Source organism: Seohaeicola saemankumensis (assembly GCF_042678485.1).
Taxonomy (GTDB): Bacteria; Pseudomonadota; Alphaproteobacteria; order Rhodobacterales; family Rhodobacteraceae; genus Seohaeicola; species Seohaeicola saemankumensis.
The window spans coordinates 54,913-169,685 of sequence record NZ_JBHTKR010000004.1 but is presented as its reverse complement, the minus strand read 5'-3'; the positions used below and the strand labels follow the sequence as shown (position 1 = coordinate 169,685).

Sequence of the window (114,773 nt, the reverse complement as noted above, 5' to 3'; positions counted from 1 at the left end):
CGCAGGCGGGCATCGCGGGCAGTTTCATCTATGGCGATGATGATGTGCCGCATGAGACGGCGTTCCGTTTCCCGACATTGTTGTCGGAATTCGAGGAAAGCGCCAGCACAGGCCCGATAAGCCGGATCCTGTCGCGCTGGCGGGTGCCGCTGGATATTCCGCAGGTCACGACCCGCGTTGATTGGCTGGCCGGGGCCAGCATGATGATCCGGCGCGCGGTGCTGGACCGGATCGGCATTTTCGATGAGGCGTTTTTCCTGTATTATGAAGAAACGGATCTGTGCCACCGCGCCGCACGCGCAGGCTTCGGCACGGTCTATGTGCCCGAAAGTCGGGTAATGCATATCGGCTCGGTCTCTACCGGTATGAAGTCCTGGGATCAGGTGCCGGATTACTGGTTCGATTCCCGGCTTTACTATTTCACCAAGACCCATGGGGCGGTTTATGCGGCCCTCTGCTCGGTGGCTCTTGTGCTTGGCGCAGGGGTGCAGATGCTGCGGCGTCCCGCAAAGCGACGCAAGGACAAGGGCCAGTTGCGCCGCATCCTTGCCCATCATCGTCGGTCCCTTGGGTCCGGTCGCGGGCGCAAGCAAGGGGCGGGACGGGGTCCGGTCACCTTGCGTGACATGAAAGGTAAATCGTGATGTCTTCCTTCTCGGCTGTGCTGATCGGCAACGAATCCCTGACGCTGAACTGTGGGCAGGTCCTGCTGGATGCGGGCCATTCATTGCAGGCGGTTGTGACGCGTTGCCCGAATGTGCGCGCCTGGGCAGAGGCGGCGGATCTGCGGGTCGAGGCGCCGGGCAAGGATCTGGCGCAGCGATTGGCGGGTGTGGCGTGCGACTGGCTGCTGAGCATCGCCAATCTGGACATGCTGCCGGCGGATGTGTTGGCGCTGGCGGGCAAGGGCGCGGTCAATTTCCATGATGGCCCGCTGCCGCGCTATGCCGGGTTGAACGCGCCGGTCTGGGCACGCATCGCGGGCGAGGCGCGGCATGGCATCACCTGGCATCTGATCGGCGGCGGCGTCGATGAGGGCGATATCCTGTTGCAACGGATGTTCGACGTCGCGCCCGATGATACCGCCCTGACCCTGAACAGCCGCTGTTTTGCCGAGGCGATCGAAAGCTTTCCCGATCTGGTGGCGATGCTGGCGACAGGCGCGCCTGCGCGGCAGCCTCAGGATCTGACGCAGCGCAGCTATTTCGGCCTGCATGACCGCCCGCCGGTCGCCGCGCGGCTGGATTTCACCCGCGACGCAGACAGTCTGGCGCGGTTGGTTCTGGCGCTGGATCATGGCGATCACGCCAATCCGCTGTGCCTGCCCAAGGTGTTGACGCCCCATGGCTTGCTGGCCGTGACCGGGGCCGAGGCTGTGCCCGGTGGCGCGGGGGCTTTGCCCGGAACCGTATTGCAAGCCGATGGCGACAGCCTGACGGTGGTGACGGCGACAGGGCCGTTGAAGCTTTGGGGGTTCACCGATCTGAACGGACAACCCTTGGCCCATGGCGTGCAGGCGGGCCAGGTTCTGCCCGCGCTGGCGGATGGCGACGCCGCCGCGCTTGACGCAGGCTTTGCCCCGCGCATCCGGGCCGAGGCGTTCTGGCGCAAGCGGATCGAGACGCTTGCGCCCGCGCCGCTTGATCTGGTCCAGGAAACCGGCACCAACGGCGAGATCACCCGCGACCTGACCCTGTCCGAGGCGCCCGAGACGATCATGGCGGCACTGGCCTTGCTGGCGGCGCGGCTGTCGGACCGCGACCATGTGGATATCGCCTGGCGCGATGCCGGGCTGACCGATCCGACGCTGGCCGGATATGTCGCTGGATGGGCACCCCTGCGCGTGGCGCGCGGTGGCGCGGTGGCGCCAGCAGTTGCCGGTTTTGCCGCCGATCACGCGCGCGCGCGGGCCAGTGGCGGCTTCATGGCCGATCTGCCGGGGCGCATCCCGGGCTGCGGCGCGCTGGCCATGCCTGCCGTGGGCCTGGCCGAGGACGCGCTGGTGCGTATCCCCGGCACCGTTCTGACGCTGGCCTTGCACGACGGGCGCGCGCAGCTGATCGCGGATGCCGCGCGCCTGTCGCCGCTGGCGCTGGATCTGATCGCGGGCCGCCTGGCCGTGGTGGCGGCCACGCTGGCGCGTGGCGACAAGGGCGATATTGCGCTGTCCAGCCTGCCGGTGATGCCCGATGCCGAACTGGCGCTGGTCACGCAAGACTGGAACGACACCGCAACCGATCTGCCCGATACCGCCTGCCTGCATCACATGATCGAGGCGCAGGCCCAGGCCACCCCCGATGCCCCCGCGCTGGTCTTTGAAGGCACGCGGTTGAGCTATGCGGAACTGGATGCCGCCGCCAACCGTGTGGCCCATGTGCTGCAAGCCATGGGCGTGGGCGCGGGCACGCTGGTGGGGCTGAACTGCGCGCGTAGCCCGGACATGATCATCGGGGCGCTGGGGATCCTCAAGGCCGGGGGCGCCTATGTGCCGCTGGACCCGGCCTTTCCGCCCGATCGCATCGCGCTTTATATTGCGGATTCGGCCTGTCCGGTGATTGTGACGCAGGCGGGTCTTGCCCAGGCTTTGCCGCCGCATGACGCGCAGGTGCTGGTGATCGACACCGATCCGCGCCTGACGGATGCCCCCGCCACGCGGCCCGCGTGCAAGGCCACGGGCGCGGATATGGCCTATATGATCTACACCTCCGGTTCGACCGGGCGACCCAAGGGCGTGATGGTCGAACATCGCAACGTGGTGAATTTCTGCATCGGCATGGATGCGCGTATCCCGCACAAGCCTGGTGATACATGGCTGGCGGTGACCTCGCTGTCCTTCGACATTTCGGTGCTGGAGCTGTTCTGGACGCTGGCGCGCGGCTTCAAGCTGGTGCTGAGCAGCGACGAGACGCGCGCGCTGGTCTCCAGCGGGCCTGTCAACGTGACCGGCCGCGGCATGGAGTTCAGCCTGTATTACTGGGGCAATGACGACGGCGCCGGACGCGATAAATACAAGCTGCTGCTGGAAGGTGCGAAATTCGCCGATACCCACGGTTTCTGCGCGGTCTGGACGCCCGAGCGGCATTTCCACGCCTTTGGCGGCCCCTATCCGAACCCCTCTGTCACCGGCGCGGCGGTGGCGGCGGTCACGCATAACATCAGTGTGCGCGCGGGCAGTTGCGTCGCACCCCTCCACCATCCGGCGCGGATCGCCGAGGAATGGGCGGTGATCGACAACCTGACCAACGGGCGCGCCGGTCTGGCCATCGCCAGCGGCTGGCAGCCCGATGATTTCGTGCTGCGCCCGGAAAACGCGCCGCCCCACAACAAGCCCGCGATGATGCAGGCCATCGCCGATCTGCGCCGGCTCTGGGCCGGTGAGGCGGTGGAATATCCCACCGCGGCAGGGGGGATGCATGGCGTGGTGACGCAACCGCGCCCCGTGTCAAAGACGCTGCCGGTCTGGGTGACCACGGCGGGCAACCCCGACACATGGCGCGAGGCCGGCACGATCGGGGCCAATGTTCTGACGCATCTTCTGGGTCAGTCGGTCGATGAGGTGGGCGAGAAGATCCAGATCTATCATGCCGCCCTGCGCGCGGCGGGCCATGATCCCGATGACTTCAAGGTCACGCTGATGCTGCATACCTACCTGGGGCAGGATCGCGACACGGTGCGCGAGATCGCGCGGGAGCCGATGAAGGATTACCTGCGCTCGGCTGCCGGGCTGATCAAGCAATATGCCTGGGCTTTCCCGGCGTTCAAGCGGCCCAAGGGCGTGGCCAATCCGTTCCAGCTTGACCTGGGATCGCTTGAGGCCGACGAGCTGGAAGCGATCCTCGATTTCGCCTTCCTGCGCTATTTCGACGATTCAGGGCTGTTCGGCACGATTGACGATGCGATGGCCCGCGTCGAACAGGTGCGCCGGATCGGGGTGACGGAAGTGGCCTGCCTGATTGATTACGGTATTCCGGTGCAGCAGGTGCTTGACGGGTTGCTGCCGCTGGCCGAGGTGGTCAAGCGCGCCAATACCGGGCTGGAACCGGATGCGGATGACCATTCCATCGCGGCGCAGATCGTGCGCCACGGGGTCAGCCATCTGCAATGCACCCCCAGCATGGCACGGATGATCGCCATGAATGACGAGGCGCGCGGCGCCTTGTCGAAGGTGCGGCACATCATGCTGGGCGGCGAGGCGCTGCCCGGTGCGCTGGTCGCCGAATTCGCGGGTCTGACGCGGGCATCGGTGGAAAACATGTATGGGCCCACCGAAACCACGATCTGGTCCACAACGGAAAGCGCCCAACCGGAGCAGGGGGTGATCAACATCGGCACGCCGATTGCGAATACCCAGGTCTATGTCCTGGACGCCGAGAAGCAGCCCGTGCCCGTTGGGGTCGCCGGAGAGCTTTACATCGGCGGTCACGGTGTGACGCGCGGCTATTGGCAGCGCGACGATCTTACGGCGGAACGGTTCCTGCCGGATCCTTTCGTGACGCCTGACCGCGCCGCCCCTTGGGGCGCGCGCATGTATCGCACGGGCGATCTGGTGCGCTGGCGCGCGGATGGAAAGCTGGATTTCCTGGGGCGGTCCGATCACCAGATCAAGCTGCGCGGCTACCGGATCGAGCTGGGCGAGATCGAGGCGGCGATGGACGCCTTCGCCGGGGTGCGCCAGGCCGTCGTCATGGCGCGCGAGGATGTGCCAGGGCTGGTGCGCCTGGTGGGCTATTACACCGCCAGCGGTTCGGTGGACGAGGCCGCGATGAAGGCGCATCTGGCCGCGATCATGCCGGATTACATGGTCCCCACGGCCTTTGTCGCGCTGGAGGCGTTTCCGCTGACACCGAACCGCAAGGTCGATCGCAAGGCACTGCCCGCACCGCAGGTGCGTACAAAGCCTGAACCGCAGGGGCGTACAAAGCCTGAATGGCAGGTCACGACGGTTGCGGCCCCCGTGGCGGCAGAGACGCCAAAAGCGGACACTCAGCCCACCCCTGCGACCACGGACACTACCTTTACCCAGGCCACCGCCGAGACGGCGATCGCCGCGATCTGGACGCGTATCCTGGGGGTGCAGGACATCGGCGCGCGGGACAATTTCTTTGACCTCGGCGGGCATTCCCTGCTGGCCGTGCAGGCGCATCGCGAGATCCGCGCCGATCTGGGCATCCGCAGCCTGAGCATCACCGACATCTTCCGCTTCCCCGTGCTGTCGGCGCTGGCGGTAAAACTGGTGGGCCAGCCCATGCCTGCCGGAACGGCGGCAGAGGTACCGATCCCGGTGCAGCAGCCCGCACTCGCAGCACCACCCGCACCCGCTGTGGCGGCACCTGCCGCCCCGGTTGCGCCTGCACCGCAGATCGCAGCACAACCGGAACCCGCAGCGCCGCTGATCGCCCATCCCTCAGAGGATCGCGCGGCCTACCGGACCGAGGCGATGCTACGCCGCCGCCAGTTGAGGGCCGAAAGGCTGACGCGGACTGGATGACCCGGCAGATCGAAGACAGCATCGCCGCCCTGTTCGGCGCGGATGTCGCGGTCGCGGTTCTGCTGGTAGAGGGGGATCACCCGCCGCTTCTGCCGGTCGAGGAACCCGCCATTGCAAGGGCCGTGCCGCGCCGTCGCGCGGAATTCACGGCAGGCCGCGCCGCGGCCCGGCTGGCCATGCAGCGCCTTGGCCAGATGCCGCAGGCCGTTCCTTCCGCCCCGGACCGCAGCCCGATCTGGCCCGCTGGTCTGACCGGGTCGATCAGCCATGCCGCCGGGTTCTGTGGTGCGGTCCTGACCCAGAAGAAGGGCCAGACACTGGGCCTGGACATCGAGGATTCCGCGCCGCTGGAGGCTGATCTGTGGCCCCTGGTCCTGACCCCTGACGAGATCGCCGCGCTGGGCAGGCTACCAGCCCCGGCGCGCGGCCTTGCCGCCAAACGCATCTTCGGCATCAAGGAGGCAGCCTATAAGGCTCAGTTTCCCTTGACCGGGGCAGTGATCGGGTTTCAGGCGCTTCAGGTCACGCTGGAGGCTGATCCACAGGCCCGGTTTGCCCGGGTGCACGCGACAAGGCTTGGAACAATGGTGCCGGAACTGGGTAAATTGTTTCCAGATCAGGGCATTATCTGTCGAACCGTCGGGCCAGCCGCCGCGACCTTTTCCCTCATGATTGCGGGCATAAGCCTGCCTGGTTGACGCAAACCGGACAAGCACGTCAGTCAAGAAACCGAAACGCTGTGTTTCGGTCTTGTTTCCTTTCCATCACAGGGGGAATGTGGCAATTCTGTGGCAGTATGAGTGCGTTCCGGTAAAGTTGTCCCATGTCTTCAGGCTTTTACCTGCAAACCTGATTACGGCGCTGCCCCCAAGGGCCAGATGCCGTCACAGGCTCCGCGTTCAAGGAACCCCTGCAATGGCGCAGATCGACACGGTTGGACAGGCGTTCAAGGCGCTCAAGCGGCGCGCCGGGCTGATCTTCCTGCTGATCGTGATGGGTGCTGCGGTCAGTCTTGCCTATGCCTATACGCGCGAAAGGGTCTATCAGGCCGTGGCCTCGGTGCAGATCGAGACCCCGCAGATCGCCCTTGGCAATGGCAGCATGGCGCGGGGCGACGCCTCGATCGACTATCGCATCAGCCTGATCGAGCAGCGTCTGAAATCACGCGACACGCTGGCAAAGATGATCGACGACCTGGATCTTTATGCGGATTTTCCCCAGCTGTCCGCCGCGCAGCGCGTTCTGTTGCTGCGTCAATCCGTAACGATCACGCGTATCGTCGACATGTCCCTGGGGTGGCGGCCGGATCAGCAGTCCACCGGTTTGCTGATCACGGTTCAGATGGATGATGGCCAGATTGCTGCTGATGTCGCGAATGCTTTTCTGGACTTGGTCATGTTGGCCGGACGCGCGCGGGCTACGGATCGGGCAGAAAGCACACTGACGTTTTTCGCCACCGAGGAGGAGCGGGTCACCGCCCTGATTGCGGCGGTAGAGGCCGAAATCGCCACGCTGAAATCGACCAATGTCGGCGCACTGCCCGAGAATGCCGCGACCCGGTCCCAGCAGTTACAACTGCTGCAAGAGGCGCAACTGACGCTGGAGCAGCAGAGGATCACCTTCGAGCAGGAACGCGAGCGTCTGCGCTTTGATGAAGCCGCGAGGCAAGAAACGATCTTCCGCGAGCAGGCCGAGCTTGTCGCCTCGCGCATATCCGAGCTTCGCAGGCTTGAGGATGCGGCCCCCGAGGTAGAGCGGCAACTGAACCTGCTGGAACGCGAACGCGCGCGCTTGCAGGAAGAATTCAGCGCGATTACCGCGCGCCGGGCGCAGGCGGCCATGACGCAAGAGCTGGAAAGCCGCGAACAGGCCGAACGCTTCGAGGTATTGGAACGGGCCGAGGCGCCGGTGCATCCCGTCTCTACTGAACGGCGCAAACTGGCGATCATGGGGGGGGTGTTAGCGGTTTTGTTCGCCTTTGGTGCGGCTTTGGTCCTGGAATGGATCAGCCCGCGTCTGCGTACCAGCGCGCAAATCGAACGGTCATTGGGTCTGCGACCGGTTGTCGTGATCCCCGATCTCAGGGTGCCGCGTGCGCGTCGCCTGACGTGACGGGTCCGATCCGCGGGGCCGGCGGCGCGCTATTCGCCGCGGTTCAGCACGACACCCAGCAGCGGTATCGTCTCGCCCATCTGGCGCATCACCTCGGACAGGTCATCTGCCGTGGTGATCCCGCCACCCGACACCAGCAACACCGCATCGAAATGCTGGCGGAAGGCCAGCAGATCGTCATGCGACAGTACGGACGGCATGTCATAGAGCACGACATCGGGCTTCAATTCGGCGGTCATACGCTCCAGCACGCGGGTCGTATCGGGGTGTTTGAGGATTTCTGACGCGTAGGATTCCACCCGGTCATTCAGTCCGATGGCCAGGTTCGGCCCGATCTTGAGCAGGTTCTGACCCATCCGCAGCAGATGCGATTCAACCGCGCGCCCGCCGCGCAGAAATTCGGCCATGCTGCCCGGTGCCTGTGCACCCAGCATCCGGGCCATATCGCCGGGGCGGCGCATGTCCATATCCAGAAGAACCGTGCGGCAACTGTCATAGCGCGACAGCGCAATGGCCAGATTGACCGCCGTAAAGGTCTTGCCGCAACCATCGGTGGGCGAGGTCACGGCGACGCGGGTCCAACCCTTCTCGGCCAGCGCCATCATCAGCCGGGTCCGCAACACCTCGAACGCGGAATGGGCGGGGTCGTTGCGGCTGGCGGTGATGACCAGATTGCGATCCAGGAGCGCCTCGTTGACCGAGATATGCGCCATGTCGTTCCACGCATCGACGATGCGCGGGACATTGACACCGCGCACGGCACGCCCCGCCACAGCCTGCTGCGCCACCACGGCCGGCAAGGGCGCATCCGGCGGCGCGACGTCAATGATCCGCGCCAGAATCCTGTCGCGGGCATTCTTGTCCAGCCTTGGAGTGTTGCGCCGTCTGGCGATGTACTGTTTCATTTTACCATGTAACACGTGTCTGGTCTTTTCCTTCAAGCCTTGCAAAGCCGGTCATGTGCAGATGCGATACGAGACCCGCGCCAGACTAGGATCAGAAAACGGCCAAACTTGGTCGAATTTTCGCTTTTTTTCTCGCAAATCGAGAGCTGATCATATCGCTGTTGTCCTGTGGGTCACCAACAGTGCGTTCACTTTCGCGGGACCGTGACGGGCAAGATTGAAAGGGGGATACCGCTGCCGGTTCGCATCTTATGGGAGGGGCGCCGCAGAGAGTGCACGGACCTGCTCCATCCTTTTCATGAATTCACTGGGAAAATCGTGTTGCCGCGCGAAATCCAGACCCCTCTGACAGTCCGATATCAGGGCTTCACGGTCCTTGTCCCAAGCCGCGATGGATCTGGCAAGCTGGGTGACATCGGCCAAGGGCGCCACGCGACCGGCGCCGCTTGTGGCCTGCAACCTTTGCCACATCTGGTTGGCATATCCGGCGACTGCAATTCCGCATCCCATCGCCTCGAGATAGGTGCAGGACGGGTCCTGCTGTCGGTGGCAACTGACAAATATGTCGGCGTGGTTGCGATTGATCGGAACAAGCTCTGTCTCGAAATCAACAGGCGCGTGCAGTCGGACCCGCTCTCCAAACGGCGCGAAAGCCTTTTGCAGGGTTTCGACCAGACGTCCCGCGCCATAGACGTCCAGTGTGGCATCGACGCGCAGATCACGCAGGGCCTGCATCAGGCCAGGCAGATCCTGCGACCCTTTCAGCGCCTCCAATCGCCCTGAATGGATCAGGCGCAGCGGAGCACCCGCGCGCAGGCGGCTTGCTCTTGTCTCCATCTCGGCATCATCGGCCAGCAACTTCGGTGTCATCCTGTTGTCGAGATAAAGCAGTGCATTCCCGGTCAGCGGCGCATAGCTGTCGTAAGCAGGATAGCCGTTGCACTGCACTCCATCGGCGCGGCTGATCGCTTTCCTGATCCCGCGCTCGTGGTTCATCAGCCAAATCCCTGATCGCAGCAAACGCAGGGGGTTTTGGCGTTTCTCCAGCCACAGGATCCTGAACCTGGTCGCCAGCGTGTATTCAATGGTGACCACGAAAGGCACGTTCGCAGCCTTCACGGTGTCGGCCATGTCGGAGATCCCCTGCATATCCGCAGAAAGCATCGCCGCCGCCACACCGTCCAGCGCCCGGGAAGACAGGGGCGCGCCCTTGTCAAGGATCACCAGTTCAAAGGGCAGGGTTGCGGGATCATGAACCTTGCCGAAGGGAATATCCGCATTGCTCCGCCATAGAACACATCGCACCGGACCGCCCCAGTCGCTTGCGTGCGTGTGCATCCCTTCCACGAATTTCGTATCTAGCTTCAACTCTCCCGATCCATCACTCACAGGAGCAGGGGCGCAGATCAGAAGGCGCAGGTCATGTTCTGTTCCGGTCAAGGCTTCAATGTCCTCGGTCAGGGGTTTACTTGTATTCGATCAGATGCATGTCGCGCCGTTGCAGCAGGCGCGCGTAATAGGTCAGCGCGCCGATCACGTTGGGAAATTTCGAGATGGTCAGTAGTAGGGCATGGCGCATGGCCTCGCGCGCGGGCAGACCGTCGCGCATCAGCCCTCGGGTTGTCCGCAACCAGCTGAGTTCATAGACCGTCAGCACCGCCACCGTCAGCAACAGCCCGGCCAGAACCGTTCCGGCCAAGGCCATGATGATACCGGCCAAAGCCACAAGCGGCAGGATCACCCCGTAGAACAGTACGCGCCGCCGTTCCGGCCGAAAATGCTGTGGATGTATCCGACCGATCTGGGCGAAGGCATGGCCCGCACGGACCGCGCGCTGCCACCATTGCGAAAACCGGGTCATGGCGGCGTCGTGGCGGGTCATGGGTTCTGGTAGACGTTCCAGACCCCATCCAGCCGCAGCAAGCCGCAGGCAGAATTCTTCATCCTCGCCGGCGATCAGGGCCGGGTTCAGGCCGTCCACAGCCTCGAACGCGGTCCGTCGCACCAGCATGTCACCCCCGCAGGCGATGATCGGCCCGGCCGGGCGGTGCCATTCCATGTCACACATGGCGTTGTAGATGCTGGCCTCGGGTCCGATCTCGGATCGCCATCCGGTCACCAGACCCAGTTCGGGATGCGCGTCAAGATGCGCGCGGGCGGTGTCGATCCAGCCATCGACCACGGCGCAGTCCCCATCGACGAACTGCACAAGGTCGGGCCGGGGGCTGTCCTGCATCAGCGCCGCGAACCCGGCATTGCGGGCGCGCGCGGCGGTAAAGGGCCGGGTCATGTCCAGCTCGACCACGTCAACCCCAATGCCTCTGGCAAAGGCCACGCTGTCATCGCTGGACCCGCTGTCCACATAGACGACGCGCCCGACCTGACCGACAAGCGAGGTCAGGCAGCGTTGCAGCCGCTCCCCCTCATTGCGGCCGATGGCGACGGCGGCGACGGTTGATGGCGGTGTCTGCGGCTCTGTCATTGGCAAAAATCAACCTTGAATAGCATTCTTCGATTCACCTGTTGACTGTTCCGGCAAGGAGGCGTGACAAACTCTTGAATATGGCGCGGCATATTAAAAAACTGACCGGTTTCAAACATCTCATCCTGTCAGTATTGTGTCACAGTTAAAACGGTCAAGTGGATAGAACCCCCTGAGGCGATGCCATTGAATCTGCCTGGGACAACCGTCTGCATTGCATTCAAAACCGGCAGCGCGGAAATTGCTGTAAATGTTGCGACTGGCAGTGCAGTTGATGCCGTACTGCCGACAAGACTTTCCCAAGGGGTGGTTTTGCACTGGTGTCGCTCGGTGCCCTGAAACGGCGCCAGGATGCAGATCCCTGAACCACCAAATGATGTATAGCGAAGCCTGGCCTGAGTTCAGCCGTCACCATGCTAGCGCAAACATAGCGTGCGGGCTGCAGGGCCCAGGCCGTTGAATTCAAGCCAAGGCGGTGTTACCTGTACCTCACGAGCAAAAAAAGAGGCCGATCCGATCCGAGGAACGTGATCGCGGCCTGCCCTGACGACGGGCCCTTCATCAACGTCAAAAAGACGTGGTGCCGGGCTGGGGCGGGCGCGGAAAAAAACAAAGGTGGTTCACGACCGACGGCCGGAAAGACAGGCCAAATTACTGAAATTGAACGATGATTTGATGGACAAACGCCAAGGCGCAGAGACGGGACGGGGTCAGGACCTCCCGGATAGACTGCCCTGAAGCTGTGCGCCGGGCTCGCGCCCGGACCGTCCGCAAGCCGCGTTCCTGCTGCTGTCCCGCTACAACCCTACAGGTTGTGGTGCGATACTCCATGTTTTGCGCCCAAAAGCTGTTTACTCTTTATCCGATAGCCTATTAAAGTTCTTCGCAAGAACTCGCTTTCCAAGGACTGTCTGCCGCCATTTGCGGCGTGTGTGTGTTTCTATATCTGGTGTTTATTGTGTCGACGGTCCCTTCGGAACAGCCTCGACAAAAAAGTCTGACGGCGGTGTCAGGCCTGCCAACCTGGGATGTGGAGAAAACCATGCGGAAATTGATCGGTTCACTGATGATATCAGCCTTTCTTGCGGGGTGTACGCAAGGCTATACCGAGTTCCCGATCGATGCGAACAAGCAGGCCGAATTGCCCGCGAACGTGATCGTGACCCGGCTTGACCCCACTAACGTAGCCAGCTTCTCTCAGCCGCGCCGTACGCCGGGATCGCAGGCTGTGCCAGACAGTCAGGTCTGGAACTACCAGATCGGGGTGGGCGACATCCTGAGCATCGACGTCTTTGACCATCCCGAACTGACCCTGCCCGCCGGCCCGATGCGGACCGCTGCTGAATCCGGCTTCCGGGTGCAGGCCGACGGCACCTTCTTCTATCCTTTCGTGGGTCAGGTGCAGGCCTCGGGCCGCGCACCCGAACAGATCCGCGAAGAGCTTCAGGTCAGCCTGGCCGAATTCATCCCCGATCCACAGCTTGAAGTCCGCGTTGCGGCCTTCAATTCTCAGGCGGTCGTGGTGACCGGCGAGGTGGACACCCCCAACCGTCAGCCGCTGACCACTGTGCCGCTGACCCTGCTTGAGGCAGTGAACGCGGCCGGGGGCCTGACAGAGGATGCGGATTCCGCACGTGTCACGCTGCAACGCCGTGGCAAGACCTATAACATCAACTTCGACACTTTCCTGCGCGGCGGGCGTCTGACCAACAACCCGATCCTGATCGACGGTGACACAATTTCGGTGCCGCGCCGCCGCCCCATGGATGCTTTCGTTCTGGGCGAAGTCGTGGCGCCTGCCACCGTGGATCTGTCCGAGGATGATATCTCGCTGACCCAGGCCGTGACACGTCAGGGCGGTCTGGCAGATGTGCGGGCTGATGCGCGCGGTGTCTTCGTGTTCCGCAACCACGGCAATGCGATCAACGTCTACCAGTTGGATACCAGCAGCCCGACCGGCTTTGTCCTGGGCACGAAGTTCATGCTGGCGCCCAATGACGTTGTCTTTGTGACACGCTCGCCGCTGGGCCGCTGGAACGACACCGTCAGCGCCATTCTGCCCACGATCACGGTTGCCGGCGGGTTGGATTCGCTGGCCACAGAGTGATGCGTGATGTTCAACTCGATCCTCGTGGTCTGCGTCGGCAACATCTGCCGCTCACCTGTCGGTGAGCGGCTGCTGCGCCAGGCCATGCCCGAGCTTGACGTGACATCGGCAGGCATCAACGCCCTTGTGGGCAAGCCTGCCGACAAGACCGCCAGCGAAGTGGCGGCGACACATGGCCTGTCGCTGCACGGGCATGCAGCGCGACAGTTCACCGCCGCACTTGGCGCCAGCCATGACCTGATCCTTGTGATGGAACGGGGCCACAAGCGAGAGATCGCCCGCATGGCGCCGCAACTGGCCGGGCGGGTGATGCTGTTCGACAAATGGACCGGAGAGACAGGCATCGCCGATCCCTATCTGCGCTCCGCCGAGTTTCACGAAAAGACATTTACGGCGCTGTCCGAAGCCGCCGATGCCTGGGCGCGGCGTCTAGCGCCGAAGGAGTAGACGATGAACGCACCTGTTGCGGAAGAATATCCGGCGTCACCTGACGCCGATATCGGGCAAATGCTGCGGCAGGTCTGGTCTGGCAAATACTGGATCATCGCCTTTACGCTGATTTTCGGGCTGGCCGGCTTCATTGTCGCCAAAAGCACTCCGCCGACATTTCGCGCAGATGCCTTGATGCAGCTTGAGGATAACAGCGCCCAGATGTCCTTGCCGACGTCAATCCGAGAATTGACCTCGGGTACGCCGCGTAGTGTAACCGAGATCGAGATCCTTTATTCCCGTCTTGTGCTGGGACAGGCCGTGGCGGACACCCGCACGGACTGGATCGCTGAACCGCGCCGCGTGCCAATGGTCGGCGAGGCGCTCAACCAGATGGGTCTGCCGATTCCCGATCTGGAAATCCTGCGCCCTTTCGCGCATCGTGGCGAGCGTATCGAGCTGGACCTTCTGGAAGTGCCGCCTCAATGGCTGGGCCGCCAACTTGTCCTGACGATCACCTCGGATGATGCGACCAGTTTTTCGGTCAAATTGCCGGATGGGCGCGAGATTGCGGGGCAGGTCGGGCAGCAAATCACGGATGCGTTGTTGGGCTTCGGCCTGCGTGTGCGTGAATTGAGAGGCGCGTGGGGGCGTCAGTTCACGCTGGCGCAGATCGACGAAAGCGCCGCGATCATTGGCTTGCGCAGCCGTTTGTCGATCTTTGAACGCGGCGGGCAATCCAACATCCTTGAGCTGTCGCTGAGTGGCGATGACCCGCGCGAGATCGAGCGTGTTCTGCATGCGATCACGCAGGCCTATCTGCGCCAGAATATCAGCCGCTCGGCCGCCGAAGCGCAGAGCAGCCTCGAATTCGTGGAAAGCCAGATCCCCGATGCCGAAGCCGCCGTACGCGCGGCCGAAACCGCGCTGAACGCCTATCGGCAGGCGCAACGGGCGATCGACCTTGGCTTCGAAGCACAGAGTCTTCTGACACAGGTCAGCGCCATCGAGATCGAGTTGCAGCAGCTGGACGCACAGGAAGACGAGCTTTCGCAGCGCTACACGTCAAACCACCCGACCTATCAGCAGCTTTTGAACAACCGCGCGCGCTTGCAGGAACGGCTTGAAACCCTGCGGAGCGAGGTTGGTGAGCTGCCCGAAACCCAGCGCGAAGTCTTCAACCTGACCCGCGATCTGGAGCTGGCCCGCGAAGTCTATGGCCAGCTTCTGAATCGCGCGCAGGAATTGCAGGTGCTGCGCGCCAGCACCATCGGAAATGTGCGGATCGTTGACGTGGCGCGCGTGTCGCCGATCCCGATCGGGCCGCAGCAGAACCGGATCATCGGTCTGGGTGTTTTGATGGGCCTGATGGCCGGTGTGGCGGTTGTTTTCCTACGCCTCTGGCTGCGCCGTGGCGTGCAGAGCGCCGAACAGATCGACGCTCTTGGCCTACTGGTCTTTGCCACCGTTAACGTCGCGCCACAGGCCGAGAACGCGCATAAACGCAAGGGCGCGATCCCGATCCTGGCCCTGACCGATCCCGGCAATCTGGCGGTCGAAGGCTTCCGATCCCTACGCACAAGTCTGCATTTCGCGATGATGGACAGTCGTGCCCATTCCGTGGCGCTGACCAGCCCCGCGCCGGGCGTGGGCAAGTCCTTTACCGCCGTGAACCTTGCCGTGGTGGCGGCACAGGCGGGGCAGCGCGTCTGTCTGGTGGATGCCGATATCCGGCGTGGGTATCTGCGGCGCTATTTCGACATGCCCAAGGATCAACCGGGGCTGTCAGAGTTCCTGAACGGTGACGCCAAGCTGGACAAGATCCTGATGCCGGGACCGATCCCGAAACTGTCGGTCATCACGACCGGGCATTATCCGCCGAACCCGTCGGAACTGCTGATGTCGTCAAGCCTGAAAGACCTCATGGCGCAACTGGACAGCCGCTTCGACCTGATCATCGTCGACACACCCCCGGCTCTGGCGGTGACCGATCCGGTCATCGTGGGGCGTCAGGTCGGGTCTGTCATCGCGGTGGCGCGGTTCGACCAGACCCCCCTGCGCGAGATCGACGCGATGCACAAACTGTTGCGCAGTTCTGGCGTGAATGTCGCCGGGGCGGTTCTCAACGGGTTTGACCCGACCCGCGCCAAGGTGGCTAGCGGTTATGCCTATAGCTACCGCTATGAATACAAGAGCAGCGGTGCCAACTGAGGTGCCGTTCGGCATCTGTTGGTCACGCAGTTTTTATTGAAATCCCGCTTGGTGGGCGCGGATTGCCGCGAAAGCACAGGACACTTTGTGTAATCTATTTTTGGTAGATAAACCTTTGGGGTGACGGGAATGGATCGCAGAACAGTACTCAAGACAGGCGGCGCAGCGGTGCTGGGTATCGCAGGGTTGACAGGCGCTGCTTCTGGAGCGGCAGGTTTGAACCTGAATTCCAACCTTGTCACCGTCGGCAACAGCCTGATCGACCAGAGCGTGGACATGGTGCAAAGCTTTCGCACCGCGCGTCGGGGTCGCGGCGACCTGTCACATCAGACCATTCCTGGCGCACCGATGGCCTGGAACTGGAAGAATGCCGGCACCGCCAATCTGAACGCGCGCGATGTCCTGGCACGTGGCGGTCAGCATATCTGGATGGGGGTTGAAAGCGTGCCTTTCCGTCATGTTCAGGCCGATATCTGCGATATCAACGCATGGAGCGATTGGTATCGGCTGGCCATCGACAACGGTGTGCAACGCTTCTTGCTGTTCGAGGCCTGGCACGACCTGCGCTCTGGTCTCCCAGACTATCAGCCCGAGGACCGCGCCGACCCGGATACTGGCATCCTCTGGCGCGACAGACTCGACTTCGCGCTACCTTTCTGGACGGGCATTGTCGATCACGTGAACAAGACCCGCAGGCCGAGCGAACCTGAAATGCACATGATACCAGGTGGGCAGATGCTTGCGCGGATCCATGACGATATCGCCGCAGGACGCGCGCCAAGCAGCCTTACGCAGATCGAAGACCTGTTCATGGATAATATCCACCCCAATATCCGGGGCCGCTATGCCATGGCCTGCATCATGTATGCCTGCATTTTCCATGATGATCCGAACGGATTGCCACGCCGTACCAAGAATATCTGGGGCCAGCCCTATGATACCGTCGCCGCGGAAGAGGCCGGCTATTTCCAGAAAATCGCGTGGGAGGTTGCGCGGGCAAATCCGATCGCGGGTCTGCAAGCCTGAAGGCCGCACGGGCGGTTCAGGCCGGACTGTGGTGAACGGAAGCTTTCAGTGGCGGAATGGATTGCGGTAAAGTCCGAGTTTCTGCGCGGCGAGCCGCCACAGAACGGGCGGCTCGTGCACCACGTAGCGGTGAAAACGCTGCCTGGGTTCCTTGAGCAGACGATAGAGCCACTCGAATCCCCATTCGGTGATCCAGGCGGGAGGGCGCTTGAACGTCCCCGCCTCATAGTCGATCGTTCCACCCAAAGGCAGATACAACCTGATACCGGGCATCCGGTCCCTGTACCGCATGATGAATTTTTCCTGACGCCCGCCACCCAGGCCGACAAGCAGAACCGTTGCACCCGACGCGTTGATCCGGTCGATCATCCGGTCAATCTCGCCGGGTCTTTCTTCATAATCGAAAGGCGGGGCATCCGTGCCCACGATGAACCGGCGCCCAACCTTCCGGTTGATGTTCTCGGCCGCGATATCCGCAATCCCAGGTTTGCCGCCACACAGGAATACCGTGATATCGGGATTGTCCTTATGTGCCATGTAGAACTTGGGAAAATAGTCCGAGCCTGAGACTCTTTCCTGCACCGGTAAACCAAGAAACTTCGTCGCAAAATACAGGATCTGGCTGTCGCATGTGATCAGGTCGAACTTGTCGAATATCTCATAGAACTCGCGATCCTGCTGGAGCTTCATCAGCATATCGACATGCAATGTCAGCATCGTGCCCTGCGTGAAGCCATGGACCACCTCATCCATGGACACATCGTGCACATATGCATTGAGAACATGAACTTTGGGCCGGACCCCGATTCCGGGGATCATCTGTTGTTCCAACATTCCGCCTCCGTCAGCCATGGTCGTCAAAGCCCCCCCATATAGTCACGCACCAGATCGCGGGTATTGCGGATATTACCCCGCGACGAAGCGCCAAACACGATGGATTCAACGCCTTTCAGCCCAGCCACCCATTCGATCGCCTCGCGGGCGGGAATGGCGCCAGACGCGAAGACAGACATCGCGATTGCCCTGATTTTCCCGGATTCCAGCACATTGCGGTATTGATCCAACCCTCCGCACATGCGGAAGCCCACCTTGTTGATGTTCGAGCAGATGATCGGCTGCGAAATCCCCTCGCTTGCCAATGCGTCTGCCAGCATGGGCAGGTTCATGGTGATGAAAGCCGGCTCTGCCTTGTACTTGGCCCGGATATGGTCGTGGAACACCCGGAATGCCTTGGTATAGCCCATCCCCAACAGCAGATCGGTAAAGACATTCTGCATGAACACGACAGGGGTGCTCAGACCCGAAAACATCTTCATCTCGGCGTCAATGAGCACTTTTGCAATTCCGTCTGCATCCTTGGTCGCCAGCGCGGTGCCGGACCGCATCACGGTTTTCAACAAGCCGTCTTCCGGCATGAAATGCGTCAGAGCCCCCATCATGCCGTATTCAGTGACGGCATTTGCGTATTTATGGGCATAGGGCATACAGGGATAGAACTGGAAGTCAGCATAGCGGTCCGGATTGGCGCGAACCACCTTGCAGACCTCGGCGATGCGATCATGCGTGGTGCACATGAACGTACGGATACCTTCGTCATAGGCGGCGTCCAGCACCTCCATGATCGCTTCGGTGTCTCGAAAGCGGATCGCTTGGGCGCGGGCCTTTTCCTCGGACATGTGATTGATACCGAAGAACTGGTTGTCACCGAAAAGCAGCTTGTGCATCATTGATCCTCTCAGGTCCGGATTCCGAAGAACCAACTGCGTTTCTGCGTCTTGCTGGCCGATTCCTCCGTCTGACGCACAGGCTGTTGAACGCCGGCTGAATCCTGAACGATCATGTCGATGGTTCGGTCAGTGATCGCAGCCGAACGAAAGTCATTCTCGGTGGCATGCGGGCGTCCGTCACGGATTGCTTCCACGAAGTCGGCGATCTGCGCTGAATACTCTTCGCCGCGCAGATAGAACCAAGGGTCCCGAGTCAGTTCCGTCGTGTTTTGCAGGTTCCATCCCTTGCGCATACCAGGCAGGGCGGGATGCTCCTCACGCAGGTAAGTCTGACACTCCTGTCGGTCTGCATTAACCCGTCCGCGGGTACCGATCATCTCGATCCGCGTATACATCTTGCGATAGGAATCGTCGGACCAATTGACCGAAACCTGCGCCAGCACACCTTCGGGAAAAGACAGGGTCGACATGACCTGATCGTCGGTTTCGGTCGAGAAGATGGGCAACAAGGCGGATCCCGCGACATGTTCGGGCGCGCCGAAGATCCAGTTCAGCAGATTGAGAGGATGCGCCGCATAGTCATAGAGACATCCGCCGCCCTGCAACTTTTTGGTGCGCCAGCTTTGCTTGCTGGGTCGCAACACAACCGGTCCATAAGCCTCGGCTTTGACATGTGTAATCTGCCCCAGGGCGCCACTGGCGGCGATTTCCTTCATCCGACGGAAGGCACCGACGTAACGATAGTGATAGCCGACCTGATTTATCAGACCTTTGGCTTCAGCCACAGCGCTCAACTCCTCTGCCTCGCGCCAATCAAGACAGAATGGCTTTTCGCAGAAAACATGGATCCCACGATCCAGAGCAGCCCGGACCATGGTGCCATGCAGGCTGGAGGGCGTGGCGATGATCACCGCGTCCAGCCCAGCAGTGTCCAACATCTGTTCATAATTGGAATGGATCGTCGTCCGCGGCAGTTGCTTGCGCAGGACATCGGCCAGAAAACCGGGCTGCTCGCAGGCCACGGTTTCGGTATCGGGATGAGCGTTGACGATCGCGAAATGGGATAGACCCATCTTTCCCAGCCCGACAACGGCTATTCGCACTTTCTTGTCTATTCCCGATAGCACCTGCTTCCCATCCTGACTTCTTAGTGAATTTTCTCAGTTCGTTCTCGACGTGAAATGCTCTACCATGAATTGATCCATGATTTTGACAGTTTCACGGCATGCGCGCAGCGGTTTGTTGTCTTTCGACTGTGCCCAGCCTCTCGTGGCCTGTCATGGCACCCCGGTCCGAGGCATCCCCTTCACCACCTCCCAGACGACCCGCTGCATCAGGGCAGCGGCGGCGGGATCTGGTGCATTGGCCGGGGTGCCATCTGCGCGCAAAAGCGCATGGGGCAAGCCTTCGGGCGAGCGTTGGTGGATCACCGCGTAGTGGGTCAGGGCCACCAGATAGAGGCCCTGATCGCTCAGATGGATGTCATCGCCAAACAGGTCGGTGCGGTTCATCAGCCCGGGCAGGCCGGGTCCCGCTTCGATTTCGCGCACCAGACGCGCCATGACCTGACCGGCCGGGATCAGGTGGATCGGACGCGTCATCCCCTCATGCGCGAGGGCGCGGCGCATGATCTGCCCTTCCCAATAACGCTTCAGATCCAGATCAACACGTTCCAGCCAGCCCTCGGGATCGCTTAACGGATGCCATGTCTCATAGAAATAGACGCGGGCGTCAGGGTTGGCATCCCATGTCGCGCGGGCGAAGCGATGCAAATAGTCATGAGTTTCCATATACTTGATTGCATCACGAATCTCGACCATCTCGGTCAGAACGACCGCGTCATACTCGCCCGACGCCACCGCCTCGCGCGCGGGGCGATAGCGCGGGTGGGCGTTCTCGACCTCGAAGCCGTTGACGGGAACATCCGGCTCCCAATGCGATTTCAGCGAGGCACCCCAGCCCAGTTGCGATTCATAGCCACCGTCATCTGCCCCGGACAGCTGCGCCAGCATCGCAGGCATGTCGCGCCCGATCAGGCTGTGGCCAATGAAATAGATCCGCTTGGGGCCGGGGCTGACTGGCGCGGGATCGGCGTAAAGCGCATCATAAGCTGCCATATCCAGCGGACTGGGCCGCTCGCAACGCGGCAGACCCAGACCGGCCAGAACCAACATCACCAAGGCAGAACTGCGCAGTTTCAATCGGTCAAACATTTATCCTCCCATAACCGTCAGCGGCCAGTCCCGGTGTTCAGCCAGCAGCGAGATCGTCAGACCTTCAGGCGTTTTTGTGCAGATGAAGATCCGTTGTGCCATTTCTGTCCGTCCTGGTTGTCTATTCGTCAAGATAAGATAAGGGCGCCCTCTCGCAAAGGTGGGCGAAGCCTCAGTTCAAGGGCTTTGTGGCACGAAAAAGCCGCTCGTCGCTCAGTACGGCGCCGGGAACGGTGACGGTCAGACCCACATCCCGCAGCAGACGGCAAATCGACGAGGCCAGGGGATAGATGGGGCGCGAGGTGGTCGTTCCGCTACGCGCAGCAACCACCCGATGCCCCAGCGCCATATAGCCAAGCGTATTGACCAGCGTCACAAGACCGGGCCGGATCACCGAAGGTTTTCGGGGCAGATCAGACATCACCTTACGCATGAACTTGCCCAACACGCCACCGACCAGGATCAACTCCCCGCCCGGTCGCAGCACGCGCGCGGCCTCGGCAAAGGCGGGGGCAAGCTCCATGTACTGATGGGCGGACACCAGGAGCACCGTGTCAAAGCTGCCATCCGCATGGGGCAGGGCTTCGGCCCGGCCGGGGCCATGCCGCGCGGCGGGCAGGCCCTCGCGCTGGCGCAGGATTGCACCCATTTGCCGGTAGATCGCTACCGGCTCCAGACCTTCCACCGATTTGACCAAGGGTGAGAGGGACATCAGATTAGCCCCCATGCCCGCGCCGATCTCAAGCACGGCCTTGCCGTGAAAGGCGGTCTCGGTCAGGGCCTCGGTAAACCCGAGAAACGGCAGACGCCGCTGCCGTTCCACCCAAAACTTGTATTCCCGGCAGGAATCCGACACCAACCAACCAAAGCCGGTCAACGTGCGGGTGCCGGGCAGGATCCAGCCCATTGCTTCGACAATGGAAAGGGCCTGATCATCCTCGACCGGCGCGCCGAGGTTCAAGCCGGCCAGACAGGCTATCAGGCGCTCTGAATCCTGACCCAGAAACAGCGCCTGCGCCTTGTCGAACGATACATCATCGAATTCCATCTACTCACCTTCACTGGAAAGCCTTCCGCACATCAGCCCGCGGTTGGCCTGTTCATACTGCGGCCATCCGGCCCTTGAGATAGGCCCAGTTGCTGGCACACATCGCGCGCAGGTCATGCCGGGCCTCAAAGCCCAGCACCGCGCGCGCACGCTCCGTCGCGGCATAGGAAACAGCCGCATCACCCGGCCTGCGGTCCACGATCCTGTAGGGAATGTCACGCCCCGACACCTGGGCATAGGTGCGCAGCACCTCAAGCACGGAATATCCTTTGCCCGTGCCTAGATTGACCAGATGGCTGCCGCCATCGCCCATCAGCGCCTGAAGCGACAGCACATGCCCGCGCGCCAGATCCTCGACATGGATATAGTCACGGATACCGGTTCCATCCGGCGTAGGCCAGTCGCTGCCAAAGACCGTCAGCTGCTCCAACTGTCCGGTGGCGACGCGTCCGATCACCGGCACCAGATTGCCGGGAGGCTGACTGGGATCCTCGCCGATCAGGCCCGACGGATGCGCTCCTACCGGATTGAAATAGCGCAGGATGCCGATCTGCATCGCGGGATCGGCGCGACCCATCGCAAGCAGGACATTCTCGCCGAACACCTTTGTCTCGGCATAGGGGTTCAGCGGCGCGGCGGGTGTGTCTTCGGTGATCGGCATCACCTCGGGCATTCCGTAAATCGCGGCGCTGGAGGAAAAGACGATGCGCCTCACACCGGCCGCGCGCATCGCCGCCAGAATGTTCAAAAGACCGGTGCAATTGGTCTCATAGTAACCCAGCGGATCGGCAACGCTGTCCGGCACGCTTTTGCGCGCGGCAAAATGCACCACCGCGTCGAAACCGCCGCGCGCAACAATTCCTGCAACGGCGGACGCATCCCGGATATCGGCACGTTCGACCGGGATAGGGCACCCGGCTATCTGCTCCAGCCGCGCTGGGACATCGGCTTGCGCGTTCTCGAAATTATCAAGGATCGTCACTCGAAACCCCGCCACCAGCAGCGCGAGACAGGTATGCGAACCGATGAAACCCGCGCCCCCGGTCAAAAGGACATGCGGCCTGTCAGCCATCCGGGTCATTGAGTCGCCCCGATCCGACGCAAAACGGCCAGGTTGACCTCGGGCTGATCCACGATCACCTCGAAATTTTGGTTGAAATCACCGTCTGGCAGCTCCGCCCAGCCGGTCAGCCCGTTCCAGTCAGCCAGATAGACGATCTTGCTTTTTACGGCATATTCCAGCGCTTGCCCCTTGGCGCGCAACTCGGCCAGCGCCTCGGGATTGACCTTGCCATCGAGGTTGATCGTGCGGTCATGCCAATAGCCCAGGGTGCCGGTCTGCACCGCACCGACCCAGACCTCGTCGGGGACATTCTCCTCGATCCAGGATACGACCTGAAAATGCCCCTGGGTGAAGCCGGGCAGGAACGGTCGCACCCAAAGCGCGGTGGACAGCAGAAGCGCCATCATCCCGAAGCCGGTCGCGAGGCGTGCGGCATGGGCGGGCACGACCCAGCGCAGCAGGTCCAGCAGGACCGAGGCTGTCGCGATGATCATCAGCGGCGCGATGGGGGCTAGATAACGGCTGAGGAAATGCGGCGCGCCGAACAGTAGCCCGTAGTAAAGCGACAAAAGTAGTGCCTGCACCGCATAAGCCGCCAGCACATAGCGGATCACGCCGCCGCGCTGCCATGTACGCCATGCAAAGACCGACAGGATCACCATAATCAGGGCTGACCCGCTGATGATCACCAGGGGGTTGGTTTCCAATGACGTCGGAACCGGCAACATCGGAAAATGGTATTCAAACAATTTCGACGGAAGGAGCGGCAGGTTCTGTCCGAAGTGAGCGCCCAGCGATTGCGCCGTACCGCTGATCGGCACGATGGATCCGAACAGGATCTGATTGTTGATCAGCCAGGGTGCCGCGAAGACAAGGCTGAGGATCCCCGGCGGCACGATACGCGCGAAACTGGCGATAAGACCCATTCGCAGATTGGCCAGATTGAACAGGAACCAGAAGCCGAAGACCCCGATGCACAGGAACACCGCGTCATTGCGCGACAGGAAGGCCAGGCCACACAGCGCGCCAAGGATCATCCGATCCGAAAGCCGAGCGGCCTCGCCCTTGTCCAGGACACGTGTGAACCAGACCAGCACCACCAGGGTGGCCAGCGTGTAAAGCCCGGTTTCCAACCCGTTCATTGTGTGCCGCAGCAGCAGCGGTCCGGTGAACCACAGCCCTGCCACCAGCCAGGGCCAGGCAGGATTGTCGTCCTGCCGCGCGAAAGACCGCACCGCAAGCGCCCGCAGAGTCAACGCTGCCGCCAGCGCGATGGCCGCAGATATCAGATGAATCCCGATCAGGCTGCTGACCTTGTCGCCGCCGGTGATCAGGTAGGGCAGGGTAAAGATATAGGTGGCCAGTGGCTGCACGCCATTCGTGTCGATGGTGCCTTCGGATACCGACATGCCCAGGCCGGTGGCGATGTTCCGCGCCACTGTCAGCATCAGATAGCCGTCCTCGGTCATGAAGACTTCAGACAGATACGGCTGCCCCATAAAGACAGGCAGAATACGATAGAGCGTGGCCAGCACCAGAAGGATCAGGACAAGGCGGATCAAGAAGCTCTGTGACATGTAATCTACTCCAGTCCGTCAGAATTCAGAAACGCAGGCGCATGAAGATACGTTCGGGCACGTGGGTAATGATCCCCATGATAACCCGCCACAGCGGGTCCACATGGACGGGGCGCCCCTTGTCGAGCGCGCGCAGGATGCGCGCGGCCAGCGCCTCGGGTGTGGTGGTCAGGCGTGCCGGCAGGTCCATGCCCTGGGTCATGGCGGTGGCAACGAAACCGGGGCGGACCGTCATCACCAGCAACGGCCGGCGCGCATATTTCTGGCGCAGACCTGACAGATAGGCGGTGAACCCCGCCTTGGCCGATCCATAGACATAGTTGCGCGCCCGTCCCCGGTCGCCTGCGACAGAACTGATCCCGATCAGCGCCGAAGACATGTCCGCTGCATCCAGCCGGCGCGCGACCTCTTCGCAGAACAAGGCCGGGCCGGTGAAATTCGTGGCAAAGACCTGCATTGCCAGCGCAGGGTCAGCGGCATTGGAATCCTGATCCCCCATCAACCCAACGGCAGAGATCACGATCCGCGGCGCAACAGGCAGCGATGACAGCATGTCCGCGAAAGTCTCGGGTCGGGTCACATCAAGCTCGTGCAACGAGACAGGAACGCCATGCCGCACGGCGAAATCGTCGCGGTCCCGTTCAAGCCTGTCCACCTGTCGCGCCGCCAGTTGCAGCGGGTGCCCCCGCGCCGCCAGCGCATGGGCCAAAGCCCGCGCGATATCGGACCGCGCCCCCAGCACCAGAACCGGTCGATCGGCATTGCGCTGGTCTTTCGGCGCCGGATAGGAAATCGATGTCGCGGGCACTGTCACAGGCGAAGTCTCCTTGATTGGGTGGATTGAAGTTGCGGGGCGCGGCAGGCTTGCAGCGCCGCAACCCCCTCGGGATAGCTTGCGTGCATCATTTCGGGCGTCATCCGGCTGTCCTTGGCCAGATAAAGCCGTCCACCTGCGGCGCGCGTCATCGCGTCCAGCCGGTCCATCAATCGCAGCGCGGCATCGCTGATCGGGAAATCCAGCGCCAGCGTATAGCCGGGACGCGGAAAGGACATCGGCCGGTTGGCGGCGGCTGCTCCGAACATCTTGAGGACCGCCAGAAAAGACCCCTGACCGGCGTCGCTGACCGCCTCTAACATTTCCGCCAGCGTATCGGCGGCGCTGTCCGGGGGCAGGGCGCATTGATATTGGGCAAAGCCTTTGCGCCCATAGATCCTGTTCCAGTCGCGCAGCGCGTCCAGCGGATAGAAATAGCGATCCCAGTCCACGACGGCGTGATCCGGCCCGCGTGAACCCGCCCGGAAATAGCCCGCGTTGAAGGCGCGGACCGTCCAGCGGTTCAGACTGCAAGACGGCGCATCAAGCGGCACCTGTCGTAGCGCTCGTCGTTTGGGTCGCAACGGATCCGCTTTCTGCGCGCCCGTCAGATCGCTGACCCGCGCATGTTCCCCCAGATAGACAAGGGAGCGCCCGCGCGCGGCCCCACGGGCCAGACAGTCAATCCAGGCGACCGAATAGGTGCTGTCGGGATAATCCTCGAAAGCACGCATCGCCGCCTCCAGATTTGAGGCGACGACCCGCCGCTGTCTGATATAGCCGGTCTCGACCCGCCGCAGCCGGATAGCGGCGCGTAGCACGATCCCCGTAAGGCCCATGCCGCCAAGGGTCAGGTTGAACAGATCGGGGTTTGCTTCAAGGCTACACCGACGCTCGACCCCATCTGGACACAGCAGATCGAACCACGCGACATGATCGCCGAAAGAGCCGTCCACATGATGGTTCTTGCCATGTACATCTGCCGCGATAGCGCCACCCAAGGTGACGAACTTGGATCCCGGCGTAACCATCGGGAAAAAGCCGCGCGGAAGACATGCATCAATCACATCAGCCAGGGTAGCGCCCGCTTCGGCAACCAGAATACCCGTGTCAGGATCGAACGAGAGCATCCGGTTCAGCCTGCGCATGTCGATCACCCCGTCAGGGTTGATCGCGCTGTCGCCATAGCTGCGACCCATCCCGCGCGGAATGGCCGAGGTCAGTTCCGACAACACGGCAGGCACCGCCACGGGGTCGCGCGGCTGCGCCACGGCGCAGAATTCGCGCGGATAGCGCCCCCAGCCGGAGATCTCTCGCCTGATCATCCGGCCCCCACGCGAAACTGTGAGCCGGCCTGTGCGGGGCCAAAGACAAACCGCTTGTCCAGCCGATATTTCACCACATAGCCGATGGCCAGCCCGACCGCCCCGCCAACGTAGAGCATGAGGCGCGTGCCAAAGATCGCGAAGGCGATGCTTTGCACGCCCCAGAAGATCACGGTCGTCGCGACACCCATCAGCGTGTAGAGCGAGAATTGCCTTCCATGCGCCGCAAGACCACGGCTTGTGTCGAAAAAGATCCACCGCTTGTCGAGCAGGTATTTCACCACAAGACCGACCCCGGTCCCAAAGACCAGTGCGACCCAATAAGCGATGCCGCCCAGACCTGCGAGCGGGGGAAGAACCGCATGAACAAGCGCCTGCGCCCCAAGGTTGGCCGCCGCCGCCAATATACCGAAAAGGATATAGAAAACGGCAATACGCATCGGTGCGCTCATGCCAGTGTGGCGGTGATGACTACCGCTATACATAACAGAATGATGATCAGGCTGATCCGGTCCCGCGCAGTGTAGACGATGGGATCGTCATTCATATACCCGCGATGCGTCATCATAACCATCCGGCTGATCCAGTAGAGCAGCAGAGGGCAGATCAGCCAGAGAAACTCGGGCCGGTTGTAAAGGCCGCGCACATCGGCGCTGTTGATATAAAGCGCAAACACCATCACGGCAGCATAGCCCGCCGAGAGGGCCATGCCGCGCAACACGGGGAGGTCCTCTGTCTGATAGGCGCGTCCGGCTGCCTTTTCCCGCCCGTCGCGGAGCTGATCCATCAGCTCGGCCTGACGTTTCACGGCAGCCAGCGACAGGAACAGGAACATTGAAAAGCCCAGCATCCATGGCGACAGAAGCACGCCAGTCGCCGCAGCACCCGCAATGATCCGAAGCGTGTAAAGACCCGCCAGCGTCAGGACATCCACGATCAGCTTGCGCTTGAGCCAGAGCGAATAGAGGAAGGTCGCCAAGTAATAGACCAACAGTACAGCCAGAAAGGCGGGCGGAGTGAAAATGACAGCCACCAGTACAGCGGCCAGCAATAGGCCCGCGCCGACCATGACCCCCAGCATGACCGGCACATCGCCCGCCGCGAAAGGGCGGAACCGCTTGCGTGGGTGCTCTCGGTCGGCCTCAAGATCGACTAGATCGTTGAAGAGATAAACACTCGACGCCAGCAGGCAGAAGGCGACAAAGGCCGCCACCGCCTGTCCGACCAGACTGGTATCATGGGCCGCGGCCATCGGCAGAAAGACAAGAAAGTTCTTCAACCACTGATGCGGACGCATCGCGCGAAGCAGGCCCTTGCCCAGCGACCCCGTGCCACGGGGCAGATGCACCGCCTGCGCGTCCAGCGCAGCGGCCTTCTGGCGCAACCCGTTGTCCGCCGCCACGGTGATCACGCGCCGCGCTCTGGTCCAGACATCCAGATCGACACTGCGGTCCCCGGCATAATCAAAGCCGGATTCGCCAAAACGTTCGACCAGCAGGTCGGCCTTGCGCGCGCCGCCCAGATTGACGCCATCCGCGCCATCCGCACCGCCCGTGCCGATCGCCTCATCGAAAATCGCCAAATGATCCGCCACGGCATTGACCTGCCGCTGGTCCGAAGCTGAAACCAGAACGACTTTGCGCCCCTCGGCCCGCGCGGCATGGGCAAGATCCACTACATCCTGATTATAAGGCAAAAGAGCGCCCGGCACGACGTAATGATCGGCCACCGCCTTCTTGAAGGCAGCCTTGCCCTGCAGCAGGGCGACCAGGACGGATGGCAGAGCAAGCGGCTTGTGCGCGACCACACCCACCAACGCCTCGTGCAGGGTATCGCTACGACACAACGTCCCATCCAGATCAAGCACCAGCACCGCGCGCATGTCAGGACCATTCTGGTCCGAAAACTCGGCATCGGGCCGCATGGGATCGGAAAGCGGATTCAGCAATGTAGGTCCTTAAAAAGGGTTCATGGTTTTCAACGCTATCGGGCGCAAAGGCCCTCACTGGTCAAAGTCAAACCACCCGGCTGGGCCGGGAACCGATCAAGGAACAAACTGCGAGTACTCTATCATGTTAAGAGTTTTGAGCACCACAGTCAGTCGCATAAAGACGCAACAAGACCGTTTGGTGTCCAGTGTTTGACCACAATTGGGATGTGTCGTGGTCATTGTTATGAAAACTGGGCAAATCTGCACACGCATAACGGTTTGATTCTTGTCGGTCCCCTGTTGAAAGCAGCCTTGGACGGGTCCGTGAATTGTCCATAAAATGACTTTTTTACAATACCTTAAGACTTCCCTGCATGTCTGTTGCGGTCGTCGTCGACTTCACAAAGGGTTTGCAAATTGCCTGTCTGTTCAACATAGTTGAGCATAAGAAATCGCCCGCTTGGCGCAATTTTCCTCAAGTCAAATAGACACACATGAAGATCTTAAGTCACAGGGGTTTCTGGCATTCGGTAGCCGAGAAAAACACGCCTGACGCGTTCATTCGTTCATTCGATGAGGGCTTCGGGACGGAAACCGATTTGCGCGACCTGAACGGACAGCTTGTCATCGCGCATGATCCTGCAACGGACGATGCCATGACCGCTGCCGACTGTCTGGCCCTGCACCAGAACCGCGACCCGGCGCTGCCACTGGCGCTGAACATAAAGGCCGATGGATTGCAGAAGATGGTCGGCGCATTGCTGGAAGAATTCGCCCCATGCGATGCCTTTGTCTTCGACATGTCGATTCCCGATATGCTGCACTGGTTGAACGCAGGGGTGCCTGTATTCACCCGCCACAGCGATATTGAGCCCGAGCCGCTTCTGGCTGATCGCTGCGCCGGGATCTGGCTGGATGCCTTCGGGTCCGACTGGTGGAACGCCGACACGATCCGCCGCCATCTGGATGCCGGTCGTCGGGTCTGCATTGTCTCGCCCGAGTTGCACCGGCGGCCGCATCTGCCCGTATGGGACAGGCTCGCCACGGCCGCGGACCTGCTGAACAATGACGACGTGATGATCTGCACGGATCATCCGCAAACCGCAAAGGAGCACTTCGGTCATGCCCATTGAAGCTGTGATCTTCGATATGGACGGCGTCCTGATCGACGCCAAGGAATGGCATTACGAGGCGCTCAACCGCGCTTTGGGCTATTTCGGCTACACGATCTCGCGTGCGGATCACCTGACGACGTTCGACGGACTGCCCACGCGCAAGAAACTTGAGATGCTGTCAGCCGAGCGCGGTCTTCCGCGCGGGCTGCACGGGTTCCTCAGCGACCTGAAGCAGCAATATACGGTCGATCAGGTCTATCTGAAGTGCAAACCCATGTTTGTGCACGAATATGCGCTTTCGAACCTTAAAGCGCGGGGCTACAAACTGGGCCTTGGCTCGAACTCCATCCGCTCGTCGGTCGAATTGATGATGGAGAAAAGCAATCTGCGGCAATATCTGGACATCATGGTCAGCAACGAAGACGTGACCAAGCCCAAACCGCACCCCGATATCTACCTCAAAGCAGCAGCGGAATTGGGACTGTCCCCCGATCACTGCCTCGTGGTCGAGGACAATCCCAACGGCATCAAGGCTGCCGAAGCGGCTGGCTGTCATCTTCTGGTGGTGCAGAACGTTTTGGACGTGCAACTGGACCGCCTGCTGCAAGCCATCCAACACGCAGAGGAGGCCATGGCATGAACATCCTGATCCCGATGGGCGGCAGCGATGAGAGTTTCCGCCAGCAAGGCTATGCCTATACGAAGCCCCTGATCGAGATCGCGGGCCGTCCGTTGATCGAACATACGCTGACACCGTTCAAACCGCTGACGGATGCGAAGATGATCTTCGTCATTCGCAAGGAAGACGATCTGCGTTTCTACCTGCGCGAGGTACTGCATCTGCTGTCCCCCGGAGCCGAGGTGATGCGCGTCGATGGCCCCACCGCAGGCGCCGCTTGCACCGCGCTTCTGGCCATCGAACATATCGACAATGATCAGGAATTGCTGATCGCCAATGCCGACCAGATCCTTGATTTCGATCTGAAGGCCGTGCTGGACAAGTTCCGCACCCGGTCTCTGGATGCAGGAACGGTGGTCTTCGATTCCGTGCATCCGCGCTGGTCCTTCGTGCAGACGGACGAAAATGATCTGGTGATCGAGGCCGCCGAGAAACGCCCGATCAGCCGCAATGCGACGGCCGGAGTCTTCTATTTCCGGCAAGGCCGGTTCTTCATAGATGCTGCCAAGAAGATGATCCGCAAGGATGCCAGCGTGAACGGCGGTTTCTTTGTCTGCCCCAGCCTGAACGAATTGGTCCTGGCGCAGATGAAGGTCGGTGTCGAACGGATCGACCGTAGCAGCTATATCTCGCTCGCCACGCCACAATCTGTCGAGGAATACGACAACCTTCTGAAAGCAAAAGGGTGATTTGTACGTTATGCAGGCATTCAAACTGTCCGACATGAGCAAGGGCTGGTTCGTCGGGGATTTCGCACCAACCGTGCTGCATAGCGATGCAGCCGAAGTTGCGGTCAAAACTTATGAGGCCGGATCCGTCGAGGCGCGGCACATGCACAAGATCGCGACAGAGGTCACGCTGATCCTGACCGGACGCGCGCGGATGAACGATCTGGTGCTTGAAGCCGGTGATATCGTCCGCATCGAACCCGGGCAGGACACTGATTTCGAGGCATTGACCGATGTGACCACCGTCGTGGTCAAGACCCCCAGCGTCGCAGGAGACAAATACGAATGCTGAATATCGTGGTGCCCATGGCGGGGCGCGGACAGCGCTTTGTCGATGCTGGATATACGCTTCCCAAACCCCTGATTCCGGTGCTGGGAATGCCGATGATTGAACTGGTCATCCGCAACCTGACGCCTGACATGCCGCATCGCTTTCATTTTCTGATCCAGCGCGAACATGACACGACCTATGGCCTGTCCGGTAAACTGGCGCTTTGGGCATCGGGTTGCACGATTACCCATGTCGATGGAATCACCGAAGGGGCAGCGTGCACGGTTCTTTTGGCGCGCGATCTGATCGACGGCGACGCACCCCTGATGATCGCTAATTGCGATCAGTATATCGATGCTGATATCAACGCGTATCTGGCGGCCCTTGGCGATGCGGCGGGGCTGATCATGACGATGTGGGCGGATGATCCGAAATGGTCCTTCGTGCGTCGTGACGCGACAGGCCGTGTGGTTCAGGTCGTCGAGAAAGAGGTCGTCTCGAACGAGGCGACGGTCGGTATATACAATTTCGCCAAAGGAAGCGATTTCGTGCGCGCCGCAGATGCGATGATCGCGGCCGGAAACCGGGTGAACGGCGAATTCTATGTTGCTCCTGCCTATGATATGCTGATCGACGAGGGTGCCAGGATCGACTGTTTCGACATCGGCTCTGCGGGCAATGGAATGCATGGTATCGGAACACCGGCCGATCTGGATGCTTTCCTTGAAACCGAAGTCGCCCAACGTGCTGTGCAAGAATGAATTCAGGCCGCATGAACAACCTTCGGAACCGTCTTATCCGACGGCTGTTGAACTGGTCCGTGGACCAGGAGAATCGTCGTGGAAACGCGTACGCAACCTATCACAAACGGCCCAAGCATTTTGATCAGATCGGAACCTGGCCAGAGCCGGATTGCCGTGCGGATGGTTGTGCGGTTGTCATGCAGGGCCCGATCGCGAAAGAGGATGATTTCACCCTCAATACCCTGCGTCTGTATCGGCGCAACATGCCCGACGCGGAGCTGATCCTGTCAACGTGGAGTGACGAGGACGCCAATGCCCTGGCGAAGGTGGCCGATCTGGGGGTCACGGTCCTGAAGAACGACAAGCCCGCTTTTGCGGGGATGTCGAACATGAACATGCAGATCGTCAGCGCTGGGGCAGGGGTGCGCCACGCCGTTCAAAAGGGCGCGCAGTGGGTGATGAAGACACGCACCGATCAGCGTCTCTACGAGCCCAACCTGCTGTCTTTCCTGATCGGTATGCAGCAAAGCTTCCCGGTGGCCGTGTCGGGCAAACAGAACCACAGGATCATCGGGCTTGGGCAGGGGTCTTTGAAGTTTGTACCCTATCATGTGACCGACCAATCCCTGTTTGGCAACGCGCAGGATATGCTGGCTTATTGGACACCGCCGCTTCAGGGTGCGGAGGTTTCCGAACGCTGGACCGAAGCCCGCGATCAGATCTATCGCAAGTATAGTATCGGCCAACTTTGCCGAGAAACCGTTCCTGAATGTTATCTTGCCAGCCATTTCCTGACCCGGATGGGGCATCAACCTGACTGGACAATTCAGGACTCATGGACGGCCTATCGGGATCGTTTCTGCTTCGCCGATTATGGCACTACGGATTTCTACTGGGTCAAAAGCCAGACATGGACCCGGGCAGAGCTGATCAAGACTTATGCCCATGTTTCAAACAGGCAAGAGATGAGTTTTCTGGAATGGATGTTGCTGCATAGCCGTCAACTGCCTGTCGAAAGCGCAAGCCGTTACAATGAAATATTGGAGGATGTCTTTCTGGGCGTTCTGCGACCGCAGAATTAGAGCGTGATGCGCGTGCAGAATTTCCTGAACTTCTTTGCGACAAGCAATTCGGATGGCTGTGGATCTGCCGGATCACCCTCGAAACTTGCGAAAGCAACGCCGGGATGTTACTTTTTGCCACTCGTTTTAGTGTAACTATTTGCCTTGGTTCTTTGAATCATCCGGCTTGACAGAGATTCAGCCCATACTGGGTTCATTCAGGTTATGCTTTCAATAGTGTTTTGGAAGTGTTTTGATGAATTATTATAAATAGCGCGAGCATAGAAAAGCAAATGACCAATGCAGTACTGCCTTTTGATGTTGAAACACTTTCTCTTCGCTCTGCGATTGCCAAAGAGGTAGGAGAGCAGAATGCGGCCGCCTATCAGGGTCGCGAACCGTATCCCTACGGCTTCTTCGACAATTTCCTTCCCGAGGAGGTTCTGGAGCGCGTTTTGCAGGAGCTGCAACAGCTGCCGGAAGCGGAATCCAGCTTCAATCGCCCGCAGGAGAAGCTGAAATCTGCATTCTCGCCCGAACGGCTGCCGCCTTACACACGCAACCTGTTCTATGCGCTGAACTCGCGGCCGTTTCTGGCTTTCCTGGAAGAATTGACCGGCATTTCCGGCCTGATCCCAGACCCCTATTTTATCGGTGGCGGGGTCCATATCACACAAAACGGTGGACATCTTGATATCCATGCCGACTTCAATCACCACGGCAAGCTGAACGTCGAGCGCCGCCTGAACGTCCTGATATACCTGAACAAGGACTGGAAACCCGAATGGGGTGGTGAGTTCGAGATCTGGAACACCGATATGACCGAGAAGGTCAAATCCTTCACGCCGATATTCAATCGAATGGTTTGTTTCAACACAAGATCAGACACGTGGCACGGCAATCCGGAACCCGTCAACAATCCAAATGGCGACCCTCGGATGTCTCTTGCGCTTTACTACTACACCGCGACATGGTCAGATTTGCGCAAGGGTCACACAACCCTTTTCAAACCGCGCCCCGGCACGCAGGACAAGCCTGATCGCCAGATTGCACGGCATCAGTTCCTGCAAGAGATTCTGCCACCGTTAGTCTATCGCAAAGTGATCTGGCGACTGGCTCGTCTCGGCTTTTGATCATGTCGCGGGTCAGTTGTCGAAGGTGATCTTGTCTGCGGTTCATATTTTTCTTCAAATGCGCCAAGGCTGACCAAGCTTTTGCTGCTGTGGTAGTGTAAACTTGAGTCTGCAGATTTCACGAACATGCGAAGGACTCAAAACAGCTGGCTTTGCGCTCCAAGAGAATATGGCCTTGTCATGGAAAGGTAGGACGATGCTCACGATGCATAGAACCAGAAAACGATCGGTTCTGACCGCCTGCGTCAGCACATGCCTTGCCGCAGCTACGTTTCTGTTCCTGCCGGACCTGTGGGTTTCCGAACAGTCTGCGCGTGCGTCTTCGGCACATGGAACCGTGAATCATTCGCAATATCGCTATGTTGTCACCCGCGGTACGGCAGAAAGCTCGATGCCAGCCCCGCATGGCGGGAAAGAAAACCTGGACCATCACGGATTCAGGTTTTTCTGCGTTCCTTCGCATTTTTCCTACAATGACCCGGTCGTATATCCTGGTCAGGAAGGCGCTGCGCATCTTCACCTGTTTTTCGGTAATACTGATGTGGACGCTCATAGCACGAGCGAAAGCATCGCAACGTCAGGGCGTACGACCTGCGACGGTGGTATCACCAACCGTTCCGCCTATTGGGTTCCGGCGCTTTTCAATGAGCAGGGCGAAGTGGTTTTGCCCACGGTGATCAACCTTTACTACAAAAGCTGGGTGACAGATCGACGTCAGATAAAGCCCATTCCGGCAGGCCTTCAGATTCTCACGAATGACAAGGTGAAAGGGTCCAGCGGTGTGGTCGTCAGCACGGTTGATGAGGAACTGTGGAGGGCGACAATCCGGGTTTTCGATCATGATGGTGTTACCATCGAAATCAAATTTCCCGACTGCGTTGCCGTGAACAAGGACGGCTCTCCGGTCCTCACAAGCCCGGGGGGGTCGAAGCACGTCGCCTATTCGTCAGGCCGTTGTCCGTTGTCGCATCCCTACCTCATTCCGCAACTGACCCAGACCATCCATTGGAGCGATGTCCCGTTCGATTCCGATTGGTATCTATCATCCGACATGATGAAGAAAGCGCCAAAGGGAACGACAGCGCATGCCGATTACATGGCGGGCTGGACAGAGAAGTCGGCACAGATCATGGCTGACTGCGTCAAGGAAGGGTATCGCGAATGCGGTCCCGGACTGCAGAAGCACGCAGCAGATCAGTTCTTTTCACCTGATGGCCAGCGGGTCTACGACTTTTTCAAGATCGCAGAGGGTGTCACGTCAACACCCGATGCCTTGAAGGGATGGCCCCACATGTTGCCGGGGCACCATTGACAGATCAACTTGCGCCCAGATGGCATAGGGCAAACTGCTTTTCCGCATCCTGGATCTTTCCGAAACCAGGATTTCTCTGCTTTGGCGCGCCTGCACCCTGCGACATGACCTCAACGGAAGATTGAAAGCCTTTCCTGATAACACACCATGAACAAGAACAGTTGCTAGGGTCAGGACTCGTTCTCTCGTCATAGCCAGAACATGACGGTCGCGGCGAGGGCGACGGCGAAGAGGAAGACCTTGGCCCCCCTCCATCATCCGGGCAAAGACACCCTTGTCGCCCCATCGCTTCCAACGGTTGTAGAGGGTCCTGGGTGGACCAAACGCCTTCGGTGCATCACACCACCGCAAGCCATTGCGATTGATGAGTATAATGCCGCTCAAAACACGCCACTCATCGACACGCGGCTTGCGGTCATGTGTTCGGCCTTTTTACGCGATGCGCCTGACAGCCGAACAGATAAAGTCAGCACGCAGGGTCCCAATGGATTATCGGGCTTTATTGCCCTGAAAGCACCATAGGCGTCATATGCGCTTTTTTTGGGTGCAGAAGGCCATAAAAATACCCCACATAACTTGAATAAAACGGCGTTATTGCCCATAGCCCATAAATAACGCGGAACCTGAGTCATTTCAGCAGGACGACGGATGAATCATTCGACATCGACGAAAACGATCGGCGCACGATCAACAAACAACTACCGGGGGTTGATGATCCTTGGCGTGTTCCTGGCTGAGCTGCTTTCACTCGTGATCGTATACCAGTTTTTCGTCACCTTCGAATGCGGCGATACGGACGCGTTCGGCACCTGCCGCTTTCTGCGCAGCCTTGTCGCGCGCAGTCTGGTGGTCTTTGCCACCTTCGGCATCCTTGTCTGGGCCAGGCCCGCGCTTTTCACCGGTTTTGCCGCCGCATCAGCCGATCATCGGGGGCGCGGCTGGATGGTGATGCACATGATCGGCGTTGCGCTGCTCTGGATGCCCTTGATCCTGACGGGCGGCGTCGACATCGGCACGGGCTTTCGCAGCTGGACAATCCTTTGGGGGCTCGGCTCGGCGCTTGGGGCCATCGGCGGTCTGTTCTGGATCGCGGCCCCGCGCGACTGGGCCAGGGTTCTGTCACAGGACCGTTTCCTGCCGCTGATCATGCTCTTGATCGCAGCAGTGGTCCCCGATCTGGCCGACATGATCCTCCCGATCTGGGATCTGGGCGTGATCACCGAGGCGACCTTTGCCGCAGTCTATGAGGTTCTGCGCCTGTTCAGCACGCAAACCTACGCCGACGCCGCGACCTATATCATCGGAATCGATGATTTCGCCGTGCATATCGCGCGCCAGTGTTCCGGGGTCGAGGGGATGGCCCTGGTCTCCGCCTTCGTGCTGTTCTACGGCCTGCTGTTCCGCAAGGATCTACGCCTGGGCCGCTACTGGTTGACGGTCCTGCCGCTGGGGCTGGCGTTCAGCGTGGTTCTGAACGTGATCCGTATCGCTGTGCTGATCCTGATCGGCGCCTATGTCTCGCCCGAACTGGCCGTGAACGGCTTTCACAGCTACGCAGGCTGGATGTTCTTCACGCTGCTGGCGCTGGTTCTTGTCTATTCCATCCAGAAGGTGAACTGGCTGCGCCACGACCACGCCCGCCACCGCACAGCACCCCCGTTGACGACTGATCCGCTGGCCGCGCGCATCCTGCCCTTTGTCGTCTTCATGCTGACGGGAATCCTGACGCAGGCCCTGTTTCTCTTTCCCCCGCTGGGGTATCCGCTGATCGTGCTGGGTCTGGCGCTCGCCGTCTGGACCTTCCGTCATCACTACAGCAGCCTGCCATGGGGTGCTGATCCGATCGCCATCGGCAGCGGTCTGGCCGTGGGCCTGTTCTGGGTTGTGCTGGCCGAAAAAGGCGGGGACGAGGCGTCGGGCATTGCCATGGCGCTGGCCACGCTGCCCGCCGCCCTTGTGGCGGTCTGGATCGCATTGCGCGTGATCGGAACGGTGTTTCTGGTCCCGCTGGTGGAAGAGATGTTCTTTCGGGGCTATGTCATGGCCCGTCTGGACCGTGGCGGCATGGTCTGGCGGTTGATCGCCATTGCCGTATCCACCGTACTATTCGCCGCCCTGCATGGCCGCTGGGCCGCGGCCGCCATCGCGGGCATCGTTTTCGCCCTGGTGATGCTGCGCCGTGGCCGGGTGACCGATGCGGTGATCTCGCATCTGGTGGCCAATGCCACCGTGGCCGCAGCGGCCCTGATCACCCGCGATTTCTCGCTGATCTGAGGGGGCATGTCCAACTGGTCCCACACCTTCGCCCAGACCCTTGCCTGCGCGCATGAGAACTGGAGCCCCGGCATCGGGGATCCCCATGTCATGAGCTGGGTCATCGTCGGGGTCTATGTCATTGCCGCGTTGGCCGCCCTGACACTGGCGGTGCTAAACTCTTTCGACGGGCCCGGCGCGGCACGAGAGCGGATGTTCTGGGGTGGAATTGGCGTGGTTCTGGCCTTTCTGGCGGTGAACAAGCAACTGGATCTTCAATCCCTGTTGACCGCGATAGGCCGCTGTCACGCCCAACTTACCGGCTGGTATGACGACCGCGCCAGCATGCAGCGCGGCTTCATCCGGGGGCTGGCTGCCGGCGCCCTGCTCACCGCAGTGGCACTGGCATGGTTTCTGCGCGCCAGCTTGCGCCGCAACGCGCTGGCAGTTCTGGGCTTTGCCTTCGTTCTGGGGTTCGTTGTGATCCGCGCCGTAGGCTTTCATGACGTCGATCACCTGATTTCTACCGAATGGAAATCCCTGCGTGTGAATTGGATTTTGGAGCTTTCCGGTCTGGTACTGATCCTGCTGGCTGCAATCCCGCGTCTCAGGCGGGAATAACCGCTATAGCCCCGCCAGACGCAGCTTGATGCGCCACATCGGATCATGGCGTCCGACCGCGATCCTTGAGAGGGCAAAGGCATCACCCCCCGGAAGCGCCAGTCCATTGTCCAACGCCACGGCTGTGGCAAAACCCGCATCCCGCAACATGCCCCGCAAAGCCGCATTGTGATTGCCATTCGGATAGGCAAAGTGGCGAACATCCTGCCCGGTCCATTCCTGCAAAAGCGCGCGCGAGGTCAGAACGCTTTCGCGCGCCTGCTTCATCGGGATCTGGTCCAACAGGTTATGGCAATGGCTGTGCGCGCCGATGGTAACACCGGGACAGGCGGCCAGCGCCTGCAGTTGCGCCACGCTCATCGGGCCAAGCGCCGCCCGCTGCTCTGCCCCCCTGCCCGCCTGCGCCTCTATCTTTTCGGTGAGTAACGCACGTCGTTCCGGCACCAGGGTCTTCATCGTCTCCAGCAGTGGGCCCAAAAGCTGCCAACGCGCTGCCCCGCTCTGTACGCCAAAGCGCCACTTGCCCAACTCGTCCAACGTCAGGTCTATGGCAATCGGAGCTTGCAGCGCGTTCATCACCCTGTCGAACCAATAGGGCACGCCGGTCTGGATCTGGCTGGTCGCGACATAGACGGTGACGGGTACCTGGTCTTGCGCCAGAAACGGGATCAGATGGCGATAAAGACCGATATCCCCATCATCGAATGTCACCACGGCCAGCGGCTTGCCCTGGGTCCGGACCTGCGCCTGGCCGAAGGCCGTGTCCATATCCACGACATCGAACCAACGCCGCAGCAACTTGATCTGCGCCCGGAAATCCCTGATCCGCAGTGCGGTCCAGACATCCGGCCCCTGATCATCCGTTCCCAGCGTGTGATAGCACAGCACGGCAACCGTCCCGTCCGGCACCCTGCGAAGCCGTCGCAGGATCGGCGGCGGAAAAGTCGCCGCCATCTGCCCCGCGATTCTGCGCAGCCCCGCCAAAATCAGCCCTGACCCAGAAACAGGGCCTTCAGCCTGCCCGCCTCGGTCAGGATGCTGTGGCGCGCGCGGACCCGGTCAAAGGCCGCGTTGCGCATCGCCCTCATCTTGGTCTGCGGCAGTGTGATGCTGTTCTCCATCGCCTGCGCCAGCTCCTCGATGGTTCCTGCAGGAACCAGCCAGCCGTTTTCATCGGGAATGACAAGTTCAGGTATCCCCGCAACGAAGGTCGAGATTACGGCCCGCCGCTGCGCCATCGCCTCCATGATCACCACGGGCAACCCTTCGATGAAACTGGGCTGCACCAGAACGTGACAGTTCTGCAATTCCCGCATCACCTGATCCGAGCCAATCCAACCGGTGATCCGCACGGCATCACGAAGGTCCAGTGCGTTGATCCGCGCCTCGATCACCGCGCGCAGATCACCATCCCCGGCCAGCACCAGCAACGCGTCGGGATGATGCGCCCGCACCTGTGCAAAGGCATCCAGCAACACAAGATGCCCCTTTTCGCCGCTCAGCCGCCCGACGCACAGAAACACGGGCGTATCGGGACCGGTTTCCTCGGTTCCCGGCGCGGAAAAGGCGCTTTCGGGCAGGCCACAATGCACCACCTTGATCCTGGGCCACAGATCAGGCGGCAGATGCCGCATCAACTGGCTGCGGGTATAGGCGCTGATCGCCACGGCAAAGCCCGCAGCCTCGATCTTGGTGTCAAAGGCCAAACGCGGCGCATTGTCCGCCTCGTCCATGCCATGCACTGTGAAACTGTAGGTCGGCCCGCCCATCACATGCACCAGATTGGCGATTTCCGCCGGGTTCGTGCCGAAATGTGCGTGCAGATGGGCAACCGGCTGACGTTCCAGCCGGTCAAGGATCCAGCTGGCATGGGCAAGATAGACCAGATGGTAGGGCCAGGGTCGCATCCCCCCTCGCGCCATCGCCATCGCGGCCCGGACACCTTGCCACACCGTGCCGGGCTGCCGCAGGAAACGCCGCCCCAAACCCATCATCAACGCCACGATCCCGTTCTTCAGCGTATAGGCGGTCTTGTCCCGCTCCTGCAGATCGACAGGGTCCACCGCATCGCCATCCCAGCCGCGCAGGGCGAAACGATCCACCGTCACGCCCAGTGCCTCCAGCGCAAGGATCTCGCGCCGGATGAACGTATGGCTGACCTTGGGATATTGGTTCACCAGATAGGCAACGCGCAAGGTGGCGGGGATGTTCTGCATGATCAGACTCTATTCCCTGGCCTGGCGACCGTAAACATCCTCGTAGCGGATGATGTCATCCTCGCCGACATAGGCGCCGGTCTGCACCTCGATCATCACCATCGGCAGCTTGCCGGGGTTTTCCAGGCGGTGAATGGCGCCCACGGGCACATAGACCGACTGGTTCTCGGTCAGCAGCTTCACCTCGTCGCCCACGGTCACGCGCGCGGTGCCCTCGACAACCACCCAGTGTTCGGACCGGTGCACATGGCTTTGCAGGCTCAAGGCAGCACCCGGATGCACCAGGATCCGCTTGACCTGGAAGCGCCCACCCAGTGCCAGGCTTTCGAACCAGCCCCAGGGCCGGTGGTCGCGGGGCAACGTCTCGGCCTGTGCGGCGCCCTTTTCCCGCAAGATATCGACCACGCGTTTGACATCCTGTGCGCGGCTCATGTCGGCCACCAGCACCGCGTCGGGCATGGCAATCGCCACGATATTCTTCAGCCCGATACCGACGATCTGCAACCCCTCCGCCTCGGACCGCAGCAGTGTATCGGCGCAATCAATCGCGGTGGCATTGCCGCCCAGGGCCACGCCATCGGCATCCGGGCCCATCTCGCGCCAGACCGATTCCCAGCCGCCAAGGTCGGACCAGACCCCGTCATAGGGTACGACCGACAGGTTGTCGGCCTTTTCCATCACCGCATGATCGACACTGATATCGCGCAATTGCCCCCAGGCGCCGGGATCAAGACGCAGCAGGCCCAGATCGGGCCGCGCCTGATCCACCGCCGCGCGCACCGGATCGACCAGATCGGGCGCATGGGCCGCGAAGGCCGCGATCATGTCGCGTGGCTTGAACAGGAAGATACCCGCATTCCACAGGCAATCCCCCTGACCCAGCAGCACCTTGGCCCGCGCCAGATCCGGCTTTTCCACGAAACGTGCCAGCGGCAGGGCCGCACCGCTACCATCCGGGCGCTGCGCCAGTTGCAGATAGCCATATCCGGTCTCGGGCCGGTCTGGCGTGATGCCGAAGGTCACCAATCGACCCTGTTCCGCCGCCTTTGCCCCTTCGGCTACGGCGGCATGGAACGCGGCGGTATCGGGCAGCACGTGATCGGCCGGCGCCACAAGCACCAGGGCATCTGGGTCGACCTTGTCCAGGTACAGCGCCGCCGCCAGCACCGATGGCGCGGTGTTGCGCCCGAACGGTTCGATCATCACCGCCATCGGGTCGATCTGCAGCGCCGATAGCTGTGCGGTCACGATAAAGCGGAAATCCGCATTGGTCAGCACCACGGGCCGCTGAAAGGCCAGCCCAGCGCCTTGCCCCGTCAACCGCGCGGCCGTGTCCTGGAACAGCGTCTGCTGGCCCACAAGTGGCACGAATTGCTTGGGATAACTCTTGCGCGACAGCGGCCACAGCCGTGTTCCCGATCCGCCGCACAACAGCACAGGGTAAACATGTTTCATGCCGGGCCAATGTTTCCTTCTGAACGTCCGCTCAAACTTTGACAACAGTACCGCATGGGTTGAAATCAGCAATTCCAAAGCGCGCCTGTCAGGCATAGCCAAGGGGACTGTTGCATGAACAGCCAGCTTCTTGTGCGGGTGTTGCCAGGCCGTTTCTCTGTCGCGCAAGCAGCCGTTCAAGCGCCACCGGTTTCCTGCGGTGATCCTTCTGTGTGCGGTTCGGATCTATCCGTGGTACTCACTGTCCTAGCAGGATGTGACCGATCAGCAGGTGCAGGCAGTAGCCTAAATAACCCGGAAATCTGTCCAAGAGTCGGGGAGTAGCTCACTGCACTGGTCTGACCGCAGATCAGGCGGGGATCATGAATCCGTCGAAATAGGCCATGATTTCGTCATACGCCTTCAGGGGGAGGACCTGTGCCACATATTGATCCGGGCGCACGACAAGCAGCGCGCCTTGCTGGCGGTCTATGCCCCGGAGGTCAAAGATATCGTTGCCGTTCCTCAGATCGGGGCAGAACGCCTTTTCATAGTCGACCAGTCCGTATTTCCCTTTCCGCGGGAGCAGAAGAGCGGGCAATGCCTCGACTACCATGTCGCGATGTGACGCCTGGAACACCGCACGCAGATCGAACACGCTGTCGACATCGGCGGTTGCAGGTGTAAAGCGCGCGATTGGTCCCGCAGTCAGAAAGCGACAGAGTTCAGCGATATCCATGTCCGGCTGACCTGTATCGCCCTGTGCCGCAAAGGCGATAAGGCGCCAGCGGCCATCAGCCTTGAGGGTGTGTCCCAGATGCATTGGCTTCGCGTCGCCCAGGCGTATGACCGGCGCCGAATGAAATCGCATACCCGTTCTGAAGCCTGTGGCAAGTGTCTGATATGCGCCACTGCCGGTCAGCAGCGATGGTGCGTATTTCGTCTCGACACCGGCCGTATAGCGGCCGTGCCTCTTGAAATAGCTCTGGAATTGTGCGGCTTCGGTCGCATTCTTGGGTTTGGCGCTAAACAGGCGAGCCATGTCCTTGTCAAAGTCGATCAGCTCCTTGGCCTTGGCGCGCCGCTCTTCGGAATAGGTATCCAGCAGTGCCGGCGTGGATTGCCCGCGCAGGACGGCGGCCAATTTCCAACCAAGATTGAAAGTATCCGCCATGGACACGTTCATTCCCTGCCCCGCTTTCGGGCTATGGGTATGACAGGCGTCACCGGCGATGAAGATCCGCGGCATACGCGCGCCCCGCGCATCTTCGGGTACATCGTCGAAACCGTCGCATACACGCTGGCCAATCTCGTAGGCAGACCACCAGGCCACTTCCTTTACGTCCAGTGAATAGGGCGCAAGGATTTTTCCGGCCTTCTCGATCAGCATGTCGGATGTCACGTTGCGATCCGAGGCGCGCTCGTCTCCGTGCAACGCGTCCAGTTCTATATAGAGCCGGACCATGTATCCACCTTCGCGTGGGATGATCAGAATACTGCCATCCTTGGCCGACTGGATCGCGGCCTTGAGCCGGATATCCGGGAAATCCGTCACGGCCAAAACATCCATCACGCCCCAGAGCTGGCGTGCTGCTTCGCCTTTCAACTCATATCCCATGGATCGGCGAACTGTACTTCGCGCACCGTCACATCCCACGACGTATCGGGCCCGAATGATTTCGGTGCGTCCCGCATCCCCGGAATCCCGGAAGGTTGCAAGGATCGGATAATCCGGATCATCCGTGGTTTTCAGATCAACCAGTTCACGCCCATAAGCGGGCTCAAGCCTGCGGGAGGAATTGCGCATCATTTCCAGATAGAAGTCATGGACGCGTGCCTGATTCAGGATGACATGAGGCATTTCGGAAAGATCGTCTTCGACATCCTGGATACGATCCGCGCGGACAAGAGGCGTGTCATCCGAACCGGGTCGCCAAAAAGCAACCTCGTTCACCCAGTAGCTTTCCTTGAGAACCTTTTCCGCAAAGCCGAAGGCTTCGAACATCTCGACCGAACGGCAGGCGATACCATCAGCCTGGCCAACCTCCAGGGGGCCGGTCTTGCGATCCGTGATCATCGTCACGATTTCCGGAAATGCTGACAACTGGGCCGCAAGCGTCAAGCCTGCCGGGCCGCAGCCGACAATCAGAACATCCACCTTGCCGCGCGGGGCGGTGTCGCGGGCAATGCCATTGGCAATCGCGGGATCGCCGGTACGAAATCCATTCAGATGATACTGCATTTGGGTTCATCCTTATTAATAAGTATGCTTATTAATAAGCCATGCCGCGATGTCCTGTCAATATCATAAGCATACGTACCGTAATTCGGAAACATGCCCACTTGGGGTCAGCTTGACGTAAGTGACGCCGACAGGATGAGACCCCTTCAGGAATAACCCCTGACCAGCGCACTCGCCAGCAGATGCCACCCATCCGCGATGACAAAGAATGCCAGCTTGAACGGCAGGGATACAATCGCTGGAGGCACCATCATCATGCCCATCGACATCAGAACGGCTGCAACGACCAGATCGATGATCAGGAAGGGCAGGAAAATCAGAAAGCCGATCTGAAAAGCCCGGGCGATTTCAGATAACAGAAAGCTTGGCACCAAAATGGAAAGGGGGGCCTCTGGCCCAGGTTGCATACCGGCTGCATCGGGGCGAAGTTCCGCCATTGACGTGAATGTATCGGGATCAAGGCGTCCGGCCATGAATATCTTGAAAGGCTGCATTGTCCTCTCAAACCCTTCCTCGATTCCGATTGTCTCTTGCAAAAGGGGCTGAAGGCCGTCGTTCCAGGCCGTTCTGAACACCGGATCCATGATGAAATAGGTCAGGAACAATGCGAGACTGACGATAAGCATATTCGGAGGTGACTGCTGCAATCCAATGGCTTGCCTGAGGATTGCCAGAACGGTCACCAGAAAAGGAAAGCAGGTCACCATGATGGCGATAGCTTGAATTTCCTTTGACTCGTGGCGCGGTTTTGCGCCGGTACATGAAGTCGGACACACCGTCCGGACGCCTGCCTTCTGACATCTGCAAGAAACGGATCGATCCGCTACTTGCGCCATCCGATTGGATGCCAGGCCAACATGACCGCCGAGTCCTAAGGGAGTCCTAAGCCGACACCCGGATTTGCGAAGGATTTGACGCAAATCTTCGCTCAGGCGCGTTTTTCCACGCGGCCTTTATGCATGGATTCAAAGGTCGTCTTTCGGCCCGTCTGGTCATAGGTTTCCAGCGTGTCCCGGACGCGGCGCAGGGCCGAAACGCGGTCGGCTACGGCGCGTATTCCTTCCAGTGCGGTGTCCAGCAGCGCCTGGTTTCGCAGCGCCTTGTCCTTCAGGACATCAAGATCGAGAAAGGTCGGCGGTAGAAGCTGGTTCAACCGGTCGATCACCTGTTCCTTTTCGCGCAGGATTCGGGACAGCCCCTCAAGATCGCCGGCCAGCAGCGCGTCGCGCTCCCGCTCCAGCAGGTCATCCAATTCCCCCAGAATTGGCGGGATCGCGTTTGGTTTCGACGGGACCGGGTCACTCGTTTTCATGCTGACGCTCCTTCAAGGCGTGATACAGGGTTTCGGCAAGGCCGATTCCGCCGGCTTTGACCATGCTTTCGGCCTGTGCCTGACGCAGGAATGATGCGAACTGATCCTCTCCTGCGCCCCCTCCGAATGATGGGCTGGTGTTGCCAAGCCCCGCGGATTTCAACATTTCGGCCAGAAAACCGGCCTCCAGTTGTTCGGCGGCGGCGCGCAGCGGTGACTTTTCCGGTCTCGGCGCAGGCGCCTGCAAAATCTGGGAGGGCAGGGCGGAGGAAGGAGGTTGTGGCATGGGTTTGCTCCAATTGCTGTGATTTTTTCCAGCATGCCCTGCTGGTGGTAAAGAACCGGTAACGACATGTGTGCATCATGGGACAAGACAGATTTTTTCGGAGAACCGAATGTCCCTTGCGCCGCTGACGCCCACCTTCCCCCAGAGCTTTCCTGTATCTCAGGGGGATATGCTGCCTGTTCGCTCCGTCGGCGAGATAACTGACGGTCAGGCACAGCCGTTCTTGACGGATCTGCCTGATTTCGCGGATTTCATGGCGCAGATCGACAAGGTTGCGCCCAGCGCGACACATGCAACAGAAACCGGTTCCGCCTCCGAAGCAACGGCGCGCCCGGAATCGGAAATACCCCTGCGCCCGGCATCGGAAAAAGATGAAGCTGAATCAGAGACATATCTGCCAGAATCACAAACCGCCGGGGTCGATGACCCGGCAACTTTGGCAGAATCCGCCACGGGCCCGGAAACTGACAGCTCGGACATTTTCATCGGCGATACCGTCAGCCTGCGGCCCCCTGTTTTCCAGCTGATCCCACGCGCTGCCGAATCGGTGCAGGCGGCGTCCTGGCATCAGAATGTCGATGAAACCGCGGATTCAGAGACCCTTGTGCACAGACCGGACTCGCCAGCGGAATACCTGCACGTGTCAGGCGTGCCGTTCGATATAGTCAAGCCATTGGGCGGCGATCAGGATCCGGGCGCTGATTTCGCGCTCTTCGCCCCGGTCGACAAAACAATCCAGAACGGTGGCGGGACCAAGGTCAGCAGTGCTTCCATGTCCTTGCAGGAATTCACCATCGTAGCCAGCGCCGCGCGCAGTCCGATTGCCCCAATGACCCGGGACGGGCGTGATGTTCCTGCCGGATCAGCGGGTGTGCCCGAATCGACGCCGGCCTTGGGATGGGGCCGCATTGCTGTGCCCGCCGGGTCCGGGGCGTCTTTTTCAGGTGGCGGGTTTTGGCAAGACGCTCCCGTAAATCCAAAATCTGCAGCTACCGCGGAACCGGGGGATGTGCCTGCCGGCCTGCTGCCACGACGCGCGGTTGAACAGGTCTTGGTCAGGCCCGATCCTGCGTTTTCGGGTGTGACCAAAGCCATACCATCGGCGGAAGCTCCAGCCGCGCAAATTCCGCTGTCGGTGGCCGCTGAAAGACAGACGTCCTCCCCTGGATCGGCCCAGACGCATGCTGCTGTTGTTGCGGGCGCCGCTGCCGGTCCCGCGCCATTGCCGACGTCGCCTGGCCGGGTGGCGGCGGACCCTGTCATGCTGTCTTCTGTACCATTGAACCCGTCATTGCCAGGCCGCGTTGATCAAACGCGCCCCAAGACTGAAGTCCCGTTTGCAACGACACAGGGATCACGCAATGCCACACCTGTGCCCATGAAAGCAGAGATCGTTACCCGCAACGCTTGGCGCACAGAAAGTCAGACGTCGCCGACTCAAGGTGAAACAGTGTCTGCTGCGCCTGAGAAAACTCTGGTGAATACGCCGAAGGTTCCCGTTTCGGTGCCGCCTCGTGTGCAAGGCGCGCAAGAAATGGTCCCACTTGCGATGAACCATGCCGGGCATGCCTTTGCGATCATGGAGGGGTTTTTTGACAAGAAAACCACAGAGGACGCGGCAGAGTTCACCACGATTTCCCCGATCGGCACCTCAACCGCGCTGCCGCGTCCCGAAGCCGGTATGCCGCGGCTCGATTTGCCGAGACATGTGGCCCAGCAGATTGCCGACGTCGCGACACGCGCCGCCGACGGGCCTGTTGACCTGCATCTGAACCCGGCGGAGCTGGGAAAGGTACGGATCAGCATGGCCATGGCTGAAGGTGGGATAGCCGTCAATATTCTGGCGGAACGGCCCGAAACACTGGACCTGATGCGGCGGCATATCGACCAGCTTGCCCAGGAATTCCGCCATCTGGGATACGGGACGATCAATTTCTCATTCGGTCAGCAGAAACAAGGACAGGAAAACCGCCAGGACGGTGGCCACGCCGCCACGCCATCCAGTGCATCGGGCGACAGGGTGGCAGCCGCCCCCGCGACACGTGCGGGCCGTCAGGATAGCGGCCTTGATATTCGGATATAGGAAGAGATCATGACAAGCATCGACACTGTGGGCACGCGCCCTGCGATACAAACGGCGCAAGCCGCGCCGCGGCCCGTCATCAATTCGGATTTTGAGACATTTCTGAAAATGCTCACAACGCAGCTCAAGAATCAGGACCCTCTCAACCCGATTGAATCCACTGATTTTGCCGTGCAGCTGGCAACTTTCTCGTCGGTGGAACAACAGGTCATGACCAATGATCTGCTGTCCGGTTTGTCCGGCCAGATGGGTCAGATGGGCATGGCCCAATTGGCTTCCTGGGTCGGGATGGAGGCGCGCGCGCCGATGCCGGCCCAGTTCGACGGCTTTCCCGTCAGGGTCTACCCCACCGTGTCGCCGACCGCCGATGCCGCGCGAATCGTGATCCGCAATGCGCAGGGCACGGTCGTGGAAAGCCTGCCCCTGTCACTGACTCAGGACATGTTCGAATGGACAGGCCGCGACGCGGCAGGCCAGTCCTTTGCCCCAGGTCTCTATAGTTTCGAGGTTGAAAACTACATCGATGGCGGCCTGACCGGCGCAACCACCGCAGAGGTCTATCACCGCATCGAAGAGGCACGGCTTGAAGCCGGCCGAACCGTTCTTGTCATGGAAGGAGGGGCCAGCATCGATGCCGAACAGGTCAAAGCATTGCGCAATTAAGTTCGCTCTGATCTTGTCTGGGCTTTGACGGCAGGACGGTCTACGTCAGGTTTACGCATCCCGACACACCTTTCCGGAAAGGAAGGCAGCGGTCGTGCGAAACGATGAAAACACCGACGGAAATCGGCGCGAATGCCTGATCATTCACAGTTACAGAATATGCCGCCCTCAGCCGTTGTCAGTGACCTGATCAAGTCTGGACAGATCATGCCTGATCAAACCTGGACTGTGCTGCGCGGCGGGCGCACCAATCATCTATGGAAGGTCGAGGACCCAAGGGGTGCTCGCGTCGTCAAGCGCTATGCCAGCAACGCCGCCACACCGTTGTTTCGAAACGATCCACCGGATGAGGCGCGCGTTCTTGTAGCCCTGGAAGGAACCGGCCTTGCACCGCAGCTTTTATATGCAGCAGGGTCATCAACAGACCCGTTCCTTGTCTATCGCCATCAGGCCGGAAAGGTCTGGCGCGAAGGCCCGCAAAAGGTGGCAAGAACCCTCAAGGCGCTGCATGCAAGGCCCGTCACGGCCGCGTTGACGGCCCTGCCCGCCGCGCCGGACGGGACGGACGCGCTGGCCCAACAGACACGTGCGATGATCGCCACGCTACCGGCGGCGCAAGCGGGTCGTCTTCCGCGGCCTGATCCGCTGCGACATATGCCGCCGTCAGGTATTCGTTGCCTGCTGCATGGCGATCCGGTGCCGGACAATCTTGTCTGCACCTCCGATGATCTGGATGCCCTTCCTGTCCTGATCGACTGGCAATGCCCGGCCTTGGGTGATCCCGTTCTTGATCTGGCGATATTCCTCTCGCCGGCCATGCAGCAGATCGCCCGTGGCCGGGTTTTGTCGCCGGATGAAAAGCACGCGTTCCTTGCTGCATATGATGATCCGGCGGCGGCGGACCGGCTGGATGCCCTTCAACCCGTTCTGCATTGGCGCATGGCTGCTTATTGTCTGTGGAAGATCCATCAGGACAGGCCGGACATGGCTTATGGCGCGGCACTGGCGGCAGAGCTGGCGGCGTTGAAGGATCTTTCGGGCTGAACTGTCAGCCCAGAAAAACCAGTGTGGCGATCGTGCCGCCGGCCCCTGTCAGAGCGCCAAGGCCGATCCAGAGCAGAGGTGCCCAACGGCTGGGCCGTGGTTCCGGATCGCCCGCCGTGGCCTGCCGGATCAGCGCGGCTTCGACCAGTCCGGGCAGTCTCGGACCGAAACGCGCCATCACTTGCGCGGTTTTTCCAAGATCGCGCAGCACAGCCCGGGGGCCGATGCTTTGCTTGATGTAATCCTCGACGATCGGTTTCGCGACTTGCCAGATGTTGATTTGCGGATAAAGGCTGCGGGCTACCCCTTCGACTACCACCATGGTGCGCTGCAACAGGATCAGCTCGGTCCGCGTCTCCATGCCGAATCGTTCCGTGACATCGAAAAGATAACTCAGAAGCCGCCCCATCGAGATCTGGGTCGCGTCCATTCCGAAGATCGGCTCGCCCACGGCCCGCAGGGCGCGCGCGAATTCATCCACGTCGCGATTCGCGGGCACGTAGCCTGCCTCGAAATGAACCTCGGCCACGCGTTTGTAATCCTTGCGGATGAAGCCAAACAGGATCTCGGCATAGACCCGGCGGGTATATTCGTCGATGTGGCCCATGATCCCGAAGTCATAGGCGATGATGTCGCCATTGGCCGCGATCTTCAGGTTTCCCTGATGCATGTCGGCGTGAAAGAAGCCGTCCCGCAAGGCGTGATTCAGAAAGAGTTGCAGCACGCGTTCGCCCAGCACGCGGCGGTCATGTCCGGCCGCGTCAATGGCGGCGTTGTCGCCCAGCGGGACGCCCCCGACCCAGCTCATGGTCATCACGCGCCGGCCCGAGAACATCCACTGAATTTCCGGCAGGCCGAAACCTGCGTCCCCAACGGTATTCGCCGCGAATTCCGAGGCCGAAGAGCTTTCAAGCCGCAGGTCAAGCTCGCCCAGCACGACGCCTTCGAAATGGGTGATCACATCCGTCGGCCGCAGGCGGCGTGATGCGGGCGACAGAAATTCGATCATCCCGGCCGCAAAGTAGAACGCGTCGATATCCTTGCGGAAGGCACGCTCGATTCCTGGGCGCAAGACCTTCACGGCCACGTCCTCGCCTGTACCGCGCAGACGCGCCCGGTGCACCTGTGCGATGGAGGCTGCGGCAACCGGCGGCCCGAATTCCGAGAAAACCTCGTCTACCGGCAGTTCAAGTTCCGCCTCGACGCTGGCCTTGGCCTGTTCGATCGAAAATGGCGGCAGCTTGTCCTGTAGCACCCGCAACTGGATGGCCAGTTCGTCGCCCACCACATCGGGGCGCGTTGAAAGCACCTGTCCGAACTTGATGTAGGCCGGGCCCAGCGCGGTCAGGGCACGCGTTGCCGGGGGCATGGTCACATCGCCCTTGATGCCCAGCCAGCGGAAGGGCCAGACCATGCCGCGCAGCACGATCCGTACCAATCGCGGGGCGCTGAATGCGTCAAGCACAACCTCCATCGCGCCGGTCCGCTCAAGCGTGGCGCCGGTACGGATCAGCCGCCAGATGTTATGAGGTCCGCGCATCTCAGATCTTCCAGCCGGAATGCAGCGCTGCGATTCCCAAGCTCAGGTTGCGATATTTCGCCTGTTCGAAACCGGCCGATTTCACCATGCCGAGGAATGTTTCCTGATCCGGGAATTTTCTTATGGATTCAACAAGATACTGATAACTGTCACGATCGTTCGCGATGATCTTTCCCATGGTCGGGATCACGTTGAAGGAATAACGGTCATAGGCCCATTGCATCGCCGGATTGGGGATCTGGCTGAACTCCAGCACCATCAGGCGGCCCCCCGGTTTCAGCACGCGATAGGCTTCGTTCAGGGCTTCCTGCGGGCGGGTCACGTTCCTGATGCCAAAGGAAATCGTATAGACGTCAAAGCTGTTGTCCTCAAAGGGCAGGGCCATGGCGTCGCCGACAACCCAGTCCAGCATCCCGGCCATCTGTTCGGCTTCGGCACGCTTGCGGCCTTCGATCAGCATCGGTTCGGTCAGATCCAGAACCGTTGCATGGGCATATCCCGCGCGCTTGAGATAGCGAAAGCTGATGTCGCCCGTGCCGCCTGCGACATCCAGCAGCCGGGTGCCCGCGCGCGGGGCCAGCCAATCCATCATCGCATCTTTCCAGACGCGATGGATGCCCATGGACATCACGTCGTTCATCACATCGTATTTCGACGCGACAGACCCGAAGACGCCGCGCACGCGCCCGGCCTTTTCCGACTCGGGTACATCCTGAAATCCGAAATGCGTGGTTCTGTTCTCTTGCTCGTCCATCTGGCCTTGCCGTTCCTTGTTCTCACCCTTCTTATAGGGCGCGGACAGGGGCCTGCAATGCGCCCCTTGTCGCGTCCGTTGCCGCAGTCATGCCCATAAGGTGGCCCCATGCCCGAATTGCCCGAGGTTGAAACCGTCCGCCGTGGCCTTGCCCCGGTGATGGAGGGGCAGGTGATCGCACTGGCGCGGGTCAACCGTCCCGATTTGCGCTGGCCCTTTCCGGCGGATATGGCGGCGCGTCTGACCGGGCGGCGCGTGCTGCGGCTGCGACGCCGGTCGAAATACATCCTTGCCGATCTCGACAGCGGCGAGACGCTGTTGATCCACCTGGGCATGTCGGGCCGGATGCTGGTGTCAGGCGATCCGCTGGGGCGCTTCGTGCATGATCACCCGGCGGCGGAAAAACACGACCATGTTGTGCTGGACATGGATAATGGTGCGCGGATCACCTTCAACGATCCGCGGCGCTTCGGCGCGATGGACCTGCTTGAGACGGCAACGGCCGATCAGCACAAGCTGCTGGCGCTGATCGGCCCGGAACCCCTGGGCAACGATTTCAGCGAGCCTTATCTGGTCGCGGCCTTCAAGGGGCGCAACACGCCCGTGAAATCGGCGCTGCTGGATCAGCGCATCGTGGCGGGCCTGGGCAATATCTATGTGTGCGAGGCACTGTTCCGCGCCCGTATTTCGCCGCGCCGCAAGGCCGGGCAGATCGCTGCGGCGCGGGTGGCCGGACTGGTGCCGGTCATTCGCCAGGTATTGGCCGAGGCGATCGAGGCTGGCGGATCATCCTTGCGCGATTTCCGGCAGGCCGATGGCGAACTGGGCTATTTTCAGCACAGCTTCGATGCCTATGGCCGCGAGGGGGAACCCTGCCGCGCGGAAGGCTGTACCGGCACCATCGCGCGGATCGTGCAGTCGGGGCGGTCAAGCTTCTACTGTCCGCTCTGCCAAAGATAACTTGATCCGCGCCGCCAAGCTGATACTCAATCGGGTTTGTCGATAACAAGCGAAAGCAGAATTCATGGCCTATGAGACGATCATCGTCGAAGTAGAAGACCACGTAGCCCTTATCACGCTGAACCGCCCCAATGCCCTGAACGCGTTGAACGACCAGCTGCTGGGCGAGCTGGCGGATGCGCTGACCGGGTGCCAGAACAACGAAAAGGTGCGCTGCATCGTCATCACCGGGTCGGAAAAGGCATTCGCCGCAGGGGCCGACATCAAGATGATGTCCGAGAAATCCTTTGTGGATGTCTTCGCGGGTGACCTCTTCACGCCTGAAAGCGAACAGATCCTGCGCGTGCGCAAGCCGATCATCGCGGCTGTGTCTGGCTATGCGCTGGGCGGCGGGTGCGAACTGGCGATGATGTGCGATTTCATCATCGCATCGGATACCGCCAAATTCGGCCAGCCCGAGATCAACCTGGGCGTCGTCGCGGGCCTGGGGGGCACGCAGCGCCTGACCCGTGCGATCGGCAAGGCCAAGGCGATGGACATGAACCTGACCGGCCGCTTCATGGATGCCGAGGAAGCCGAGCGTTCGGGCCTCGTGTCCCGCGTGGTGCCCGCGAAGAAGCTGATGGAAGAGGCGATGGGCGCGGCCCAGAAGATCGCCGAGAAAAGCATGATCACCGTCATGGTCGTCAAGGAAGCCGTGAACCGGTCCTTCGAGACGACCCTGCGCGAGGGCCTGCTGTTCGAACGCCGCGTGTTCCATTCGCTTTTTGCCAGCGAAGACCAGAAGGAAGGCATGGCCGCCTTCATGGAAAAACGCACGCCCCAGTTCCGCGACCGCTGAATCAGGGCCGGGGGCCAGAGGGAGGGCCGGCAGACACGCCGGCCCTGTTATTTTTGCGGTTTCCAATCGGCGCGAAATCCCGTAAGGACCCCGCTACATGCGCGTGAGACCCGCTCTGGTCAGAATCAGCCGGTTGATGAAACCCGGTCCGGGCCTTTTGCGCGATAGATATTCAACTGACCCGGAAAGTGGGAAAACATCATGGCAAATTCGCCCCAGTCCAAGAAACGCGCCCGTCAGAACGAAGCCCGTTTCGCTGTCAACAAGGCCCGTCGTTCGCGCATCCGTACCTTCATCCGCAAGGTCGAAGAAGCCATCGAATCTGGTGACAAGACCGCCGCTGCCGCAGCACTTCAGGCTGCACAGCCTGAAATGATGCGCGGCGTCACCAAAGGTGTGTTGCACAAAAACACCGTTGCCCGGAAGATCTCGCGCCTTGCCGCTCGGGTCAAAGCGCTGGGCTGAACAGCCTAACCGATTGACACAAAAAGCGCCGTCCGTGGTTTCACCGGGCGGCGCTTTTTTCATGTTTTACGGGCACCGTTTCGCCCCCGAGAGATTCTTTTTCGAAAAGCGTGAGTCAAGGTCATAGTTCGGTTGCTTAGGCTTCACGGCAATTGGTAATTTCACCTTGCGAGTCACTTCGCCCTGGGGGGACAGGGGTGCTGAATAGCCTTGTTTTAAAGGCTGGACGGCGTCGACAAGCAGAAGAAAGGCCATAGTTGCTCATGGTTTTTCGTCTGATTATCGAACACACCGCATCTGCGGTGAACCATGTTCCTCAGATTGTGCATTGTGTGTGAGTTAGTGTGACATGCATCCGCTGGGACCGGGTGCAGTTTGCAGGCCAGACATGATGTGCTGATCGGTCATGCAACACGGGTCTTGCTTCATTGCCGCTGCGGCAGTGTGGGGTCCGCTGTGTGCCGTTGACCCAGGGTCTTGTGATGTTGCGGGACTTGAACAGGCGGGACTTGGGGTAGAATGACACAAGAACAATGGGGACAGCTGCAGCGGAAACTTCTCGGCACTGTGGGCAAGAATAACTATGCCAACTGGATAGAGCCGCTGGAATTTTCCGACATTTCGGAAGGCGTCGCCACGTTCCATGTTCCGACCAATTTCCTGGGAAATTATGTGGCCCAGAACTTCGGTGACCTGATCCTTCACCAGTTGGCAGAGTCCGGCCAGCTTGTGCGCCGCGTGAATTTTCGGGTGCCCGCCAATTCGGCCCAGCGCCCGACGGCTGCATCTGTGTCGGCGCCCCTGTCCGACGCGGCCCCCGCGCCCAGCCTTGGCGCCGATCAGTTACCCGGCGCGCCGCTGGACAGACGCTTCACCTTCGACAGCTTTGTCGTGGGCAAGCCCAATGAACTGGCCCATGCCGCTGCGCGCCGTGTCGCCGAAGGTGGCCCGGTCACGTTCAATCCGCTGTTTCTTTACGGCGGTGTCGGTCTTGGCAAAACCCACCTGATGCACGCGATCGCCTGGGAGCTTCAGACCCGGCGGCCCGACCTGAACGTGGTCTACCTGTCCGCGGAACAGTTCATGTACCGTTTCGTGCAGGCGTTGCGCGATCGCAAGATGATGGATTTCAAGCAGATTTTCCGCGCGGTTGATGTTCTGATGGTCGATGACGTGCAGTTCATCGCGGGCAAGGACAGCACGCAGGAAGAATTCTTCCACACGTTCAATGCCCTGGTGGACGGGAACAAGCAGATCATCATTTCGGCCGACCGTGCCCCCGGAGAGATCAAGGATCTGGAAGACCGGATCAAATCGCGGCTGCAATGCGGTCTTGTGGTGGACCTGCATCCGACCGATTACGAACTGCGCCTTGGAATTCTCCAATCCAAGGTCGAGGCCTACCGTCTTCAGTATCCGGGGCTTGAGATTTCCAACCAGGTGCTGGAATTCCTGGCACACCGGATCAGCACCAATGTGCGTGTTCTCGAAGGGGCGCTGACGCGGCTTTATGCCTTCGCCAGCCTGGTCGGCCGCGAAATCACGATGGAGCTGACGCAAGACTGCCTGGCCGATGTGCTGCGGGCCTCGGAACGCAAGATCACCATCGAAGAGATCCAGCGCCGCGTGTCCGAGCATTACAACATCCGCCTGTCCGACATGATCGGGCCAAAGCGTGTCCGCAGCTATGCACGCCCCCGTCAGGTGGCGATGTACCTGTGCAAACAGCTCACCAGCCGCTCCCTGCCCGAGATCGGACGCCGTTTCGGCGGGCGCGATCACACCACGATCATGCATGGCGTGCGCCGGATCGAGGAGCTGCGCGTGCAGGATGGCCAGATCGCCGAAGATATCGAGATGCTGCGCCGCACACTCGAGGCCTAAGCCTGTTTCATCGCATTGGTAGACCGTCTTGGGGCTTTTTGCATCCGAGGCGGTCTCTCGGTACTTGACGGGCTTCTTTTTCCACCCGAAAACGCAAGAAAAGCCTTGAGTGGGCAGGTATTTGGGATACCTTGCCCATCCCGGCATGGCTGGGCGACCAGGGCGCAAGGCCGGTAGCGGATAGGAGCGACGGAATGAAACTCAGCATCGAACGCGGAACGCTTCTGAAGGCCGTGTCGCAGGCGCAATCTGTTGTCGAGCGGCGCAATACCATCCCGATCCTGGCCAATGTGCTGATCGAGGCCGAAGGAAATACCGTGACCTTCCGCGCCACTGACCTGGATATCGAGGTGCTGGACAAGGCGCCCGCGCAGGTCGAACGCGCCGGGTCCACGACGGTGTCGGCGGTCATGCTGCATGAAATCGTGCGAAAGCTGCCTGATGGATCCCTCGTGACGTTGTCGGATGACAGCGCCGCTGGCCGCTTGAGCGTGCAGGCAGGCCGGTCGCATTTCAATCTGGCGACCCTGCCCAAGGAAGATTTTCCGGTCATGGCCTCCTCGGATTATGCCAGCAATTTCAGTGCCCCGGCGGGCATGTTGCGGCGGCTGTTCGACAAGTCGAAATTCGCCATTTCGACCGAAGAAACCCGGTATTACCTGAACGGCGTCTACATGCATGTGTCCGACGGCGAAGATGGAAAGGTCCTGCGCTGCGTGGCCACCGATGGGCATCGCCTGGCGCGGATTGATGCGCCGCTGCCAGCCGGGGCCGAAGGCATGCCCGGTGTGATCGTGCCGCGCAAGACGGTGGGCGAGCTTCGCAAGTTGCTGGACGATGACGATATGCAGATCGCGGTGTCGGTCTCGGAAACCAAGGTCCGCTTTGCGACGCCTGACATTACCCTGACCTCCAAGGTGATCGACGGGACTTTCCCGGATTACACGCGGGTGATTCCGCAGGGCAATTCGCGCCGTCTCGAAGTGGATGCCCGCGATTTCGCCGCGGCTGTCGACCGTGTGGCCACCGTGTCGTCGGAACGCTCGCGCGCCGTGAAACTGTCGCTGGACGAAGACCGTCTGGTTCTGTCGGTGAACGCGCCCGACAGTGGCGCCGCAGAGGAAGAGCTGGCCGTCGCCTATGGGGACGAGCGGCTGGAAATCGGGTTCAACGCCAAGTACCTGCTGGAAATCGCCAGCCAGGTGGATCGTGAAAACGCGGTGTTCATGTTCAACTCTGCCGGTGATCCCACGCTGATGCGCGAAGGCAATGACATGTCGGCGGTCTATGTCGTCATGCCGATGCGGGTGTGACGGGCGCGCCGCGCTGTTCTGAACAAGGAAAGGCCGGGGCGTGTCTGGCCTTTTTCTGACTGAACTGACCTTGTCGCATTTTCGCTCGCACCGGGCGGGGCGCATGGCGCTGGATTCCCGGCCAGTTGCGCTTTTCGGGCCCAATGGCGCGGGAAAAACCAATCTTCTCGAAGCGGTATCGCTGTTCTCGCCGGGTCGCGGCCTGCGTCGGGCCAGTGCCGCAGATATGGCGCGGCGCCCCGAATCCCTGGGCTGGAAGGTCACGGGGGTTTTACGCAGCCTGCATCAGATACATGAAATTGCAATCTGGTCCGAGGAAGGGGCATCGCGCCAGGTTACGATAGATGAAAAGGCGGCCACACAGCTGTCCCTGGGCCGGATTGCACGGGTTCTGTGGCTGGTCCCCGCGATGGACCGGCTGTGGATCGAAGGGGCCGAAGGGCGGCGGCGCTTTCTGGACCGCATGACGATGAGCTTCATTCCCGATCATGCCGAGGTCAGCCTGACCTACGAAAAAGCCATGCGCGAACGCAACCGTCTGCTCAAGGACCAGGTGCGCGATACGCATTGGTATGGTGCGATCGAGGCGCAGATGGCCCGCGCCGGCGCCGCGATCCATGCCAACCGGCTTGCGGCGCTGGACCTGTTGCGCGCCGCGCAGGATCAGGCCGAAACCGCCTTTCCCGCCGCTGAACTGGACCTGCAACAGACCGAAGGCGAGATGCCCGAAACCGAAGCTGATCTGCTGGATGCGCTGCGCGAAAGCCGGTTCCGCGATCTGGCGGCAGGGCGCAGCCTTGTGGGGCCGCACCGCAGCGATCTTTACGCGGTCTATGCCGCCAAGGGCGTGCCCGCGTCCGATTGCTCGACCGGCGAGCAGAAGGCGCTTCTGGTATCCCTGATCCTGGCCAATGCGCGGGGGCTGGCCCGTGACTTCGGTGCGCCGCCGCTGCTGCTGCTGGATGAGGTCGCGGCGCATCTGGATGCAAACCGTCGCGCCGCCCTTTACGACGAGATCTGCGCGCTGGGCGCGCAAGCCTGGATGACAGGCACCGGGCCCGAACTTTTCGATACCATTGCCACGCGCGCGCAGATGTTCGAGGTCACGGAAGAGGCTGGAACATCGGTGATTTCAGCGCGATAAGACGTCACGCTATTCACCACCTATTCCGAAAGCCCGGACATGACCGCTTCGCCAACCGATCTGCTGCTTTACGCGGGGGCCATCCTGATCCTGTTTCTCACGCCCGGCCCCGTCTGGGTGGCGCTGACGGCCCGCGCGCTGTCAGGCGGCTTCGCGTCGGCCTGGCCGCTGGCGGTGGGCGTGGTCTTGGGCGATATCCTGTGGCCCTTGCTGGCGATCCTTGGCGTTGCGTGGATCGTGTCGGTCTTCGACGGGTTCATGATCGTGATGCGCTATGTTGCGGCGGGCATGTTCCTGTTCATGGGCGTGATGCTGATCCGGCATGCAGGCCATATGATCGGCACGGACAGCCGCCTGACCCGACCGGGCCGCTGGGCCGGTTTCATGGCCGGTGTCGCGGTGATCATCGGCAACCCCAAGGCGGTCCTGTTCTACATGGGCGTCTTGCCGGGCTTCTTTGACCTGACCAGGATCACTTGGGTGGATGTGGCGGCGATCCTTGCCATTTCCTGCGCGATCCCCTTGATGGGCAACCTTCTGATGGCGCTTTCGGTGGACCGCGCAAGGCGGCTTCTGACATCGCCCAGCGCCCTCAGGCGGGTCAATATCGTGGCGGGGGCGTTGCTGTGCCTCGTGGGCCTGATAATCCCCTTCGTATAGCGCAAAATATGGGGCAATGACGTGACATTCCCCCCAAGGTTTCGTATAAAATCCCGAAATCAAGAAGGATTGGCGGAATGTCCGACAACGAAAAGATCCCCGAAGAATACGGCGCGGATTCTATCAAGGTTCTCAAGGGGTTGGAGGCCGTCCGCAAGCGGCCCGGCATGTATATCGGCGATACCGACGATGGGTCGGGTCTGCACCACATGGTCTATGAGGTCGTGGACAACGGCATTGACGAGGCTTTGGCCGGTCATGCCGACCATGTCCATGTGATCATTCACCCCGACAACAGCGTGTCCGTGCGTGACAACGGGCGCGGGATACCCGTCGGCATCCACGAGGGCGAAGGCGTTTCCGCCGCCGAGGTCATCATGACCCAGCTGCACGCGGGCGGCAAATTCGACCAGAACTCCTACAAGGTGTCGGGCGGCCTGCATGGTGTGGGCGTCTCGGTGGTGAACGCGCTGTCCGACTGGCTGGAATTGCGGATCTGGCGCGAGGGCAAGGAACATTACGCCCGGTTCGAACGCGGCGATACCGTGGAACACCTGCGCGTGGTCGGTGATGCCAACGGACAGAAGGGTACAGAGGTGCGCTTTCTGGCCTCGACCACGACCTTCTCGAACCTGGATTACTCCTTTGAAATCCTGGAAAAGCGTTTGCGCGAACTGGCGTTCCTGAACTCGGGCGCGCGGATCATCCTGGAAGACCTGCGGCCGGCAGAACCCCTCAAGACCGAGCTTTTCTATGAAGGCGGCGTGCGGGAATTCGTGAAATACCTCGACCGGTCCAAATCCTCGATCATGTCGGAACCGATCTACATGACCGGCGAGAAAGACGGCATCGGCGTCGAAGTGGCGATGTGGTGGAACGACAGCTATCACGAGAATGTTCTGCCCTTCACCAACAACATCCCGCAGCGCGATGGCGGCACCCATATGGCGGGGTTCCGCGGGGCGCTGACGCGGACGATCAACAGCTATGCCCAGTCCAGCGGCATCGCCAAGCGCGAAAAGGTGGCCTTTACCGGCGATGACGCCCGCGAGGGTCTGACCTGCGTGTTGTCCGTCAAGGTGCCGGATCCGAAGTTCTCCAGCCAGACCAAGGACAAGCTGGTGTCCTCCGAAGTGCGCCCCGCGGTCGAGAACCTGGTGAACGAGAAGCTGGCCGAATGGTTCGAGGAAAATCCGACGCAGGCAAAGGTCATCGTCGGCAAGATCGTCGAAGCGGCGCTGGCCCGCGAAGCAGCGCGCAAGGCGCGCGAACTGACACGGCGCAAGACGGCGATGGACGTGAACTATCTTGCCGGCAAGCTCAAGGATTGCTCGGAAAAGGACCCCTCCAAGACCGAAGTTTTCCTGGTCGAGGGTGACAGCGCCGGCGGTTCGGCCCAGACGGGTCGTGATCGGCGCACCCAGGCGGTTCTGCCCCTGCGCGGCAAGATCCTGAACGTGGAACGCGCGCGGTTCGACCGGATGCTGGGCAGCCAGGAGATCGGCAACCTTGTCATGGCGCTGGGCACCGGGATCGGACGCGATGAATTCGACATCTCGAAGCTGCGCTACCACAAGATCGTCATCATGACCGACGCCGACGTGGACGGCGCGCATATCCGGACGCTGCTGCTGACCTTCTTCTACCGTCAGATGCCGCAGCTGATCGAAGGCGGATACCTCTACATCGCGCAGCCGCCGCTCTACAAGGTCGGGCGCGGCAAGTCCGAGGTTTACCTCAAGGATCAGACCGCGCTTGAGAATTACCTGATCGACCAGGGCACCGAAGGGGCTGTGCTGCGGCTTGGTTCCGGCGAAGATATCACCAGTCAGGATCTGGTCCGCATCGTCGAGGAAGCCCGTCAGGTTCGCCGGATTCTGGAAGCCTTTCCAACGCATTACCCCCGTCATATCCTTGAACAGGCCGCGATTGCCGATGCTTTCGCACAGGGGCGCGCGGATGCCGATCTGCAAGGCGTGGCCGATGCCGTCGCCAAGCGGCTCGACCAGATCGCGGTTGAATATGAACGTGGCTGGACCGGGCGGATCACGCAGGATCACGGCATTCGCCTGTCGCGCGTGCTGCGCGGTGTCGAAGAGGTTCGTACCCTTGATGGCCAGGTTCTGCGGTCGGGCGAGGCGCGCAAGCTGGGCCAGATGAGTGCTGCGCTGCGCGAGGTCTACACGCTGCCCGCCAAGCTGATCCGCAAGGATCGGTCGCAAGCGATCCATGGGCCGCTGGACCTGCTGGATGCGATCCTGAAAGAAGGCGAAAAGGGCCTGTCGCTGCAACGCTACAAGGGTCTGGGCGAAATGAACCCTGAACAGCTGTGGGAAACCACGCTGGACCCCGAAGCGCGGACGCTTTTGCAGGTCAAGATCGACGACATGGCCGAGGCTGACGATCTGTTCACCAAGTTGATGGGTGATGTGGTGGAACCGCGCCGCGAATTCATCCAGCAGAACGCGTTGAATGTCGAAAACCTGGATTTCTGACGATTGAGAAGGGGGCGAAAGCCCCCTTTTTCACACCTGCGCTGCCGCCGGAATCACGGCGTCTTCGATCAGGCGCATGATGTCACCGAAATAGCCTTGGCTGCGGGCCGGGCGGGTCGGGTCCGACGTCAGGGCCATCGACAGATCCAGCCCCGGCACGATGCAGATAACCTGCCCCCCATAGCCGCGCGCCAGCGCATAAGCCTGCCCTGCGGCGCGGCCAAGGAACCAGCCATAGCCATAATCAAGACCGGAAAACGGCGAGCTTGTCCGCGGTTGCAGCGAGGCATTGACCCAGTCACGGCTCAAGACCCGCGTACCTTCCCAGACACCGGCGGACAGATAGACCTCGCCGAACCGGACCATGTCTGAAAGGGTCAGGGCCATCTCGTTGCCGCCAAGATATCGGCCCTGCGGATCGCGGGTCCATGCCGGAATCTCCATCCCCAACGGATTGCCAAGACGGCTTCGGGCCAATGTCAGCAGACTGGCGCCGCCGACTTCGGCCAGAACCGCCCCCAGTACATGAAAGCTTCCTGTTGAATACAGCATCCGGCCACCCGGTTCCGCCACGAAGGGGCGCAACAACGCGTCCGAGACCCAGTCGCGGCTGCTGATCCAGGCCCCGTAATTCTGTCCCGAGGTCCGTTCCAGCCCGGCCTGCATCGTGACAAGATTCTCGACCGTCAGCGCGCCGACACGCGGATCGGCCCCTGACGGGATCAGACGCGGCGCCACATCGGCAAGCGTTGCGGTCACGCCTGAAATCTCGCCCCGGTCAAGGGCTGCCCCTGTCAGGGCAGCAACGATCGTCTTGGACACGGATTTTACAGGAACCGCACGATCCAGCCCCGGACCCCGGAACCGTTCAGCCAGAACATCATCACCGCCGATGCGGATCATCAGGGCATGGCATTGCTCCAGCCTGCGGGCGCGGTCTGCGACAGCCTTCCAGGGATCTTCCCGACCAAGCGCCGGGCCGGCCAAGATGGCAGCACCTGCGGCGATCAGGTGGCGGCGGGTCATGATATGATGATTGCGCGGCATGGGGCTAAACTAGCATGTCAAACCGTCGCGCCCAGTCAGAACGCCGTGACGCCGCCACCGCTTGCATCGGTGCGGGTTTGCGTGTCCCTTGGCAGGGCAGGAGCGATGGAGAAACGGATGTCACCCCATTTCGCGCAGAGGATGGAAAAGGTCGAACCTTCCGCCATCAAGGAACTTCTGGCCCTTGGAGCTGACCCCTCGATCATCTCGTTCGGCGGCGGCTATCCTGACGCCAGCCTGTTTCCGGCCGCGCAGCTTGAGCAGGTGTTTCGCGATGTGATCCGCGCGCCTGGCGGTGCCGCGATGCAATATGCCCCCTCGGATGGTTTGCCACGGCTGCGCGAACAGATCGCGGCGCTGATGGTGAACGATGGCACGCCTTGCCGCCCCGAGGATGTTCTTGTGCTGCAAGGATCGCAGCAAGGTCTTGATTTTGCGGCAAAGATGCTGGTCGATCCGGGTGATGTGATCGTGACTGAGGATCCTACATTCCTTGGCGCGCTGATCGCCTTCAACCCCAGCCAGCCCGCCTATGTCGCCATTCCCATGGATGCCGACGGGATGAGGACCGACGCGCTTGAGGTGGCCTTGAAGGCCAATCCCCGCGCGCGGATGATCTACACCGTGCCGGATTTTCAGAACCCGACCGGCGTGACCCTATCGCTTGAGCGTCGCAAGCATCTGATCGCGCTGGCCAATCAGTACGACGTCATCGTGCTGGAGGATACGCCCTATCGCCACATACGTTTCGCGGGCGAAACCCTGCCCACGTTGAAATCGCTGGATACGCAAGGCCGTGTCATCCATCTGGGCAGCTTTTCCAAGGTTCTGGTGCCGGGTCTGCGGATCGGCTGGGCCGTTGCCGCGCCTGCCCTTCTGGAAAAAATGGCGCTGCTGAAGGTGGCGGCGGATACCCAGACCTCGACCCTGAACATGGCGGCGACCAGCCTGTTTCTGGACCGGTTCGATCTGACGGCCCATATCGACCTGCTGCGCCGCAGCTACCGGCACAAGAAAGAGGTGATGCTGGACGCGATTCGCCAGCATTTCCCGCAGGATGTGACCGTGACCGACCCCGAGGGCGGTCTGTTCACCTGGGCTTCCTTTCCTGCCGGTTTCGATGCAACCGCTTTCATGCGGGATGTGGCGCTGCCGCTGGCGCGTGTCGCCTATGTGCCCGGTGCAACCTTCTTTCCCGTGGATGAGCAACCCAATCATGCGCGCATCAATTACTCTGCACAGTCCGAGGACAGGATTCGCGAAGGCATTGCCGCGCTTGGCAAGGCGCTCAGGCAGGCCGGACCCGTCTGAAGGCGGTCTGGCCTTGACGTGATCCTCTAGCGGACTATCTGGCCGTGGCTTGACCTTACCAGAAATCTGTTGCGAGTCTGGCGGATTCTGTTTACCCAAATCCTTGTTCTGGTCCGGGCGGGTATCCGTCCGGTTAAAATGGGAATCCGGTGCGCGTCAGCCATGGCGTCATTCCGGAACTGCCCCCGCAACTGTGAGCGGTGAGCGACGCTGAACCACGTCACTGGGGATCAAACCCTGGGAAGACTCAGCCAAGCTTTGACCCGCAAGTCAGGAGACCTGCCAGGATGATCACCCTATCCGGACGCGGGGCGCGTTGTGGATAACGGTTTTTCCGTAGTGGTGGCATTTGCACCGTCTGCGGAGGAGTCTCTCCTTCCAACGACAGATTATGGACTTGGACACGCCTTTCGGGGCGTTCACGGAGAAAAACATGAGATACCCCCTTTCCCTGATGGCAATCCTGCTGGCAGGCACCGCCCCCGTTTTCGCGCAGGATGCGCCCGTTTTCGATCTAGACGAGATCGTGTTTTCGCCTAACCTCGTGCCCACAGCATTGTCACGCACAGGTGTAAGCGTCACCGTGGTTTCGGATGAGGAGCTGGCCGCAGCAGGGGATCAACAGCTGTCATCCTTCCTTGGCCGTCTTCCAGGCATTTCCGTCGCGACTGAAGGTGCTTTGGGCCAACAGTCCACGCTGCGTTTGCGCGGCTCAGATTCGCGTTATGTTGCGGTTCTTGTTGATGGTGTCCGCGTCGATGACCCGACCGGCATCACGGTCGGCTTCAACTTCGGCCATCTGACGACTGCTGACATCGGTCGGATCGAAGTATTGCGCGGATCGCAATCCGCATTGTTCGGGGGTTCAGCCGTCGCAGGGGTGATCAACATCACGACCAAGCGCGCGACTGAAACCGGATTTTCGCAACGGTTTGCGGCTGAGGTCGGGAGTTTCGATACAGCATCGGCCCAGTATACGCTTCAGTTTCGGGATGACCGTTTCGAGGCAGCGCTTACGCTGTCCAAGGTTAAGACAGGCGGTTTTTCGACTTACGATACATTGCCGAAAGATCCCACGCTCGAGGATGACAGCTTTGAGAGCGACCGTCTGAGCCTCTCGGGGAAGTATCAGGTCAATGATATTCTGGCTGTTGGGCTTTCCATTTTTGCGCAACGCACAGATAGCGAATATGACGATTTCCTTGCAGACGGGGATAACCGCCAGACGCGGCAGGAATTCGGAACACGGTTGTTTGCCGAGTATCAGACGGGCAATACTCAGCATCTTTTCGACGTCACGCGCTATAACATCACCCGGGAATTCTTCAGCCCTGGACGTGACCGCTATGATGGCAGTCGGATCGGTTTTGGTTATCAGGGTACAACGGAAATCTCACCCTCCCTGACTCTCGTGTACGGGGCCGACAGTACCGAAGAAACCGCTCTGACACCCAGCGACATCCGTAACAAAACCCGGATTTCCGGTGTCTTCGTGCAGGGCCTCTGGGCGCCTTCCGAAGATATGGACATTTCGTTGACCGCACGGGTGGATGAAAACAGCGACTTCGGTACTTTCTCGACGAGCCGTCTGGCAGCGGCATGGCAAGTGAGTGACGACGTCACGTTGCGCGGTGCTGTAGCCCGCGGCTATCGCGCGCCGTCGATCTTCGAGCGTTTTGGTGAGCCGCTTTTCTCGATAGTTGGGAACGTCGCGCTTGAACCCGAAAGCTCGGACAGCGCCGAGATTGGAATCGATTATACTTTGAACAATGGTGGAGTTCTGGCAGCCACTGCCTTTTACTTGGCAGTCGAGAACCGGATCGGTTTCGTCTCTGGCACACCATCCATCTACGAAAACGTGACAGGTCAATCGGAAACCAAGGGGCTGGAACTTTCTGCAAAACTGCCGCTTGGCGACAGATTCTCCATTGGAGCAAATTATACCTACACGGATGCGCGCAACCCGAATGGAACACGTCAGAACCGGGTTCCCCGTCACGAGATTGGATTGTCGCTTGATGGTGAGATCACAGAGCGTTTGCGCGCAAGCCTTGCAATCCAGCATGTTGCAGATCGACCTGACGATTTCGGGGTCGAGATGGATGACTTCACGGTTGTAAACGCGAACTTCCGCTATGAAATCTCGGACAGCCTGGAAGCAACCTTCCGCATCGATAACCTGTTCGACGAGCAATATCAGCATGTTGCGGGTTACGCGACTTCGGATCGGGCTTTTTATGTCGGTATTTCTAGCCGCTTCTAGAACCATAGCACTCGGGGCGGCGCTGTACGGTGCTGCCCCTTTGGCGGCGCAGGCGGATGTACCCGCCCGCGTCGTGTCGATGAACCTGTGTACCGATCAGTTGGCGATGATGCTGGCGGACGAGGGGCAGTTGATCTCGGTCTCGCATATCGCGCTGGATCCTCTGGCCTCGCCCATGGTCGAAGAGGCGGCGAAATACCCGGTGAACCACGGGCAGGCCGAACAGATATTCGCCATGCAGCCTGATCTGGTTCTGGCCGGTATCTACAGCGATCCCTACACTGTCGGCCTGTTGCGGCGTCTGGGCGTTGACGTTCTGCAATTCCCGCTAGAGCGTGATTTCGACGGAATCCGCGCCAATATCCTGAAGATGGGCGATGCTTTGGGTCGCGCCGTGCAGGCACAGGCGATGGTAGCGCAGTTTGACAGTGATCTTGCGCTGTTGCAGGGCGATACCGATACGGCGCCTTCGGCGCTGTTGCATTATGCGAACAACTACACATCGGGTGACAAGTCGCTGGCGCATGAGATTCTTGTCGCCGCGGGTCTGACCAATGCCACGGTGGATGCCGGGATCACCATTGCCGGATCGGTCCCGCTTGAACAACTGGTTCTGCTGATGCCGGATCTTGTGGTCTCGGGGCAGGTCTATCCCGGTGCGTCACGTGCCGAGGACGTGCTGCATCATCCTGCCTTGCGTGCCCTGCGCGCGCGCAAGGACGGGGCGGCCCTGACCGATGCGGAATGGGTTTGCGGCACGCCGCTGGTACTGCGCGCCGTCGCACGTCTTGTTGACATACGGGAGCGTATGCAATGAGCCCGCAGAAAACCCTGGCGCTTGTTCTTGTGTCGCTGTGTCTTGTGCTGTTTGCCCTGTCGATCCTGATCGGACCTGCCGGGCTGGGCATGGGCGATACGCTGCGCGCGCTGTTTCTGGGGCAAGGCGAGGCGGCCACCCTGGTGATGCGCGAGATACGTCTGCCGCGCGCGATCCTGGCGGTGCTGGTCGGGGCCTCTTTGGGGCTGGCCGGGGCTGCGATGCAGGGTTATCTGCGTAATCCGCTGGCCGAGCCGGGGTTGATCGGCGTATCCGGCTCTGCCGCGCTGGGGGCGGTGATTGCCTTGCAGACCGGATTGGTCGCCGCCTGGTGGCTGGCGCTGCCATTGGCGGCTTTGGCCGGTGCGCTGGTTGCTGTGTTGCTGATTCTGTTGCTGGCCGGCCCGCGCGGATCATCCCTCACGCTGATCCTTGCGGGAATCGCGGTCAGCGCGCTGGCGGGAGCGATGACGACGCTGGTTCTGAACCTGTCGCCCAATCCCTTTGCCGCAAGCGAAGTGGTGTTCTGGATGATGGGGTCCCTGTCGGACAGGTCGTTCGATCATGTGCTGGTCGCGCTGCCCTTCATGCTGATCGGCTGGGTTCTGATGCTGTCGCTGGGTCGCGCGCTTGATGTGCTGACGCTGGGCGAAGATGCGGCGGCCTCGATGGGTCTGTCTGGAATACGGACGCGTATGTTTTTGGTGCTGGGTATCGCCTCAAGCGTGGGGGCCGCCACCGCGGTGGCCGGTGCAATCGGGTTTGTCGGGCTTGTCGTGCCGCATGTGCTGCGGCCTTTCGTGGGCGCGCGCCCGTCCGCGCTGCTGTGGGCCTCGGCGTTGGGTGGGGCGGTGATGGTGCTGGGGGCCGATCTGGCGGTTCGGTTGATCCTGCCGGATCGTGATCTGAAGCTGGGTGTCTTGATGGCGATCATCGGGGCGCCCTTCTTCCTGCATCTGATCTACAAGACGCGGGGTGAGATCAGATGACCCTGCTTGCGGTTGAAAACCTGACCGTTCTGCGCGGCGAATGCCCTGTCGTGGATCATGTCGATCTGGCGGTCGGTCCGGGCGAATGCGTCGGTCTGATCGGACCTAACGGGGCAGGCAAGACCACGCTGATGCGCGCCGCGCTGGGGCTTGAGCGTTTCAAGGGCATGTCCAACCTTGCCAGGATGCGCCCGGTGGATCGTGCACGGGCCGCGGCCTTTCTGCCGCAATCGCGGCAGATTGCCTGGCCGGTGGATGTCGAAACCCTGGTGTCACTGGGGCGAGTGCCCCATCTGCCCCGCGGCGGCAAGATCAGCGACGCTGATCGCCATGCGATCGAGCAATCCATACTGCGCCTTGGTCTGGATGGTTTCCGTCGGCGGATCGCCACGCAGTTGTCCGGTGGCGAACAGGGGCGCGTGCTGATCGCGCGTGCGCTGGCGCAGCAGACGCCGCTGTTGCTGGCGGATGAGCCGATTGCCGGGCTTGACCCCGCGCAACAGATTGCGACGATGCAGGTTTTTGCCGAGCTGGCGCGCGAGGGGCGGGCCGTTGTCGTGTCGCTGCATGACCTTGGTCTGGCAGCGCGTCATTGCACGCGGCTTGTTCTGATGCATCAAGGGCGGGTGATTGCGGATGGGAACCCCGGCCAGGTTCTGACGCCGGACCTTGTGGCGCAGGTCTTCGGCGTGTCGATCTGGCGTCAGGACAGCCCGATGGGGCCGGTGTTTCAGCCGATGGATGTGCTATGATCGCGCCCCGTCTGGAACACCCCTGGCTTGGCCTGGACCTTGGACAGCAGTTGCGCATGATCAGCTGGGCGCCTCATCGTGGCGGCTTTGTGCGGGCGCGTCACATCCTGTGGCGCGAAGTGCGAAACGCGGATCTGACAGAGGATTTCGATGTACTGGCCTGGCTGGCGCAGGACTGCAAGGCGCGCGGCATGGCGGATGCCGTGGCGATGCTGACATCGCGCAAGATCGCGACATTCTGCCAGGCCGAACGCAGGGTCGGGTCCGTTTGCGCGCAGGCCGTGGCGACCGTGGGCCTGTCAAACGCGGAACGCGCGGGGGACAACCGGGGTTTCGGTGCCGGCGCAAGGTCCACCTATGGCACGATCAACATCGCGGTCATTCTGGATCAGCCTCTTGATGATATCGGCCTGATAGAGGCGCAAAGCATTGCCAGCGCGGCACGGACAGCCGCGGTTCTGGATTCGGGCGCCATCACGCCGGATGGCCCTGCGACCGGAACCGGCACGGATTGCATCGTTGTCGCGGCGCCAGAGGGTGACATGCCGTTTTGTGGGCTTCATACGCCGCAGGGCAAGGCGATTGCTGCGGCGGTCTATGCTGCTGTGCGCGAGGGTGCGGATCAATGGATCGCCGAGACCGGAGGGAAACCCTATGATCTTGGATAAGGATTCCGCCCCGGACATGCGCGGGATGACCCTGGAGGGGGCAAGATGATCGACCTTGGTGTCATGGCAAGCCTGATCGGACGCGGCGGGATCGTGATGTGGATCATCGCGCTGCTGTCCGTGCTGACGCTGGCCTTGATCCTGTGGAAGGCATGGCGTCTGGCCCTACGTGGCATGTGGCAGCGCGCGCAGGCTGACCAGGCTGTTGACCTGTGGTTGTCAGGCCAGGATGATGCCGCGCTTGGGCAGCTCAGCGCGCCGCGCGGCATGCGGTCCCGCGTGTTGGGCCACGCAATGCGGGCCCTGCGCGATCCGGCCCTGTCCCGTGACGCGGCGCGCGACGACATATTGCGCGTTGCGCGGCGCGAACTTGCGGAAGCCCGCAGCGGGCTGCGCGCTTTTGAGCTGATCTCGACCATCGCGCCGTTGCTGGGCTTGTTGGGCACGGTGCTTGGGATGATCACGGCCTTTCAGGCGCTTCAGACCTCGGGCGCGCAGGCCGATCCGACCATTCTGGCCGGCGGCATCTGGGAGGCGCTGCTGACAACCGCCGCCGGCATGGCGGTTGCCATCCCGGCCGGTGTCGCGCTGGTGTGGTTCGAAAGCGTGGCCGACAATCTGCAAGCCGATCTGGAAGACGCGGTGACCCAATTGCTGATCCGTGATCCGTTGTTGCAGGTGGGCCGATGATCTTTACCATCGACAGCCCCCGGCCACGGCGCAAACCCAGCCTGACGCCGATGATCGACGTTGTGTTTCTGTTGCTGGTCTTTTTCATGCTGGCCTCTCGCTTTGGTCAGGAGGCACAGGTGCCGCTGGATATTGGCGGTGTCGGCCAGACCTATTCCGGGCCGCCGCGCCTGATAGATGTGCTTCCCGAAGGCCAGAGGTTGAACGGTCTGGATCGCAACCCGGATGAGCTGCTGCGCGATGTTGCCGCGCTGACGACCGCCCCGACGGATACGATCATCCTGCGGGCGCGTGACGGGGCAGACCTGCAGCGCCTCGTTTCGGTGATCACCTTGCTGCGGGAGGCGGGTCATACCGCCGTGGCGGTGGTTCCATGATGCAGGGCGGGTTCCGGATATCAGGGTCGCGCAAGCGACGTGCCGCGGCCGAAACACTGGTGCCGATGATCAATATCGTCTTCCTGCTGCTGATCTTTTTCCTGCTGAGCGCGACAATCGCGCCGCCTGATCCGTTTGATGTGACCCTTCCCGGTGCCGCATCACGCGAAACCGCCGATACCGCGGGACCGACGGTCTTGCATGTCTCGGCCGAGGGCGAGCTGGCTTACGGCGACCTGCGCGGGGATGCAGCCCTTGCCGCACTGATATCCAGCCAGCAAAATGGCCCGAAGACCGTTGTGTTGAAGGCGGATGCAGGTCTTGATGGTGGAACTTTCGCGTGGCTTCTGACCCGTTTGTCCGAAGCCGGGGTGAACGATCTGAACCTGACGGTGAACCACAGATGAAGGGTCTGTTCGAATTCACAAGCTTTGCGGGCCTGGCCCTTGCCCTTCACGTTGCGGCGTTCCAGAGCTTGCCCGAAGGCAGCCAGAGCGCCGGATCGGGGGGCGAGGCGCTGGTGACCGTGGTTGCGACCTCGGCCAGCCTGTCCGACATGGTCGCGGCATGGGATCGCCCGCCCGCAGTGGATCAGCTTTTGCCAGCGGCCATGCCATCTGTGCCGGCGCCCACAGCCGATACCGCGCCCGTGACAAGGGCCATTCCGCAACCGCGCCCACCTGCGCCGCTGCGGCCAACCCTGGCAGTGCCAAACGCGCAGGACCGTCCGTTGCCGGCGATTTCATCCGCCCTGCCGGTACAGCCGCCTGTACCGCAGAGCGCCCCGCACTCCGCGACGCGGCCAAAGGCGCGACCGGCGTCCGAGGCGCCTGCAAGGGCAGAACGGCCCAGGACGACACCCGCCCCAAGACGCGCGGATGCGCCCCAGACCGCCAGAACCGCCGCAGGGGCAGGGGCCACCTCTGCGCGGGGAACAAGTGGGCCGTCCGATACTGCCACTCTGACCGCATCGGCGCGCCAGTCGTTACTGGCGGAATGGGGCGGAAAGATACGTAACCGTATTGATCGGGCCAGGCCGCAAGGCTCGGGGCGCGGGACCGTAACCGTGCTGATCACCGTGCGGCGCGACGGGGTGATCCAGACGGTCACCATCGCCAGGTCTTCGGGGCAGGGGGCACTTGACCAGGTCGCGCTGCGCACGGTGCGAAAGGCCGGCCCGGTACCGGCCGCGCCGGCGGCCCTGACTGATCCCGCCTACAGTTTCCGCCTGCCCGTGCGCTTCGATTGACCCGGATCAGCGCGCGGCCGCGCGCGCGGTGGCCCGTACCCCGCGGATCAGGTCGGCCGCCTTTTCCGCGATCATGATCGTGGGGGCGTTGGTGTTCCCGCCTACCAGTGTCGGCATCACCGACGCATCGACGATGCGTAGCCCTTCCAGACCATGAACCCGCAATTCGGGGTCAACGACCGCCAGGGGATCTATACCCATTCGGCAGGTACCGACCGGGTGATAGATCGTGTCTGCACGCGCGCGGATGTGATCCTCCCATTCCGCGTCAGTCAGGGTATCGGGCAGAAACAGTTCCTTGTGACGATACCTGTCCAAGGCGGGCGCCTGCATGATCGCGCGGGCCATCTTTGCCCCCTTGATCGTCGCTGACAGATCGCGCGGATCGGACAGGTATTGCGGATCGATACCGGGAGGCGCCATCGGATCGGGTGATTGCAGGAAAACGGACCCGCGCGAATGGGGGTGCAATGCGCAGACATGGCAGGAAAACCCATACCCCAGATGCAATCTGCGGGCATGATCGTCCACGACCGAGATCACGAAATGCAACTGGATATCCGGACGATCCAGCGCGTCGTCGGTTTTCAGGAAAGCGGCGCCCTCGGCAAAGGGGGTTGCAATCATGCCGGTCCCGTCCTTGCGCCATTGCAGCATGTGTCTGATCAGATTGATCGTGCCGATCAGGCCAATTCCGAAGTTATCCGTGTCCTTCGATTTGTAGGCCAGAATGAAATCAAGGTGATCCTGCAGGTTCTGCCCCACGCCTGGCAGTTCATGAACCATGGCAATGCCGTGTTTCTTGATATCTTCGGCGCGACCAACCCCCGAGAGTTGCAGCAGTTGTGGCGAATTGAAAGTGCCGCCGCAAAGGATGACCTCGCGCCGCGCGTCGACCTTCCTGTCCTCGCGCCCAAGCCGATAGGTGACGCCGGTGGCGCGCTTGCCCTGGAACAGGATGCGCGTGGCATGCGCCCCGGTCAGCACTGTCAGGTTAGGTCTTTGCATGACCGGATGAAGATAGGCGGCAGCCGCGGAACAGCGTTCCCCGTTGCGCGCCGGATCGTGGAATTGCGTGACCTGAAACAGCCCGACGCCTTCGGTTTCGCCGGTGTTGAAATCGTCGCGGACCCGGTGTTGCAACTGCGTTGCGGCCTCGACGAAGGCATGCGTGATCGGGCGGGGGCTTTTCTGATCGGAAACCTGCAGCGGTCCGCTTGCACCATGATCGGGATTCGTGCCGCGTTCGTTGTTCTCGGCCCGGCGGAAATAGGGCAGAACCTCATCCCAGGACCAGCCCTTGCATCCCTGATCGGCCCAGCCGTCATAATCCTTGCGATGGCCGCGCACGTAGAGCATCGCGTTGATCGCCGAGGATCCGCCAAGACCCTTGCCGCGCGGCTGGTAGCCCTTGCGCCCCTTCAGGCCCGGCTGCGGGACGGTTTCAAAGGCCCAGTTGCCCAGTTTCGGCCGCCCGGGCAAAGCGGCGATAGCCGCAGCGGGGACCCGCACCAGAAGGCTTTTGCCCGATCCGCCGGCTTCCAGCAGGCAGACAGTGGTATTCGGGTCCTCGGTCAACCGCGCCGCAAGGGTCGATCCTGCCGATCCTCCGCCAACGATAACATAATCGAAGCCCATGATGTTGCCCCCCTGATGACCCCCAAATCAAACAGAGAAGGGACCGAAACGTCCAGAGGTCATTCAGCCCGTGGATCGTGACGGCTGACATGTGGCGTGCATGCCAGCCTGCCGACTGTCCTGCTGATCAGAAAAGAAAATCATCGGCCGTCAGGCGCAACGCGTCGAAATCCGCAAGGATCACAAGGTCTTGCCCGCCAATCGACGTTCGGACCACCGCATCGGCGTTGAACTGGGAGATCTGAAGGGACGAGAATTGCATCGGTCCCTTATGGTCCGCAAACACGATCCTGTCTTCGCCCTGATCGAAGCGCGCGATCACATCGCGTCCGAAACCGGGGCGAAAGACGAAGTGATCGGCACCTGCGCCACCCGACAGCCAGTCATCACCCGCGCCGCCAGACAGGGTGTCATTGCCCGGCCCGCCGATCAGCGTGTCATGCCCCGCGCCGCCGCGCAGCATGTCATTGCCGCGTTCCCCGAACAGGAAAACCGCGTCGGTCCAGGTCGTTGCATCCAATGTGTCATTGCCGCTGAAGCCATGTACCCGCTCGACCCCGCTCCACCCCGCGAGGTTCAGGGCAATGCCGCTGTCCTGATAGATCTGTGCGCGGTCGCTGCCGGTTGCACCGCTGTCCTGCACCCTGTCGAAGGCATCGACCATGTAAAGGTCGGCCCCGTCGCCCCCATCCATCACATCGGCCCCGGTCCACCCGATCAGCGTATCCTGGCCCGCCCCGCCGAGAAGCTGATCGGCCCCTGCTCCGCCGACAAGCCTGTCGTTCCCGGCGCCGCCGGTCAACGTGTCGTTGCCGCCCGCACCATCCAGCGTGTCATTGCCGTTGCCCCCGACAAGCCTGTCATTGCCCGGCCCACCAGTCAGGGAAAGCCCCTGCGGCGGCGGTTGCGGCGGAGGTGGGGTAATGGGCTGTGTGTTCCCCCCGTTCTCGGTCAGAGTTCCGACAGGGATGCGGGACAGGTTGAGAACGGGGGCCCATAGAATGTCGGCCCTGGCCAGACCGCCACCCGAGGCGCTGCGGATCTCGAGGGATTCGGACTGAAACCCCAGTTCCGCCCCCCAGCTGCGCGTCTCGATCCGCAACTGATCGGCCGAGACAAGCCCGACCCAGGCGCTCAGGTCCAGCCGGTCCTGACCGGGTTGGAAATCGGTGATCACATCTGGCGCGCCATCAGCGGCCAGAACGAAAATATCGGCGCCCGGTCCGCCCGTCATGCGGTCATTGCCCGCGCCATCCATCACGATGTCATGGCCTGCGCCACCGTTGATCGTATCCGCGCCGGCGCCGCCGGCAAGGATATCATCCAGCGATCCGCCGGTGACGATATCCGCGGCTGTCGTGCCGGTCCGGGTCTCCCCGCGGTTCGTGATATCGACCGAAAGCCGGGTGATGCCCGGTTCTGTTTCACTGGTCGCAAAGATCCCCAGGCCCTGCGGTGTTTGAAATCCTGCAAGGTTGGACACGTTGGCCAGGGCCGCGGTCACGGTGTCGGCCATGCTGTCCATATGCAGCAGCCGCCCGCCGGGCAGCATGAGGAAGACGGACACACCGTCATCCGCCCCGCCTGCGATGATGAAATTGCGGTCTCCGACGGTGACGGCATCAAGGGCTGTCACACGATGGAAGCGGGTATTCAGATCGTCGATGACATGATCAACCGGGGTCAGCCTGCCCTCTGCGCCAAGGGTGAAGACGCTGAGCGATGAGCTGAGGGTCGAGGCCAGCACGACAAATTGCGTGCCATCGACCTGCACCGGCACCATGGCCGCGGGCGCATCGATGCCCAAGCCCTGAGAAGCGCCGATTTCCGAGACGCGCCGCAGGGCGCCGCCCTCTTCGACACGGTGAACGGCGATCGTATCCGCCGTTGCATGGCTGGTCACAAGATAGTCGCGCTGTGCCAGCGTAACGGACAGGATTTCGCTGACCCTGTGCCGCGCACCTGCGCCCGTCAGCGCAACGGGTTGCGCGGCGAACTGCAAGCCACCTTGCGGGTCCAGTCGCATCAGCCCGGTGCCTGCAACAGAGGCAAAGACATGCTGCATCTCGCCGAAACGGGCCTGAACCAGGCCGGTGACCAGATCCAGGCTTTGGCCGGATGCGCCGATGCCGGTCATGGCACCGAAAGCACCGGACGGCAGGATCGGGATGGCGGGCAGTGTGGCATCGCGCAGGCCCAGCGTGACCAGAAAGGTCTGCCCCCCGGCTGGCAGTATCGCGAGGTCTGGCGCGATCAATTGCGCCAAATCCGCCGATGTCGGTTGCGTCCTGGTCAAAGCGCCGGTGTTTGCGTTGAACGCGGCCATGCCGCCACCGGCCCGCGTCGTCGAGATCAGCACAGGATCCCCCGCGCCTGTCAGAATTTCCAGGTCTGCAATGCCTGTAACGAATGTCGGCATGCCACCGCCCAGCACGCCGCCGAACGCGATCCGATAAAGACCCATCCCAAACTCCCCGACCCCCCGGCCGTTCACTCACCACGGTCAGGATTGGTGATAGCCGGTTAATGAGCGCTTGCGCCTCTGTGGCCAAACTGGGGCGTTTCGTCGGGATTTTAACGAATGGGTCAGGGGTTGCGATGGTCGGGGCGTGGTCCTTGCCCTTGTCCGTTCCGGCGTCCGGACAAGTCAGGCAATGCGCGACGGATCGGCCGCCTCTTCCGGGGGGGCCATGTCATTGCCGCTTGCAGCACGTTCGACCCAACGTCTGAGCAAGGCGGTCGTGCTGTCCATGTCGCGCGTTTCGATCCCGATGCGCAGGCCCTGCAACAACGATGCCATTTCGATCTGTGACAGGTGAGATTCCTGGGCGCGCAGGATCTTGGGGTGCGGTGTCGTCAGCATGTCTGAGCCGATCAACAGCTCCTCATGCAGTTTCTCGCCGGGGCGCAGGCCGGTCACCACGATTTCGATATCGCCCTCGGGATTGTCGGCATCACGCACCGTGTGACCAGAGGCTTCGATCATCTGCCGCGCGACCTTTCGGATCGGAACCGGGGCGCCCATGTCGAGAACAAAGACATCCCCCCCACGCGAAAAGGCGCCCGCGCCCAGCACCAGACGGACCGCTTCGGACAGGGTCATGAAATAACGCGTGACATCATCATGGGTCAGTGTCACCGGGCCGCCCCGCGCGATCTGTTCCTGGAACAACGGGATGACGGACCCGGATGATCCCATCACATTGCCGAAGCGCACGATCGAGAACCGGGTTGTCACCGACCGCGTCGCAAGGTCCTGCACAATCAGTTCGGCAAGGCGCTTGGAGCAGCCCATCAGGCCGACGGGCCGGACGGCCTTGTCGGTCGAGATCAGCGTGAAGCGTTCCACATGTGCGGCACGCGCGGCATCAGCCAGAACCTTTGTGCCCAGAACATTGTTGCGCAACCCTTCGATCCCGTTGATTTCTACCAGAGGTACATGCTTGTAGGCGGCCGCGTGCAGGATCACGTTGATCTGATGCGTGGCTATCGTGTGGCGCACCAGCGACGCTTCACAGACCGAACCGAGGATGGGAACGATGCGTATGGCGCCGGATATCTCGGTCAGTTCGCGCGTGATCCGGTAAAGCGACAGTTCGCTGTGATCCAGCAGGATCAGGCTTGCGGGTTTCGCGCTCAGAAGCTGGCGGCAGATTTCCGAACCGATCGAACCACCGGCCCCGGTGATCAGGATATTGCGCCCGGTATAGGTATCCCGCACGCCGGGCAGTTCATCCTCCATCCGGCTGCGACCCAGAAGGTCGGACAGTCTGAGGGCAGGGACCTGGCGGGCAAGCGCGCCGGGGCGCACAAGGTCTGCGAAGGATGGCAGCACATGCACCTCGCAGCCCGAGCCCTTCAAGCGGTCGGCGATATGGCGCAGTATGGAATGGCTGACCGATGGCATGGCAAGGACGATGGTATCGATCGCCTTGCTGCGGACCAGATGGGGAATATCCGCTGGCGAATGCACCATCAGCCCGCCGATCATGAGGCTTTGCAAGGTCGGATTGTCGTCGATGAACGCGACGGTCTGCACTTCGATGTCGGTGGCAAGCGCCGCGGCAAGTTGCTGGCCGGTCTGGCCCGCGCCATAGATCAGCACCCGTTTGCGCGACGTCTGTTGCTTGTAGATCTGCAGAAGAATGGCCTTCATGATCAGCCGCGACCCCAGGGTCACGATCAGGAAAACCATCGACAGCACGGGAAAGACGCCAAAGGGAAGCATGCTGCCGGTCAACTGGTCCACCAGCATGGCCGCCGCACCCAGGGCCATCCCGATGGAGGATGAATTCACCAGGCTTGGCAGTTGATAGGCGTTCAGCTTGACGCGATCCAGGCCCAGGTAGACGGTCATGCAGCAGGTCAGGACCGTGACCGCGACCAGATGCGGCACAAGACCGGCCAAGCCCCCTGGCTGCGGCAGACCGCCGTTCACGAGCAGCACGGCCAGAAGAAAGCCAAGCCCCGCGCCGGTTGTATCCAGAAACAGCAAGATCAGCCGTTTCTGCTGTCTTGTCATGGCAATACAGAATTTCAGAAGCTTTTGCTGCATCTGCCGATCCACTCATAAAACCGGATCAGCGAAGCGTTGCCCGTCTTGCGCGGCAACCGGCCCGAACACGCCGGTTCACAAGGCGGATCTTCATGATCCGAAACTCATTAAAAAAATACCCGCCTCATCAGACAGACCTGGCCCACGCGAGTCTCAACACGTCCTCACATCATACTACAGCATCACAGGCCAGCGAAAATCTGGCAGCATGATTCCGCATCAAGGTAAAAGAAATCTAAATACGGTCGCCAGAACAAGCCGAAGATCCAGGCATATGCCTTGTTTTTCGGCATATATCAGATCCAGCCGGGCCTTTGTGGGAATGCAGCGGCGGGTATAAACCTCTTCGGTTTCCTGCGGTGTGGCGCAGTCCTTCAAGAGCCGCTCCTCGGTGCGGTGATAGACCAGAGTTGCCAGCCCGGTCAGGCCGGGGCGCTGTTTCAGGACCTCTCCGTAGATTTCGGGAAAAAGTTCGACATAACGGCGCAAGGGCGGTCTGGGGCCGACAAGGCTGATGTCACCCCGCAGGATGTTGACCAGTTGCGGTATCTCGTCCAGCCGGGTCCGGCGCAGGAACCGGCCAAGGCTTGTGATCCTGTCCGATTTGTCGCCGCCCGAGACGCCGGAATCCCCGGTCACGGGGCGCATGGTGCGGAATTTCCAAAGGTGAAAGCTGCAGTCTTGGGTCTTCATGCGTTCGGACACATGAAACACCGGCCGCCCGTCGATCAGCAGCACAAGCAAGGCGATCACAAGGCCGACAGGCCAGATCGCCAGCGCCAGAAGGCCCGTGACCAGCAGATCAAGGCCGCGTTTTGCGGGTCTCATCGCAGCCATCCGCAGGTTGGCGACCAGTCAGACATCAGGTGCAGCGGATCGGCGCTGATCTCGGTCTGGCCGATGCATTGGTGCAGGCGGGCCGTGTCCAGTTCTACAAGAGGCACAGCCGTCGCAGGCGCGCGGCGCCAGTCCGGTTCAAGCCCGGCATGGCGCACAAGATCGGCCATGGCCGTGGCGCTGCTGGCCGCAAGATTGATGACGGGGGGCAGGATGTTCACCGGGCCATCGACAAGCCGCGCGATGCATCGCGCGAGGTCTGCTCCGGCCAGGAAACTGCGCCGCGGCCCTGTTCCGTCCGCGAATCGGTCCAGTGTGACGGCTGTGCCGCATCGGCGGGCCTGCATCATCGCCCGTGACAGGCTGTCTGCACCGATGACATTGCCGATACGCATGATGATGTTTTGCGGGCCCTGCGCCATGCGGTTCTGTTCCGCGGCAATGGCCTGCTCCATCTCCAGCTTGGCCTGGCCATAGGCATTGACCGGTGCCGGGATGGCGGTTTCAGGCAAAGGGTCGGGTCCGGGGCGATAGACCGCGGCGCTGGAGCAGTGCAGCACACGCCCGGCACCCGTCGCACGGGCAATCTCGATCGCGCGCAGGGCCAGCGCCCTGTTGGCGGCAAGTGCGTCGGCTTGCCCGGCAACAACCCCCCAGAGCGCCACGACCGCACGGGCGCGCGGCAGTCTGCGGGTCAGGTCTTTCAGATCATCCTGCGCCGACCAGACAAGCGCCGGGACCGCGCCGGGCCGGCGGGCCTGCCAGACCACGTTCTGCCTGTCGCGCCAATGGTGGCGCAGCAGCGATCCCAACTGTCCCGTGCTGCCCAGCACAAGAACCGGGGCATCGTGTCTTTGATGCGTCATCACCCCTACTCAAGCCACACTCGTTACATTTGGCCTGTCTAACATCTGCCGGTGGCTGTAGAAAGCAGGTTGAAGGTCGCCTGTGTGGTCGTGGAGTTTGGTTTGGTAGTTGGTTCCTTGAGGTTGATCGCGGCTGTGCTGGCCTGTCTCTCCATGGCGGCCTGTACGCTGCCCAGGGGGGCGGCCCTGACAGGCGAAATCCTGCGCGAGCAGGAAAGCGAATCGCCCACCTTCCAGATCGTGCCGGTAACCCGTGCAAGCCTTCCGGTGATCGCGCGCTGGCCCGTGACCGGTTGGTCCGGCGGGTATCGCTGGCTGGAAGCAACGCAGGGTCCCGACAGCCCGCTTGTGCGTCCGGGGGACACGATCGACCTGGTGATCTGGGACAGCCAGGAAAATTCCCTACTGACCTCGCAGGCCGAAAACAGGGTGGCGCTGAGCGGATTGTCCGTCTCGTCGCAGGGTCATATCTTCGTGCCCTACCTGGACGAGATCGGCATTGCCGGGCTGACGCCGGACCAGGCGCGGCGCAAGATCCAGGACGCGCTGATGCCCATCGTGCCGTCGGCACAGGTGCAACTGGCGGTCACGGGCGGGCGTCAGAACGCGGTCGATCTTGTCGCGGGGGTGGCGCGCCCCGGCAGCTATCCGCTGCCAGACCGGAACCATGCGATCCTGTCGATGATCGCCACGGGCGGCGGCATCAGCCAGGGATTGCGTAATCCGCTGGTACGGGTGATCCGCGAGGGGCGCAGCTATGAGATCCGGGCGGAACAGTTGTTTTCGGACACGCGCCGCAATGCGGTCCTGCGTGGTGGCGACAAGATCGTGATCGAGGAGGACAGTCGCTATTTCACCTCTCTCGGAGCGACGGGCACCGAACGGCTGATCCATTTCGAAAAGGAAGAGATCACCGCGCTTGAGGCGCTGTCGATCATCGGCGGGTTGACCGATAGCCGCGCCAATCCCAAGGGGGTGATCATCCTGCGCGATTTCAAACCATCCCAGTTGCGGCAGGACGGTCACGGACCAAGCCAGGCGCAGGTCATCTATACCTTTGATCTGACATCGGCGGACGGGCTTTTCGCGGCGCGGGGTTTCCGGGTGAACCCGCAGGATACGGTGCTTGCGACAGAGTCCCCCGTCACGTCGGCACAGACGGTCGTTGGCTTGCTGGGGTCGCTGGTGGGTCTGGCGGGACGCGTCGGCAGTTTCTGATCATCCCGCACCGGGGCCAACATCTGCGCCCAAACCGTGAACCGGGCGAAACGCTCTTCGGCATTGCGGGAAAGGATCACTGGTCGGGCTGAGAGGATTCGAACCTCCGACCCCCTGCTCCCGAAGCAGGTGCGCTACCAGGCTGCGCTACAGCCCGACCGTGAAACAGGCGCTTAAACCCGTCGCGGTGGATTTGCAAGGGTGGAGTTGCGCCACTGTCCACCGACCTGTCTGCCCGGCACGGAGGGCTTGCCGGCGCGCCCTGCTCGTCCCATTCTGGGCGCAAGGGGGCGGGAGATGGTGAAACCTCGATGACTGGCGGCCTCATGACGATCCTGGGCGGGATCGGGATGTTCCTGTTCGGCATGACGATCATGACGGATGCGCTGCGCGAGGCCGCGGGCAGCCGTCTGCGGCGGCTTCTGGCGCAGTTCACCACGACACCGCTGGCCGGTGTCATGACAGGGACGGCGGCCACGGCCGTGGTGCAATCGTCCAGCGCGACCACGGTGATGACCATCGGATTCGTCGGGGCGGGATTGCTGAGCTTGCCGCAGGCGCTGGGCGTCATCTATGGCGCCAATATCGGCACAACCTTTACCGGATGGATCGTCACCCTTTTCGGCTTCAAGCTGAAACTGGGCAGCCTTGCCTTGCCGGCGCTGTTCGGGGCCAGTCTTCTGGCGCTATTGGGCCAGGGGGCCTGGGCCCGGTTTGGGCGGGTCTGGGCCGGGCTTTGCCTGCTGTTGATCGGGCTGGACATGATGCAGGCGGGGGCGGCAGGTTTCGGTGACCGGCTGACGCCGCAGACATTGCCACAGGGCGGCTTGCTGGGTGATCTGCAACTGGTTCTGCTGGGTTTGGCGGTGACCGTCGTGATGCAGTCATCCAGCGCGGCGATGGCCGTGGCGCTGGTTCTGCTGGGGGCTGGCGGGATCAGTTTCGAACAGGCGGCGGCCATGGTGATCGGCATGAACCTTGGCACGACGGTCACGGCGATACTGGCCAGTGTGGGCGGTTCGGTGACCATGCGACAGACGGCCCTGGCCAATCTTCTGTTCAATGCGGGTACCGCGCTTCTGGCCTATCCGCTGCTGGTGCTGGGTGCGCCATTGCTGACGCAGGCCGCGGACGTCGCGGGCGAGACGACGGCGCTGGTGATATTCCACACCGGGTTCAATGTTGCCGGTGCGCTGATGTTCCTGCCCTTTACCGCCGCTTTCGCCCACAGGGTGGAACGCATGGTGCCTGATCGCGCGGCCCTGGCCAGGCCGGGTGGGCTTGACCTGGCGCTGGATCCGGCGCTGCTGAAGGATGAGGGCGCCGCCATGGATGCCGTGCAGACAGCATTGGGCCGCGTGGCGCGGCATGTCTTTTCCGCATTGGGGCGCGCACTGGCGCCGGTTTCGGACATGCGGGGCCTTGCGACGGTCGAGGATGTCGCCCGTCCTGCCCTTGCCGAGATCGAGGACTATGTCACCCGGATCAACCTGCCAGAGGGCAAACCCGCTGAACGCGACCGCTATGGCGCGCTGCTGCACCAAGCCGATCATCTGGAGCGGTTGGTCAAGCGGCTTGAGCGCCGATCGGTCATTCCGGTCTTGCTGTCCGATCCGGCCTTGTCGCGGCTGTCCCGCACCCTGGGGGCGGCGTTGCGCCGTGCCGCCGATCCCGCCGCGGCCGACGGGCTTGAGGCCACCCGCCTGAAACGTCTGGCAGACCGGATCGAGGGGCGCACCCGGCAACATCGGCGCGCGACCCTGCTGCACGAGCATGTGGGGTTGATCAGCGTGGCCGAGATGTTTGATCGGACGGATGCGATGCGCTGGTTGAGCCGCGTGGCGGAACACACCGCGCGCATTGCCTATTACAACGGGATGCGACCTGGCCCAGCGCGGCAGGGCGGCGCGCAGACGGACAGGGCCCCGGACGAACCGGGGCCCCAATCCGCAAGTTCAGAGTGAGGCGTCCAGCGCCGTGACGATCGCATCGCCCATCTGGCTGGTCGTGACGGGCGCGCCACCTTCGGGGCCCATCAGGTCAGCCGTGCGAAGACCATCCGCCAGCACCTTTTCGACGGCCTTTTCAAGGCGATCCGCCTCGGCGCCCATGTCGAAGCTGTAGCGCAGCGCCATCGCAAAGCTGAGAACGCAGGCGATCGGGTTGGCCTTGCCCTGGCCCGCGATATCGGGGGCAGAGCCGTGCACGGGTTCATACAGCGCCTTGGGGCGGCCATTGGCCATCGGCGCACCAAGGCTGGCCGAGGGCAGCATCCCCAGCGACCCGGTCAGCATCGCGGCCAGATCCGACAGAAGATCGCCGAACAGGTTGTCGGTCACGATCACGTCGAACTGCTTGGGCCAGCGGGTCAGCTGCATCGCGCCTGCGTCGGCATACATGTGGCTGAGTTCGACATCGGGATATTCCGTGTCGCCGATGCGCTGCACCACTTCGCGCCACAGCACGCCCGATTCCATTACGTTGGCCTTTTCCATCGAGCACAGCTTGTTGCTGCGCTTGCGGGCCAGTTCGAAGGCGGACCGCGCGACGCGTTCGATCTCGGATTCGGTATAGCGCTGGGTGTTGATGCCCACACGCTCGTTGCCTTCCTTGAAGATGCCGCGTGGCTCGCCGAAATAGACGCCGCTGGTCAGTTCGCGCACGATCATGATGTCGAGGCCCGCAACCACATCCTTTTTCAAAGACGAAAAGTCGGCCAGCGCGTCAAAGCACTGCGCCGGGCGCAGGTTGGCATAAAGATCCATCTCCTTGCGCAGGCGCAGCAGGCCGCGTTCGGGCTTCACGCTGAAATCAAGATTGTCGTATTTCGGCCCGCCGACGGCACCCAGCAGAACGGCATCGACCTCCTGCGCCTTGGCCATGGTATCATCATGCAGGGGGGTGCCGTGCTTGTCATAGGCGCAGCCGCCCACCAGATCCTCGGACACGTCGAAACTGACGCCGCGCCTGGTGCCGTACCAGTCGATGATCTTGCGCACTTCGGCCATGACTTCTGGGCCGATTCCGTCACCGGCGAGGATAAGAAGCGAGGGGTTGGTCATTGCGGTCTGTCCCTTGTGACATTTGTTCGGCACTGGCCTAGCGATTGCGGGGCGCAGGGTCAAGAAAGCACGCAGCGGTGACTGTATCAGGGGCTTGCGCGGCCCTGTGAAAGTTGTGGTGCAAGGCCATCGGCCAGCAGGTTCCAGACGCGGGCGATCCGCGGGGTATTTCGCATCGCCTGCGGTGCGGCCAGCCAGACGGGCAGATGCGGCAGGTCGAGGCCAAGCTGAAGTTCGACCATTTCCGGGTCCTTGCCCATGATGCCAACCTGCGCGAAACCGATGCCGCACCCCGCCTGGATCAGCGCCAAATAGGTTGTCTGACTGTCGCATCGGATCGCGAACATCTCGCGGGTGGCGGGCCAGCCAAGGGCGCGCATGTGGCGCAGGATCAGATCGTTGCGGTCATAGCCGATCAGGTCGTGATCCAGCAGGTCTTTCGCCTGCCGGGGCCAGCCGCGCCGCTCCAGATAGGTCCGGCTGGCGAAAACCCCCAACCGCAGGTCGCCCAGATGCCGGGTGATGATGTCAAGCTGCGTGCTGCGATACATGCGAACGGCGATATCGGCCTCGCGGAACAGCAGGTTGTCGCTGCTGTCGCTGGCGACCAGTTCGATCTGGATCAGCGGTTCGGCGCGCCGGATATGGGCGATGATCGGGGGCAGGGCATAATGTGCGACCACGGCGCTGGCGGTCAGGCGAACGGTGCCGCGCACATCCGCAGTCTGGCCCGCGGCGGTCAGCGCCAGGGCGGTCATGGCTTCGGCCATCTGGCGTGCATGGGGCAGAAGGGCCGCGCCGCTGTCGGTCAGATCCAGCCCACGGGGTCGGCGCGCAAAAAGGGTCAGGTCAAGCGATGTCTCGATCTGTCGGATCTGCCGCCCAAGCGTGGGCTGGCTGGTGCCAAGCTTGCGGGCCGCGGCGGACAGGCTGCCGGTTTCCGCCACCGCCAGAAAGGCAGGGACCAGCGACCAATCCAGCGTGTCGATCACATTTGCCATTCAATATTGAATACATGATCTCCAGTTTCAGGCAATTTATATTCGTATTCGTTTGATTGATCCTGCCGTCATCGGACAAACACAGGAGGATACCATGACCGGGACGGTTCTTATTCTGGGAAGCAACGGCAAGATCGGCCATCACTGTGCCAAAAGCTTTGCCGATGCGGGATGGGATGTGCGCGTTTATCGGCGCGGTACTGACATGATCGACGCGGCGATGGGGGCGCAGGTGATCGTCAACGGGCTGAACCCGCCCGCCTATCACAACTGGGCCAGGCTGATCCCCGAGATCACCGAACAGGTCATTGCCGCCGCCAAGGCCAGCGGCGCGACGGTGATCCTGCCGGGCAATGTCTATACCTACGGGGACCAGGGCGGGGTGTGGTCGGACACGACGCCGCACAGACCGGTCAGCCGCAAGGGCCATATCCGCAAGGCGATGGAGGCGCGGTATCGCGACAGCGGGGTGCAGACCATCATTCTGCGGGCGGGAAATTTCATCGACCCCGAAGGCAATGGCGACATCATGCAGCTGTTCTTGCTGCGCGGCATCGCGCAGGGGCGGATCACCAGCGGTGGCGCGCCCGACGTGATGCAGGCCTATTGTTTTGTGCCCGACTGGGCGCGGGCCGCCGTGCAACTGGCCGACAAGCGCGCCGCGCTGGCGCGGTTCGAGGATATTCCCTTTCCCGGCCACAGTTTCACCGTGAACACGCTCAGGGACCGGTTGCAGGCGCATCTTGGCCGTCCACTGAAAGTGACGCGCTTTCCCTGGTGGGTGATGCGCCTTGCTGCGCCTTTCTGGGAACTTGCGCGGGAATTGACAGAGATGCGGTATCTCTGGGAAACGCCGCATACACTTTCTGCGGACAAGTTCGACCGCCTGTTGCCCGATTTCGTGCCGACGCCGCTGGATCAGGTCATGCTGGCTGGGCTTCCCGCCACGATGAAGAACCCCAAGGCCATTCCGGTGCACTGACCGAACCCGTCAGGGCCAATCCAGCGTGACGCTGACCAGACGGTGACGGCTGGCGGTCTGCACAGTGTCAGCAAGGGGCGCGCCCGGTTCCGGCCACAGGACCGAGGCGGACAGCACCTTCAGGTCCGCGGATGGCAGAACCAGATCGACCCTCAGGCCGGATGGCCCCGGTGGTGGCCAGCTTGCGGTATGCAAGGCCGGATCGCCAGGGCCGGTCGCGTTGGCCCGCAGCCCCCCTACGCTTGTTGGCTTGGGGTCCTGCAAGCGTGGATCCCCGAGGATGGCCCGCATCGCGTCCGGGAGGCCTTCGCTGCCAGCGGGATCCATGTTGCCGTCGCCGATCAGCACGAAGCGTTCTGTCGGTGGGGGGGCGAAACGCCCATCCAGATAGAGGCTCCAGAATCGTGTCTCATCGTGATTGCGGCGGCCGTTGCGATCCTCGGGCCCGTCGAAAACCGGCGGTGTCGCATGAAAGGCCAGAAGATGGATATCACGCCCGCGCACGGTGATGGGCACGGTCCAGTGACCGGTGGTCGAGAGGCGCTGCACCGCCAATGCCTGCGCTGTCAGCAGCGGCTGGCCATCGGGCAGCGTCAGCAGCGCATCGGGCAGGTCGCGCCAAAGAAGGGCGCTGTGATCCTGTACCCGGTCAATCCCGACCGGATGCCTGGACAGGATCGCCATGCCCCCCTGGCCTGCGAATTCCGCATATCCCTGGGTATCCCCCGCGCCACCCTGGCGACCGTCGCCATCAAGGTCCAGCCCGGTGGTCATGCCCCGGTTGGACGCGCGCGCGTAGACATGAGGATAGAGCACCCCGGCCTGTTCCACCGCGTCGCGCAGCGCCCTGAGTGCGACCAGATCATGGTCATGATCCACGTCAAGCAGCAGCAGGATGTCGGGTGCCGCATGAGCGATCACAGCGACGACGGCCTGCACCTGCGGATCCTTGCCGCCCAGGATATCCCGCAACAAAAGACCTGGACCCTTGCGGGCAAGGCCCGTGTGAAAGATAGCGACCTCAATCGGTTGCGATCTTGCGGCAAGGGGTGGCAGAACAGCGGCCGCGACGACGAGCGTTATACAAAGAACGCGGGTAAGCTGTCGGATGGCCGGGGGGCACAGACCAGATGCGGTCCGTGTCAGATCATTTGCAGACTTTCGGCTGCGGCATAGGTGCGGCGGCGCTTGTCCTCGATCATGGATGCGATCCGCGCCATGGCAATGCCGCGCATCATCAGGCTTGCAGGCAGGAAGGCCCATAGGCACATCGTCCAGATCAGGGTTTGTGGTTTTGCAAGGGCCGCGACATTGACGATGTCGGACGCCACAACAACCAGGGCTGGCAGCATGAATGGCAGCAAAAACCCTAAGATAAGGTTAATGCGTGCATGTCCCCTGAGGCGCGCGATCACATCGCCGCCTGATGTCGCATCAAACATTGGCAGGTTGATCCAGACGTTGAAGGCACCATTGCGCGCGGGCCAGCCGTAGACATGCACCATGACCACGAAGATGATGACCATCATCATCGACAGGGTATAACAGACCCCGGCTGCCATCCGCAGCGCGGTGACCGCCGCCTCGGGCATGTCCGCAGGCAGCATCAGCACGGCAAGGCGCACCGGCGAATAGGGGAAGTCAGACAGGTTGCCCAGGATTACGCTGATGGATGTCATGATATGGGTCATCGTGCCGGGTTCGGTTTTGCCGCGAAACAGCATCGCCAGGATCAGCACGGCGACGAAAATCATGCCAAAACGCAGCCGGTTATAGGGCGGCGCGTGGCGAAATGCGACAAGGCTGGGGTATTCGGAATTGTATTCGATCAAGACAAGGCCGGCAGCGATCAGGGCCAGCAGCACGACAAATTGAGATCCGTCTATGCCGATGCCGGAAATCAGCATCGACGGCATCGCAACCAGCAGCGCCATCATAAAGGCACGCATGACCGCGCCTGTCAGTTTTCCGATCACTGTTCATCCCTTTCAAACTGGCCGGACCCGATGCGTTGCCGCGTCCTGTTTTCCAACTTGAATCCACCAATTCTGGCGGTGTGCCTCATTCTTGCCCAATTTTTGCCTTCTTTCGCCAAAGGGCTCAACCCATAGAAACATCTGATCCCGGATTTCGGGTGATTTGATGGTTGAACTGGTGCTGAAATGTACCAGCCACAGAAAGATTTCAGGCGATTTTTCCGGCACTTACAACATCTTGTGGCTGTTGCGGGCCTGCACACAAACAGACAAGCCGCCCAAGGGGCGGCCTGTCATCACCTGGTGTGGTGTTCGTGGAACCTGTGCGCCGGGTCAGACCCAGGGGCGCTGTGCGGCCATCGTTGACTCGTAGCTTTCGATCGAGGCGGCCTTTTCAAGGGTCAGGCCGATATCGTCCAGGCCGTTCAGCAGGCAGTGCTTCTTGAAGGCATCGACGTCGAAGGTGAACACCTCGCCATCCGACGATGTGACCGTCTGAGCTTCAAGATCCACTTCGATCCGGGCATTCGCGCCTTTTTCCGCATCCTTCATCAGCAGGTCCACCTGCTCTTGCGGCAGCACGATCGGAAGGATGCCGTTCTTGAAGCAGTTGTTGAAGAAGATGTCGGCAAAGCTGGTCGAGATCACGCAACGGATCCCGAAATCCAGCAGCGCCCAGGGCGCATGTTCGCGCGAGGAACCGCAACCGAAGTTGTCGCCCGCGACGAGGATCTGCGCTTCGCGGTATTGCGGCTTGTTCAGCACGAAATCCGGGATTTCCTTGCCGTCGCGGTCATACCGCATCTCGTCGAACAGGTTCACGCCAAGACCCGAGCGTTTGATGGTCTTGAGGAACTGCTTGGGGATGATCATGTCGGTGTCGATGTTGACCAGTGGCATCGGTGCGGCGATGCCGCTGAGCTTGGTGAATTTTTCCATTGTCTCTATCCTGTCTGTTGGGCGCTCGTCCGGCCCTTGCGGGCGATCCTTGCCAAGGGGCCTGCAACGGGCCGTCGAGCGTCTGCCCTGATCACATCAATTCGCGCACATCGGTCAGATGGCCGGTCACGGCTGCGGCTGCGGCCATGGCGGGGCTCATCAGATGGGTGCGTCCGCCGCGGCCTTGACGGCCCTCGAAATTGCGGTTCGAGGTGGCCGCGCAGCGTTCGCCGGGCTGCAACTGGTCGGGGTTCATCGCCAGGCACATCGAGCAGCCTGCCAGACGCCATTCAAAGCCCGCGTCGATGAAGATCTGGGCCAGCCCTTCCTCTTCCGCCTGGGCGCGCACAAGTCCCGAACCGGGCACGACCATCGCGCGTTTCACGGCGATCTTCTTGCCTTTCAGGATTTCGGCCGCGGCGCGCAGATCCTCGATCCGGCCATTGGTGCAGGAGCCGATGAAGACGGTGTCGATCTTGATCTGGTTCAGCGGAGTGCCGGGTTCCAGCCCCATGTATTCCAGCGAGCGTTTGGCCGCTTCGACCTTGCCGCCCTTGAAATCCTCGGCGGCGGGCACCTTTCCGGTGATCGGCAGCACGTCTTCGGGGCTGGTGCCCCATGTCACGACCGGCGCGATGTCTTCGCCCTTGATGGTCACGACCTTGTCCCAATGGGCGTCGGCATCGGAATAGAGGGTTTTCCACCAGGCCAGCGCCGCTTCCCATTGCGCGCCCTTGGGGGCATGGGGGCGGCCCATCACATAGGCAAAGGTCTTTTCGTCCGGTGCGATCAGGCCGGCGCGCGCGCCGCCTTCGATCGCCATGTTGCAGACGGTCATGCGGCCTTCCATGGACAGGTCGCGGATTGCCTCGCCGCAGTATTCGATCACATAGCCGGTGCCGCCGGCGGTGCCGGTATGGCCGATCACCGACAGGGTGATGTCCTTGGCGGTCACACCGGGGCGCAGCTTGCCGGTGATCTCGACCTTCATGTTCTTGGATTTCTTCTGGATCAGGGTCTGGGTGGCCAGCACATGTTCGACCTCGGAGGTGCCGATGCCATGCGCCAGGGCGCCGAAGGCCCCATGGGTCGCGGTGTGGCTGTCGCCACATACGACGGTCATGCCGGGCAGGGTCCATCCCTGTTCGGGACCGACGATGTGCACGATACCCTGACGGATATCCGACACCGGGTAGTAGTGAATGCCGAAATCGGCCGCGTTCTTGTCCAATGCCTCGACCTGGATGCGGCTATCCTCGGTCATGGTTGCCGCATTGGCGCGGTCCAGCGTGGTCGGCACGTTGTGATCCGGCACGGCGATGGTCTTGTCGGGGGCGTGGACCTTGCGGCCCGCCATGCGCAGCCCTTCGAAGGCCTGCGGGCTTGTCACCTCGTGGACAAGGTGACGGTCGATATAGAGAAGGCAGGTGCCGTCGTCGGCTTCGTGGGCGACATGGGCATCCCAGATCTTGTCATAGAGCGTTTTGGGGGACATTGGTCCTCTCCCTTTCGATGGTGTTCTGGCTTTGGACGTAAGAAATGCGGGGCGCGGCCGTTATAGGCGGGCCAGCACCGTCAGGGATGCTCCGAAGAAGCGTTCGCGCAGGCGCGCGCGGTCATCCATGTCAAAAATGCGTCTCATGGCCAGCGGGATACTATGGCTGACCGAGTCTCGCAAGGGCCGCGACAGTGCGCGCCGGTGCGGGGCTTGCCGGATCGAATCTGTCATGCAAGGCTGATGTCATGAAGGGTGCAAGATGAACAACGGCAATTCCGGCGACACCGCGTTAGAAATTGTGCTGGGCCTGCTGGCCCGTGCAGAGCTTTTCGTGAATGGCCTGATGCGGCCGTGGAATGCCTACCAGATCGGGATCGTGCTGGCCCTTGTCCTGCTGGCGCATCTGGCGGCACGCCTGATGGAGCCGCGCGTCAATGACTGGTTGCGCAGCCGGGACGGCTGGCCGAAATGGCGCATGCGACTGGCGGTGACACTGCGCAACCGTCTGCGCCTGATCTTTTTCCTTGCGATGATATGGCCACTGGTCTGGATCATGCGCGAGGTGACATGGCCAAGCCGATCCTATCTTCTGGTCGTTTTTGCCAAGCTTGCGCTGGCATGGCTGGTGATCGCCGTGCTGACCCGCCTCATATCGAACGGGGTCTTGCGCGCAATGGTGCGCTATGCCGGCTGGACCTGGGTCACACTGTCGATCCTGGGGCTTACGGATGACGGCCGCAGCCTGCTGGACAGTATCGCGGTCCAGATCGGCACGACGCGGCTGTCGTTATGGCTGATCCTGCAGGCGATTGTCCTTCTGGCCCTGCTGTTTGCCATGGCCCGGTTCGTCACGGCCACCTCGACCGCGCGCATCAGGGCGAACACGGATATCAGCCCGTCGATGCAGGTGCTTGCGGTCAAGGCGCTTCAGGTCGGGCTCTATGGCGCCGCCTTCTTCATCGGGCTGAAGACCGTGGGTGTCGATCTGACCGGGCTTGCGGTCCTGTCTGGCGCCATCGGCGTGGGCCTTGGTTTTGGCTTGCAAAAGGTGGTGTCGAACCTGGTGTCAGGGGTCATCATCCTGCTCGACAAATCGATCAAGCCGGGGGATGTGATCAGCCTTGGCGATACCTTCGGCTGGATCAATGCGCTGGGTGCGCGCTATGTCTCGGTTGTGACGCGGGACGGGCGGGAATACCTGATCCCGAACGAGGATCTGATTACCGGCCAGGTGGTCAACTGGTCACATTCCAACGAGTTCGTACGCCTCGATATCCATTTCGGCACCTCCTATGGCGACGATCCGCATCTGGTCCGGCGGGTCGCGGTCGAAGCGGCGCAAGGCGTTGAGCGGGTGCTGGATTTCAAGCCGCCGGTCTGCCACATCACGGGTTTTGGCGACAGTTCCGTCGATTACATCCTGCGTTTCTGGATCAAGGATCCGACCCAGGGGCTGACGAATATCAGGGGCAATGTCTACCTTGCGCTTTGGGATGCGTTTCAGGCGCATGGCATCTCGATTCCCTTTCCCCAGCGCGAGGTGCGTGTCCTGGGAACCGCCGACAGCAAGGATCTTCCACTTGCGGGCGATTGACTCGCGGCCCGTCAGGGTGCACAGGGCGAAGCGCCGCTCATTGAGATTTGTCCGGTGCGATGCTATCTTTGGGATGTGCCCAGCGCCGGGGCCCTGTCGGCGTGCCACAAGGAGGACAATGTCCTGTCACTCAACTTTGAAGCGGCATCTGCCGTTCCCGTCGGTGCAGCGATGACAACGGCACCGGCACAAGTCACAAGCGAAGAGCTTCTGGCGCATATCCTCAACCAGCTTGAAGACGACAAGGCCGAAGACATCGTGCAGATCGACCTGCGCGGCAAGACGGCCATTGGCGACTACATGATCATCTGCTCGGGGCGATCCTCGCGGCAGGTGTCCGCGATCGCGGAAAAGCTGGTCGATGATCTCAAGCAGACCTACGGGCGGCTCAGCCGGATCGAAGGCAAGGAAACCGGCGATTGGGTGCTGATCGACACCGGCGATGTGATCGTCCATGTGTTCCGCCCCGAAGTGCGCGATTTCTATCAGCTCGAGAAAATGTGGATGCCCGGCGGCGCCCCCAAAACCGCGGCCTCCTCGACGGTCTGATGCGGGTTCATGTCTGCGCGGTGGGCCGGTTGCGGACCGGCCCGGAACGCGCGTTGTTCGAGGATTACATGACACGGTTCGACCGAACCGGGCGGGCGCTTGGCCTTGGCCCGGCGCTGCTGCATGAGGTCGAGGACAAGAAGGGCGGCGGCATGGCGGCCGAAGCGGTGCTGCTGGACCGGGCCATTCCGGCCGGTGCGCTGGTCTGCACCCTGGACGAGCGCGGCGCGGTCATGTCCTCGCCCGACTTTGCCGACAAGCTGGCGGGATGGCGTGACGCAGGGCGCGGTGATCTGGCGCTGATCATCGGCGGCGCGGACGGAATCGCGCCAGATTTGCGGGCGCGCGCCGACGCAAGCCTGTCCTTCGGCAAGATGGTCTGGCCGCATATGCTGGTGCGCGTCATGCTGGCCGAACAGTTATACCGCGCGGCTTCGATCCTTGCGGGGTCGCCCTACCACCGGGTCTGAGATCACTCGCCGTAGGGCACCCAGATCGTCTTGATCTCGGTCGACTGCTCCAGGAAGATGTGGCCTTCGCCTGCGGTCCCCATCCAGTCGCGGGCCATTCCATCATTCACCCAGGTCCGTTTGAGGTTGCCGGCGCTGGCCGCCTCGACAGGCTCCGACAAGGGTGTGGATGAAAAGCACCATACCGCGTCCACATCCATATGCGCGGCCAGCGTCGGGGCCAGATCGGCATGGTTGCCGGTCAGGATATTGACCACCCCGCCCGGCACATCCGATGTGTCGAGGATCTGGTAGAAATCCGTAGTCGCCAGCGGGAAGGCTTCGGATGCGACCAGTACCGCGCGGTTGCCCATGGCGATGGCGGGCGCCATCAGCGACACAAGGCCCAGCAATGGCGCCTCATCGGGGCAGATCGCGCCGATCACCCCCACCGGCGCCGGCATGGCCATGGCGACGCCGCGCAGGGGCACGCCCTTGATGCGCCCATCGTATTTGTCGGCCCATGCGGCATAGGTGAACAGGCGATGAATGGTGGCTTCGACCTCGGCCTTGCCGCCTTTGCCGCCTTGCATGACATCCAGCCGCGCCGCGAATTCGGATGCGCGGGCTGACAGGTTTTCCGCGATGTAATACAGGATCTGTGCCCGCAGATGGCCCGTGGTCGCGGACCAGCCTGATGCGCCGCGTGCCGCCTCGACCGCGTTGCGGATATCCTTGCGGGCAGCCACCGGCACCTGGCCCAGGATGCGGCCGGATTTCGCGTGGACCGCGCGGGAATAGCCGCCGTCGGGGCGGGTCTGCTTGCCACCGATATAAAGCTTGGGCGTCCGGTCCAAAGGGTCGGTGGGCGCATCGCCGTTCTTGCCCTCGAATGGCGATATCTGCGCCAAGGCCCTGGTCTTGCCGCGCGGCCTTGTGTAGGCGCCCAGGCCCTCCCACCCGCCCTCGCGGCCAAAGCCGCTTTCGCGCATCCCGCCAAAGGGTGCGGCGGCATCAAACATGTTGGTGCCGTTGACCCAGATCACGCCTGCGGCCAGTTTCGGCGCGATATCCAGCGCAAGGTTCACGTTCTCGGACCAGACCGATGCGGCCAGCCCGTAGCGGGTGTTGTTGGCCAGATCCACCGCCTCGGCCGGGGTGCGGAACGTGGTCGACACAAGAACCGGGCCGAAGATCTCCTCCTGCATCAGGGGGGATGCGGTCGAGAGGCCGGTGATCAGCGTGGGCGGATAGAAGCATCCGGCGTCCGGCAGGGCGGCGGCGCTGTGATGTACATGCCCGCCCTCGCAGGCATCGACCATGGCGCGGACCCGGTCCCGCTGTTCGGGGCTGACCATGGCGCCGATGTCGATGCTCTTGTCCAACGGGTTGCCGATCCGCAACCTGTCCATCCGCGCGCGCAGCTTGGCGTGGAAACGCGCGGCCACGCCTTCCTGCACTAGCAGGCGCGACCCGGCGCAGCAGACTTGCCCCTGGTTGAACCAGATCGCATCCACCAGACCTTCGATGGCCGAATCCAGATCGGCGTCATCAAAGACGACATAGGGGGATTTCCCGCCCAGTTCCAACGTCAGCGCCTTGCCGCTACCCGCCGTAGCCTGCCGGATCCGGCGACCCACATCGGTCGAGCCGGTAAAGGCGATCTTGTCTATGCCGGGATGGGTCACGATCATCTCGCCTACCGTGCCATCGCCTGTCACGATGTTCACCACACCCTTGGGCAGACCCGCCTGACGGCACATATCGGCGAACAGCAAAGCGGTCAGCGATGTCTGTTCCGCCGGTTTCAGAACCACGGTGTTGCCGGCGGCCAGCGCGGGCGCGATTTTCCAGGCCAGCATCAACAGCGGGAAATTCCAGGGAATGATCTGCCCGCAGACGCCCAGCGCCTGACGGTCGGGCATTTCGCTGTCCATCAGCTGCGCCAGACCCGCGTGGAAATAGAAATGACGGTGCACCAGGGGAATGTCGATATCCCGCGCCTCGCGGATCGGCTTGCCATTGTCCATGGTTTCAAGCACCGCAAAGAGGCGCGCATGTTTCTGCACCATTCGCGCCAGCGCATAAAGGTGCCGGGCGCGCCCCGGCCCCCCCAGCTTTTCCCAGCGCGGTTGCGCGCGCCGCGCGGCGGCAACGGCGTGATCTACATCGGCCTGCGTGGCCTGGGTCAATGTGGCCAGCACGTCACCCGTGGCGGGGTTGCGCGCCTCGAACCCTGAGCCGGGCAGGGTGAAGCCGCCACCGATGAAATGGCCGAACCGGTCGCCCTGATCGACCAGCCAGGCCAGCGCGTCCGTGGCCGATTCCGGCGCGGTTCCATAGTCCATCGTGTCGAAGATATCCTTGACGGTCATGCCTTCATCGTTCCCCAAATACTCAAATGACATCCATGCCGGATCAGGCCAGCGGGTGCCGCCATGCCGCCGAATAGGCGCCGGTCACGTGATGTTCCAGCTGCCGTTCGATATCGCCCAGAAGACTGGACGCGCCGAAGCGGAACAGATCGGGTTGCATCCAGCGGGTGCCCAGTTCCTCTTTCATCAGGCTCAGGTAGACCAGCGCATCCTTGGCCTTGGAAATGCCGCCCGCGGGCTTGTAGCCGATCCTGATGCCGGTGCGTTCATGGTAATCGCGAATGGCGCGGATCATGACAAGGCTGACAGGCAGGGTCGCGTTGACCGCTTCCTTGCCCGTGGATGTCTTGATGAAATCTGCGCCCGCCATCATGCAGACAAGGCTGGCGCGGGCGACGTTGCGCAGGCTGCCCAGCTCGCCCGTGGCCAGGATCGCCTTGACATGGGCATCCCCGCAGGCGGCGCGCATCTGCCGCATCTCGTCATAAAGCGCCTGCCAGTTACCCGTCAGCACGTGCCGTCGCGAGATCACGATGTCGATCTCTTGCGCGCCGGCCGTCACGCTTTCGCCGATCTCGGCCAGCCGCAGATGGAACGGGGACAGTCCCGCCGGAAAGCCCGTTGACACGGCCGCCACGGGTATCCCGCTTCCGGCCAGGGCTTGCACGGCGGCGGGCACCATCTCGTGATAGACGCAGACCGCGCCTACCGTGATGCCGGGCATGCCCAGCGCCGCCAGAAGATCGGGACGCACCGGCTGGCGCGCCTTGGCGCAGAGCCGCCGCACGCGGCCTTCGGTATCGTCGCCCGCCAGCGTCGTCAGATCAATGCAGGTGATCGCCTTGAGAAGCCAGGCCGCCTGATGATCCTTCTTGACCGACCGCCGCGTGCCAAGGCTGGCCGCGCGCCGTTCTATGGCGGATCGGTTGGCCTGCACGGAGCGGACCCAGTCCATGTCCAGGTCTATGCCGGGGTTGCGCGCCTCGGGCATGGGCAGCGTCTGTGGCAATTGCCGCTGTTGGGGCAATGTGGGTGTCTGTTGCATCTCGGGCTCTTGATTTCGGGTAAAGACAGCCTTGCATGCGCCTCAATCCGAGGCAAGCAGCGCGCCTTGGTCCGATCACATCCATTTGTTTTGCGAATAATTCGCAATTTCATTGACAAAGTTGCGAACCGTTCTCAATATCTGTCCAGTCGCGTGGATGTTCCTTCCCTTGTTTCCTTTGAAAAGGTGCTCTCATGATCCTGAACCGTCGTCATCTTCTGACCGTCTTCGCTGCAAGCCTTGTGGCGCCTGCCGCCGCGATTGCCGCGGACGGGCCTTTGAACGTGGTCGCGACGACCGGCATGATTGCCGATGCCGCCCGGCAGGTGGGTGGCGATCTGGTGTCGGTCAAGGCGCTGATGGGGCCGGGTGTCGATCCGCATTCCTATCGCCAGACCCGCACCGACATCGTGGCCATGACCCGTGCCGATCTGGTGCTGTGGCACGGCCTCTATCTTGAGGCGCAGCTTGAAGACGTGCTGCTGGATCTGGGTCGCAGCCGCACTGTCATCGCCGCGGGTGAGGCGGTGCCTGTGGCGGAACGGATCGGGCATCCCGAGTATGAAGGCCGTTACGATCCGCATGTCTGGATGGACCCAGAGCTGTGGCGCCATGTCGTTCTGGCCGTGCGTGATGCGCTGATCGCCATCCGTCCCGACGCGCAGGCGCTTTTTGTCGCCAATGCCGAAACGCATCTGGCCGATCTTGCCCGCCTGTCGGATTATGCCGCGCGCAGCCTGTCCTCTGTCCCGCCCGAGGCGCGCATCCTGCTGACAGCGCATGACGCATTCGGCTATTTTGGCCGCCGGCACGGGTTCGAGGTGCTGGGCATTCAGGGCATCTCGACCGAATCCGAGGCCGGGCTGAACCGTATCGGCGAATTGGTGGACCTGCTGGTTGAACGCCGGGTCGGGGCCGTATTCGTGGAAACCTCTGTATCTGACCGCAATATCCGTGCATTGATCGAAGGTGCTGCGGCGCGGGGCCACGAGGTGCGCGTTGGCGGAGAGGTCTTCTCGGACGCGATGGGCCCGGATGGCACCTATGAAGGGACCTATCTGGGCATGATCGACCACAACGTGACCACGATTGCCGCCGCGCTGGGCGGCGATGTGCCCCCGCGTGGCATGGATGGCCGGCTGAGTGCCGGCCTGTAACGGAGGACACCGATCATGGCCGCTGTCAAGAACCCCGACCTGACGCAGGCGATGCCGGCAAAAGGCGCGGCCCAGGCCCTGCCGCCAGCGCTTGCGGTGGCGGGGCTGACAGTGGCCTATGGCGAAAAGCCTGCGGTCTTTTCGGTCGACATGACCGTGGCGCAGGGCACCATGACGGCGATCGTCGGACCGAACGGCGCTGGCAAGTCAACTCTTCTCAAGGCGGTTCTGGGTCTGGTCAAGCCTTTGTCGGGCGAGGTGCGACTGTTCGGGCTATCCCTGTCGCGCGCACGCGACAGGATCGCCTATGTGCCGCAACGCGCCAGCGTGGATTGGGATTTCCCCGCGCGGGTGATCGATGTGGTCGTGATGGGGCTGCACCGCGAACTTGGTCTGCTGCGCCGGGTCCGCCCCGAACATCTGGACCGGGCCCACGCTTGCCTGGCCCGTGTCGGGATGCAGGATTTCGCGACGCGCCAGATCGGCCAGTTGTCTGGCGGGCAGCAGCAACGCGTGTTCCTGGCCCGCGCACTGGTGCAGCAAGCCGACCTCTATTTGCTGGACGAACCTTTTGCCGGGGTGGACGCGGCCACCGAAAAGGCGATCATCGCCGTCCTGAAAGAGCTGCAGGCCGAGGGGCGCACCATCGTGGCCGTGCATCATGACCTGTCCACGGTGCGGGCCTATTTCGACCATCTGTTCCTGATCAACACGCGCGCCCTTGCCGCCGGGCCTGTCGCGGATGTCTTTACCAGCGAAAACCTGCAACGCGCTTATGGCGGACGGCTGGGCGATGGGCAGCTGGCTGGCAGGGTAATCCCGGGATGATCGTGTCACGATGATCTGGCAGGCTCTCACGCTGCAACTGGGATACAACGCCACGCTGGTGGCGCTTGGCGCTACGCTGCTGGGCATTGCCGCGGGGGTGACCGGCAGTTTCCTGTTCCTGCGTAAACGCGCGCTGGTGTCGGATGCGGTATCCCATGCCACCTTGCCCGGTATCGGGCTGGCCTTCATCGTGATGGTCGGCCTTGGTGGTGATGGCCGCTTCCTGCCGGGCCTGATGCTGGGGGCGGCGCTGTCCTCGGGGTTCGGGCTTGTGCTGATCGCCTGGATGATACGCCGCACCCGGCTGAGCGAGGATGCGGCGATCGGTGCCGTTCTGTCGGTCTTTTTCGGTGCCGGTATCGTTCTGCTGACCGTGATCCAGTCGATGACGGCGGGGCGGCAGGCGGGGCTTGATACCGTGCTGCTGGGCTCGACCGCGGGCATGCTGCGGAACGACGCGCTTGTGATCGCGGGGGGTGGCGCGCTGGTGCTGCTGCTTGTCGCCATTCTGCGCCGACCCATGCTGGCGGTGGGCTTTGACCCTGATTACGCCGCTGTCCGCGGGACCAACGTGGGGCGCGTCGATCTGGCGATGATGGGCCTGGTCATGGCCGTCACCGTGTTGGGCATCACCACAGTGGGCCTGATCCTGATCGTGGCGCTTCTGATCATTCCCCCCGTGACCGCGCGGTTATGGACGGATCACGCGCTGCGGATGGTGGCACTGGCCGGCGTGCTGGGCGGGGTGTCGGCCTATGTGGGTGCCGCGATGTCCGCCACGGCCCCGGCGCTGCCGACCGGGCCGATCATCGTTCTGGCCAGCTTCGTCCTGTTCGCCCTGTCCATGATCCTTGCCCCGGCGCGCGGCGGGCTTGCGCTGATCAGGCGGCGGATGCGGTTCCGCAGGCGTGTGCACCGGCGGCAGGGCCTTCTGGCCCTGGCGGTGGGTCAAACGATCCACGAACCCTTCACCCTGGCGCTCTTGCGCCGCGAGGGGCTGGCCCGCGCCGATGGCGTGCCGACTGACGCAGGCCGTGCCGCCGCCGCCAAGGCCCTGCTGGACGAGGCGCGCTGGGCCGCGCTGCGCGCGGATCCCGCCCATGGCCTCAGCGCCAGCCGCTATGACGGGTTGACCCGGATCGAAACGGTGTTGACGCCGGACCAGATCGCGGAACTGGACCGGCATCTGCCGCGTCCAAAGGGGGTTTCGTGATGGGTGCGGAGTTCGTGGCCCTGTCGTTGCCGCCGCTGCTGATCGGCATCCTGGCCGCCGTCACCTGCGCGCTGCCGGGCAATTTCCTGCTGCTGCGCCGCCAGGCGCTGATTGGCGACGCCATCAGTCATGTCGTCCTGCCGGGGATCGTCGTCGCGTTCCTGCTGACCGGGACGATCGCCACGCTGCCGATGCTGCTGGGGGCTGCGGGCGCCGCCCTGGCCGCGGTCATCCTGATCGAGGCCGTGCGACGCACCGCCCGGATCGAGGCGGGCGCCGCCATGGGCGTGGTCTTCACCAGCCTGTTCGCCGCCGGTGTGCTGCTGCTGGAGCAGTCCGATACCAGCGCGGTGCATCTTGACGTGGAACACGCCCTTTACGGCAACCTCGAAAGCCTGATCTGGCTGGACGCCACCGGTTGGGCCTCGCTTGTCGATCCTGTCGCGCTGGCGGGTTTGCCGCCCGAGTTGTTGCGCATGGCCCTGGCGCTGCTGATCGTGGGCGTGGCGCTCCGGCTGATGTGGCGGCCCCTGGCGATTGCCACTTTCGACGAAGGCTTTGCCGCCACGCTCGGCTTGCCGGTGCGCGCGATCGGGCTGGCGCTGGTGATGCTGGCAGCCCTTGCCGCGGTTGCCGCCTTCGATGCGGTGGGTTCGATCATCGTGATCGCGATGTTCATCTGTCCGCCGGCCAGCGCCCGGATGATGACGGACAGGCTTGGCGCACAGGTCGGATGGAGCGTGGCCTTCGCCATCCTGTCTGCGGTCCTGGGCTATGTCGCGGCCGGATACGGCCCGCTCTGGCTGGGCTTCGACAATGCGGTCAGCGCCGCTGGCATGATCGCTACCGTGTCCGGATTGATCCTTGGGGTCACCATGCTGGCCGGGCCGCGCCGCTACCGCGCTGGTATCGCGGCGCAGGGCTGAGCCTGGTTTCTTCTTGCTTCAAATATCCCCGCGCGGAGCGCATCCGCCCCATCAACCAGCGCCGCGATCAGCAGAACTTGCCCCGCAGCGCAACAAGTCCTGCGCGCATCGCATCCTGCGGTGCGACGCGTTCGACCGGAACGCCCTGGGCGCCCAAGGCACCGGAATAGAGAGTGTCTTGGGCAATCACGATCACGCGCTGGCCCAGCCAATATGCCCGCATGGCTGCCAGTTCCGCACCCAGAAGATGCCCGGCAACCGCCTGCCTGTCATCGGCCAGCGTGGCGCTACGCAGATGCAGCGACAACCGCTCGGGCCGTGACATCGTATCGGCCAGCGCGTCAGCATCCGCCACATCCGCCGCTCCCATCGCCTGGCCAAGGCGCGGTGTCAGGGCAGATTGAAAACTGACGACCTCATCGGCGCTGATCTGGCACCAATGCGTCGCCTCCTGCGTCGGCAGGCAGATCACACCATCCCAGTTGGGGCGCGCGGACAGGGACCCGGCTATCTGCAGGCGGGCGGTTGCGGGCAACAGTCCGCGCGGCCTGTCCTGCGACAGGTCCGTCAGCGGCATTGCCTCTGTCAGCACCGGGGCGGGTACAGGTTGGCGACCCTGACCATCCTGCACGATCACCGTGGCAGTGGTTTCCGCAAGCCCTGCAAGAACGTCCTGCGCGGTTCGCCCCGAGGCATCCTTGACCGGCCGCGCGCCGTCAAAGCGCCAGCCTTGTGCCTGCGTGCCGTTCTGCGCGATCCCGATCCAGATATCCTGTGCCATGCGGGGTCAGATATGCGTGGTGGCCGGGGGCGTCAATCCGCGACCAGCCGCCGATCACGCCTGTCCGCGCATGACGGTCGGCGTCAGCGCCAGCATCGCGTCATATTGCGACAGAAAGACCTGGCCTGTCAGCGCATCCAGAAAATGGCTGCGCTTCAGCCGGTCCATCACCGGGCCCTTCACCTCGGACAGGTGCAGCTTGATCCCCATGTCACGCAGGCGCGCGTTGATCGCTTCAAGGCTTTCCAGCGCCGACATGTCGATCTCGTTCACGGCCGAGCACATCAGGATCACATGGCGGATCGGCTGGTCGCAGCTGACGCGGGCGGTCACGTAATCCTCCAGAAAGCGGGCATTGGCGAAATACAGGCTTTCGTCGATCCTGAGGGTGACCAGCGCGGGATGGGTTTCGACCTTGTGGCGCAGGATGTTGCGGAAATGCTGTGTGCCGGGAACAAGCCCGACCTCGGCCACATGCGGCCGCGATGTCTTGTAGAGAAACAGCGCCAGCGACAGGATCACCCCGGCGGATACGCCCATCTCGACGCCAAGCCCCAGCGTGATGGCGATCGTGGTCGCCACGGCGGCGAAATCGATGCGCGAATAGTCCCAGCTGCGTTTCAGGATCGTGAGGTCGACAAGGCTGAGCACCGCGACGATGATCGTCGCCGCCAGCGTGGCCTTGGGCAGGAAATGCAGCAGCGGTGTCAGCAGCAGGGCCGCCAGCATGATGCCGATGGCGGTAAAGGCACCGGCCGCCGGGGTTTCCGCGCCCGCGTCGTAATTCACGACTGACCGCGCGAAGCCACCGGTGACGGGATAACCGCCTGACAGGGCCGAGGCGATATTCGCCGTGCCAAGCCCCACAAGTTCCTGATCCGGGTCGATGCGCTGACGCTTGCGCGCGGCCAGCGTCTGCGCGACCGAGACGGATTCGACAAACCCGATGACCGAGATCAACAGCGCCGAGACGAAAAGCTGCCCCCAGATATCCACGCCGAAGCTGGGCAGGGTCAGGGGCGGCAAACCGCTTGGAATGCTGCCCACGATCGCCACGCCCCGATCGGCCAGGCCAAAGGCCCAGGTGGCAAGGGTTGTCACGGCGACAGCCGCCACCGGACCGGCCTTGGCCAGCAGATCGGCCAGCCGCGGGCGCAGCCCTGACTGGATGAGCAAGGGCTTCAGCCCCTTGCGGACCCAGAACAGGAAAGCAGTGGTCGTGACACCGATGACCAGCGTGATCGGGTTCATCTGGGACAGGTTCGTGACAAGGTTCCGCAGCAGTTCGACCATGGAATGCCCGCCGCCGCTGATCCCCAGGATCGTGCCGATCTGGCTTGCCGCGATCAGCAGGCCCGACGCGGTGATGAAGCCCGCGATGACGGGGTGGGACAGGAAATTTGCAAGAAAGCCCAAGCGGAACAGGCCCATCAGGGTCAGGATAAGACCTGACATGAAGGCCAGCGTGATTGCCGCCATGGCATATTCGGCCGTACCTTCCAGCGCCATGTTGCCGACGGCCGCCGCCGTCATCAGCGAAATCACGGCAACCGGGCCCACGGCCAGGGCGCGGCTGGTGCCGAAAATCGCATAGGCGACCAGTGGCAGGATCGACGCGTAAAGCCCCATCTCGGGGGGCAGACCGGCCAATAGCGCATAGGCCAGCGACTGCGGGATCAGCATGATCGTCACGATCACGGCGGCCACCGCATCCGACGTCAGGCTGTCGCGGTCATAATCGCCGGCCCATTGCAGGATGGGAAAATACCTTGCGACAGGATGCCGGGCCCAACGAGATTGCGGGCGATGCCGGGTCGGAAATCTTGACATGACAGCGCCATCCCTGGGTTGAACCTGCCCGACGTCGGGCCGTGTCGTTCATATAGTGCGAACTGAATGTGAATTTCAACCATGGTCGTGTCGGTCCAGCCGATCATTATTGCCCAGGGGTCAGTTTGGTCATCGCAGACGCTGCCGATGACCCGGATTGTCCGCAAATCGTAGGGAAGAGGTTTTGCCCGCTTCAGGCTTGTAAGGCGATCAGGCTGTGGACGGGGTATTTCACGGGCGAATGGCCTGAGAATCCATGCATGAAAAGGAACACAACTTATAGGTCATATGCGCCTGCTACGCTAAACTGTTGCGGTATCTCTGATACAGCCAACCCGCTGAGCCAACATGCAGGAGGGACAGATGTCTGCAAAATTCATCGTCGGCTACGATGGCAGTGAAGCATCCGAAAGGGCGCTCGACTTTGCCATGGGTCGCATAAAGCTTCAGGGCGGCACTGTCGTTCTGGTTCATGTGCTGGAATGGTCGCCCTACTCGTTTCTCACCCCGACCGAACTTGAAGAGCGGCACAAGCGCCGCAGCGAAGAGTTGGAGCGGGCCGAAAAAGCCCTGATCACGCCGGTGCTTGAAAAGGTCCGCGCGCAAGGCGTCGCGGTTGAAAGCAAGATCCGTTACGGACATATCGCCGAGACGATCTGCACGATCGCCGAGGAGATGGGCGCGGTTCAGATCGTGATCGGACGCAACGGTCATACGACATTGGGCAGCCGCATCTTCGGGTCTGTCGCCGGGCACCTTGCCCAGGCGTCACCGGTGCCCTGCACCATCGTGCCATGAGCAGCGACAGGAGAAACAGATGACACGGATTTCCCTTTCAGCGGCGCAGGCCGTTCTTGCTGCAATGGCAGCCATGTTCCTTTCGTCGGTGCCCGCGCGCGCGCAAACCATCGACGAGACAGTCAACCAGGTATTTGCCGATTCCACCGGCTGGTTTGTCAGTTTCATCTTTGCCTCGATCCCCGGCACATCGATCTCCTGGATCGTGGTCTGGCTGGTGGTGGCGGCAACCGTTTTCACCCTCTATTTCGGTTTCATCCAGTTCCGGGTAATCGGTCATTCGCTGGCACTGGTCAGCGGCAAATATTCGGATCCCGAAGATGCGGGCGAGGTCAGCCATTTCCAGGCGCTGGCCACGGCGCTGTCGGGCACGGTCGGTCTGGGCAATATCGCGGGTGTCGCGGTGGCGGTCAGCATCGGGGGTGCGGGGGCGACGTTCTGGATGATCCTTGCGGGTCTTCTGGGCATGGCGTCCAAGTTCACCGAATGCACCCTGGGTGTGAAATATCGCAACGAATATCCCGATGGGCGCGTCTCTGGCGGGCCGATGTACTACCTGACCAAGGGCTTTGACGAGCGGGGCCTGCCGGGTGGCAAGGTCCTGGCCGTGCTGTTTTCCGTCTTTTGCGTGCTGGGTGCGCTGGGCGGCGGCAACATGTTTCAGGCCAATCAGGCGCATCAGCAGTTGTCTGGCGTCTTCGGCGAGTATCCCGGCTGGATCACAGGGGTGGTGTTTGCGGTAATCGTCTTTGCGGTAATCGTGGGCGGCATCAAATCCATCGCCCGCGTGACGGAAAAGGTCGTGCCCTTCATGGGTGTTCTTTATGTCGGCACCGCGTTGGTCATCATCTTGATGAACGTCGATATGGTGGGGACGGCGTTCGGCCAGATCTTCAACGGCGCCTTTACCGGCAACGGGATCGTGGGCGGCGTCATCGGCGCGTTGATCCAGGGCTTCCGGCGTGCAGCCTTTTCCAACGAGGCAGGCGTCGGTTCTGCGGCTATCGCCCATTCGGCTGTCCGCACCAAGGAACCGATCACGGAAGGATTCGTATCACTGCTGGAACCCTTCATCGACACGGTCGTGATCTGTACCATGACAGCCCTGGTGATCATCATCACGGGCCAGCTGGTGACCGACCCTGAAACCGGTCTTTACGTGATCAACGAAGCCGGGCAGGTGACGACGGCGACAGGTGCGACAGGTGTCGGGCTGACCTCGGCGGCGTTCGAATCCGCCTTCTCGTGGTTCCCCTATATCCTTGTGGTCGCCGTGGTGCTCTTTGCCTTTTCGACCATGCTCAGCTGGTCCTACTACGGGCTGAAGGCATGGACCTTCATGTTCGGGGAAGGGCAGGCGCAGGAACTGACATTCAAGATCATCTTCTGCATCTTCATCGTGATCGGTGCGGCGGCCAGTCTGGGACCTGTCATCGACTTTTCGGACGCGGCGATTTTCGCCATGGCCGTGGTCAATATTGCGGGTCTCTATTTCCTGATGCCTATTGTGAAGCGAGAGCTGGACAGTTATCTGACGCGTTTAGGATCAGGCGAGATAAAGCGGTTCAAGTAACGGCTTGTTAGCATTAGTGCGGTAACGATTATTTCTGTTGGTACGGTAACAAGTTCGAAAGGCCAGGGTGAACCCCTGGCCTTTATATTTGGTGGCTTAGATGCCCGCTGTTCAGGCAGCCGCAAAACCTGCATCAAGCGCCGAAAGGATGGTGTTTACCTCGGCCTCGCTGATGGTCAGGGGGGGTGACATCAGGATGTTGTGCATCCCCAATCGCACCATCGCGCCCGCCTGATAGGCGGTCTTGTGAATCCGCTTCATCGTGGGCATGTCCATCGGCGTCTTTGCCGCCTTGTCGCTGACCAGTTCGATCCCGGTCATCAAACCGTGGCCGCCCCGGACATCACCGATGATGTCATACTTTTCGGCCAGTTTCAGAACGCCCTCGTAAAGTTGCGTCCCGCGCGGTCCGGCATTGGCGGCGGTGTTCAGGCGCTGCGTTTCGGTCAGGCAGGCGATCACGGCGGCAGCGCCCACGGGATGGGCCGAATAGGTGTAGCCGTGGAAAATCGCGCCTTCGCCCGTGGTGTCCTTTTCGAAGACATCCGCGACCTTCTGGTTCACCAGCGTGGCGCCAACCGGGAAATAGCCCGAGGTGATGCCCTTGGCCGTGCTCATCATGTCGGGTTGCACACCCCAGTGCCGCGCGCCGGATGCGTCGCCGGTGCGCCCGAAGCCGGTGATCACCTCGTCCGAGATCATCAGGATGCCGTGGCGGTCGCAGATGTCGCGCATCAGCTTCATGAAGCTTTTGTCCGGCACGATCACGCCGCCCGCACCCTGGATCGGCTCCATGATGAAGGCCGCGATGGTGTTGGCCCCCTGAAACGCGATTTCATCCTCCATCGCGGCGGCGATGTTCTGCGCCAGTTTCGCGCCATCCGTCTCGTTGAACGGGTTGCGATAGGTGTAGGGGCTGGGCAGATGGAAGCAGCCCGGCAGCATCGGCTCGTAGTTCAGGCGGAAGCGGTTGTTGCCGTTCACCGATGCACCGCCGAAATGGGTGCCGTGATAGCCTTTCTTGAGGCTGAGAAACTTGGTCCGTGTCGGCTCTCCGCGCAGGCGGTGATACTGACGCGACAACCGCAGGCAGGTTTCCACCGAATCCGACCCACCCGAGGTGAAGAAGGCGCGCACCATGCCGTCGGCTTCGAAGAATTCGCGCACCATGTAGGACGCCTCGATCGCGGTCGGGTTGGTTGTGCCGCCAAAGGCCGAGTAATAGGGCAGATCGTAGAGCTGCCTGGCGATGGCATCCTTGACCGCGTTGTTGGAATAGCCAAGGTTCACGCACCACAGCCCGCCGACGGCATCCACAACCTTGTGGCCGTCGATGTCGATGATGTGCACGCCCTCGGCCCCCTTGATGATCGTTGGCGTATTGGCTTGCAGATCTCCGGGGTGGCCCATGGGATGCCACAGATGGCGGGCATTGTTCTCTTTCAGGAAGTTGTCGTCTTTCATGGGCGCAGCCCTCCGAGTCGCAGCGTGAGAATGATTTGATCAAATCTGGCACCGGCCCGTGCAACTGTCCATAGACTCGCGCGTGACAGCCAGAACCAGCGTTGACACCTCAAGGACCATGGCACAGGCTTTGCCCGGAAGACTACGGGGAAAAGGGCAAGACATGGCGGGATTGATGACATTCGAGGCCCTGACATCCGCCGTCGCTGCGGGCACGGTGGATACGGTTCTGGTCTGTATCGTGGACATGCAGGGACGCTTGCAGGGCAAGCGGTTCCTGGCGCAGCATTTCGTGGATAGTGCCTGGCGGGAAACCCATTGCTGCAATTACCTGCTGGCGACGGACCTGGCGATGGCCACGCCGGATGGCTATGCGTCGACCAGCTGGCAGGCGGGCTATGGGGATTACACCATGAAGCCCGATCTTGGCACGATCCGCCCTGTTCCATGGCTTGAGGGAACGGTGATGGTCCTGTGCGACATCATGGATCACCATGGCCATCACGAGATTGCCCATTCTCCGCGGGCGATGCTGAAACGGCAGATTGCCCGCGTCGAGGCGATGGGCCTGACCCCGATCATGGCGACCGAACTGGAGTTTTTCCTGTTCGCCCGGTCCTTCAAACAGATCGCGGCATCCGGGTTTCGCGATCTTGAGCCGATCAGCGACTATAACGAGGATTACAGTATCCTGCAGACCAGCCGCGAAGAACATGTGATGCGGCCCTTGCGCAACCATCTCTATGCGGCAGGCATCCCGGTTGAAAACTCCAAGGGCGAGGCCGAGGCGGGGCAGGAGGAGCTGAACATCCGCTATGCGCCCGCACTGGATACCGCAGACCATCACACCATCGCCAAACACGCCACCAAGGAGATTGCCGACCAGCAGGGCCATGCCGCCAGTTTTCTGCCGAAATGGCATCAGGACCGGGTCGGCAGTTCGTCTCATGTGCATCAGTCGCTGTGGAAGGACGGGCAGAACGCGTTTTTCGACCCGGATGTCGAATTCGGCATGTCCGACATGATGCGAAAATACATGGCCGGGCTGATCCGCTACGCGCCGGATATGACCGTGTTCATGGCCCCCTATATCAACAGCTACAAACGGTTCTCAAAGGCGAGCTTTGCGCCAACCAGAACGGTCTGGTCGGTGGATAATCGCACCGCAGGCTTTCGTCTGTGCGGCGAGGGCAGCAAGGCGATCCGCGTGGAATGCCGTATTCCGGGATCGGACATGAACCCCTATGTGGCGATGGCTGCCATGCTGGCTGCCGGGCTGGCCGGGATCGAGGAAGGGCTGGAGTTGCAGCGCCCCACGACAGGTGACATCTATCAGGCAACGCAGGGCGGCGAGATTCCCAGGACGCTGCGCGATGCGGTCGAGACCTTGCGCCATTCCAGGATGCTGCGTGCGGCGATGGGCGATGACGTGATCGACCACTACACCCGCGCCGCCCTGTGGGAGATCGAAGAGTTCGACCGCGTGGTGACCGATTACGAAATTGCCCGCGGCTTCGAGAGGGCCTGACCCCGGATGACCAGAATGATCAGATGTATCTCGCCGATCGACGGATCGGTCTATGCCGAACGGCCAGCGCTGACGCTGGATGCCGCGCAGACTGCCGCCGCGCGGGCGCGCGCCGCGCAAAAGGGCTGGGCCGCGCGCCCCTTGGCCGACCGGATTGCGCTGGTGCTGAAGGCCGTGGAACATGCGGGCGCGATGAATGACGTGATCGTGCCCGAGCTGGCGCATCAGATGGGCCGTCCGGTCCGCTATGGCGGCGAATTCAAGGGGTTCAACGAACGGTCGCAATACATGGCCGGGATTGCCGAGGCCGCCCTTGCCCCCATCGTGCTGGAGGATAGCGCCGCCTTCAAACGCTATATCGCGCGTGAAGCGCATGGCGTGGTGCTGGTGATCGCGCCCTGGAACTACCCCTATATGACGGCCATCAACACGGTGGCCCCTGCCCTGATCGCGGGCAATACCGTGGTCCTGAAACACGCCAGCCAGACCCTCTTGGTGGGCGAGCGGATGGCGCAAGCCTTCCACGCCGCAGGTATCCCCACAGATGTGTTCCAGAACATCGTTCTGGATCACGATACGACATCAGCCCTGATTGCCGCGCGCGCTTTTGACTTCGTGAACTTCACCGGATCGGTGGAAGGCGGTCGCGCCATCGAGCGCGCGGCGGCAGGCTCCTTCACAGGGCTGGGGCTGGAACTGGGCGGCAAGGACCCCGGCTATGTGATGGAAGACGCCGATCTGGATGCTGCCGTCGATACGCTGATGGATGCGGCGATGTTCAACTCGGGTCAATGCTGTTGCGGGATCGAACGGATCTATGTGCACGACAGCCTGTTCGACGCATTCGTGGAAAAATCCGTGGCGCTGGTGTCTGGCTACAAGCTGGGCAACCCGCTGGAGGCCGATACAACCCTCGGGCCGATGGCGCAGGTCCGCTTTGCCGATCTTGTCCGCGCCCAGACCGCTGCGGCCGTGGCGGCCGGTGCCAAGGCCCTGATCGACCCCGCGCTTTTTCCGCAGGACGGGGGCGCCTACCTGATGCCGCAGATCCTGATCGACGTGGATCATTCCATGCGCGTGATGCGCGAGGAAAGTTTCGGCCCGGTGGTGGGGATCATGCCCGTCAAGGACGATACCGAAGCCTTGCGCCTGATGAATGACAGCGATTATGGCCTGACCGCCTCGCTCTGGACTGCCGATGCGGAGCGCGCCGAACGGCTTGGCGCGCAGATCGAAACAGGCACGGTGTTCCTGAACCGCGCCGATTATCTGGACCCCGGCCTGTGCTGGACCGGCTGCAAGGATACCGGACGCGGCGGCGGATTGTCGGTGATCGGCTATCACAACCTGACCCGTCCGAAATCCTACCATCTGAGGAAACAGCAATGACCCTGCGCGCCAACTGGTCCTATCCCACCGCCATCCGTTTCGGGGCGGGGCGTATTTCCGAACTCGCCGAGGCCTGTGCTGCGGCGGGGATCAGCAAGCCGCTTCTGGTGACCGACAAGGGTCTGGCCAGCCTGCCGATCACTGCAGCCACGCTGGATCTGATGGAGGCCGCCAGCCTGGGCCGCGCCATGTTCGCCGATGTGGACCCGAACCCGACCGAGATCAACCTGGCCGCAGGTGTCGCCGCCTACAAGGTGGGCGGGCATGACGGGGTGATCGCCTTTGGCGGCGGGTCGGGCCTTGATCTGGGCAAGGCCGTGGCCTTCATGGCGGAGCAGACCCGGCCTGTTTGGGATTACGAGGATATCGGCGACTGGTGGACCCGCGCCGATGCATCCGCCATCGCGCCCATCGTGGCCGTGCCGACCACTGCGGGAACAGGGTCCGAGGTGGGACGCGCCTCGGTCCTGACCAATTCGGTGACGCATGAGAAGAAGATCATCTTTCATCCGAAGATCCTGCCTTCGGTCGTAATCTGCGATCCCGAACTGACCGTTGGCATGCCGCGCGCGATCACGGCAGGCACCGGGATGGATGCTTTCGCGCACTGCCTTGAGGCATATTGTTCGCCGCATTTCCACCCGATGAGCCAGGGTATCGCGCTGGAAGGGATGCGACTGGTCAAGGAATATCTGCCGCGCGCCTATGCGGACGGCACCGATATTGACGCGCGCGGTCAGATGATGGCGGCTGCGGCGATGGGCGCAGTGGCTTTTCAGAAGGGTCTGGGCGCGATCCATGCGATCAGCCACCCGATCGGGGCCGTGCACAACACGCATCACGGCACAACGAACGCGGTGGTGATGCAGCCCGTGCTGCGTTTCAACCGGGCCGCGATCGAGGCGCGGATCGAACAGGCGGCGGCCTATCTGGGTATCGCCGGTGGATTCGACGGGTTTTATGCTTTCGTGGGCAAGCTGAATGCCGAACTGGGCATTCCCGCGAACCTGAAGGCGTTGGGCGTGATGCACCCCGATCTTGATGCGCTGACCGCATCCGCCCTGCAAGACCCCAGCACCGGCGGCAACCCCGTAAAGATGACGGCCGAGAACACCCGCAAGCTGCTTGAAGAGTGCCTTTGACCCTTGGAAAAACCGGGGGCGCGCGTTTTGCGCCCCCGGTCACGTCTGTTTATGCGACCTCTTCCGGCAGCACCAGATTGAGGATGATCGACAGGCCCGCCGCAGGCAGAAGGCCGGATGTCAGCAGTATCTGAAGCGTGCGCGGCAAGTGTTGCAGCGCGGTCGGTTCAAGTTGCAGGCCCAAACCCACCGACAGCGACACGGCGAAGATCACCATGTTGCGCCGGTTCCAATCTACCTCGGACAGCATGTTCACGCCGGCCGCGCAGACCATGCCGAACATCACGATCACACCGCCGCCCAGTACGTTGATCGGCACAGTCGCAACAATCGCGCCGAACTTGGGCACCAGCCCGCAGACGATCAGGAAGATCGCGCCGATGGTCACGACATGGCGGCTCATGACGCCGGTCATGCTGATCAGGCCGACATTCTGGCTGAAGGATGTATTGGGCAATCCGCCAAAGACACCGGCCACGGCGGTGCCGATCCCGTCGGCATAGGTCGCGCCCTGGATCTCGCGGTCGGTTGCCTCGCGCCCTGCGCCGCCCTTGCAGATGCCGGACACGTCGCCCACCGTTTCGATGGCCGAGATCACGGCCATGAAGCACATGCCGATGATGATGGCGGTGTTGAACTCGATCCCCCATTTGAAGGGTGTCGGGAATGCGAACAGTCCCGCCCGCGCCACGTTGCCGAAATTCACCTGGCCCATCGCGTAGGCGACAACATAGCCCGCGAGCAGGCCGACCAGTACGGCGGCGACCGACATCATGCCCCGCGTGAAGAACTTGAGCGCGAGGGTGACCACGATCACCACCAGCGCCGGGGTCCACATGGCAAGCGATCCGAATTCGGGCTTGCCCATCAAGGGCACACCACCCGCAGCATACTGGATGCCGACCTTGACCAGCGCCAGACCGATCATCAGCACGATCAGCCCGGTCACCAGCGGCGGCAGGGCAAAGCGCAGACGCCCGATGAAACTGCCAAGGAAGGTGTGGAACAGACCGCCGATGACGATACCGGTCATCAGCCCCGCCAACCCTGCGGTGCCCTGGCCCGCCACGGCCGGGATCATCACCGGCAGAAAGGCAAAGGAGGTGCCCTGCACGATCGGAAGGCGCGCGCCGACCGGGCCGAAGCCGATGGTCTGGAACAGTGTGGCGATACCGGCAAACAGCATCGACATCTGGATCATGTAGATCATGTTCGGGAAATCGGGCGAGTTCGAGCCGAAGCCAAATCCGGCGGCCCCCGCGACGATGATTGCGGGCGTGACGTTCGAGACGAACATCGCCAGCACATGCTGGATGCCCAGCGGCACCGCCTTGGCCAGTGCGGGTGTATAGTTGGGGTCGCGCAATTGATCGGGCGTACCCAGCGAGGTGTCAGCCATCCCTGAAGTTTCCTTGTTGATATGTGCGGGTGAGCCCTCTTGGCGGGGCCTTGCGGTTCAGCGCGTGATGGTGCGGGGCACCTCAAGCGGGAATTCCTGAAGGTTCGGTGTTGCGCCGATCCGGTCGATGACGGCGAAAAGGCCGGGTGCGTGCAGCGGGGTCAGCACCCCGTGCCATGTGCCGCGATGCAGGTTGATGCCCTGTCCGGGCGCGGCGATGAAGGCGGCGATCCGGCCGGGTGCGCCGCCTGCATCAGCGGCCACGATCACCAGCCATTCGGTCATGCTTATCGGGATGAAGGCCTGGCTGCCTTCGGGATGGCGTTCCAGCAGGTCGAGGGTGTAGGGCAGACTGCGCGGTTCTGCCTTGAAGATGCTGATGCCGGCGCGGCCATCCGGGCCGAAATCCAGACGCGCGCGGTCATGCCAGCGGCCGCAGAAGCCTTGATTGATGATCTTGTCCGCCTGCCCCTCGGCCGCGAGAACATCGCCGTATGGGGCGAAGTCCTGTGCCGTCAGGGGGCGGGCCGTGATCGTGGTCTGCATCGGAACCTCCTGTGGTCGGGCGCGGGGTGGATTTGAGTATTTGGGGAAAGATGAAGCGGCGGTCAGAGTGCCAGGGACACGTGGCGGTTCACGTCCTTGTAGAGAAGATAGCGGAAATCCTCGGTTCCCGTCGCCACGCAGGCCTGGGGGCAGAAGGCGCGCAACCACATGAAGTCGCCGGGCCCCACCTCGACCCAGTCGGTGTTCAGCAGGTAGCGGGCGGTACCCTGCAATACGTAAAGCCCGTGTTCCATCACATGGGTTTCGGCAAAGGGGATCAGGCCGCCGGGTCTGAAGGTCACGATGTTCATATGCATGTCATGGCGCAGATCGCTGGGGTCCACGAAGCGGGTGGTGCCCCATTTGTCGGTGCCCGGCATCCAGTTGACGGGTGTGTCCTGATCGGAGGTCACGAAAGCCGTTGGCCGCTCTATCCCTGCTGCGGGTTCATAGCGTTTGCGGATCCAGTGGAATTGCAGCGGCGCGTCGCCCGGATTGGTCAGCGCCCATGTGCTGCCAGCGGGGATATAGGCATAGCCGCCTGCCAAGAGGTCGTATGACGTGCCGTCAATGGTCAGGCGCATCTGCCCGCTTGCGACAAGGATCGTGGCCTGTGCGCCCTGATCCGGTTCGGGCCTGTCGGTGCCGCCGCCTGCCGCCACCTCGACCGCGTATTGTGCGAAGGTTTCGGCAAAGCCGGACAGGGGCCGCGCGATGATCCAGACGCGGGTGCCGGTCCAGCCGGGCAGATAGCTGGTGACGATGTCGCGCATCGTGTTGGCCGGGATGAAGGCATAGGCCGTGGTGAAGACGGCCTTGCCATCGGGCATGACGTCCTGTCCGGGCAGGCCGCCGGGGGGGAAGGCATAGGTCACAGCATATCCTCCAGTCTGATGCGTGCGATCCGTTCGACCTGCGCGCAGGCAGTGGCGAATTCGGTGTCGCGGTCGTTGTTCAGGCGGGTCTCGAAGGCGGCCATGATGCTGGCCTTGGTGTTGTCGCGCACCGCGATGATGAAGGGGAAACCGTGGCGGGCCACATAGGCCCTGTTCAGTTCCGTGAAGCGCGCATGTTCCGCGTCGGTCAGCGCATCAAGGCCCGCGCTGGCCTGTTCGGCGGTTGATTCCGCCGTCAGCCGTTTCGCGGCGGCCAGTTTGCCCGCCAGATCCGGGTGTGCGGTCAGCACACCCAAACGCTCGGCTTCGGAGGCAGAGCGAAATATCCGCGCCAGTGCGTTATGCAGCCCGGCGGGCGTGTCATGCGCGGGGCCAAGCTCAAGATCCCAGGCGCGTTCCGCGATCCAGGGGGAATGTTCGAAGACGCCGCCGAAGCGGGCGACGAAATCGGCGCGCGCCATCTGGCTGGGGCGGATACGCCGCTGATGCGGGTGGGTGGCGGCCCAGTGCCGGGCGATGTCGATGCGGCGCGGGCACCAGACATCGTCAAAGCCTGCGATATGGTCGATGAAACGCTTGAGCCCCGCGATCTTGCCCGGACGCCCGATCAGGCGGCAATGCAGGCCCACGGACATCATGGCGGGGCGACCTTCCTGCCCTTCGGCATAGAGCGTGTCGAAGGCATCCTTGAGATAGTCGAAGAACTGCCCGCCGGTGGTATAGCCGGGGGCCGTGGCAAAGCGCATGTCATTGGCTTCCAGCGTGTAGGGGATGATCAGCTGATCGCGGTCCCCGACCTCCAGCCAATAGGGCAGGTCGTCATCATAGGTGTCGCTGATCCAGTCGA

Annotated in this window: 98 protein-coding genes, 1 tRNA gene, 2 pseudogenes and 1 riboswitch (2 of these 102 only partly in view); of the genes and pseudogenes, 54 read left to right on the top strand and 47 right to left on the bottom strand. The window is 61.9% G+C overall.

Annotation, left to right across the window (positions count from 1 at the left end; translation table 11 throughout):
• The 4 genes from ACFQ3C_RS10505 to ACFQ3C_RS10490 form a co-directional block, all read left to right on the top strand.
• Nucleotides 1-644 carry the 3' portion of a glycosyltransferase family 2 protein gene (locus ACFQ3C_RS10505; RefSeq protein WP_380791454.1) on the top strand. The gene continues 403 nt to the left of window position 1, outside the view, so 644 of the gene's 1,047 nt are visible here — the last part of the coding sequence; its start codon lies beyond the left edge, outside the window; its stop codon occupies nt 642-644.
• Nucleotides 644-5,488 (top strand): MupA/Atu3671 family FMN-dependent luciferase-like monooxygenase, encoded by a 4,845-nt coding sequence (locus ACFQ3C_RS10500; protein WP_380791452.1) that lies wholly within the window; start codon nt 644-646, stop codon nt 5,486-5,488. The genes ACFQ3C_RS10505 and ACFQ3C_RS10500 overlap by 1 nt, the downstream gene beginning before the upstream one ends.
• Complete coding sequence (locus ACFQ3C_RS10495; protein WP_380791450.1) at nt 5,485-6,186, top strand: 4'-phosphopantetheinyl transferase family protein; 702 nt, start codon at nt 5,485-5,487, stop codon at nt 6,184-6,186. Before ACFQ3C_RS10500 ends, ACFQ3C_RS10495 begins: the two co-directional genes overlap by 4 nt.
• Nucleotides 6,187-6,403: 217 nt before the next feature.
• A complete protein-coding gene (locus ACFQ3C_RS10490; protein WP_380791448.1) occupies nt 6,404-7,600 on the top strand; it encodes a Wzz/FepE/Etk N-terminal domain-containing protein in 1,197 nt (398 codons plus the stop codon).
• Between the two features lie 29 nt (nt 7,601-7,629).
• Here ACFQ3C_RS10490 and ACFQ3C_RS10485 read toward each other — a convergent pair whose 3' ends face one another.
• From ACFQ3C_RS10485 to ACFQ3C_RS10475, 3 genes are all read right to left on the bottom strand, one after another.
• Entirely contained in the window at nt 7,630-8,505 is an 876-nt protein-coding gene (locus ACFQ3C_RS10485) for a CpsD/CapB family tyrosine-protein kinase (RefSeq protein WP_380791446.1), read from the bottom strand.
• Nucleotides 8,506-8,754: 249 nt separating this feature from the next.
• Nucleotides 8,755-9,945, bottom strand: a complete 1,191-nt coding sequence (locus tag ACFQ3C_RS10480; protein WP_380791444.1) for a glycosyltransferase — start codon at nt 9,943-9,945, stop codon at nt 8,755-8,757.
• 25 nt (nt 9,946-9,970) lie between these two features.
• Nucleotides 9,971-10,987, bottom strand: coding sequence for a glycosyltransferase (locus tag ACFQ3C_RS10475; RefSeq protein ID WP_380791442.1), 1,017 nt, complete (start codon nt 10,985-10,987; stop codon nt 9,971-9,973).
• A 1,066-nt stretch (nt 10,988-12,053) separates the two neighbouring features.
• On the opposite strand from ACFQ3C_RS10475, the gene ACFQ3C_RS10470 reads away from it, so the two are divergent.
• The 4 genes from ACFQ3C_RS10470 (at nt 12,054) to ACFQ3C_RS10455 (ending at nt 16,760) form a co-directional block, all read left to right on the top strand.
• Nucleotides 12,054-13,094 (top strand): polysaccharide biosynthesis/export family protein, encoded by a 1,041-nt coding sequence (locus ACFQ3C_RS10470; RefSeq protein ID WP_380791440.1) that lies wholly within the window; start codon nt 12,054-12,056, stop codon nt 13,092-13,094.
• A 6-nt stretch (nt 13,095-13,100) separates the two neighbouring features.
• Nucleotides 13,101-13,541 (top strand): arsenate reductase/protein-tyrosine-phosphatase family protein, encoded by a 441-nt coding sequence (locus ACFQ3C_RS10465; protein ID WP_380791438.1) that lies wholly within the window; start codon nt 13,101-13,103, stop codon nt 13,539-13,541.
• Between the two features lie 3 nt (nt 13,542-13,544).
• Nucleotides 13,545-15,734 carry a polysaccharide biosynthesis tyrosine autokinase gene (locus ACFQ3C_RS10460; RefSeq protein WP_380791436.1) on the top strand — a complete coding sequence of 730 codons (2,190 nt, stop codon included), beginning with the start codon at nt 13,545-13,547 and terminating at the stop codon, nt 15,732-15,734.
• A gap of 129 nt (nt 15,735-15,863) precedes the next feature.
• The gene (locus ACFQ3C_RS10455; protein WP_380791434.1) at nt 15,864-16,760 is read left to right on the top strand and encodes a hypothetical protein; all 897 of its coding nucleotides are present in this window, start codon (nt 15,864-15,866) and stop codon (nt 16,758-16,760) included.
• A 45-nt stretch (nt 16,761-16,805) separates the two neighbouring features.
• Here ACFQ3C_RS10455 and ACFQ3C_RS10450 read toward each other — a convergent pair whose 3' ends face one another.
• The 11 genes from ACFQ3C_RS10450 to ACFQ3C_RS10400 form a co-directional block, all read right to left on the bottom strand.
• Nucleotides 16,806-17,594 carry a WecB/TagA/CpsF family glycosyltransferase gene (locus tag ACFQ3C_RS10450; protein ID WP_380791432.1) on the bottom strand — a complete coding sequence of 263 codons (789 nt, stop codon included), beginning with the start codon at nt 17,592-17,594 and terminating at the stop codon, nt 16,806-16,808.
• Nucleotides 17,595-17,617: 23 nt separating this feature from the next.
• A complete protein-coding gene (locus tag ACFQ3C_RS10445; RefSeq protein ID WP_380791430.1) occupies nt 17,618-18,484 on the bottom strand; it encodes a hypothetical protein in 867 nt (288 codons plus the stop codon).
• An 11-nt stretch (nt 18,485-18,495) separates the two neighbouring features.
• Complete coding sequence (locus ACFQ3C_RS10440) at nt 18,496-19,590, bottom strand: Gfo/Idh/MocA family protein (RefSeq protein WP_380791428.1); 1,095 nt, start codon at nt 19,588-19,590, stop codon at nt 18,496-18,498.
• A 174-nt stretch (nt 19,591-19,764) separates the two neighbouring features.
• Nucleotides 19,765-20,661 carry a hypothetical protein gene (locus ACFQ3C_RS10435; RefSeq protein WP_380791426.1) on the bottom strand — a complete coding sequence of 299 codons (897 nt, stop codon included), beginning with the start codon at nt 20,659-20,661 and terminating at the stop codon, nt 19,765-19,767.
• 211 nt (nt 20,662-20,872) lie between these two features.
• Complete coding sequence (locus ACFQ3C_RS10430) at nt 20,873-21,748, bottom strand: class I SAM-dependent methyltransferase (RefSeq protein ID WP_380791424.1); 876 nt, start codon at nt 21,746-21,748, stop codon at nt 20,873-20,875.
• A 52-nt stretch (nt 21,749-21,800) separates the two neighbouring features.
• Entirely contained in the window at nt 21,801-22,820 is a 1,020-nt protein-coding gene (galE, locus tag ACFQ3C_RS10425; RefSeq protein WP_380791422.1) for a UDP-glucose 4-epimerase GalE, read from the bottom strand.
• Nucleotides 22,821-22,825: 5 nt separating this feature from the next.
• Nucleotides 22,826-24,388, bottom strand: coding sequence for a hypothetical protein (locus ACFQ3C_RS10420; protein WP_380791420.1), 1,563 nt, complete (start codon nt 24,386-24,388; stop codon nt 22,826-22,828).
• Between the two features lie 25 nt (nt 24,389-24,413).
• A complete protein-coding gene (locus ACFQ3C_RS10415) occupies nt 24,414-25,202 on the bottom strand; it encodes an SDR family oxidoreductase (RefSeq protein ID WP_380791418.1) in 789 nt (262 codons plus the stop codon).
• Nucleotides 25,199-26,527, bottom strand: a complete 1,329-nt coding sequence (locus tag ACFQ3C_RS10410; RefSeq protein ID WP_380791416.1) for an FAD-binding oxidoreductase — start codon at nt 26,525-26,527, stop codon at nt 25,199-25,201. The genes ACFQ3C_RS10415 and ACFQ3C_RS10410 overlap by 4 nt, the downstream gene beginning before the upstream one ends.
• A complete protein-coding gene (locus ACFQ3C_RS10405; protein ID WP_380791414.1) occupies nt 26,524-26,967 on the bottom strand; it encodes a GtrA family protein in 444 nt (147 codons plus the stop codon). Before ACFQ3C_RS10405 ends, ACFQ3C_RS10410 begins: the two co-directional genes overlap by 4 nt.
• A gap of 8 nt (nt 26,968-26,975) precedes the next feature.
• Nucleotides 26,976-28,475, bottom strand: a complete 1,500-nt coding sequence (locus ACFQ3C_RS10400) for a UbiA family prenyltransferase (RefSeq protein ID WP_380791412.1) — start codon at nt 28,473-28,475, stop codon at nt 26,976-26,978.
• A 476-nt stretch (nt 28,476-28,951) separates the two neighbouring features.
• Here ACFQ3C_RS10400 and ACFQ3C_RS10395 point away from each other — a divergent pair, with 476 nt between their 5' ends.
• From ACFQ3C_RS10395 to ACFQ3C_RS10360, 8 genes are all read left to right on the top strand, one after another.
• The gene (locus ACFQ3C_RS10395; protein ID WP_380791410.1) at nt 28,952-29,590 is read left to right on the top strand and encodes a hypothetical protein; all 639 of its coding nucleotides are present in this window, start codon (nt 28,952-28,954) and stop codon (nt 29,588-29,590) included.
• A complete protein-coding gene (locus ACFQ3C_RS10390; protein ID WP_380791408.1) occupies nt 29,580-30,212 on the top strand; it encodes an HAD family hydrolase in 633 nt (210 codons plus the stop codon). The genes ACFQ3C_RS10395 and ACFQ3C_RS10390 overlap by 11 nt, the downstream gene beginning before the upstream one ends.
• Nucleotides 30,209-30,940, top strand: coding sequence for a glycosyltransferase family 2 protein (locus ACFQ3C_RS10385; protein WP_380791406.1), 732 nt, complete (start codon nt 30,209-30,211; stop codon nt 30,938-30,940). The genes ACFQ3C_RS10390 and ACFQ3C_RS10385 overlap by 4 nt, the downstream gene beginning before the upstream one ends.
• A 10-nt stretch (nt 30,941-30,950) precedes the next feature.
• Complete coding sequence (locus tag ACFQ3C_RS10380; RefSeq protein ID WP_380791404.1) at nt 30,951-31,271, top strand: cupin domain-containing protein; 321 nt, start codon at nt 30,951-30,953, stop codon at nt 31,269-31,271.
• Nucleotides 31,265-32,011 carry a glycosyltransferase family 2 protein gene (locus ACFQ3C_RS10375; protein ID WP_380791402.1) on the top strand — a complete coding sequence of 249 codons (747 nt, stop codon included), beginning with the start codon at nt 31,265-31,267 and terminating at the stop codon, nt 32,009-32,011. The genes ACFQ3C_RS10380 and ACFQ3C_RS10375 overlap by 7 nt, the downstream gene beginning before the upstream one ends.
• Before the next feature lie 179 nt (nt 32,012-32,190).
• On the top strand, nt 32,191-33,075 hold the full coding sequence (locus ACFQ3C_RS10370; protein ID WP_380791400.1) for a WavE lipopolysaccharide synthesis family protein: 885 nt from the start codon (nt 32,191-32,193) through the stop codon (nt 33,073-33,075).
• 272 nt (nt 33,076-33,347) lie between these two features.
• The gene (locus ACFQ3C_RS10365; protein ID WP_380791398.1) at nt 33,348-34,187 is read left to right on the top strand and encodes a 2OG-Fe(II) oxygenase; all 840 of its coding nucleotides are present in this window, start codon (nt 33,348-33,350) and stop codon (nt 34,185-34,187) included.
• Nucleotides 34,188-34,383: 196 nt separating this feature from the next.
• A complete protein-coding gene (locus ACFQ3C_RS10360) occupies nt 34,384-35,499 on the top strand; it encodes a DUF1996 domain-containing protein (RefSeq protein ID WP_380791396.1) in 1,116 nt (371 codons plus the stop codon).
• Between the two features lie 246 nt (nt 35,500-35,745).
• Here the strand turns inward: ACFQ3C_RS10360 and ACFQ3C_RS10355 are convergent.
• A pseudogene (locus ACFQ3C_RS10355) lies at nt 35,746-35,910 on the bottom strand (transposase); the annotation flags it as partial.
• 237 nt (nt 35,911-36,147) lie between these two features.
• Here ACFQ3C_RS10355 and xrtE point away from each other — a divergent pair.
• Nucleotides 36,148-37,773 carry an exosortase E/protease, VPEID-CTERM system gene (gene xrtE, locus ACFQ3C_RS10350; protein ID WP_380791394.1) on the top strand — a complete coding sequence of 542 codons (1,626 nt, stop codon included), beginning with the start codon at nt 36,148-36,150 and terminating at the stop codon, nt 37,771-37,773.
• 6 nt (nt 37,774-37,779) lie between these two features.
• On the top strand, nt 37,780-38,373 hold the full coding sequence (locus tag ACFQ3C_RS10345; protein WP_380791392.1) for an isopropylmalate isomerase: 594 nt from the start codon (nt 37,780-37,782) through the stop codon (nt 38,371-38,373).
• Nucleotides 38,374-38,376: 3 nt separating this feature from the next.
• Here ACFQ3C_RS10345 and ACFQ3C_RS10340 read toward each other — a convergent pair whose 3' ends face one another.
• From ACFQ3C_RS10340 to ACFQ3C_RS10310, 7 genes and pseudogenes are all read right to left on the bottom strand, one after another.
• Nucleotides 38,377-39,327, bottom strand: a complete 951-nt coding sequence (locus tag ACFQ3C_RS10340; RefSeq protein WP_380791390.1) for a polysaccharide deacetylase family protein — start codon at nt 39,325-39,327, stop codon at nt 38,377-38,379.
• Between the two features lie 32 nt (nt 39,328-39,359).
• Nucleotides 39,360-40,589, bottom strand: a complete 1,230-nt coding sequence (locus tag ACFQ3C_RS10335) for a glycosyltransferase family 4 protein (RefSeq protein ID WP_380791388.1) — start codon at nt 40,587-40,589, stop codon at nt 39,360-39,362.
• A 9-nt stretch (nt 40,590-40,598) separates the two neighbouring features.
• The gene (locus ACFQ3C_RS10330; RefSeq protein WP_380791386.1) at nt 40,599-42,044 is read right to left on the bottom strand and encodes a mannose-1-phosphate guanylyltransferase/mannose-6-phosphate isomerase; all 1,446 of its coding nucleotides are present in this window, start codon (nt 42,042-42,044) and stop codon (nt 40,599-40,601) included.
• A gap of 349 nt (nt 42,045-42,393) precedes the next feature.
• A complete protein-coding gene (locus ACFQ3C_RS10325) occupies nt 42,394-44,265 on the bottom strand; it encodes an FAD-binding monooxygenase (protein WP_380791384.1) in 1,872 nt (623 codons plus the stop codon).
• Between the two features lie 146 nt (nt 44,266-44,411).
• A pseudogene (gene fliP, locus ACFQ3C_RS10320) lies at nt 44,412-44,981 on the bottom strand (flagellar type III secretion system pore protein FliP); the annotation flags it as partial.
• Between the two features lie 212 nt (nt 44,982-45,193).
• The gene (locus ACFQ3C_RS10315; protein WP_380791382.1) at nt 45,194-45,577 is read right to left on the bottom strand and encodes a flagellar biosynthesis protein FlgN; all 384 of its coding nucleotides are present in this window, start codon (nt 45,575-45,577) and stop codon (nt 45,194-45,196) included.
• A complete protein-coding gene (locus tag ACFQ3C_RS10310; RefSeq protein ID WP_380791380.1) occupies nt 45,564-45,863 on the bottom strand; it encodes a rod-binding protein in 300 nt (99 codons plus the stop codon). Before ACFQ3C_RS10310 ends, ACFQ3C_RS10315 begins: the two co-directional genes overlap by 14 nt.
• Nucleotides 45,864-45,972: 109 nt before the next feature.
• Between ACFQ3C_RS10310 and ACFQ3C_RS10305 the strand changes: the two genes are divergently transcribed.
• The 3 genes from ACFQ3C_RS10305 to ACFQ3C_RS10295 all read left to right on the top strand — a co-directional run bounded on the left by ACFQ3C_RS10305 (nt 45,973) and on the right by ACFQ3C_RS10295 (nt 49,653).
• A complete protein-coding gene (locus ACFQ3C_RS10305; RefSeq protein ID WP_380791378.1) occupies nt 45,973-47,946 on the top strand; it encodes a flagellar hook-length control protein FliK in 1,974 nt (657 codons plus the stop codon).
• A gap of 9 nt (nt 47,947-47,955) precedes the next feature.
• Nucleotides 47,956-48,609 (top strand): flagellar hook capping FlgD N-terminal domain-containing protein, encoded by a 654-nt coding sequence (locus ACFQ3C_RS10300; protein WP_380791376.1) that lies wholly within the window; start codon nt 47,956-47,958, stop codon nt 48,607-48,609.
• 207 nt (nt 48,610-48,816) lie between these two features.
• Nucleotides 48,817-49,653 (top strand): phosphotransferase, encoded by an 837-nt coding sequence (locus ACFQ3C_RS10295; RefSeq protein ID WP_380791374.1) that lies wholly within the window; start codon nt 48,817-48,819, stop codon nt 49,651-49,653.
• Nucleotides 49,654-49,657: 4 nt separating this feature from the next.
• Here the strand turns inward: ACFQ3C_RS10295 and ubiB are convergent, their stop codons facing one another.
• Together ubiB and ubiE are read right to left on the bottom strand one after the other, a co-directional pair.
• Nucleotides 49,658-51,193, bottom strand: a complete 1,536-nt coding sequence (ubiB, locus tag ACFQ3C_RS10290; RefSeq protein ID WP_380791372.1) for a 2-polyprenylphenol 6-hydroxylase — start codon at nt 51,191-51,193, stop codon at nt 49,658-49,660.
• Nucleotide 51,194: 1 nt separating this feature from the next.
• On the bottom strand, nt 51,195-51,947 hold the full coding sequence (gene ubiE / locus ACFQ3C_RS10285) for a bifunctional demethylmenaquinone methyltransferase/2-methoxy-6-polyprenyl-1,4-benzoquinol methylase UbiE (RefSeq protein WP_380791370.1): 753 nt from the start codon (nt 51,945-51,947) through the stop codon (nt 51,195-51,197).
• A gap of 108 nt (nt 51,948-52,055) precedes the next feature.
• Here ubiE and mutM point away from each other — a divergent pair, with 108 nt between their 5' ends.
• The 8 genes from mutM (at nt 52,056) to gyrB (ending at nt 61,709) form a co-directional block, all read left to right on the top strand.
• On the top strand, nt 52,056-52,907 hold the full coding sequence (mutM, locus tag ACFQ3C_RS10280; protein ID WP_380791368.1) for a bifunctional DNA-formamidopyrimidine glycosylase/DNA-(apurinic or apyrimidinic site) lyase: 852 nt from the start codon (nt 52,056-52,058) through the stop codon (nt 52,905-52,907).
• 64 nt (nt 52,908-52,971) lie between these two features.
• Complete coding sequence (locus tag ACFQ3C_RS10275) at nt 52,972-53,748, top strand: enoyl-CoA hydratase (RefSeq protein ID WP_380791366.1); 777 nt, start codon at nt 52,972-52,974, stop codon at nt 53,746-53,748.
• Nucleotides 53,749-53,949: 201 nt separating this feature from the next.
• On the top strand, nt 53,950-54,213 hold the full coding sequence (gene rpsT / locus ACFQ3C_RS10270; protein ID WP_380791364.1) for a 30S ribosomal protein S20: 264 nt from the start codon (nt 53,950-53,952) through the stop codon (nt 54,211-54,213).
• Between the two features lie 519 nt (nt 54,214-54,732).
• Nucleotides 54,733-56,097 carry a chromosomal replication initiator protein DnaA gene (gene dnaA / locus ACFQ3C_RS10265; RefSeq protein WP_380791362.1) on the top strand — a complete coding sequence of 455 codons (1,365 nt, stop codon included), beginning with the start codon at nt 54,733-54,735 and terminating at the stop codon, nt 56,095-56,097.
• A 194-nt stretch (nt 56,098-56,291) separates the two neighbouring features.
• The gene (gene dnaN, locus ACFQ3C_RS10260) at nt 56,292-57,410 is read left to right on the top strand and encodes a DNA polymerase III subunit beta (protein WP_380791360.1); all 1,119 of its coding nucleotides are present in this window, start codon (nt 56,292-56,294) and stop codon (nt 57,408-57,410) included.
• A 40-nt stretch (nt 57,411-57,450) separates the two neighbouring features.
• The gene (gene recF / locus ACFQ3C_RS10255) at nt 57,451-58,554 is read left to right on the top strand and encodes a DNA replication/repair protein RecF (protein WP_380791358.1); all 1,104 of its coding nucleotides are present in this window, start codon (nt 57,451-57,453) and stop codon (nt 58,552-58,554) included.
• 39 nt (nt 58,555-58,593) lie between these two features.
• The gene (locus tag ACFQ3C_RS10250) at nt 58,594-59,214 is read left to right on the top strand and encodes a LysE family translocator (RefSeq protein ID WP_380791356.1); all 621 of its coding nucleotides are present in this window, start codon (nt 58,594-58,596) and stop codon (nt 59,212-59,214) included.
• Between the two features lie 77 nt (nt 59,215-59,291).
• Nucleotides 59,292-61,709 (top strand): DNA topoisomerase (ATP-hydrolyzing) subunit B, encoded by a 2,418-nt coding sequence (gene gyrB / locus ACFQ3C_RS10245; RefSeq protein ID WP_380791354.1) that lies wholly within the window; start codon nt 59,292-59,294, stop codon nt 61,707-61,709.
• A gap of 30 nt (nt 61,710-61,739) precedes the next feature.
• Here the strand turns inward: gyrB and ACFQ3C_RS10240 are convergent, their stop codons facing one another.
• Nucleotides 61,740-62,756 carry a serine hydrolase domain-containing protein gene (locus ACFQ3C_RS10240; protein WP_380791352.1) on the bottom strand — a complete coding sequence of 339 codons (1,017 nt, stop codon included), beginning with the start codon at nt 62,754-62,756 and terminating at the stop codon, nt 61,740-61,742.
• Nucleotides 62,757-62,873: 117 nt separating this feature from the next.
• Between ACFQ3C_RS10240 and ACFQ3C_RS10235 the strand changes: the two genes are divergently transcribed.
• The 10 genes from ACFQ3C_RS10235 to ACFQ3C_RS10190 all read left to right on the top strand — a co-directional run bounded on the left by ACFQ3C_RS10235 (nt 62,874) and on the right by ACFQ3C_RS10190 (nt 71,872).
• On the top strand, nt 62,874-64,067 hold the full coding sequence (locus tag ACFQ3C_RS10235) for an aminotransferase-like domain-containing protein (RefSeq protein WP_380791350.1): 1,194 nt from the start codon (nt 62,874-62,876) through the stop codon (nt 64,065-64,067).
• A gap of 92 nt (nt 64,068-64,159) precedes the next feature.
• Nucleotides 64,160-64,368: riboswitch (cobalamin riboswitch) on the top strand.
• A 153-nt stretch (nt 64,369-64,521) separates the two neighbouring features.
• Nucleotides 64,522-66,330, top strand: coding sequence for a TonB-dependent receptor plug domain-containing protein (locus tag ACFQ3C_RS10230; protein ID WP_380791348.1), 1,809 nt, complete (start codon nt 64,522-64,524; stop codon nt 66,328-66,330).
• Complete coding sequence (locus ACFQ3C_RS10225) at nt 66,305-67,147, top strand: ABC transporter substrate-binding protein (RefSeq protein ID WP_380791346.1); 843 nt, start codon at nt 66,305-66,307, stop codon at nt 67,145-67,147. The genes ACFQ3C_RS10230 and ACFQ3C_RS10225 overlap by 26 nt, the downstream gene beginning before the upstream one ends.
• Nucleotides 67,144-68,136: a FecCD family ABC transporter permease gene (locus tag ACFQ3C_RS10220; protein ID WP_380791344.1), complete on the top strand. Its 993-nt coding sequence runs from the start codon at nt 67,144-67,146 to the stop codon at nt 68,134-68,136. The genes ACFQ3C_RS10225 and ACFQ3C_RS10220 overlap by 4 nt, the downstream gene beginning before the upstream one ends.
• Nucleotides 68,133-68,888, top strand: a complete 756-nt coding sequence (locus ACFQ3C_RS10215; protein WP_380791342.1) for an ABC transporter ATP-binding protein — start codon at nt 68,133-68,135, stop codon at nt 68,886-68,888. Before ACFQ3C_RS10220 ends, ACFQ3C_RS10215 begins: the two co-directional genes overlap by 4 nt.
• Nucleotides 68,885-69,556: an adenosylcobinamide amidohydrolase gene (locus tag ACFQ3C_RS10210; RefSeq protein ID WP_380791340.1), complete on the top strand. Its 672-nt coding sequence runs from the start codon at nt 68,885-68,887 to the stop codon at nt 69,554-69,556. Before ACFQ3C_RS10215 ends, ACFQ3C_RS10210 begins: the two co-directional genes overlap by 4 nt.
• Before the next feature lie 45 nt (nt 69,557-69,601).
• Nucleotides 69,602-70,246 carry a MotA/TolQ/ExbB proton channel family protein gene (locus ACFQ3C_RS10205; protein ID WP_380791338.1) on the top strand — a complete coding sequence of 215 codons (645 nt, stop codon included), beginning with the start codon at nt 69,602-69,604 and terminating at the stop codon, nt 70,244-70,246.
• On the top strand, nt 70,243-70,623 hold the full coding sequence (locus ACFQ3C_RS10200) for an ExbD/TolR family protein (protein WP_380791336.1): 381 nt from the start codon (nt 70,243-70,245) through the stop codon (nt 70,621-70,623). Before ACFQ3C_RS10205 ends, ACFQ3C_RS10200 begins: the two co-directional genes overlap by 4 nt.
• Nucleotides 70,623-71,030 carry an ExbD/TolR family protein gene (locus ACFQ3C_RS10195; protein ID WP_380791334.1) on the top strand — a complete coding sequence of 136 codons (408 nt, stop codon included), beginning with the start codon at nt 70,623-70,625 and terminating at the stop codon, nt 71,028-71,030. The genes ACFQ3C_RS10200 and ACFQ3C_RS10195 overlap by 1 nt, the downstream gene beginning before the upstream one ends.
• On the top strand, nt 71,027-71,872 hold the full coding sequence (locus ACFQ3C_RS10190; protein WP_380791332.1) for a TonB family protein: 846 nt from the start codon (nt 71,027-71,029) through the stop codon (nt 71,870-71,872). The genes ACFQ3C_RS10195 and ACFQ3C_RS10190 overlap by 4 nt, the downstream gene beginning before the upstream one ends.
• A 6-nt stretch (nt 71,873-71,878) precedes the next feature.
• On the opposite strand, the gene ACFQ3C_RS10185 is transcribed toward ACFQ3C_RS10190, so the two are convergent.
• From ACFQ3C_RS10185 to ACFQ3C_RS10165, 5 genes are all read right to left on the bottom strand, one after another.
• The gene (locus ACFQ3C_RS10185) at nt 71,879-73,510 is read right to left on the bottom strand and encodes a GMC family oxidoreductase (protein WP_380791330.1); all 1,632 of its coding nucleotides are present in this window, start codon (nt 73,508-73,510) and stop codon (nt 71,879-71,881) included.
• Between the two features lie 127 nt (nt 73,511-73,637).
• A complete protein-coding gene (locus ACFQ3C_RS10180; RefSeq protein WP_380791328.1) occupies nt 73,638-75,974 on the bottom strand; it encodes a calcium-binding protein in 2,337 nt (778 codons plus the stop codon).
• A gap of 183 nt (nt 75,975-76,157) precedes the next feature.
• Nucleotides 76,158-78,032: a polysaccharide biosynthesis protein gene (locus ACFQ3C_RS10175; RefSeq protein ID WP_380791326.1), complete on the bottom strand. Its 1,875-nt coding sequence runs from the start codon at nt 78,030-78,032 to the stop codon at nt 76,158-76,160.
• 252 nt (nt 78,033-78,284) lie between these two features.
• On the bottom strand, nt 78,285-78,893 hold the full coding sequence (locus tag ACFQ3C_RS10170; RefSeq protein WP_380791324.1) for a sugar transferase: 609 nt from the start codon (nt 78,891-78,893) through the stop codon (nt 78,285-78,287).
• Nucleotides 78,890-79,768: an NAD-dependent epimerase/dehydratase family protein gene (locus tag ACFQ3C_RS10165; protein WP_380791322.1), complete on the bottom strand. Its 879-nt coding sequence runs from the start codon at nt 79,766-79,768 to the stop codon at nt 78,890-78,892. The genes ACFQ3C_RS10170 and ACFQ3C_RS10165 overlap by 4 nt, the downstream gene beginning before the upstream one ends.
• A 117-nt stretch (nt 79,769-79,885) precedes the next feature.
• On the opposite strand from ACFQ3C_RS10165, the gene ACFQ3C_RS10160 reads away from it, so the two are divergent.
• A complete protein-coding gene (locus ACFQ3C_RS10160) occupies nt 79,886-80,986 on the top strand; it encodes a polysaccharide biosynthesis/export family protein (RefSeq protein WP_380791320.1) in 1,101 nt (366 codons plus the stop codon).
• An 80-nt stretch (nt 80,987-81,066) separates the two neighbouring features.
• Here ACFQ3C_RS10160 and ACFQ3C_RS10155 read toward each other — a convergent pair.
• Nucleotides 81,067-81,143: transfer RNA gene (locus ACFQ3C_RS10155), tRNA-Pro, on the bottom strand.
• A gap of 154 nt (nt 81,144-81,297) precedes the next feature.
• Between ACFQ3C_RS10155 and ACFQ3C_RS10150 the strand changes: the two genes are divergently transcribed.
• Complete coding sequence (locus ACFQ3C_RS10150) at nt 81,298-82,950, top strand: Na/Pi cotransporter family protein (RefSeq protein ID WP_380791318.1); 1,653 nt, start codon at nt 81,298-81,300, stop codon at nt 82,948-82,950.
• On the opposite strand, the gene leuB is transcribed toward ACFQ3C_RS10150, so the two are convergent.
• Both leuB and ACFQ3C_RS10140 read right to left on the bottom strand, forming a co-directional pair.
• Nucleotides 82,942-84,048: a 3-isopropylmalate dehydrogenase gene (gene leuB / locus ACFQ3C_RS10145; protein WP_380791316.1), complete on the bottom strand. Its 1,107-nt coding sequence runs from the start codon at nt 84,046-84,048 to the stop codon at nt 82,942-82,944. The genes ACFQ3C_RS10150 and leuB overlap by 9 nt on opposite strands.
• A gap of 86 nt (nt 84,049-84,134) precedes the next feature.
• Nucleotides 84,135-85,049 carry a LysR family transcriptional regulator gene (locus ACFQ3C_RS10140; protein WP_380791314.1) on the bottom strand — a complete coding sequence of 305 codons (915 nt, stop codon included), beginning with the start codon at nt 85,047-85,049 and terminating at the stop codon, nt 84,135-84,137.
• A 94-nt stretch (nt 85,050-85,143) separates the two neighbouring features.
• Between ACFQ3C_RS10140 and ACFQ3C_RS10135 the strand changes: the two genes are divergently transcribed.
• On the top strand, nt 85,144-86,031 hold the full coding sequence (locus tag ACFQ3C_RS10135) for an epimerase (protein WP_380791312.1): 888 nt from the start codon (nt 85,144-85,146) through the stop codon (nt 86,029-86,031).
• Between the two features lie 9 nt (nt 86,032-86,040).
• Here ACFQ3C_RS10135 and ACFQ3C_RS10130 read toward each other — a convergent pair whose 3' ends face one another.
• From ACFQ3C_RS10130 to ACFQ3C_RS10110, 5 genes are all read right to left on the bottom strand, one after another.
• Entirely contained in the window at nt 86,041-87,003 is a 963-nt protein-coding gene (locus ACFQ3C_RS10130; RefSeq protein ID WP_380791310.1) for an endonuclease/exonuclease/phosphatase family protein, read from the bottom strand.
• A gap of 170 nt (nt 87,004-87,173) precedes the next feature.
• Nucleotides 87,174-87,980: a hypothetical protein gene (locus tag ACFQ3C_RS10125; RefSeq protein ID WP_380791308.1), complete on the bottom strand. Its 807-nt coding sequence runs from the start codon at nt 87,978-87,980 to the stop codon at nt 87,174-87,176.
• A 360-nt stretch (nt 87,981-88,340) separates the two neighbouring features.
• A complete protein-coding gene (leuD, locus tag ACFQ3C_RS10120) occupies nt 88,341-88,946 on the bottom strand; it encodes a 3-isopropylmalate dehydratase small subunit (RefSeq protein WP_380791306.1) in 606 nt (201 codons plus the stop codon).
• A 91-nt stretch (nt 88,947-89,037) separates the two neighbouring features.
• On the bottom strand, nt 89,038-90,441 hold the full coding sequence (leuC, locus tag ACFQ3C_RS10115; protein WP_380791304.1) for a 3-isopropylmalate dehydratase large subunit: 1,404 nt from the start codon (nt 90,439-90,441) through the stop codon (nt 89,038-89,040).
• A 60-nt stretch (nt 90,442-90,501) separates the two neighbouring features.
• The gene (locus tag ACFQ3C_RS10110) at nt 90,502-90,675 is read right to left on the bottom strand and encodes a hypothetical protein (RefSeq protein WP_380791302.1); all 174 of its coding nucleotides are present in this window, start codon (nt 90,673-90,675) and stop codon (nt 90,502-90,504) included.
• A gap of 28 nt (nt 90,676-90,703) precedes the next feature.
• Here ACFQ3C_RS10110 and ACFQ3C_RS10105 point away from each other — a divergent pair, with 28 nt between their 5' ends.
• The 3 genes from ACFQ3C_RS10105 (at nt 90,704) to rlmH (ending at nt 93,057) form a co-directional block, all read left to right on the top strand.
• The gene (locus ACFQ3C_RS10105; protein WP_380791300.1) at nt 90,704-92,038 is read left to right on the top strand and encodes a mechanosensitive ion channel family protein; all 1,335 of its coding nucleotides are present in this window, start codon (nt 90,704-90,706) and stop codon (nt 92,036-92,038) included.
• A 171-nt stretch (nt 92,039-92,209) separates the two neighbouring features.
• On the top strand, nt 92,210-92,587 hold the full coding sequence (gene rsfS / locus ACFQ3C_RS10100; protein ID WP_380791298.1) for a ribosome silencing factor: 378 nt from the start codon (nt 92,210-92,212) through the stop codon (nt 92,585-92,587).
• Nucleotides 92,587-93,057 carry a 23S rRNA (pseudouridine(1915)-N(3))-methyltransferase RlmH gene (gene rlmH / locus ACFQ3C_RS10095; RefSeq protein ID WP_380791296.1) on the top strand — a complete coding sequence of 157 codons (471 nt, stop codon included), beginning with the start codon at nt 92,587-92,589 and terminating at the stop codon, nt 93,055-93,057. The genes rsfS and rlmH overlap by 1 nt, the downstream gene beginning before the upstream one ends.
• 2 nt (nt 93,058-93,059) lie before the next feature.
• On the opposite strand, the gene ACFQ3C_RS10090 is transcribed toward rlmH, so the two are convergent.
• On the bottom strand, nt 93,060-95,411 hold the full coding sequence (locus ACFQ3C_RS10090) for an aldehyde dehydrogenase family protein (protein WP_380791294.1): 2,352 nt from the start codon (nt 95,409-95,411) through the stop codon (nt 93,060-93,062).
• Nucleotides 95,412-95,454: 43 nt separating this feature from the next.
• On the bottom strand, nt 95,455-96,456 hold the full coding sequence (gene deoC, locus ACFQ3C_RS10085) for a deoxyribose-phosphate aldolase (RefSeq protein ID WP_380791292.1): 1,002 nt from the start codon (nt 96,454-96,456) through the stop codon (nt 95,455-95,457).
• A 194-nt stretch (nt 96,457-96,650) separates the two neighbouring features.
• On the opposite strand from deoC, the gene ACFQ3C_RS10080 reads away from it, so the two are divergent.
• From ACFQ3C_RS10080 to ACFQ3C_RS10065, 4 genes are read left to right on the top strand one after another with little or no spacing between them, the layout of a single operon-like run.
• Nucleotides 96,651-97,613, top strand: coding sequence for a metal ABC transporter solute-binding protein, Zn/Mn family (locus tag ACFQ3C_RS10080; protein ID WP_380791290.1), 963 nt, complete (start codon nt 96,651-96,653; stop codon nt 97,611-97,613).
• Nucleotides 97,614-97,664: 51 nt separating this feature from the next.
• Entirely contained in the window at nt 97,665-98,441 is a 777-nt protein-coding gene (locus tag ACFQ3C_RS10075) for a metal ABC transporter ATP-binding protein (protein ID WP_380792123.1), read from the top strand.
• Between the two features lie 10 nt (nt 98,442-98,451).
• A complete protein-coding gene (locus ACFQ3C_RS10070; RefSeq protein WP_380791288.1) occupies nt 98,452-99,654 on the top strand; it encodes a metal ABC transporter permease in 1,203 nt (400 codons plus the stop codon).
• Nucleotides 99,654-100,580, top strand: coding sequence for a metal ABC transporter permease (locus ACFQ3C_RS10065; protein ID WP_380791286.1), 927 nt, complete (start codon nt 99,654-99,656; stop codon nt 100,578-100,580). Before ACFQ3C_RS10070 ends, ACFQ3C_RS10065 begins: the two co-directional genes overlap by 1 nt.
• A 67-nt stretch (nt 100,581-100,647) precedes the next feature.
• Here the strand turns inward: ACFQ3C_RS10065 and ACFQ3C_RS10060 are convergent, their stop codons facing one another.
• Together ACFQ3C_RS10060 and ACFQ3C_RS10055 are read right to left on the bottom strand one after the other, a co-directional pair.
• The gene (locus ACFQ3C_RS10060; RefSeq protein WP_380791284.1) at nt 100,648-101,361 is read right to left on the bottom strand and encodes a 2-dehydro-3-deoxygalactonokinase; all 714 of its coding nucleotides are present in this window, start codon (nt 101,359-101,361) and stop codon (nt 100,648-100,650) included.
• 54 nt (nt 101,362-101,415) lie between these two features.
• A complete protein-coding gene (locus ACFQ3C_RS10055) occupies nt 101,416-103,191 on the bottom strand; it encodes a SulP family inorganic anion transporter (RefSeq protein WP_380791282.1) in 1,776 nt (591 codons plus the stop codon).
• 363 nt (nt 103,192-103,554) lie between these two features.
• On the opposite strand from ACFQ3C_RS10055, the gene ACFQ3C_RS10050 reads away from it, so the two are divergent.
• Nucleotides 103,555-103,989: a universal stress protein gene (locus tag ACFQ3C_RS10050; protein ID WP_380791280.1), complete on the top strand. Its 435-nt coding sequence runs from the start codon at nt 103,555-103,557 to the stop codon at nt 103,987-103,989.
• Nucleotides 103,990-104,008: 19 nt separating this feature from the next.
• Complete coding sequence (locus ACFQ3C_RS10045; protein ID WP_380791278.1) at nt 104,009-105,562, top strand: alanine/glycine:cation symporter family protein; 1,554 nt, start codon at nt 104,009-104,011, stop codon at nt 105,560-105,562.
• A gap of 111 nt (nt 105,563-105,673) precedes the next feature.
• Here ACFQ3C_RS10045 and ACFQ3C_RS10040 read toward each other — a convergent pair whose 3' ends face one another.
• On the bottom strand, nt 105,674-107,026 hold the full coding sequence (locus ACFQ3C_RS10040) for an aminotransferase class III-fold pyridoxal phosphate-dependent enzyme (protein WP_380791276.1): 1,353 nt from the start codon (nt 107,024-107,026) through the stop codon (nt 105,674-105,676).
• A 163-nt stretch (nt 107,027-107,189) separates the two neighbouring features.
• Here ACFQ3C_RS10040 and ACFQ3C_RS10035 point away from each other — a divergent pair, with 163 nt between their 5' ends.
• Genes ACFQ3C_RS10035 through ACFQ3C_RS10025 form a run of 3 tightly spaced genes read left to right on the top strand, consistent with a single transcriptional unit; the run spans nt 107,190 to nt 111,085 of the window.
• Entirely contained in the window at nt 107,190-108,554 is a 1,365-nt protein-coding gene (locus ACFQ3C_RS10035) for a glutamine synthetase family protein (protein WP_380791274.1), read from the top strand.
• Between the two features lie 15 nt (nt 108,555-108,569).
• Nucleotides 108,570-109,943 (top strand): aldehyde dehydrogenase family protein, encoded by a 1,374-nt coding sequence (locus ACFQ3C_RS10030; protein ID WP_380792121.1) that lies wholly within the window; start codon nt 108,570-108,572, stop codon nt 109,941-109,943.
• The gene (locus tag ACFQ3C_RS10025) at nt 109,940-111,085 is read left to right on the top strand and encodes an iron-containing alcohol dehydrogenase (RefSeq protein WP_380791272.1); all 1,146 of its coding nucleotides are present in this window, start codon (nt 109,940-109,942) and stop codon (nt 111,083-111,085) included. Before ACFQ3C_RS10030 ends, ACFQ3C_RS10025 begins: the two co-directional genes overlap by 4 nt.
• 49 nt (nt 111,086-111,134) lie before the next feature.
• Here the strand turns inward: ACFQ3C_RS10025 and ACFQ3C_RS10020 are convergent, their stop codons facing one another.
• From ACFQ3C_RS10020 to puuE, 4 genes are all read right to left on the bottom strand, one after another.
• A complete protein-coding gene (locus ACFQ3C_RS10020; protein ID WP_380791270.1) occupies nt 111,135-112,484 on the bottom strand; it encodes a uracil-xanthine permease family protein in 1,350 nt (449 codons plus the stop codon).
• Nucleotides 112,485-112,541: 57 nt separating this feature from the next.
• Nucleotides 112,542-113,030: an ureidoglycolate lyase gene (locus ACFQ3C_RS10015; RefSeq protein ID WP_380791268.1), complete on the bottom strand. Its 489-nt coding sequence runs from the start codon at nt 113,028-113,030 to the stop codon at nt 112,542-112,544.
• A gap of 62 nt (nt 113,031-113,092) precedes the next feature.
• The gene (locus ACFQ3C_RS10010; RefSeq protein WP_380791266.1) at nt 113,093-113,905 is read right to left on the bottom strand and encodes a bifunctional allantoicase/(S)-ureidoglycine aminohydrolase; all 813 of its coding nucleotides are present in this window, start codon (nt 113,903-113,905) and stop codon (nt 113,093-113,095) included.
• A protein-coding gene (gene puuE, locus ACFQ3C_RS10005) for an allantoinase PuuE (RefSeq protein ID WP_380791264.1) crosses the window boundary here: on the bottom strand, nt 113,902-114,773 show its 3' portion. Its footprint extends 541 nt past the window's final position; only the last 872 of its 1,413 coding nucleotides appear in the window; its start codon lies off the right edge, out of view; its stop codon occupies nt 113,902-113,904. The genes ACFQ3C_RS10010 and puuE overlap by 4 nt, the downstream gene beginning before the upstream one ends.

Bases quoted from the DNA above. Each gene is read 5' to 3' on its own strand.
- ACFQ3C_RS10500 (WP_380791452.1), top strand. From the start codon at position 644: ATGTCTTCCTTCTCGGCTGTGCTGATCGGCAACGAATCCCTGACGCTG.
- ACFQ3C_RS10495 (WP_380791450.1), top strand. From the start codon at position 5,485: ATGACCCGGCAGATCGAAGACAGCATCGCCGCCCTGTTCGGCGCGGAT.
- ACFQ3C_RS10490 (WP_380791448.1), top strand. From the start codon at position 6,404: ATGGCGCAGATCGACACGGTTGGACAGGCGTTCAAGGCGCTCAAGCGG.
- ACFQ3C_RS10485 (WP_380791446.1), bottom strand. From the start codon at position 8,505: ATGAAACAGTACATCGCCAGACGGCGCAACACTCCAAGGCTGGACAAG.
- ACFQ3C_RS10475 (WP_380791442.1), bottom strand. From the start codon at position 10,987: ATGACAGAGCCGCAGACACCGCCATCAACCGTCGCCGCCGTCGCCATC.
- ACFQ3C_RS10470 (WP_380791440.1), top strand. From the start codon at position 12,054: ATGATATCAGCCTTTCTTGCGGGGTGTACGCAAGGCTATACCGAGTTC.
- ACFQ3C_RS10465 (WP_380791438.1), top strand. From the start codon at position 13,101: ATGTTCAACTCGATCCTCGTGGTCTGCGTCGGCAACATCTGCCGCTCA.
- ACFQ3C_RS10460 (WP_380791436.1), top strand. From the start codon at position 13,545: ATGAACGCACCTGTTGCGGAAGAATATCCGGCGTCACCTGACGCCGAT.
- ACFQ3C_RS10455 (WP_380791434.1), top strand. From the start codon at position 15,864: ATGGATCGCAGAACAGTACTCAAGACAGGCGGCGCAGCGGTGCTGGGT.
- ACFQ3C_RS10450 (WP_380791432.1), bottom strand. From the start codon at position 17,594: ATGTTGGAACAACAGATGATCCCCGGAATCGGGGTCCGGCCCAAAGTT.
- ACFQ3C_RS10445 (WP_380791430.1), bottom strand. From the start codon at position 18,484: ATGCACAAGCTGCTTTTCGGTGACAACCAGTTCTTCGGTATCAATCAC.
- ACFQ3C_RS10435 (WP_380791426.1), bottom strand. From the start codon at position 20,661: ATGTTGGTTCTGGCCGGTCTGGGTCTGCCGCGTTGCGAGCGGCCCAGT.
- ACFQ3C_RS10430 (WP_380791424.1), bottom strand. From the start codon at position 21,748: ATGGAATTCGATGATGTATCGTTCGACAAGGCGCAGGCGCTGTTTCTG.
- galE (WP_380791422.1), bottom strand. From the start codon at position 22,820: ATGGCTGACAGGCCGCATGTCCTTTTGACCGGGGGCGCGGGTTTCATC.
- ACFQ3C_RS10420 (WP_380791420.1), bottom strand. From the start codon at position 24,388: ATGTCACAGAGCTTCTTGATCCGCCTTGTCCTGATCCTTCTGGTGCTG.
- ACFQ3C_RS10410 (WP_380791416.1), bottom strand. From the start codon at position 26,527: ATGATCAGGCGAGAGATCTCCGGCTGGGGGCGCTATCCGCGCGAATTC.
- ACFQ3C_RS10405 (WP_380791414.1), bottom strand. From the start codon at position 26,967: ATGCGTATTGCCGTTTTCTATATCCTTTTCGGTATATTGGCGGCGGCG.
- ACFQ3C_RS10395 (WP_380791410.1), top strand. From the start codon at position 28,952: ATGAAGATCTTAAGTCACAGGGGTTTCTGGCATTCGGTAGCCGAGAAA.
- ACFQ3C_RS10390 (WP_380791408.1), top strand. From the start codon at position 29,580: ATGCCCATTGAAGCTGTGATCTTCGATATGGACGGCGTCCTGATCGAC.
- ACFQ3C_RS10385 (WP_380791406.1), top strand. From the start codon at position 30,209: ATGAACATCCTGATCCCGATGGGCGGCAGCGATGAGAGTTTCCGCCAG.
- ACFQ3C_RS10380 (WP_380791404.1), top strand. From the start codon at position 30,951: ATGCAGGCATTCAAACTGTCCGACATGAGCAAGGGCTGGTTCGTCGGG.
- ACFQ3C_RS10375 (WP_380791402.1), top strand. From the start codon at position 31,265: ATGCTGAATATCGTGGTGCCCATGGCGGGGCGCGGACAGCGCTTTGTC.
- ACFQ3C_RS10370 (WP_380791400.1), top strand. From the start codon at position 32,191: ATGCAGGGCCCGATCGCGAAAGAGGATGATTTCACCCTCAATACCCTG.
- ACFQ3C_RS10365 (WP_380791398.1), top strand. From the start codon at position 33,348: ATGACCAATGCAGTACTGCCTTTTGATGTTGAAACACTTTCTCTTCGC.
- ACFQ3C_RS10360 (WP_380791396.1), top strand. From the start codon at position 34,384: ATGCTCACGATGCATAGAACCAGAAAACGATCGGTTCTGACCGCCTGC.
- xrtE (WP_380791394.1), top strand. From the start codon at position 36,148: ATGAATCATTCGACATCGACGAAAACGATCGGCGCACGATCAACAAAC.
- ACFQ3C_RS10345 (WP_380791392.1), top strand. From the start codon at position 37,780: ATGTCCAACTGGTCCCACACCTTCGCCCAGACCCTTGCCTGCGCGCAT.
- ACFQ3C_RS10340 (WP_380791390.1), bottom strand. From the start codon at position 39,327: ATGGCGGCGACTTTTCCGCCGCCGATCCTGCGACGGCTTCGCAGGGTG.
- ACFQ3C_RS10335 (WP_380791388.1), bottom strand. From the start codon at position 40,589: ATGCAGAACATCCCCGCCACCTTGCGCGTTGCCTATCTGGTGAACCAA.
- ACFQ3C_RS10330 (WP_380791386.1), bottom strand. From the start codon at position 42,044: ATGAAACATGTTTACCCTGTGCTGTTGTGCGGCGGATCGGGAACACGG.
- ACFQ3C_RS10325 (WP_380791384.1), bottom strand. From the start codon at position 44,265: ATGCAGTATCATCTGAATGGATTTCGTACCGGCGATCCCGCGATTGCC.
- ACFQ3C_RS10315 (WP_380791382.1), bottom strand. From the start codon at position 45,577: ATGAAAACGAGTGACCCGGTCCCGTCGAAACCAAACGCGATCCCGCCA.
- ACFQ3C_RS10310 (WP_380791380.1), bottom strand. From the start codon at position 45,863: ATGCCACAACCTCCTTCCTCCGCCCTGCCCTCCCAGATTTTGCAGGCG.
- ACFQ3C_RS10305 (WP_380791378.1), top strand. From the start codon at position 45,973: ATGTCCCTTGCGCCGCTGACGCCCACCTTCCCCCAGAGCTTTCCTGTA.
- ACFQ3C_RS10300 (WP_380791376.1), top strand. From the start codon at position 47,956: ATGACAAGCATCGACACTGTGGGCACGCGCCCTGCGATACAAACGGCG.
- ACFQ3C_RS10295 (WP_380791374.1), top strand. From the start codon at position 48,817: ATGCCTGATCAAACCTGGACTGTGCTGCGCGGCGGGCGCACCAATCAT.
- ubiB (WP_380791372.1), bottom strand. From the start codon at position 51,193: ATGCGCGGACCTCATAACATCTGGCGGCTGATCCGTACCGGCGCCACG.
- ubiE (WP_380791370.1), bottom strand. From the start codon at position 51,947: ATGGACGAGCAAGAGAACAGAACCACGCATTTCGGATTTCAGGATGTA.
- mutM (WP_380791368.1), top strand. From the start codon at position 52,056: ATGCCCGAATTGCCCGAGGTTGAAACCGTCCGCCGTGGCCTTGCCCCG.
- ACFQ3C_RS10275 (WP_380791366.1), top strand. From the start codon at position 52,972: ATGGCCTATGAGACGATCATCGTCGAAGTAGAAGACCACGTAGCCCTT.
- rpsT (WP_380791364.1), top strand. From the start codon at position 53,950: ATGGCAAATTCGCCCCAGTCCAAGAAACGCGCCCGTCAGAACGAAGCC.
- dnaA (WP_380791362.1), top strand. From the start codon at position 54,733: ATGACACAAGAACAATGGGGACAGCTGCAGCGGAAACTTCTCGGCACT.
- dnaN (WP_380791360.1), top strand. From the start codon at position 56,292: ATGAAACTCAGCATCGAACGCGGAACGCTTCTGAAGGCCGTGTCGCAG.
- ACFQ3C_RS10250 (WP_380791356.1), top strand. From the start codon at position 58,594: ATGACCGCTTCGCCAACCGATCTGCTGCTTTACGCGGGGGCCATCCTG.
- gyrB (WP_380791354.1), top strand. From the start codon at position 59,292: ATGTCCGACAACGAAAAGATCCCCGAAGAATACGGCGCGGATTCTATC.
- ACFQ3C_RS10240 (WP_380791352.1), bottom strand. From the start codon at position 62,756: ATGCCGCGCAATCATCATATCATGACCCGCCGCCACCTGATCGCCGCA.
- ACFQ3C_RS10235 (WP_380791350.1), top strand. From the start codon at position 62,874: ATGTCACCCCATTTCGCGCAGAGGATGGAAAAGGTCGAACCTTCCGCC.
- ACFQ3C_RS10230 (WP_380791348.1), top strand. From the start codon at position 64,522: ATGGCAATCCTGCTGGCAGGCACCGCCCCCGTTTTCGCGCAGGATGCG.
- ACFQ3C_RS10225 (WP_380791346.1), top strand. From the start codon at position 66,305: ATGTCGGTATTTCTAGCCGCTTCTAGAACCATAGCACTCGGGGCGGCG.
- ACFQ3C_RS10220 (WP_380791344.1), top strand. From the start codon at position 67,144: ATGAGCCCGCAGAAAACCCTGGCGCTTGTTCTTGTGTCGCTGTGTCTT.
- ACFQ3C_RS10215 (WP_380791342.1), top strand. From the start codon at position 68,133: ATGACCCTGCTTGCGGTTGAAAACCTGACCGTTCTGCGCGGCGAATGC.
- ACFQ3C_RS10210 (WP_380791340.1), top strand. From the start codon at position 68,885: ATGATCGCGCCCCGTCTGGAACACCCCTGGCTTGGCCTGGACCTTGGA.
- ACFQ3C_RS10205 (WP_380791338.1), top strand. From the start codon at position 69,602: ATGATCGACCTTGGTGTCATGGCAAGCCTGATCGGACGCGGCGGGATC.
- ACFQ3C_RS10200 (WP_380791336.1), top strand. From the start codon at position 70,243: ATGATCTTTACCATCGACAGCCCCCGGCCACGGCGCAAACCCAGCCTG.
- ACFQ3C_RS10195 (WP_380791334.1), top strand. From the start codon at position 70,623: ATGCAGGGCGGGTTCCGGATATCAGGGTCGCGCAAGCGACGTGCCGCG.
- ACFQ3C_RS10190 (WP_380791332.1), top strand. From the start codon at position 71,027: ATGAAGGGTCTGTTCGAATTCACAAGCTTTGCGGGCCTGGCCCTTGCC.
- ACFQ3C_RS10185 (WP_380791330.1), bottom strand. From the start codon at position 73,510: ATGGGCTTCGATTATGTTATCGTTGGCGGAGGATCGGCAGGATCGACC.
- ACFQ3C_RS10180 (WP_380791328.1), bottom strand. From the start codon at position 75,974: ATGGGTCTTTATCGGATCGCGTTCGGCGGCGTGCTGGGCGGTGGCATG.
- ACFQ3C_RS10175 (WP_380791326.1), bottom strand. From the start codon at position 78,032: ATGACAAGACAGCAGAAACGGCTGATCTTGCTGTTTCTGGATACAACC.
- ACFQ3C_RS10170 (WP_380791324.1), bottom strand. From the start codon at position 78,893: ATGAGACCCGCAAAACGCGGCCTTGATCTGCTGGTCACGGGCCTTCTG.
- ACFQ3C_RS10165 (WP_380791322.1), bottom strand. From the start codon at position 79,768: ATGACGCATCAAAGACACGATGCCCCGGTTCTTGTGCTGGGCAGCACG.
- ACFQ3C_RS10150 (WP_380791318.1), top strand. From the start codon at position 81,298: ATGACTGGCGGCCTCATGACGATCCTGGGCGGGATCGGGATGTTCCTG.
- leuB (WP_380791316.1), bottom strand. From the start codon at position 84,048: ATGACCAACCCCTCGCTTCTTATCCTCGCCGGTGACGGAATCGGCCCA.
- ACFQ3C_RS10140 (WP_380791314.1), bottom strand. From the start codon at position 85,049: ATGGCAAATGTGATCGACACGCTGGATTGGTCGCTGGTCCCTGCCTTT.
- ACFQ3C_RS10135 (WP_380791312.1), top strand. From the start codon at position 85,144: ATGACCGGGACGGTTCTTATTCTGGGAAGCAACGGCAAGATCGGCCAT.
- ACFQ3C_RS10125 (WP_380791308.1), bottom strand. From the start codon at position 87,980: ATGCGTGCCTTTATGATGGCGCTGCTGGTTGCGATGCCGTCGATGCTG.
- leuD (WP_380791306.1), bottom strand. From the start codon at position 88,946: ATGGAAAAATTCACCAAGCTCAGCGGCATCGCCGCACCGATGCCACTG.
- leuC (WP_380791304.1), bottom strand. From the start codon at position 90,441: ATGTCCCCCAAAACGCTCTATGACAAGATCTGGGATGCCCATGTCGCC.
- ACFQ3C_RS10110 (WP_380791302.1), bottom strand. From the start codon at position 90,675: ATGACAGATTCGATCCGGCAAGCCCCGCACCGGCGCGCACTGTCGCGG.
- ACFQ3C_RS10105 (WP_380791300.1), top strand. From the start codon at position 90,704: ATGAACAACGGCAATTCCGGCGACACCGCGTTAGAAATTGTGCTGGGC.
- rsfS (WP_380791298.1), top strand. From the start codon at position 92,210: ATGACAACGGCACCGGCACAAGTCACAAGCGAAGAGCTTCTGGCGCAT.
- rlmH (WP_380791296.1), top strand. From the start codon at position 92,587: ATGCGGGTTCATGTCTGCGCGGTGGGCCGGTTGCGGACCGGCCCGGAA.
- ACFQ3C_RS10090 (WP_380791294.1), bottom strand. From the start codon at position 95,411: ATGACCGTCAAGGATATCTTCGACACGATGGACTATGGAACCGCGCCG.
- deoC (WP_380791292.1), bottom strand. From the start codon at position 96,456: ATGCAACAGACACCCACATTGCCCCAACAGCGGCAATTGCCACAGACG.
- ACFQ3C_RS10080 (WP_380791290.1), top strand. From the start codon at position 96,651: ATGATCCTGAACCGTCGTCATCTTCTGACCGTCTTCGCTGCAAGCCTT.
- ACFQ3C_RS10075 (WP_380792123.1), top strand. From the start codon at position 97,665: ATGCCGGCAAAAGGCGCGGCCCAGGCCCTGCCGCCAGCGCTTGCGGTG.
- ACFQ3C_RS10070 (WP_380791288.1), top strand. From the start codon at position 98,452: ATGATCTGGCAGGCTCTCACGCTGCAACTGGGATACAACGCCACGCTG.
- ACFQ3C_RS10065 (WP_380791286.1), top strand. From the start codon at position 99,654: ATGGGTGCGGAGTTCGTGGCCCTGTCGTTGCCGCCGCTGCTGATCGGC.
- ACFQ3C_RS10060 (WP_380791284.1), bottom strand. From the start codon at position 101,361: ATGGCACAGGATATCTGGATCGGGATCGCGCAGAACGGCACGCAGGCA.
- ACFQ3C_RS10055 (WP_380791282.1), bottom strand. From the start codon at position 103,191: ATGTCAAGATTTCCGACCCGGCATCGCCCGCAATCTCGTTGGGCCCGG.
- ACFQ3C_RS10050 (WP_380791280.1), top strand. From the start codon at position 103,555: ATGTCTGCAAAATTCATCGTCGGCTACGATGGCAGTGAAGCATCCGAA.
- ACFQ3C_RS10045 (WP_380791278.1), top strand. From the start codon at position 104,009: ATGACACGGATTTCCCTTTCAGCGGCGCAGGCCGTTCTTGCTGCAATG.
- ACFQ3C_RS10040 (WP_380791276.1), bottom strand. From the start codon at position 107,026: ATGAAAGACGACAACTTCCTGAAAGAGAACAATGCCCGCCATCTGTGG.
- ACFQ3C_RS10035 (WP_380791274.1), top strand. From the start codon at position 107,190: ATGGCGGGATTGATGACATTCGAGGCCCTGACATCCGCCGTCGCTGCG.
- ACFQ3C_RS10030 (WP_380792121.1), top strand. From the start codon at position 108,570: ATGATCAGATGTATCTCGCCGATCGACGGATCGGTCTATGCCGAACGG.
- ACFQ3C_RS10025 (WP_380791272.1), top strand. From the start codon at position 109,940: ATGACCCTGCGCGCCAACTGGTCCTATCCCACCGCCATCCGTTTCGGG.
- ACFQ3C_RS10020 (WP_380791270.1), bottom strand. From the start codon at position 112,484: ATGGCTGACACCTCGCTGGGTACGCCCGATCAATTGCGCGACCCCAAC.
- ACFQ3C_RS10015 (WP_380791268.1), bottom strand. From the start codon at position 113,030: ATGCAGACCACGATCACGGCCCGCCCCCTGACGGCACAGGACTTCGCC.